Below are 115,343 nucleotides of genomic sequence, written 5' to 3'. Positions count from 1 at the left end.
GTCAATTAACAGAATTTAAAACAATAGAAAATAAAATGTTGTCAGATGTGAACTCAAAGAACTTCAGTTTAGCTAAAAAAGATGCTGACAGTTTGGAACACAATTGGGATACTTCAGAGGCTAAACTTAGAAAAATAGATAGTACTACATGGACTAAAATTGATGGTACGATTGACGTTGTATTAGCAGCAGCTCGTACATCAACTCCAGATGCGAATAAATGTACATCGGCAATTAACCAATCTCTTAAAGTAATAAACGCTGCAAATAAGTAAAATACGTTTAACATAAAGAAAAAGCATTTCTTTGTATGAGAAATGCTTTTTCTTTTTGTCAATAATGTAATAAAAAACAACATAATTTTATTGTAAAACGATAAATAATATGTTAAATTCATATTGTCATTAAATAAGTGAGGTACGTAATATGAATGTTAAAAGAGGTTCAACTACTTTCTTAAAGGCAATTATTTTTCTCGCTGGAATTGCAGTGCTTGCTTTATGTATATTTTTGGTACCAAATTTTGCGAATTTCTCTTCAAATTTGTATCCAAATATTGCCGCAATAAAATATCTTGTTTTCATCGTGATGTATGGAGCTACCGTGCCTTTTTATTTTGCTCTTTATCAGGCTTTCAATCTTTTAAGGTACATTGACGACAACACTGCATTCTCGGAATTATCTGTAAAGGCATTAAAGAAGATAAAGTACTGTGCGATTGCAATCAGTGGTATATATGTAATAGCTACGCCGCTCTTTCGTTTTATAGCGAAGAAAGTTGACCCTCCTATTGGATTTTTGGGACTGATCATTATATTTGCTTCGTTGGTTATCGCCGTTTTTGCAGCTATCCTCCAACAGCTTCTACAAGAAGCGATTAACATAAAATCAGAAAATGATTTAACGGTCTGAGGTGGATGGTATGGCAATAATTATTAATATTGATGTGATGTTAGCAAAACGAAAAATGAGCGTAACGGAGCTTTCAGAAAAAGTTGGAATTACGATGGCGAATCTTTCCATTCTGAAAAACGGTAAAGCAAAAGCGGTTCGTTTTTCAACATTAGAAGCGATCTGTAAGACATTGGATTGTCAGCCAGGTGATATTTTGGAGTACAAAATCGACGAAGACACTCAATAAAAACAGACAACATTTAGAATTTAAGAGATAGCTTAATTGCTATCCCTTCTTTACATTTATTGATGAAATTTACTTTGATATTAGTGACAAAAAAATTACTCTTTTGAATCCTTTGGAACATTCATAGCTACTTTATATCTAATACTACTGCCATTTCCTTACCAAATCGATCGCCATGATCAATAAATCCTAAACTTGAATATAAATTATGTTCTCCTAAGTTTTCAGGGTGATATCCTACAACAATTCTTTTGGCATTTGGTAGTTTAATCATTTCATCGATCATTAACTGAGTTGCAATTTTACCAAGTCCTTTTTATTGAAAATTCTTATCTACCATTATTCTATATATCCAATAGCCATCTAGCTCTTCTTCAGTAGTATTAAACATTAAAAAACCAACTGCTTTACCTTCAAAATGAATAGCATATGGCTTTAGTGAAGATTCAAATTTCGATTGAGCAATCGAGATTGCATTCGGTTCGATGTGACTCTTTTGATCTTCAGATACCTCTAATAGACAGCATTCATACCAATTTTCTGCATTTAGTTCCACAAGTTCTACGTTTCTGTTCTGCATAGTTTCCCCTTTGTTACAATTTTTTGAGCTGATTTGCCCTAATTATAATTTTAACAATTTTTCCCAATATTGAATTAGGATTTCTCCTAATTCAACTATTCTATTAGTACATAGTAGACTAAAAAGGATTCTTAAACAAAAAATAACCTCTCATCATTGAGTGGCTATTTCTTTAACGATTTCGATAAATTTTTTACTTATATTAGAAAGCTTTTTGTTTTTTGGATAGATTACCCATAAATCCTTCACAACGTATTCATTATTTTCTTTGTAGGGAATAGATCTTAAGTTTCCACTTAGAATGTACGGGTGAAATTTAGCGCCTGACTCATGAGAATAGACAAATACATTATGTTCTCTAACAGCCTCTGTAAGAATATTCATACTGTTTGTCGTTACTCTTATTTTATTTTTATTTTCTTTAATTAATTTAGAATAATAATAATCAGAATAGATTGAATAGCACGCTGTATCCATTTCTAATACATCAGCTTTTGTTACGTAGTCAAGATGATAGAGTGGGGAGTTCTTTCCTACAATAACGTGAACACGATCAGTTCGAATTAATTCATAGTTAATATTTTTTTCACTCTTTAGTAACTCTAAATCTTGAGGGAAAAAGCAAAAATCATATTCAGTATGTTTAATTGTTTCCATTATTAACGGTGGATCTTTTTCCTCGATATCAATCGTTACATTCGGATGTTCTTCTTTAATTCTGTTCATCGCTTGTAGAAGTACAGCTGCAAAAGTAGGTGCAGCTACTATTTTCAAATGTATCTTTTTATTATTTTTATAATCATACAGCTCTTCATTTAACTTACTGATAATTTCTAAGACTTCACTAGCTCTATTTATTAAAATCTTTCCTTCTTCTGTTGGAAACGTTCCTTTTCTTGAACGGTTAAAAATACTTATTCCCATTTCATGCTCTAATTGGGAGATCGATTGACTTAGTCCTGAACTTGTAATATGTAATTTTTCTGCAGCCTTAATGATCGATTTCTCGCTTGCAACTTTCACTATGTATTCCATTTGCTCGAAATTCATAAATTCTCCTCGAATAAGAGTATACACACTTATATTTTCTTTCAATTGAAGTTGTATACATTCTAGCATGAAAAAGTAGTACAATTCAAAAACGATACATTTGGCTGCGTCTAAAGTAGGGATAATTTAGACTACTAAAACGTGAAGTCCTTATTGAACAATCCTGTCATAAACTGAAACAGAGAATGATCGACTAATGATCATACTCTATTTGTTGTTAAACTATTGTATTTGTTAGTTTCATAAGAATATTACTATTCCAAGTCCATTATTAATTTTTTCTTTTTACGATACCATGAAAAGGCTGTAGCACGAAGAGCGTTATCTATTGCAATTGAAATTCACACAGCTGGAAGACCAAACCCAAGTTTCCAAGCAAAAATATAAACACCCAATTTTCTTACTCCCTATGCCAATCATGGTCAGAAACATAGGAAATTTACTGTTACCACCTGCTTGTACCACAGCAGTGTCAACAGTCACAGGAGCTAAAAATGGTTGGGATACTGTATCGATTAATAAAATAATTACTAATAAGTGAAGCACTGTTTGATTATGTGTAAATAATTTCCCAATCAAAGGGCTTGCAACTGCTAGAAAACAAATGTCATCGAAACAGCTGACTGAATACAACTCCATTTTCGATATTCCTGAACATCTGATTGATTTTTTTCTCCAATTGCACGAAAGAAAGCAGATTGTGCAGAAAATAAGGCGATGAACGACGTTAGTCCGAGAACAACTTTAAAATAAATCAATGCTGCCTCTTTCAAGTTCACGTTTGCACCTGCCTAGTTTAACAATGTGTTTGCAAAAGCAAAGGAGAAAACAGAAAAAAATAAACCAATCAGAACAGAAACAAAAAGCCCATGGCATTTTCAGGTTGAATCGCTAACTCAGGTAAATACTCACCAAATGAAGCATTATAACTATAAGAATATAACTCTGCCAGGTCGGTCAGTATCCGATCAGACGGGATAAATTGTTCAATCTCTTTTACAATCATTTCATCCAATTCGATTCTCCCTTTCTAAATCCCTAACAGCTTTTTAGGATTGTAATTTACCATCGTCAAGATTTCCTCTTCAGTGATTCCATGTCTCAACATATCTTCAATAAAATTACTTAATGCTTTAATTGGCGGATTATTATGTTGCTGTCCATAATCCGTTACCATTACACATGACTCTGCTCCTAATTGTTTAATACTCTCAGCCATTTCTTGCGTACTAATATCATTAAAATCTTCACTACTTGCTAAATAGCATTTTTCAAGAATACAACCTTTTTTAACCAGCTGTTTTTCGTATTCAAAAGGAACTCTCGCAATTCCTAAATCTGTATGTTGAATTAAAATTTTATCTACCTTTCTTTCCTTAGCTGCATCGACTAATGCAAGAACCTCTTCCACTTCCAAATGTCCCGTAGCTAAAATAACATTCGCTTCCGCTACTAACTCTAAAATCTCATAAACCTCTGGATAGATATTTCGATTCTCATCCCAAATCTCAATGCCAGCCGTTGGATGAGTCAACGCCCGTTTACTATTGAAGAAATTCGTTTTTTTCTTTCCAAAGAATCGTCGATGCTGCTCCGCTGAAAAAGTAGGCATCCAAATAACTTTAGCTCCTAAACGAACCGCCGCATCTACCGCTGTAGGAGACAAACCTCCAGTAAAATAGTTACACACTAAACCACCGTACACATGTAATCCAGGTTCCTTTTCACGAATTAGAGTTGCGCGATCTGCAGTTTGAACCTCATGAGCTTTTAAAACTACACCTGCCATTCCAGCTTTCAGCATATAAGTATCGGTTAAAGGAGATTGGATTGTTATCTTCACCTTCATATTCATCTGCAACAATGTATCTACCGATCTTTGAATCATAATCTCGCCAACCCATAAAATAAAGATTCGTATCGTTGTCATATTGAACACCAAATTTCCCAACATATCGATATGGATTTGCATTTGCAATTTCTAAACCGATTTCAGTAGGTGCATCAATTTTTTCAAGATTCCCCCACTCATCATAAGTATAGCGTACAATAACTTCTTGTAGCTCATCTGTAATGGCAACTATGTCTCCTCTTTGATTGTAAACATAGTCATATCTTTGTCCTTTGTATTCAAAGTTTAATAATTGACCAGATGCATCTCGATAGAAGTTTAACAAATTATCAATTGAAGAGGATTGTCCTATTTGTTCTGAGATACTTACTAAATCACCGTTTGAATCATAGTAATAATATTCAGTACGTTCACCATCAGAGTTAGTAACTTTTTTAGATGTTCTATTATCTTCACTATCATAAGTGAATTCCACTTTATCAACAACGGTTCCACCTTTTTTAGTAATAATACTTAATAGTAGATTAATAGAACCATAGTTATACTCTAGCGTGGATTTCTCAATTTGTAATTAAACGTTTCATCCGTTAGAAGCAACTTCAGTTTTAGTAAAAGAAACAGACTGCTCGAATAATAGAGTAGTCTGGTATTATGTAGTCAATTTTTGAGATCTGTATTACAAATATGATCCAGTTTAAAATACTAAAAAAGAAAACCTTTGTTAAACTTACTTCTAACTAAGGTTTTCTTTATTCTTAATACTTTTTTCATCTTTAAATTTCCAAACATAATAAATGACCCATGCAATAATAATGGGTAGATACAAGAAATACCTATATTGATTATCTAATATAAAAAACAACCAAACACAATTAAAAATGTCGGAAACATTACTATTACGTACTTTTTAATATCCATTAGATATCACTCCTCGTCAACTAAATGACAATTATCAATTTTTATTCAATCCCTCATAACCATTTCGAATTCGTACAAACATCTATCACCTGTATACTAACATGAGTTTAATAACTATTGCTTTTATAATTGTTACAATATTTATCACAAAAAAAAGATACCCAATATGGCATCTAAAATTAAAACCGAACAAGTATTCCAGTCTTATCATCAGAATGAATCTTACTTTTCAACTCTTCCCTTTCTAATCGCATTGAATATTCTCCCAATCCTATTTCTTTAATTACTTTAAAAGAATGGATCAAATCAAATTTCGGATGAAATAAACCATCACTGATTAGTAAAATTGACTTTAAATTTTTAGTAACAATAGATCCCAATTGAATGTAGTTTCCGACGACTTCGGTTCCATTTGCAACCGAATAACCATCGACTGTATTAGCCATGCTTCGATTATAAATAAGTTGATTTTTAATAGACTGGTAGTTTGATTCATCTGGTAACATCAGCCCTTGTTTCCGTTCCTTTTCTCGTCTCATTTTTGCCCTACTACTAATATCCTTTACTGTATCTTTAGTTAAGGTCTTTATTTGACCATTATGGTATTCTGCTAAAATCATACAATCCCCAAGTTGAGCAAATGATACCTTTTGCTTATCAATTTTTATAATGGCAACGCATGTTGACCATAGTTCCTCTGGGCGGTTTATGTCTATGTTATTTAACTTCATTTCATCCATTAGTCTTCTATTTGCTAGAATAATTCCTTCTGATAGAGACATTTCAGCTCTAAAATGATTTTTAAAATACTTTCTAAATAAATTTGAAGCAATATATGCACCATTCATGCCATCTGCATTCTTAAATGGCGTAATTGGTGTTGCTCCATCAAAGACCCCATATACATTTATTTCGTTGTTTACTACCATTGCATCCTCGGACACTTTTTTTGATAGAGATACTCTAGCACTAGTACTAATATCCATATTTTTTCACCCCCGAAAAGATTCACGAATGAATTTGCAGGTCTTTAAATTAATATGGAACACAAAAAGGATTATGTACTTTTTCTATTTTAATTCTTAAAAATTTGGCACTGTTAAAAAACTGTGTAGAAGTAAGTACTTCCATGATCGGTAAAAAGTTTCCAAAATTTAACAAATTTTCACACAACAGAAACATCTCGTTAACAAAAACTGATTATACTTAAACATTGTTGCTTATAAGACAACAAAATAAAAAAAAGAAGGTGTATCATGAAAAAACGTATTCAATCAAAAAAGCTATTAACATTAGTTGCTGGAAGTGCCCTTGCAATCACTTCATTATTTAGCAATGATCAGAAAGCATTCGCATGGTCTGACGAAGATGTTCACAATCAAGATCATAGTACGCATCATTTTATCGTAAATGGCAGTGTCAAACTTATAGCAGATAATACGAATCCTGCAATAAACAAGCCTACAACATTGCTTAATCAGTTTCGCGATCGTTGGGAACAGGGCTTATACGATGCAGATCATATTAACCCTTTTTATGATACGGGTACATTTATGTCTCACTTCTATGATCCAGACACACAAACCAATTATACGGGAGCTTCTTATCCAACAGCTCGTCAATCAGGAGCTAAGTATTTTAACCTAGCATCGGATTACTATAAAAAAGGCGATTTTTATAATGCATTCTACTACTTAGGAGTTTCTTTACACTATTTTACAGATGAAACACAGCCTCTACATGCTTCAAATATTTCCAATCTAGATCATAACGCACCAGGGTATCATTCGAAGTTTGAAACTTATGCCGAAAGTATTCAAAGTCAAATGATTTTGCCAGATTCAGGTTTATATAATTGGAACTCTTCGACTGATCCTGAAGCATGGATTCATCAAGCTGCGGTACAAGCAAAATCTGTTTTACCTAAAGTTTGGAATGATACGATCATTAATTATTTCTGGCAAGCAGCTTACAGTAATTATTATTCTGCCATGTGGAAGAACGAAGTAAAAAATCCGACTCTTGTTCAGTTAAATCAAGCAGAACGAGAGACTGCTGGATTCATAGATATGTTTTTTCGCGTAAACGGTGTAGAAATGCCTGTGACGGTATATAAGGAAAATGCTTTTGGCGGTGCATCAGAAATATTAGGATCTGGTAATTATGATTACGATCAGCTTGTAAAAGGCATTGGCAATGATACTATTTCTTCTATTCATATTGCACCGGGCTATCAAGTCACTTTATTTTCCGATGCAAATTATAAAGGAGCGTCGATTGTTCTTACAAATGATGTTAATGATTTAGGCAACTTTAATCATCAAGTATCAAGCTTAAAAATCGTGAAGATCTGAGTAATTTCTAAGTAATCGCAGATGCGGATTTTATAATGGAATAGGAAATATACATAAGTTTATATATAGGAAGATAAAAAATTATTTAAAAATAGTATAGTCCTATCGGATAAGTCGTCATATAATAGTAAAGGTATTATTTATACGAAAAAAGTGAGGTGGAACATTTTTATGGGTAGTCCCAGTATAGGTGAGTCGGATAATTTACCGACGACATCAGAGGAAGTCATACAATTGAATATCCGAGGAGGATTACATCATAAAAATGTAATCCAACTTTTATAAGCTTTTGAAGGCTTCCTCTAGAAAAGAGGAGGTTGGACACATGGTACACAACATTTGGAAGCAAATTTACGTTAAAAAACAAGTCGAGAAACCAAAAAAAATTCAAGGGTTTGATATTGATTTAAACCATGAAAACTTATCACGAATTGACCGATTAGTGGATCGTTATGAGTCAGAAATTCTGCAACATTTAAATAGTGATTACACCCAACGAACAAAATTGTCTGAAAGAATCGCTGATAAAATTGCGCAATTTGGTGGTAGTTGGAAATTTATTATTTGGTTTAGTTGTACACTTGCTATCTGGATGATTTGGAATAGCTTATCATTCACAAAAGCTTTTCATTTTGACTCTGCGCCTTTTATCTTGTTGAACTTATGTCTATCTTTTATTGCGGCATTTCAAGCACCGGTCATTATGATGAGTCAAAACCGTCAAGCAGCACGCGATAAACATGAATCTGTTATCGATTTCGCAATTAATTATAAAGCCGAACAAGAGATTGGTGACATGCAAAGTCGTCTAACCAATATAGAAAGTCAATTAGCAGAGATTAGAGATTTACTTAAGCAGAGAAATTAAAGATATAAATGAATATTGAATCCCTTTATAGGAGGCAGAAGAAATAATTGTCTCTTATAAGGGGATTTTTTAATGGGAAAATTGGTTCCAGTACAAACTCTATATAGCACAATCCGTACCTATATTCACATTTGATTATCAATTAAAGTTCTAAATTAGATGCTCGCCTATTCTTGCCTACCAATGAGTTGATTGATTTATCTATTTTTTTGTAAATTTTGTGTAATCTTGCTTCTTTCACAATGAAATTTGATTTATTTTTCCATATTAGTGATATACTTAAATTATTAAATCCCTATTATAGGAGGAATGAAAAATGAACGAACAAGATTTAAAAGCATATCGTGCAAATGTCATTTCATCACTAGAGGAAGAAATCGCTCACTACCAAAACTTAATCAAACTAACAAGACATAGCAGACTGAAAGAAAGCCATACATATAATCTTAAATTCATGCAAGAATTATTGGACGCTGAAAAAGCTGATCAAAATAGTTAATAATTAAGAGGTGCCTTCTAAGTGGAAGGTGCTTTTTTTTATCCATAGGGCACTAGTATTGGCACATTAAGAGGCACCTCCCAAAAGGAAGGTACCTTCTCAATCTTTATTTACTTCAATCCAAAAGCCTTAATAATGTCTTGATTAACACTATTTCCTGCATCATCCCACGCACTTGCTCTTAATGATACAGAAGTTGCTTTCTTACGGTTTTCAATTCTAGCTTTCCAGCCATCTTTTTCACGATTTAAATCGACTAGTTCCCAAGACTTGCCTTCATCATACGAAACTTCTAATGTTGCACCTTTCATTTTACCGTTTCCTGGTGCACCAGCTACTTGGATTGCTTTCATTTCTAAGTCGATCCAACGGCCTGATTTTGCATTACCATTCATGTCAGTTTCTACATTGTAATCAAGCGAGATTAATGGAAGTTCTGTTTTATATTCTTCTTGTTCCTTAGACCAGAATGTCCACTCTGTATGTGTTTTTACAGAGTTATCGAAGCGTTGTGGATCGCGCCATGCATCACTAACTACTTTATACTGCGTATTTGCAGTTGGGTATTCGTTAAATGAGTAGATTGCTTGTCCTTGTGCTTCTTTTACTAGTTTTGATTCTTGGTATAGTTTTAATGTTTGTGAACCTGGATAATTAGATTCTGAACCAGTGCTTCCTACTCCAGAATCAGCCCATGCAGGAATGTTAATGACTAAGTTATTTCCTGTACGATAAGGTTTCCAGAAGCCATCACCTAAACGAGGACGAGCAACTGGTGAGAACCACTCTTCATCTAATGTTTGTCCTGGTTTGTATGTTGCTTTTGGTTGTCGTACTTCCCAAGCAGCATCTAGCACACTAGCTTGATGATACCAAGAAGTACCTTTTTGAGCAGAAACCCATTCAGTTCGAACTGATGGTAGATTTAATTTAGTTAGGTAACCAACTCCATTTGGTCGGTATGACGGAATATCCCAACGGAACTCGCCACCTGCTGTACCTTGATCTGATTTGTATTCAGCATTAATTTTTACAAGGTCGCTCGCTTTAGGTGAATAAGTTACGTCATTTGGAATTGCATTGTCATGGTTGTCTACAAGATCATAAACGTATTTCGTATTAGGTGTACCCACTACGTCAAGTTTTGCTTTTTTTGCTTTAGCTTCGTCAATTAGTTTTTTACCATCTGTTTGACTGATTGCTACAACTGCGATTGGAGAATCTGAAAGTGACCAATCTTCATTTTCAACTCCTACATATTCACTAATTTCTTCTGGTCCATCATTTACAGTAATAACTAGTTTTGCACCTGCTGCATTTGCTGCTGCTGAGCGCTCCATACCAGTTACTTCATCACTTCGATCAACGATAACAGCCTTACCTTTAACATTTAATCCCTTATAATCGGTAGGTGCCCCTTTACCTACATAAACAGCGTCTAAGTTGTATTTTCCATCTAGTAATGTACTTCCGGCTTGTGGAATATCATCTAATTCATTGCCTTTGAAATTGATTGTCATGTATGGTTCAATCAATCTCCAGCGAGTGTTAAATGTAAATTTTCCATTTTTAACTTTCTTAGTTGGTTCAGCATACATTTTATCTACTGTAACCGGCATCACATAGATGTCACTAACATTGTTGCCATCAACTTCACGATAATATTCCATTTTCCTAAAGCTTGCTTCTGTTTTATTTGGTACGTTTGCTGTAATTTCATTCGCTTTACGTGCATCCAATGTAACAGTTTGAGGACCATCTAAATTAATTTCAGGATCCCCTACAAGTGCAACTCCAGCGTGGTCAGTGTCAGTATCAACATCCATCATTGACATTGCAGAATAAGTTCCTGGTTTTAAACGTAATTCTGTTGTACCGTTAACTGCAATAAAATCCGGAACACCATCTGGGCCAAGTAGATTAATATACGCCAAAGCTGGGTTACCGTCGCGTCCAATTGCATTTAACGTTAATGGATATCTTTCCTCTTCTTTAATCATAGCCAATGCAGTATGCACAACTGTTTTACCATCAACATTTGCTGAAATCTGACCTTGATAACGTTGTCCATTAGCACCTACGTTTGGATCAAGTGTAACAGTAACTTTTGCACTACCTTTTGCCGGTACAGTTACCGTGTTCGTTGAAAGTTTAAATAAACCAGCAGGTGCATCAGCATCGCTATTATCAGTAATTTTTGCTGATAGATCTAACGTCACAGCCTTCTCACTGTCGTTAGTGTACGTAATTGTTTTCTCTTTCAATCCATCATTTTCATGAGGCCAAGCATAGAAACCAAAATCAAGTGAACCTGTTGCACGCAAATCACCAAGAGTCGCTGCTGCAACATCAAGACGTCCTGTTCCACCTTCTAACGGCTTAATATCATCTAATTTTTTAGTTGTACTCATTAATGCATCTTTCAGCTGTGCGCCTGTCCAATCAGGATGGCGTTGGGAAAGAATCGCAGCTGCTCCTGCCACGTGTGGCGTAGCCATCGATGTACCACTCATCGAAAGATAAGATCCGCTTCCTTGAGTTGAATATTGGGATCGTGCAGCAGTAATATTTACACCTGGTGCTGTCAGATCAGGCTTTAATCCTTCACTACCAAATCGTGGACCTTTTGATGAGAAGTAAGCAAGATTATCTGATTTATCAACTGCACCAACTGTAAGTGCCGCATCTGCTGCTCCAGGAGAACCGATTCCTTCACGACCTGTATTACCAGCCGCAATAACGAACAGAGAGCCTGTCTCAGCACTTAAATTATTAACTGCTTGTGCCATCGGATCTGTGCCATCACTTGACTCATCGCTTCCTAAACTCATGCTTACAATTTTGGCATTATGTGCAGCCCACTCCATACCATCAATAATCCATGAATCAAGTCCAAAGCCTTCATTGCTTAACACTTTTCCTACAATTAGGCTTGCTCCTGGTGCTACACCTTTATATTTTCCACCTGATGCTGCCCCCGTTCCAAGTACAGTAGAGGCAACATGAGTACCATGTGCATGGAAATCACGTACATCTTGATCTGGAACAAAGCTTTTTGTTTCTTTTATTTGACCAGCTACATCTGGATGCTGTGCATCGATCCCTGTGTCAAGAACCGCTACTTTCACACCACTTCCGTTGTAACCAGCATTCCAAGCAGTAGGTGCCCCAATTTGTGGTACACTTTGCTCAAGCGTTGCTTTAACACGTCCATCTAACCAAATTTTATCAATCCCAGGTGTAACTAATGACTTTGTAGATTTGGTAGAATCCGCAGATTTTATATTTTTCTTAACATCTTGCCAAAACTCTTTCGAATCCTTCTTCTCTGCAGAAAGCGCAGCTCCATTAATACTTTCTAGTTCATGTGTTTTCGTTGAAGCTTTTAATGCCGGCTTCAAGCTTGAGCGAGTTTTTGACTCTGAATATTGTACGATAACAGGTAATGTCTTTTGAGACGCATCATCATATCCATCCGCTATTAGTGCAGTAATATTGAATAGATTTCGATCTAATGCACCAGAAGCTAAGTAAGGCATCGCTTGTTTCGGAATAACATATGTATCCTTATTAACCGTCATGATATGTGAACCACCATCAGCTTTATCCGCTGGTTCAACACTGATTACACTTTGTCCATCTGCAAACTCTGTTACAGTAACTACATCACCTGTAATAAGAGTAATCACATGCTTCCCTGTACTTGCTTTTGCGTTAATTCCTTGAAGATTCGTTTCTACAGCACTACTATTTGTTAAGTTTGAAACATTATTGCTTGTCCCAGCAGCTAACGCTTGAAAAGTTGGAACAGCAATAAGAGCTGTCGTCATCATCGCAGTAACATACTTATTTAACCTAGGCTTTCCTGTCATCTTACACTCCCCTATTCTGATAAAATAAAAAAAAGCGACTTCTCATATGAATCTATTAAAATCGATTTTAATCGTTCATATCCAAACCACTTCTTAAAAAGCACTCTACAATATCAAAATATAAATAATATTCAATTATTGGTCAATTGGGTTATTCAGCCCTTGGTTTATCAGCTTTTTCTTAAAATACACTAATTTTTCTAATCTTTTTCAAATGAAATTAACCCACTTATTTTCACAAAATAAATGACTAGTTATTTACTTTTCAAATTATTATCCAGTTAAATAAACCTATTAAAAATTTTTATAAAATATCAAAAGTAAGAATATATACCTATTACTTTTTTGCTAAAAAACAATGTTATTTGCTATATATAAAAGCACTTAACAATTTGTAATGTTAAGTGCCCTTCCTCTTTTTTTCTAAGCGTCTAACCTATTATGAGTATGTGAAAAACCCAGGTTATTCATAGAGTTTCTTACAGATTACTTGCTTTTAAAACTAAATCCTGTCGTAATCAAGCAAGAAAGAAATGCAACGATTGAAACCATTATCCCAAACATCAATCCTATTGAACGCATAAACAGATCTTCACCTGGATAAGAAGGTTCAAGATTTAATAACCAATATAGAAACAAAATTGATAAAATATAAAAACTACTTCCTAAAATACTCATTTTAATTCGGTTTGCGTTCGTACCTTGCCATGCCTTATTCACGATTATCCACAAAAAGAAACTTCCAAAGATGGCCAAAATCATTACCAACAAATGGAGAAATGGAATTAGTAGATACGTTAATAGATAAATTACCAGACAAGTAGTAAAAAACAACGTTGCATTCATAATAAAAGAAGAAAAATCCTGACATCAAATGATTTTGAAACCAACTAGTATTTTTCAATTTAAAAACAAGTTTATTATTTTCACTAAGCTTAGATGATACTGCTCCCCTCTTAAATAGAATGATGAAAACTAGAATAAAAACGCACAATAAAAATAAAGTCAATGACACTTTACCTCCACATTTAAGTCTTATTATTACTAATCATAAAATGAAATATATTCCAATAGAGTAACAAACTATGAAATTTATATGAAAAAAGCTATAAACAAGCGGTTAAGCAGTTGTTTATATTAATTTCAATTCGAACCAAATCAACCTGTAACAATAGTATTCTCTACTTTTGAAAAAGTAATTTCTATCCCCCTATTCTTTACTTTAAGATCATTTCCATTCGCTTTAATTGTTTCACTGTTGTCATACATATTCAGTTCAATTATTAAAAATCTTATTAAAAAGAAAAGCATCCTACTAGATATTTACTTATCCAGTTTCATTTCATCAATTATTCTATTACTTTTACCCAAATTAATAATTAATCCATTTTTAGATACAAATTATCGACTTTTTTTAATCCCTACTTTTCACTTGTGCCTTTTATGGGTGCAGTTACAATGCCTTATTAGAAAATTTGAAGTTTATAAAAAAGAAATAAAAATGTTCCACTTCCGTTTCTCATTTACTGAATCTTTTACAATTTGATAAGGAGAGATATTTATGAGGATGAAAATACTGGTTTTATTCGCTACAATACTTTTTATAGTTTCACTTTCTGCTTGTAATAATAAAAATAAGTTTGAGAACCAGGTAAATCAGGTAATAGAACTTGAAAAAGATTATATACAAAATAAAATGCAGGTAAAAAATAATGAAAAAATTAAACGCTCTAGTATTGTTATTGCAGTCTATAAAAATGGTGACTATATCAATCTATCTTATGATCTAAATAATTCTTCTAGAAAAATAGATTGCTTTTATTTAAAAACGAAAGATTCAAAATATATTCGATACTTGAATACAGATAAAGAAATTGAAAAAGTAGAGAAGTACTTAAGACATGCTGATTATATAGAAAATACTTATTACAAGTAATTTTAAATATTAAATAAAAAATGGAATGTAAGATAAACCGATACTCCCGGTTTTATCTTCATTCCTATAATTTCTTCATTTTATTCTATCCTCACTACCATTCACTCAATATTACTAACCTCCAAAACTATCTCAATCTTCCGCTTCTTTTTCTCAATCATTCTGGCAATAAATTCACTAAAATCATCTTTTTGGCTTTTTGGGTTTTTATTTGTATCACCACTAATTGCAGCTATACGATAAAGAATCTTTAATTGTTCCATATGCTCATTTAGACTCATATTAGATAAGTCCTCATATTGTTCAATGAGCCTTTTTCTAAATATAATTTCTAAGTCATCGTTTGTGGCGGTTTCGTTTGAAGTATTTTTCCGAATATAAATTTTATCTGTAAATAATTTATCGGAGCCTCTTTTAGCAATAAACGGGATAAATCGATTTTGCTCGGGGATATAAATGATGAAGAAGGTTTTACCACTAAAATATCCGTACATTTCATTCTCATCGTAATCAATTTGTTGAAGATGATAAATTAGCATAGAAGGTAAATAACCATTTAATTTTCTTTGAAAATCGGTTGGATCCTTTAGCTCTTCTTTAAGAATTCCGACTGGGTGATTATCATCATTTACGCCAAAAATTATTGATCCTCCACCAGAATTCGCCATTGCAATTACTAATTTTGCAATTTGATCCTCTCTTACGAATGTTTCCTTAAAATCCAATGCATTATTTTCTCCAAAAGATTGTTCAATCAGATTTTTCAGCGAAGCAATATCAAAATTTTTGTCTGCATAATTAAATGTATTTAGAAATTCCTGTTTATAAATCGGCCTTTTAACCATAATTCCACCTAGTTTCATATTTTTTAAAATCTAAACTAGATCTGTTATTACATTTAATGTTAGGAGAAAAGAAATGGCACCTAAATATCTTAGAATTTTTCTGGTAAAAAATTCAAAGAAAACTCGTCGATTGGCGAGCCTTTTGGCTGCACTTATACTTAATTCCTAAAATTGGCAACCACGTTGATTCTTCTTCCCCGCTGCCATTTTATACTTTCTTAATGTGCAAAAAAGCCAAAGCATATTGCCTTGGCCTCTAATAACAATTATCTAAAAATCGCTAGGAAATATTCTTCGTTTAAAGTGATATTCAACTGAGCGATTATTAAACAGATTACTATAATTTACTTTAATCTTTTTAACTTCTAATTGCTTAATTTTCTCTTCTAATGACTTCCTATCCTCATCAGTTAATTTTCCATCCTCTGACAAACTAGAAATTTCATCTAATAATTCCTGAATCTTTTCATCACGAAATTCTTTTTCTTCGTTTTGTTGATAAATAGTCATCTTAGTATGAAGGATTGAATTGACCAATTCATCTGCCCCACCCGAAAGCCTATTTAGGATTAAAAGCTGTTCATTTAATATCTCATTATCTAAATCATAGGGATACCTTAGTTGATGATCTATTTCGCTCCAGCCTTCTTCAAATATCGTTCTTACTTGAATTTCAGCTAAATAATTTACTTTTGTCATTTGTGACTTAATTACATAATGCCATGATCGATATCCGGCATCATGAACTAAAAACTGGAACTTTTCTTCTTCGATATGTTGTTCACTCGTCATATCACCTAAACGATGGTAAATAGTCGCTTTTTCGTGTAAATTCCAATTCTGTCTAATTGTTTTATCTATATCTGCAGCCTGGTATTTATATAAATGTAATGCTCTTATACCAATTAGATCTGTAATTTCTGTTTTATAATTCGAAACATTGATTTCATATCCTGAGTCTGATTTTTTACCTTTTATCGTCTTTCGAATAATCTTTTCAATTAAATGGTCAGGATATTTAATTCTTGATTTCACAGTATGAATTTCAGGATTTTTACGGAGTATCTCCGAAATAAAAGTAGCTACTGTTTCAAGATTCGGTATTTCTGATATGTATTCATTATAAATTTCAATATATTTTGACCAGTCTAAACAGTACTTTTCAAAATCCTGTTCATCGATTTTATATTTTTCAAAGAAATACTTTTGATTCTCTATTAGGCCCATACGTTTTCTCCTTCTAACAATTCCATAACCATATCCTACCATATTTGTGGAAGAAACATACTTTTTCAGTACATTTACTTTGTAAGGCTATATTTACTTCTCAGATGGTAGGAATATCTTTTTCTGTGATTTTGCGTAGAGCGATTTGATCTGATTTAAAGGAACAATAGGCTCATTTAAAGCTTTTCTACTACTCTCTTATTTTAGTTCTCGCTTATACCTACTTTACCAACTGGAATTTCTTTTGCAAAAGCACATGGAGTACTTACACCAGCCGGCAATTATAGTCCAGCAGTTAGCATTACGTTTCTTACGTTTCTTACGTTTCTTACCTTTTTCATAATCCATTCCCCATATGGTATAATATGGAAATTAGAACATCATAGTAATATCCTATGAAACCTTAGTCAAACCAATCAAAATATTAATAAAAGGAGTAACTTTATGAAAACATTCAACTATTTAAGTTTATTACTTCTTTATGTGTTAGGATTATTTTTATTGATGGACTTCATTTTTAAGTTTCAAAACGCAACCTTTGACAATACTTATTACAGTGTTTTATTCCCATTTTTAGGACTATTTCTGATTGGTATTTATGCATCATTACCAAAATTCGTAACCAAGATTACAAAGTCGAGTTCATCTTATATTTCTAATGAAAAATTGAAATGGTTTGTCTTACTAATTTCCCTGATTATTCTTTCGTTAATTATTTTAATAAAGTTTAACGTTTATCAAAATGTATTAGGCACTATCTTAACTATTATAGGTTATGTACTCTCATTAATTACAGGATATAAATTAGTAAGGTTCATAAATAAAAGTATAGAATAAAATAAGAAGAGGCCACTAGTGGGCCTCTTTAAATTGAATTGATAGTAAAGTTTACAGATAATTATAATACTGAATTTGTAAATCTAGAATCCTTTGTTTTCGCTAGTATGTAATAATTTATCTCATACATTACCTTCACTTTCTCCAAGCTCAATTCGTTTGGGAATCGCTTTCGCAACGATTTGGTCATTCGGATCTAAACTCTTATTCGTTCTTTTTGCATTATTTACACATATATTAAAGATTTTGAGCTGCTAAATCGCAGCTTTTTTTTTTGAAAATAAATCAATTTTTAAAACAGCCTATCCTGAAATATAATTAAGGGCCTCTTAATACGAACAGAAAACCTGATTATACGTTCGTAAAAAAATTATAAATTTTCTATAAAAACTACTTACATTAGAATAAGTGTTCGTGTATAATAAAAACATCCAAACAAAACAGAACATACAATCTTAAAATTAAAGACAATCAAAGCCTAAGAGAACTTAAAAGTAGAACAAAAAAAGGAGATGTGAAAAATGGAAATTATCATTCTATGTAGTGTCTTATTATCTTGGTGTATTTTAGAGGGTTTTAATAAATTTGTAGTAAATCGTTGAGAGCACTGAAATAGATACTTTATATTACTCTAGAAAGGATAAACTCTTATTCCTTAAAACTAAATTCAAACAAAAAAGTGCTCTTCTACTTTGAAAAGGTAAAAGAGCACTTTTAGGATTTTTTATTTAGCTATGTATTCCTGCAATTCCTTAATAAGAATTTCTGCGCCGTATTTACTTACTACAATCTTTCCACTATCAAACGAGAAATTATTTTCATCAATAACTCCTGTTACCATACAAGCATTACTCGAAACAAATTGTCTAAGGATAATCTTTTGTTCCTCAATAAATACTTCAAATGGTTCATATTTATTTAGATTTAACATTTTTCTTAGTTCCTTTGGTAAAACAATTCTTCCTAAGTCATCTAGCCTTCTGACAATTCCACTTAGACCGGAATTTTCATCATATTTTGTAAGAATAATCATACCTTCTTCAAAATGAATTTCAAATGGAGCATTGTTCTCTAAATTCATTGTATTTCTTAGTTCTTTCGGTAGAACAATTCTTCCAAGATCGTCTAGTTTTCTAATAATTCCAGTTGATTTCATACTTGCAACTCCCCATTTATTTCTATCTCTTTAAATACTCAATATAATTCTCTCTATTTGTTACATTGAGTTTAGTTTAATAATACCAAATTATTTTAATTTTCTCTCTACTTAAATCGACTCATTTTTACTAATATTAATACAAATTAAAATAATTTGCTTGATATTTTATAATTAACTACCTTTTATTTAATCTTTTGTTTTTTGTTTTGGTAAATTTATGTAAAGTTTCTTAAAAGATTCAAAAAGAGATGAGTTAATCATTCGGTAACGAATTACCTTTAATTAACTCATCTCTCATAATAAATCTTTTATCTTGAATAGCCACCGAGACTTTGTTCAGCCATTTGAACTAAACGTTTTGTAATCTCTCCACCTACAGAACCATTTGCACGAGACGTTGAATCTGGACCTAAATGTACTCCAAATTCTGTTGCAATTTCATACTTCATCTGATCGATTGCAGATTCAGCATTTGGTGAAACATATTGATTTGAAGATCTGTTTGCCATGATATGTAGCCCCTTTTAATAAAATTTTCTGATATAAACTATCAGATTGCTGTTAGTATTTCATATTGAATATAAAATATTCATCATATAAATATTTCTGCAACTTTTTATATGTTTCATCCGAAATTTTATTGCAAAGATTGTCAGATTATTTCCCAAAAAATATATTAATTGATAAATATGATTGAATCAGTAGTTAATCACACTTAAACAGAACTCCCATATATTATATTGATATAATTCCATTTTCTGAAAGGTAGGTGTAACAAAATGAAAGTAGATGGTATCTTTGAAGGAGGAGGAGTTCGAGGAATCGGGCATGTTGGTGCTATTTGTGCTTTAGAAGAAGAAGGTTATGAATGGGCACGTTTGGCAGGCACTTCTGCTGGTGCTATTGTTGCTACTCTTCTAGCATGTGGCTATACAGGGAAAGAATTAAAGGAAATTATGGATCATCTAGATTATAAGAAATTTATTACAAAAACATGGTTGCACTTTATTCCTTTAATCGGACTAGGTTTAAATATCTTATTTAAAAATGGGTTATATAAAAATGACTTTGAAGTAGAATGGTTAGAATCTTTATTATCCAAAAAAGGAATTCGCTATTTCGACGATTTAGAAGAAGGGAAATTAAAAATCATTATTTCAGATATTAGTAATGGTAAAATGGTCGTTTTACCTGATGATTTACCTGACTACGGCTTATCAGCAAAAGATATAACAATTTCTCAAGCAGTTAGAATGAGTGGTACAATCCCCTTTTTCTTTCAACCAATTAAACTAAAAACTCCTAATTATAAATATCCAATATTAATTGTTGATGGTGGAATTCTAAGTAATTTTCCAATTTGGATATTCGATGACCATCAAGAATGGCCGACTTTTGGTTTTCGCTTAATAGATGAAGAAATTATTGCGAAACCGCTGGATGGTCATAACCCAATCTCATTTTACAAATCAATATTTATTACGATGAGACAAGCACACGATATTCGACATCTAACAAAAGAAGTAAATGAACGAACAATAAAAATCCCAACTGGTGAAATATCAAGCACAGATTTCAATTTAACTAAAAAAGAAAAAGAAGCACTTTTCACAAATGGATACCAAGCCGCAAAAAAATTTCTTGGAACTTGGGATTTTGAAAAGTTTAAACACAACTATCCACCTGAACCATACTGTCAAAAGGTGAATAGTCTGTAGAACTTAAAAAACGCAATCTTTTCTTGATATTCATAGAAAAGATTACGTTTTTGTTTTTCCTATTTAGGTCTGTTAGGTTAATTCATTTAACCCTTACTTTTGCATCTCCTTCGATATACGAAGGAAAAGATACAAGATCAATTTTTATCGGATTCATATACTTTTGTCGAGATGAAATCTTAAAACCTATTATTTGCTTATTATTAACATTGCCTTCCATATAGGATTCATTCATTTCAATTTCTTTTCCGTTTGCATCAGTGATTGATCCAATCATGTCGTAATTAAATTCCTTTTTTGTATTCAAAGTAAAAAATATAGTATCTCCTTCTTTTTTTAGGTCAGATAAATAATTACCTCTTGGATGTTTCAGAATTTTTTGTTTCTCAGTATCAATTACAAGGTACTCATCTTCCTTATCAATTGCCTGAAGTTTATTTATGACAAAATATAATTCTTTTGGATCTTTAAAATAATTACTCTGTAAAAAGATAATTCTTTCATTATCGCTAATAATTTTTGCAGCAGTTCCATTAGTTATTTTTGACCATACCTCACCATTTTGATCAACAAGTATTATACCGGAGAAATCTAGTATTTTCTTTGAATTACTAGGATCCATTTCAACTTGTACTGCTACACGGAGCGGATAGATGGTAACTTTTTTAATTTTAATCTTTTGATTTTCAATCATTACCGTTTTATTAAGTTCATATATTTGATTCGTTTTTTCATGTTTTTTTATTGAAAGTGGAATCGAAAATTGTGCTGATTGCTTTACATTCTTAATTTTTAAAACTAAATTAAAATCTTGCTGTTCATATGGTTTATCAAAATCGTATTCTACTGTGCTTGTATATTGACCTCTAACTTTATCGACAGTACCTCCAAAAGATAAAGAGTGTTCGGGTAATTTTTCCCCATTACTCGGTTTAAGATATGCTTCATCGATTTCGAAATTTTTCTGTTTTGAGTTACTATCAATCGTATAAAATAAAACGATGTCTTGTTCATCAGCAATAACAGAATCGATTGTAACTTTAATACCATTCTTTTCTTGTGATGTACCAATCTTTTGGGCATATTTATTTTCTACCGCTGAAAGTAACCCCTTATCATGACGCACACGTACCATTTCAACAATTTTCTCCATCCCTGGTACTTTTGTTAAATAATCAGCAAAGGTTGGTGATACACGTATACTTGCTAGAATTCCAAAAAGAAAAACGGCAGCTGCAACTATTGACCAAATTCTAAATTTCCGTTTCGGTTTTCTGATCATCTTAACTTCTTTTGCATTTTGAAAACCAATTTGAATAGCCTCGTCAATATCATCAAGAGGTATATCGACGTTTTCGTATTTTTCTTTCAAATTTTTTAATTCTCTTTCTTCTTTTTCAAACATTGCCATTTTCTCCTTTCTCTTCAAGAATTCCTCTTAATGATCTCAATGCTTTATTCAACCAATTGATAGCCCTTTTCACTAGACTATGATCCTGCAATCTCAATCCCTCCATCTCGATGTTCTATACATTAGACTCCTGAGAGCTAAAAAAGTTTTAATAATTTTTAATTTTTTTGAATCGATTTCATAATGCATTTTTTATTAAGCTTCCATCTACAGAATTTGATTGCTAACTTTTAAAAAATCAAAAATAACATACAAATAATACTTTTGTAGATTTTTCATAAATTCCAAAAGGAGTAATGCGCTATTAAAAAATGTGAAAAAATAAACAATAATGACAATAAATATTGGTTAATTTTACCTTTATAAAGGTTAACATAATTTCGTAAACGCACATTAAAAAAATAGAGACAGTTTTGAAAAAGATTAATTCAATTTTAACTTAAATGGTATATTTTTTATCGGTGCAACAACCAATTGAAACAGGAGGTTATATTATGAAATTAGCAAGAAATATATTAATTATATTTTCCTACATAATGTTTACGGTATTGATTATAGTTGGACCGGAGTTTCGTAAGTATAATTTGTATGTTCTTTTTTACAGGTATTATTTTTTTGTACAGGTCCATTTTTATTAATGTTTATAGACTGGAAGAAAAAAAGAAATAAAGATAAGGCTGAAATCAGCGTTAGATCAGATTGAAATGGAATGGTGTTTTTTCCTTTACATAGATTTCAAGTAGTAGTCACTAAGTATCTCGTTAGCTACTAATGAACAATGTAAAGATTTTAATGTTAGGTTCATATCAAATTCCTAATTAAATTACAGTTAAATATTTTTGAGTACTATAGATAAAGTTGCATTGGAACAATAAAAGCCATATCAATGATATGACTTTTAAAGGATTCTTATCTAACTACTGCACTGCTTTAATTCAATAAGAAATGAAAACATGATTTATATTATCATGCGTAAGAGTATTAGTTCATATGAATACCTAATTATGAGTGTGGACTTTTTAACTTATAAAATAAAATAATTGATGCAAACACAAACGTTACTGAATTCGCTGAAATGACTGCAAAATCATGAATACATATTCCGTAAACTAACCAAAGAAAAACTCCTGCACTAAATAAAATGTACATTATTAGTGAAATGCCTGATGTGTCTTTTGTTTTTATTGTTTTGATTGCTTGTGGTAAAAAGGAAGCTGTCGTTAATATCGCAGCAATGAACCCGATGATTTTAATCATTAATAATTTCCTTCCTTTAAATTAGACTGTTTCTCCAAAAAAAGAGCCACTCTGTGAATTATGTTACTTCACACCCATGCGTATATTGTAATGCTCCGAATCTATGATGGATTTAAATTTAATGCTATTTAATATTCTCAACTTTTTATTAAATTCCTTTTTTACTAAACTGCTAAATAACATAATAAATAGGGCTGTTTATACAGCCCTTTGTGATCTTTTAATAAGAAATGCTATAGTTGTATAATTGAATTTATAAAAATCCTTATTTTACTTAGATCTTATTACATCCCTGTATCCCAGCACCCACAAAACGGGTCTACAGGGCTTTTTCCTTTAAATTCAGATTCTCCCATTAACTTCATGTAAAGGTAATCTACAACGTTTTCGTTTGCATGATAACAGTTAATCATGACAGGGACTCTCGGAATATCAAATAAATGATACGGATTAGCCAAAGAAATGAAAATAGTAGGAACTTCCTGAATGAACCAAGGTAAATCCCCCGAAAGCATTGGCGACCACTGTAGCCTCAAAGTCGGCTTTACGCTAACAGTAGGAAGGTTCGCTAAATAAATAACAAGGTCATATTGTTCTTTTATTGTGTAAGTAGGAGTCATAAATGATGCTCCAAAATTTTGATTTGGGTCAAATAGATCCACCTCAAACCCATTTTTACGTAGCTTATCTGCAAAGCTCTCATTGTAGGATTGTGAGTAGAAGCCCTCTGCTTTTAGCTGTGAATTTATGTTTTCTACAGGAATTAACAAAACTCTACGATATTGATCAGCGGATATAGGCAGTAATTGTTTTGTATCTTTTACCAGAGTAATAGATTCATCTGCTGCAATTGATGCCCACTCCTTATGTTCTTGACAACCTAGTACTTTGAGCTCCTCTTCTCTCGGAATTAACGTATCTACTTCTTTTTTATGGAGACCAAGAGATGCTTTTAAGGCCAACACTCTCGTGGCTGCTTCCTCTATTCTTTCCATCGTCAATATTCCGTTTTCAATACCATTCATCATGAATTCAAAGTCCTCTTGTATATTTCGGTTAAAGAGGAAAACATCACAGCCCGCTTCGATTGATAATGGAACTGCTTCTTCTCGATTTTTTGCCATTGCGAATCCAGCCATCATTGTAGAATCAGAGACAATAACTCCATTGAATTGCAGTTGTTCTCTTAGTAAATTTTGTAACAATTCTTTAGATAGTGTAGCTGGCATTATTTCTTCATCCTTAATATCAGGACGAAGTTTTCTAGAATAATGAGGGAGCATAATATGTCCAGGCATAATCGTTTTTGTACCTGCCTCAATTAATTCCTTAAAAATGATGCCATAAGTAAGATCCCACTCCTCTACGGAGAGAGAGTTAACAGAAGTTACTAGATGATGATCTCTTTCATCTACACCGTCTCCTGGAAAATGTTTGATGGATGCAGCTAGTCCGTTTTCCTGCAATGCTTGTACATATGCTTTGCTCATTTTTATAATTGTGGAAACATCTGATCCAAAGGTACGAATATTGGTAATAGGATTTCGAAAGTTTAAATCAATATCTACTACAGGTGCAAAAGACCAGTTACATCCGACAGCACTGCCCTCTTTAGCTGCAATCTCCCCTAACTTGTATGCTATTTCTGTGTTTCCTGTTGCTGCTGTCTGCATGGGATTGGCAACTGCTGTCCCATCCAATGCAATGCCATTTCCTCCAGCTTCAAGGTTTGCTGCAAGAAGTAGAGGAATTGCGGATTGCTCCTGTAAAAAACGATGTACCTCTTGAATTGCCTTTCCTTTGTCTGGTCTAAACATAAACCCACCAGGCTTAAATTTTTCTATTATTTCTTTCAATTTCTTTTCATCCTTATCCATACCGTGCAGGCAGAAAAGTTGCCCAACTTTTTCTTCAGTCGTCATAGAGGATAAGGTTTCGTTCACCCACTTAATATCTTCATCTGTTAGAAAGAAAGGATTTTCTCTTAAATTCATCATGTTTACTCCCCTTGATTTGTATGTTTTTTATACATGTCCGAATCATTAGCTCTTATTGCGCATTCTTAAATTCTGTTGTATTACTCTTTCGTCTAATTTTTATTTCAGATAGGATTTTTTCATAGAGTCCTTCTGATAACGGATATTTAATAAGCGGTATTGCAGAGATTATTAACAAGATTCCAGGAATAATCGTATAAAATGCCTGCATCCACACCATCGTTGAACCTGTTTGAGTTTGATTAGGGATATAACCAATACCAGTAAGCAGATATGCACCTAATCCTCCCCCAATCGCCCCCGCGAATTTAGAGCGGAAGGTGTTAGTTGCAAATACCGTTCCCTCTGCCCGTTTTCCAGTTTTCCATTCACCGTATTCCACACAATCGGCGATCATAGCACTCATCGTAATCGCCGCTATACCAAAAAATAAAGAACCTAGAATAGATAGAATAAAGAACGGAATCATACTTTTGCCTACAAAGAATAAAGCAAATCCCGACACACCGGAACCAACAAGTCCGATGATAGTCGTTTTCTTTTTCCCTAATCGCTTCGACATCATCGGTACAAACATAGCTCCTATTAATATTGGCACTATGCTGACCAAAGAAAATAGAGGAAAAAGATTTTCGGCATGTAAATAATATTTGAAATAGTAGATACCGAAAGCACCTTTGAATTTTGTAATGGTATCTTCTAATAACATTGTCAACAACAACATCAGAAGCGGTTGATTTAATTTGATTACTCGAAAAGCATCTTTGAATGTAAACTTTTCATTTCGTGTTACTGTTACTTGTTCTTTTACGTTAAAAAATGTAGTCCAGAAGAAGACGACACATAATACTGCAAAGATTAAGCTGACAAGGAACCAACTGTTAGACGCTTTAACAAGCGGTAAGGTACAGGCACTTACAACTACTCCACCGATAATTGCCATTACCCGGGGCACCATCACCACTTTTGTCCGTTCCTTTGGATCGTCTGTAATAGCAGCTGTCATGGACCAATACGGAACGTCTACAACAGAGTAGCTCATTCCCCACATGATATACGTTACATATGCGTACACAATCTTGGATACCGGACTGATATTAGGCTGTAAGAAGCAAAGAACCGTAAGACCGGCCATAATAACCGGGGCATACAGAAGATACGGTCTAAACTTTCCCCATCTGGAATTTGTATTATCTACAATGACACCCATAATAGGATCCATTAATGCATCCCAAATTCGCGCTACAAGAAATAATGTTCCTACAGCAGCTGCCGAAATCCCAAAATAATCGGTATAAAAAAGCATTAAATAGCCAAGCATTAACCCCCAAATCAAATTTGACCCAAGACTACCTAGTCCGTAAGAAAGAACTGTTTTTGTAGAAACTTTCATTTTTGCAACCCCACAATCGTATTTATATTGATCTTAGCTAAATCCACTTGGTCTACTGCTGTTTTTGATTATTATACTTTTTTGATACATTTCTTTGAGGCCAGGATTTCACACCTCTTCCAAGTAAAGTTGCTGTAAACGTGAACGTATGTCTGATGTAACACCAAGCCCTTCTTCTAGATAAGTTTCAATGGAACCATAGCTATTCTCGGCTTCGTCCAATGCTGCTTGTAAATAGGATGCTTTTACGGACATAGCATCATTGAGATAATCAAATTCATCTTTATTTGGAAACATCGTATACAGTATTTCTAGTATTTTTTTGTTCTCTTCGACTCGATTGTTATTACTTTGTAAATAATCCTCAAAAATTTGCTCCATTGGTACTCCGAGTATTATTAATAAGATAGCTGCAGCAAAGCCAGTTCGATCTTTACCCGCCGTACAATGCCACAAAATTGGGTTTCCATCAGCCTCAATTGCCAAATCTATAAATTGTCTAAAAGCCTTCTTAGAAGTAGTATCTCTTATAAAATTACGGTTGACGTTTTCTAAAAAACTTCCTGATTGACCAGATTCTAAAATTTTCTTAAGGGCAACCATCATTTCATCATGATTCATAGATCCCCCAATAGCTTCTATATTGACGTACCTAGTGTTTTTAATAATCGGGTTCGGTTTATCTTCTATTTCTTGTTTAGAACGAAAATCTATAATGTGACTTAACCCAATAGAATGGACAAAATGAAGATCCTCACTATTCAATTGAGCTAGTTCTCCTGAACGAAAAAGTCGGTTCTCAATTATTTTTCGTCCATCCTTTGTTCTATAACTCGCTATAGGTCTAAAATTAGTTCGGCTTTCTAACGTTTCCTTATTTTTAATATTCATCCCCAAGTTCCCTCCGTGCCTTGATTAGCCTTCTTAATACCGCCAGTTGAATAAATTCAGTTCAAGTTTCCTTTTTGGTTGATCGCCCTCCAAAAACAATTACATAGTGTAACTATGTGTTTACCAATAGTAAACACACTTTGAATTATAGTTTTCTTTTTTTAATTAAGTGTATTTATCTTGTTAATGAATTGTAAATCTTACAAAAAAAGGATGCCGTCTCTTTAAAGACAACATCCTTTTTTATTTATTTCATTGGTTTTATGTATGTTAAGATCATATTAACCATCTGTTCAAGTATCAAGTTGGGATCAATACCTTGATCGTATTTTAAAATTTTACCTCTTAAAGCCATACGTTGAATTGTCGCGCTCATTACATTGCTTATTGTAAATTGCAGAATCCTTATGTCAATATCATTTCGAATTGATCCATCCTGAATGCCTTCTAAGAGTATGTTTTTAAAGTGTGACCGACCTTTTTTTAATAAATCTAAAAATGCATTTTCCAATTCCGGAGTGGGATAATGGTCACGATAATGCATATCAAAGAGGCCTATGAAACTGATTGCAGCATTGTCAGTTTGCAAAGTTTCTTTTTGAATTCGGAGAACATACTCCATCTTTTCCCATCCATTTTTCCCTTTAGATTCCCAATTTTTATCTCGCTCTATAAACTTCTCTAGTAAGCTCATTTGAACCGCAAAAATGACTTCATCAATCGATTTATAATATTTATAAAATGTAACTTTGCTTATCCCACATTGCTTTACGATATCGTTTAACTTAACAACTCCTAATCCTCTTTCAAGAAATAAATGCTGAGCTGCAGTAAGGATTTCTTCTTTACGATTATTTCTGTACTTCTCTAACTGTTCTTTCCACTGCTGATTCATTTAACTACTGCCCCCTAACTCTAAACTCCTAGACATTTTATCATGTTTAAATTGTATTAACTAGTAGTTAACTATACTGAATCGATGTACTTGTTATTAAAAACATTGACAACCTAATAGCTGGCAAGAACGCAAAATACGTCACATTAGCAAAACTTCGGGTCTTGTTCAACTGAAGCATGCATTAGTTGAATAATGGTAATTATTTTTCATCGAAAGGCTCCAAGTTTTTATCTTTTTATATTTAGATGTTGGTTCACCTTCTGAATGATAATTTATTTTATCTGCTCTCCCAATTTATTTAAAATTAATATATTTAATAAATGCTACAAAATTTACCAAAAGAGCCAAATAAAAAGACATGAGCATCAACACTCATGTCCTTCCCTACTTCTATAAATCTATCTATTTCTGTTTTTTCGATTACGTAAGAAAGCTGGAATATATGAAGTTGAATCTTCCTTCTCATTATATCGGCCATATTCTTGTTGCTCATTATGGCGTCCGTAATCTTGTTGTTCTGTGTAACGATTATGATCTTGTCGTTCTGAGTAACGGTTATAATCTTGTTGTTCATTATAGCGGCCGTAATCTTGTTGTTCATTATATCGCCCATATTCCTGTTGCTCATTATAACGATTATGATCTTTTTGTTCATTGTAACGACCATAATTTTGCTGTTCTGTGTATCGACCAGAGTCTTGTTGATCATTATAGCGACTGTAATCTTGCTGTTGGTCTACTCGATATCTCTGATCTTGTTGGAATCGTTGTTCTCTATTGTATAAGCTAGGTGCTTCTTCTATTGGTCTAGAAGGAGTTCTTATCATTTTCTCTTCTTTATCTGCAAATCCTGTAGCAATTACCGTTACAATAATTTCATCTTTTAAGTTTTCGTCGATTACCGAACCGAAAATCATATTTAATTCTTCATGAGATGCAGAAGCAACGATATCAGCAGCTTCTTGTACTTCAAATAGACTTAAGTTACGTCCACCTGTAATATTCATAATTACACCATGAGCTCCATTAATAGAAGTTTCTAATAACGGAGAATTTAATGCCTTCTGAGCAGCGATTGTAGCGCGGTCTTTACCTTTTGCAATACCGATTCCCATTAGGGCTGTTCCTTTATGAGACATGACCGTTTTAACATCAGCAAAGTCAAGATTGATTAATCCTGGTACTGCGATTAAGTCGGAAATCCCTTGAACCCCTTGTCGTAGTACATTATCCGCTTCACGGAATGCTTCGAGCATCGGTGTTTTTTTGTCAACTAGCTCCAATAAGCGATCGTTTGGAATGATAATTAATGTATCAACCGCTTCTCTAAGTTCCTTAATTCCACCTTCAGCATTTGTTGCACGCTTTTTACCTTCAAATTTGAAGGGACGAGTTACTACTCCAATTGTTAAAGCACCAAGCTTTCGAGCAATTTTTGCAACTTCAGGTGCTGCCCCTGTACCTGTTCCGCCGCCCATTCCAGCTGTAACGAAAACCATGTCTGCACCTTTTAGTACTTCCTCAATTTGTGACTTACTTTCTTCAACAGCTCTTTTTCCAATTTCAGGATTTGCACCTGCGCCTAAACCTCGCGTCAACGTTGCACCGATTTGCATTGTAATTTCAGCTTTTGATTGTTTTAGTGCTTGCGCATCTGTATTAAAAGCAATGAACTCAACGCCCTCTACTCCATCTTCAATCATTCGGTTAACGGCGTTATTTCCTCCACCACCAACACCAATAACTTTTATTCTCGCAAACTGTTCTATATTTTCAAATTCAAACATGATCATTCCTCCTCGTCATACAGATTACATAATTTCACGTTCTTCAAAGAACCATTCATTTTCATTCTAAAATTTATCTTTTTATGTACGTTTTAGTAGATTAGAATTATCCAATTCATTTTAAGACATAGAATTGTCCTAATTCCCCTAACACTACTATACAAGAAAACTACCTATTATCTTTTTGATAATTTTTCCTTAATATACCTTTAACTAAAACATGTATTTTAACATCTTAATGTAATATCTCTATCAACTTCGTAACAAACTTTCATTAAAAAGTTTGTACAATTAATATAATTCTTTCCTTTTTGATTGAATCCTTTAAGAATCTTTATCAGATCCAAAGAAATCAAAACCCAAAATACGATAATTTGTGATATCGTTCACATTTTTTCCAATAAATTATAATCCTTACAAATTTCCTATTGGTAAAATAAAAAAGAACGACAAAACAAACATTTGTCGTTTCAATCTTTACTATTTTTTGATTATTTCTGTTTTATTATCTTCAACCCAATTTTGAACCCCGTCATCTTCGTCCAATTCAATAATTACGTCTGTTACACCTTTTTCTTTCATGATTTTTTCTTCTAATCGGTCTTTTATGTCATCAGCTTGAGCTATTGTTAAATTAGGATCTAGTTCAATTTCTAATTCAACATGTAAATCTTCTCCCTCTTTGACAACCGTAAGAGCTTGAATATCTTTGACATCTGGATCTTCCATTACGATTTCACCAATCTTGTCTTCCATTTCTTCATCAGATTCACCAATAACTCCTGCAGCATTATCAAGAAATACTTTTCCAACAACAAGGAACATCAAAATACCGATGATGACAGAAGCAATACCTTCCGCTTGATGGAATGGTGTATAGTAAGCAATGATTACAGCAATCATCGCTAATAATCCACCTAGAGTTGCTACTGTATCTTCTAAGAAAACTAATTTTGTAGCTGGTTTTGCTTTTCCTAAATTAGAAATTGCCTCGGTAACCACACCAAAACCACTTGTTGTTATTCCTAATTCATGGCCTATTTCTTTCATTGCTTTGTAAAGTACAAATGCTTCAAGCACCACTGAAGCAGCTAAAATAGTAAGGGTGATAGCAAGACCTGAAGAGTGGGTTGGATGTACGATATGCTGAATTCCTTCGACAATCGTTTCAAATGCCATAATTCCTACAATTAATACCGCTCCAAGTAAAACTAAATTAACAAGTCGGCCAAATCCATTTGGAAAACGATCTGTTGGTGCTTTTTTACTTAAAGCTGAACCGCTAAAAACAAAAAGTTGGTTTGCAGTATCGGCAGCACTATGCATCATCTCAGCAAAAAGCGCAACACTACCTGTCATACTAAACCCTATTCCTTTTATTATTGCTATTACAGCGTTAACAATTGCTGCTAATAACGCAGATTTATTACCCTTTTTTAAAAGCTGCATAAACTCTTTCATTCTATACTCCTCTACACTAGTATTTGTATATTATGTATTTTTATATTTTTTATTAGCTAACTCAGCGAAAGTTCATTAAATTCGAAGTACAACAGTTCATTTTTTACTTATTTGGAAAGATATGTAATTTATTTTACCATTGGTTCTGATTATTCTTTTATCTCTTCTACAAAAATATTTTTGATCAGTTAAACTATTTTGATGACTTAAATAGAAAACCTTTTTGCTTAATAAAACGTAGATTCCATTAAAGACGAAAAAATAAATAGAAATCTAATAGATAAATCGAAATAATCAACATGATTATTCCCATTAAGAAGTAAAATATCTTCTTTAAAAAAAGCTTATTTTTATTGAATATTGAGACCCATAAACAAAATAATGCTAATAATAAGATTGGTATTGGTACTGCTAGTAACACAATCAATATCTACTTTCACATCCTTTGAATGATATTCCGTTGTCATACCTAATTGTTTTTGAAGCAAAAAAAGCTATCTAAAAAGACAGCTTTAAATAATTTATATGCAGTTAATGAAATGTATTAGTTCAATTACATTTTTTAAAACCATATTTACTTCTTACTTTCCTTAAAAGTTAAATGCTCTAATCTCTTTCCCATCAGTTCAGCCATTTGTTTTGAATGTGGATCTTCTACTTTTTGTAAATTATCAATGATATTATTATAATCCTTTTCGCTTCGGTTCTGACTTAATTTATATGAAGCCTGAATTTCTTCCACCTTAATCTTAAATCCAACTATACCTTTTAGTTCACTTTCTAAAAGTTGTGGAGAAAGTTTATCCCACAGTACTGGGTTTTCACGCTTTTTTTCATATTTTTCTAGCATGATTGTTAATTCATTTATTAATTCATCTCTCTCTAAAATGCTTGGTTTTCCGTAAACATGCACGGCTTGATAATTCCAAGTTGGAACTTCCTCAACTTCATACCAAGAAGATGAAATATAAGCGTGAGGTCCTTGAAACATAACAAGCACTTCTTCACTATTCTCAAATGTTCTCCATTGAGGATTTCCATATGCAATATGCCCAGTAATATAATAATCTTCACCTTTTTTCGTTATACCTAAAGGTAAATGGGTAGCAATTGGTTTACCTTGTATTGTTGTGATAATCGTGCCAAAAGAGTTTTTTTGAACGAAATCCCAAATTTCTTCAGGATTTGTGACTTTATAATATTTTGGAATATACATAATTCGTAATACCTCCCTTTTTTCATTGCATTTACAATAAAAATACATACATTAAATCTAACTCAGTATTGTTGCATTTGCAATAAAATCTTCGATGGTATGTACGGAATCTTACTATTAACCCGTGGCATTGCTCTTAATAATAAAAAAGAGAAAAATCATTCAATCTGAAGATTTTTCTCTTTCCTAGTTCAAGCATAAATCAAAAAAGTATCCCAACAATTACTTAATCAATGCTTCATACACAGCAGTCGCCACGGCTTTATATTGACCCGTAGCAAAGTCATCCCCTGCAAATTTGTTAGGATTTATTAGTGGATCAATTACAGGTGAATGTTTTTTATTGGTCAATAAGACAATCCCTAAATTATTATCAGGATCTATAATGGTCAGCGTGCCTACCCAACCAGTATGTCCAATCGCATTTGGACTTGCATATAATCCAAAAGTTGACGACATACTCGGAGAGCCATTTCTTCTCCAACCTAAGCCATATGTTGGATTTAAATCGGAAGGTGCTGAAAACTGATCAATCGTTTTTTGATCAAATAGTTTTACTTTGCCATATCCACCTCCGTTTAACATTACTTGCAATAGAACTGCTAAATCCCTTGTCGTAGAGAAAAGCCCCGCATGACCAGATACGCCACCCATAGAGTAGTAAGCCTTCTCGTCGTGAACTTCTCCTTGAATTGTATATGTACGAATATTTGGGAAGGAGATGACACCGTCACGGGAATTCCCCATTAGCTCTGTTGCCGCGAAATCTTTCGGTTTGAATCCTTTTTGCATCGGATTGAACATTGTGTGTTTTAGACCTAACGGCTTATAAATCGTATTTTCTACATAGTCGTCTAGTCGTTGTCCAGTTACTTTCTCAATAATAAAACCAAGAATCATATAGTCTACATCACTATAAATGTTTTTCGTACCAGGTATGTATTCTAATGGTGTATCAGCGATTTTTTCAAATGTTTCATTACGGTCTTGTGTATACAAGGAACCTGCTACAGTAGGATTGTGGTATTGCGGATCAGCTGGAAAACCTGCAGTGTGGTGTAAAATATCGATTAGGCGTAGGGTATCCTTCCCTTTAATCATATCAGTTGATTTGTCTTTAAAATTTGGAAAGAATGATTGTACAGTTGAATTCAAGTCTATTATTCCTATACTAACAAGATGTTGCAAAGCGAAGTTAACTGCATACATTTTAGTATTTGATGCCAAATCAAACATTGTATTAGTCTTCATTTTCTGAGGATGTTTAAGTGGTGACAGCCCATCGTATTTTTTCGAGTACCCATAAGCAGTGTTTTTTACAATTTTCCTATCTTTGATAATCATTAAAACTGCACCCGGAAAACCATTGTTTACATCCTGCTGGATTAATTCATCTACTTGTTTTAATTTCTCAGATGAAAATCCAACCTCTTCAGGACGTTTTACTTTGCTCAACACGGGAAAATTATCACTGTGTTTGTTTTGTTTCATTCCATTCACCTCTGACTGGATTGAGGTTTTCTCTGCATTTGTTTGAGCGTAGCTGGCAGAACCTGTTGTAGTAACCAACGCAAGAGATAGTGTTGATGTTACAATACTTCGAGTAATTCGAGTCAATTTTGTCCCCTCCCATTATGATTCATTCAAGGAATGTCTAGTTGGAAAATCCTTTTTATAGTTGTAAATAAAATTCAAAATTCACTATTTTTATTTTGAAAGAAAATTTCAACTACTATTAGTATAAGTTTGAGGTTCGAAGTTTGTAAAGTCTGGCTATTCTAACAAATCCACTAAAGCATTCTAAAGTACTATATAACTACTAGCCTCTCCACATTTAAATTTGCTATTGAGGTACAGCAACTCTAAAATTCCAACACTATTGGCAATTACTCTACACGATCTCAATAATTATGAATCTGAAAAATCATTAAAATGTTCGAAAACATAAATCGCTAATTTTTTTCTATGTAATAGGTACTAAAGAATATTGATATTTCATATATCTACTTTCTTTTCTGAAGTTTCCTATGAATACCATCTTTGGCAAAATATTTTCTTTTCATAATTATTTACTAGGTCGCTAAAAGTAATGACTTTTTAATACGTATTGGAACATAAAAATTCCAGTTCTACAACAAAAAAAAGCAAGCCGCTTTCTCATAAACATTACGTTTAATTCTTTTTTTTACTAATATATCAATAAAAAAACAATATGAATCCAAAACTACCCTTATTATAGAACAAGAAATAATAGAGTCTTAAGCAGTCCAAATTGTTCAATTTTTGCATCCTTTAGTTAAAAAACAATTTTTGTATCAAATCTACCAAATACTTATAGGATATTTTATCGACATGTACCATTGGAAATTTCTCAGGTAAATCTGAACGTTTTATACTCGCAAATCCATTTTTTTCATAAAATCTATGAGCAGCTAAAAATTGTGGTATTGTCCCGAGATTGATTACTATGCTTAAATTTTTTCATTGTCAATTAGCAAGAAAATAGACTACCGAAGTAGCCTACTCGATCTTTAACTTATTCATGTATAAGAAAGGTCATTACATATTAGTCATATAAACTATGTAATGTCCTTTTATTTATCTATCATTTTTTAATTAATATCTTTTATTCTTGAATTCAAGTAGAATGCATCTAGCTAGCTCAACAATAAGGAGCATTCTATTATACCTAGAAAAATATAAAATAATATAGTAATAGTATCAATATATAATAAAAAATTTATTGCTATTAAATGTAACATGATGGAATTAAACATCGCATAAAATCATTTTCCCAATGTAAGAAATCAGAAATAGGAATCATCATGGACTTATTGTAGTCTTTGAAATAACCAATAAAATGCCACCGCAAAAATAAGGCAAGACGTTGAGACCATCATTTTACGATACCATGGGAAACGTTTCATCAATAGCAAGAAAGGAAGTAATAGGCATAGGATCATGAGTTGTCCTGCTTCCACACCTAAATTAAACATCAGGAGTGAGCCAAGTTGATTACTCTTTGGAAGTCCAGTTTCAGCCAAGGCCCCGGCAAAGCCCATGCCATGAATCAGACCAAATAAGGCCGTTAATAGCCACCGCCATTTCGCCTTTTTAACAAATATGTTTTCCACTGCTACATAACAGATTGTCAGGGCAATCAAGGATTCGACCCAGTACGGGATGACGTGAATGCGACCTGTCGCCACCAAGAACAGTGTAACGCTGTGGGCGATAGTAAAGGCAGTAACAATTTTCAACGCATCCTTGAATCTAGTTGCGATTATTACTAAGGATAACAAAAACAGTAAATGATCATAACCTGTCAAAATGTGTTCGATGCCAAGCTTAAAGTATTTCCACAAAACAGCACCAATCTTAGCCTTGGGAGGGGCCTTTGGAAGGTCCTTTGGAAGGTCCTTTGGAAGGTTGATCAGAATATCTTTATTAGTGCTATCAATCATATCCTGCTGAAAATAATCACCTGCATGGACCATGAGTACACTCGTATGAGTAGGCACATCGTCAAATACCAGATCGTAATGAAGATTAAATTGTTTGATTTCTTCATCGGCGTCAAATCTTAGTTGAAATTCCACACCTCTTACGACACCCTTTTGCGCCATGTTCATCGAAACCAATTCCAACTTTAAGGGCTGCTTCGAATCAGCATCTATGCGAAGATCTTTCTGTAAATAGGCTTCGATTTTTTGCGAGGCCAGTTCATCGTTCACCAGATTATCCAAGTCAGTACCGAAATTTGGAAACAAGTCTTTTTGTTCAATAAAAAGATCATAGAGAATCTCGTTTCCTTCAATGTTTAAATCCGAGTAACTCATATCTATGGAATGCGCAAGTGAAGTTGTGGTAGTCCCAAAAAATAATAAGAACATGATGATGAATATGGACAGTAATGAACGCATCTTCATAGAGGAACCTCTTTTCATGAAATGTTAGTATTACAATCTTCAATATAGTTTATCCTGTTACGAACGTTCATTCTGCAACACGAACATGTTGCTCGACTTATTTCAAGCTATCTAAGAGTGTCTTAACATTACATATGAAATATGAGCCGGTATCCCGTCCCGTTGCAGAACGAGGCAATGTAGCTTTAGTACACCTTTGGTACCATTAATCGTCCAAATCGATGAAGGGGAGAAAATTGTTCTCCCCCAGTTTCATTACCGACCCATTCTAAATTTCGTTAATGTGATGACACCTGCGTGTATACTTTTTCTTTGCTGTTCCGAATGGCCAATCCCTGTTTGGCTGCGGGCACTGTTATGCTATTTAACGTCACTGTTGAACGACTTGGAATGTCTTGCGTTCCACTACCGTATAACCGTCATTGAGCAAAAAGAGTACATCATAAGTGCCAGGGGCCAGTCCATTGTTTAAACTAACTCTTCCAGATCCAGACATTAAATAACTCCATCGCAAAGATGCACCCGCACCTGGAGGAACAGCTCCAGTTCTGTAGATGCCGACCCAATCTTTCCCGTTTAACGCTGCCCCAGTATAGGATAGGGTAATAGATTCCCCTTGGATGTACTGGGATTTATCTAGTGTTATTTGGCCTGTAGCTACTCCAACTGCTTGAACAGTTACGTTAATGCTTGTTGTCAATGGAACGCTGTTCGGGTTTTCAACTCCAGAAGGCAGAGTTACGGTCCCTGGCACCGAGAAGGTCTGCACCGTCTTGATAGCCGGATCGTAGCTAACGCCGCTTAAATTCCAAGTCACACTTGCGTCTACATTTCCTTTATCTGTTGCAAGAATTACTTCTGTGGGCAATCCAAGAGCTTCCGCTGTCTTGGCCGTTCCATTGTTCGCAGATACCGATGCAGGCGCAGTGATGCTGTTTAAATTAACTCTTTGAGCCTCAATTTCAATGTCTTGCGACGAACGATTATACATGGAATCGTCAGCGAATACCCTGAGTATATATGGAGTAGTCGGCGACAAATTTGTAAACTTATAATGCCTGTATTCATCGAACGGCTTGTCTAGTGGAAGCGAAAGGCTGTTAAACGATTTGTCCACTTTCCCCGTAAGCTTGTTGATAAGCTGAATATTATATTCCAAAACGCGCACATTGTCATTTGCTTGCTTTATTGTAAAAGCAAGTTCGTTGTTTTTGTAGGAATCGACCGTAATACCCTCTTCAAACTCCGGAGCTATGAGTTCTCTTATATCACTCCTGCTATAGGTAAAGGCCTCTTTACCTTCACCAACGATTTTTACTGAAGGTATGCCTACATATTCATCTGTACTTAAGTTATACTGTTTGATGATAATTTTTGAACCGTAAACCTCTAAGAAATTCACAATGCGAGGTGTGGTTTTATAGTTGATATACGAGCCTTCTAAATATCCACCGTAAGGTCCATCATCAATATAACTTGAATATGAACTCGCACCGCTGTCGAGAAACGTAGCCGAACCTTGATAGTGAGAACGTTCGTCGGTCGGGTCGTATTGCGTATGACCTGACATATATACCACCTGCGACAAGTCATTGTCGGCAATATATTTACCTACATTATTACTTGCTGCGCTGCTCCATCTCCCTGACCACACTGTTCCACTTATAGGGTAGTGAGAAGATACAAATATGGGTTTGGTTGGATCGTAATCCGCTTCTGTTTTAATTTGGTTGAGTAAATCTTTGGTTTTTCCCACTGTATTGTCGTTGTTATAATTTCCGTCAAAACCTACAATATTATATCCTTTTACCTTTACCCTATAAGCACTATTAAAGAAATTGTTATCGTATGAATTCGTTGTGGCGTTCCACGCGCCCGCCGAACCGACAGGTATAAATTTTTCGGCGCCGCCCATATCATGGTTGCCTCGTACCATATAAAGCTTCGTATTGTCAAACAGACCCTCACCTTTAAGTTTATTGTAAATGTCTGTCAGATTTTTCATCCACACATATTCATTGGCGTTGTTACCACCGGTAACGTCGCCAGGAATAAAGAGTACGTCGGCTTGTGGGAATAGTCTCAGTTCTGTTCTGTAATCTTTTTCAATGCGCGCGATTGTTGCGGGATTAGCACTTACTTCCGGATCGCTGTCCACAATCATATTTAAACCGGCGGGAGTTAATGTTTTATTGCTTTTTTGATAGATGAATATGGCGTTGTTTAGTTCACGTTCGTAATAATTGATGGTTTCCTGTGTATATAATTTTACTTTTTGAGTTGTTGCTACCTTAGTTGCCGTATTAAAAACCTTCTTCAAATAATCAAAATCGGTTTGGCTGAAGCCGTTACCGAGACCGTCTGCTATTATTGTATTTGCTTCTGATATTTTGTCGTTAAGTGCTTTTAAATCTACTTTATTTACAGCGTAACTATTAAAATTAGCTTGAACCATATCACTGCTAAATGCACCTTTCCAAACATTCAGATCAGCTATATCGAATGAATTACCTCCATTTTTGCCCAATCCGTCGCTACCTATATTTAATGCGTTCGATGTATCTAAAGTTCCGACCCCCAGCGATGTTTCAGTCATTTTGTAACCATCAATATACAACGACCCGAGCATTTTATCTCTGTCTACAACAAATGTCACGTAACGCCAATGGGAAGCATTAAACGTGTCACGCCCATATTTTACTGATGAGGTCGGGAATCCTAAATTCATATTGACCGAATTGGCTGATGTATAAATCGCCCAGCCTTCATTAGTGCTCTTAGTAAAATCCTTGTTTGATAATATTACCTGATTATTGTTAGTGTCACCCTTATACCAGAAGGATGTGGTAAAACTTTCATTACCAAAATTCAAGCTATGCGTCGTACCGACATAATTACCGTCTCCACTTTCTAAGTGCAGAGCTTTGGTCCCGGGTAATACACCATCTACATAACTATAATTTCCTTTCCCTTCCAATTTCTCTTGATTTGCATCGTCCGATAAATTATTGTCGAATTTCATTGATGCAATAAGGGGGTTGGCATTTAATACTGCATTTGTGGGCAATGAAGTTTTTCTGTCACCATTTGATGGTAAAGCAACAACAACGCGCAATTTTTTACCAATATCATTTAACGTTACGGTGTAGCTTTTGGATGTACCACCCGATTTTACATTAATATATTGATCGCTTATACGTGATTTCTGTACTTGCCATTGAAATGTTAGATTTTTGCCCATTGAACCATGACCCATGATTACATTGGCGGTGATCGTTTGACCGTAAACCGGCTGCATATTGTCGATTTTAACGAGTTTGGTACCCGATTCGTTTGCAAGTGCATCTTTGGTGGTTGATAACATAACGAATATCATCGTTAATACGAGAGAAATGGATAAAATTCTTTTCATTACAGAAAACCTCCAGGAATTCTAATTTTCTACGATTACTGCGAATTGTTCTAAAGTACAGACCAACTTTTCTAAGAAATTATTACTTTTAGCTTGAATATGAATATCACTTATAACAGGGAAAACTAAATCGTGTTTATTTCTATCCGAATGAATAGAGATCTATGGATACATATTAACGTTTGCCCGGTACATCGAATTTTGTTGTCCCTCCCTTGTTGGACAGTTTTTGAGATAAATTCACAAGCATTGATCTTTTACAACTCTTGCTACAAGGTTTCCACCCAATTTAACAAATCAACTCACTGAACATTTCCTGAATATTAAGTGAATTTATTATTGTAAAGCAGATTACAACAATTAATAAACTGTAAAAAATAGTTAAATATCAATAGAATATTGTTCCTCCTTTTCCTAAATGAACTTAACTTCCTTACGACTTCTTCTCCTAGTGAAGTCAGCCACGCTTTAGAATTTCAACTTATTTTTTCAGTGAGATGGTGAAAAATATCACATGGACAATTATATAAGCACTATGTAAATTGAACATTAATTCTAAATTATCAACTATTAATACAACCATTTGTGTTAAGTAATCCGTAATGATAAAAACTATTAACCTTAATTGCTTTCCTCAGGAAGTAAATCAAATAAGAAATACCAAAGTCCTCAAAACTATATACCTTCATTCTCCTAACCTTAAGCCAAAATTGATTTTCAACGTCTAAATAAATGCGAAAAAGTTCAAGAAAAACAACGTTCTTGAACTTAAGTAGATGAATTTGAACTCATGTCTGCTAGCTATATTTTCGGTGTCCTATCGATCATAGATCCTTCTAGATTAAAAAAATTGTTATATAATTAGTAAAAATTAGCCATTAATTATACAACTTAATTATTGACCTTATGTAAAGTAAACTTAATTTTTATGTCCACCAATAAACACTATTAAGAAATTCTTAATAGTGTATAATGTTTTTTTAATGTATACATCAAGTGAATACATTTTTATTGTCTACCAATTAATCGAATGATAATTCTATACAAAAAAGAGCCCCAAGTAAAAGCCATTTTCCTTGGGACTCTTTTTTTATTTAGTTTTTCATTTATGCTTCCACAACATCCGTTTGCTGATAGACTTCACTTTCGAATTCTCCTGTAGCCTTACTTGTTAGAATACCTGATGTCATTGCTCCACTAACGTTTAGAGCTGTACGGCCCATGTCAATTAGAGGTTCAACGGAGATTAGTAATCCAACGATTGCGATTGGAAGATTCATAACTGATAGTACGATAAGAGCTGCAAAAGTTGCTCCTCCACCGACACCAGCTACACCGAATGAACTGATTGCTACGATTAAAATTAGAGAGATAATAAACGATGCACTTGTTGGATCAACACCAGCTGATGGAGCTACCATTACAGCTAACATTGCTGGGTAGATACCAGCACATCCATTTTGACCGATTGAAAGTCCAAACGAACCAGCGAAGTTTGCAATTCCTTCTGAAACTCCAAAATCTTTTGTTTGTGTTTTGATTGTCATTGGTAATGTTCCAGCACTTGTACGTGATGTAAATGCAAATGATAAAGTTGGTAAGGCTTTTTTCACATATCTTACTGGGCTTAGTTTTGCGAATGATAATAATAATAAATGCACAATAAACATTAAGATTAAAGCCACGTAGGACGCTATTACAAACTTACCTAATTTTACGATTGCATCATAATCACTTGTTGCTGCTACTTTTGTAATGATTGCTAAGATTCCATAAGGTGTTAAACGAAGAATTAACGATACAACTCTCATGGTTACTGAATAAAGTGTATCAATTATTTTAGCAAAAAACTCTGCAGTTTCAGGCTCTTTACGTTTAACTCCTAAGTATGCAATTCCCACAATTGCTGCAAAAATTACAACTGCAATTGTAGATGTTGCACGTGCACCAGTTAAATCTAAAAATGGATTACTTGGAAATAATTCAAGGATTTGTTTAGGAATTGTCATCGCTTCTACAGTTGGCACACGGCCTTGTAATTCTGTAATTCTAGCAGTCTCTGCAGCACCTTCTGATATTTTGATTCCATCAAGTCCAAATCCTAAAGCAGATCCTATTCCAATAGCTGCTGAAATTGCTGTTGTACCAAGAAGAATCCCAATAACAAGGACACTAATTTTACCGATATTCTTAGTTAACTTTAATTTTGTAAACGCTCCAACAATCGAAACGAATACTAGAGGCATGACAATCATTTGTAATAGTTTTACATAACCGCTACCAACAATGCTAAACCAGTCGATTGTTCCGACTGTAACGTCATGTTCAGTTCCATAGATTAAATGAATAATATAACCAAAAATAAGACCTAAACCTAAACCAGTGAATACACGCTTCGAAAAAGATACATGCTTTTTTTGCATAAAATACAATCCATACATAAGTACTAATAAGATAACAACATTTACGCAGATAAGAAATGTATTCATCTTTCTCCCCCTTTTCTTTTAATAATTTAATTTACGAAAATATTAATACAAGTATTCCTATAAATCAAGTAGGATTTATTAATATTTTGTAAAATTCCTACTATTTAATCATTTAGACACAATTTAGCTAGAAATCTATTACTACTTAATTAAGAGCGTTTCACCATGTTCATCAAAGGCATGCTTAAAATCAAAAGCAGTAGGAGTTGGTCCATTTTGAATGTAGTAGTCATATCTTTTAAAGGCCACTTCCCACGATATATCGCTTTGTTTCTCGGTCCACCAAACAACATATGAAAGATGTTTCTCCTTATAAGATTCCATCCATTTACTTCGATCTTTAAACGCTTGTTTATGGTGTCCAGAGTACGTAAAGCGATATAAGGATTCTAAATTCTTCCATACCGTTAGTGTAAGGATAGGATAGCCGTCTCCCTTACTAGCTTCTTCAGGGAGAGCGATTCCATCAGATGAAAACGCATCAATCATGTGTCCTGATTTTGTAGCCTGACGAAAGACATCATTTCCTACAGAAAAAAATTGACGAGAGGCAGAGTGGTCATATGGGTGTTTTAGCCTACCAACTGTATAGATTGCAACAAAAGCCATAAATAGTCCTCCATAGACAGGTTTTATTAAATTTATATTCAAGTAAGCTTTTATTTCATAACTAATTCTTTTTTTCAATATTTTTATATTTTTGTAGAGAATTGGATTAACTCGCAAAAAAAGACAATCAACTAGGACTTCTCCCAATTGATTGTCTTTTAAAAATATGATTTTAGTTTATTCCTAATTGAGTTTTAACAAGATCAATTGTAATTCCTTGATACTTTTTAACTGGTTTTGGAGCATCTGTTACGGTTGGGTTTTTCATCAAATAGTTTTGCTCAATGAAGGCAAAATCTTTTTCATCCGTTTTACCATCGAAATTTAGATCAGTTGCTCGATTAGCTGTACCCCAATTTGATTTCATCGTAATTGCATCCTTAACATCAATCACATCATCATTATTGACGTCTCCAGCAATTAGACTAATACCACCAATTAATTTTGCTTCTCCTAGTACACCATTTTCAGTAGTCCTTCCAATTGTAAATATACCTTTTGTTGTGAAGTGTCCTGGTACAGCCATTTCAACTGTAAATGGTTTATCAGATAATGATAGATTGAATACTTCAAAAAACGCATCAGGATGAACTGTTACATTCGTATAAACATTATTTTGGTCATCTATTACTTTGATTTTAGCTCCAATTTTCGTGTAATCGTAAGGAGCAATTTGCATTCCTTGTGGCGAGAAGAAAGCTTCTGGAATTAATTTTGCAGCCATTTGAGAATACGTTGGCAATACTTTGAATGATTTCATAAATCCAGGCGCACTTTCTGTAGTACCAGATTTATTTGTAACACTTGCTTTTAAGTCTTGTAGTTCATACCAACCCTTGTTAAAGTTATCACTCTTAGCTCTTACTTGAATATCAAGAAGTGGTACTTCACCAGAAACTGGCTTTGTTAACTCTACTGTTACTTTCATATGTTTTCCACTTGTTGAATTTGATTCTTCAGTTGTTACTGAGCTAATTTGACTTTTGGTTTGCGAGTTTTTCAATACATCCACAATTTCAAAGTTGTATGGTGCATAGTCAAATTCAAATGATACTTTATTTGTTTTATTTAAGTTATGAGCAGATAGAGTAGCAGAAACTGTTTCTCCCATTTTAATGGTTTCTTTATTTAAGTCACCTGTCACATATGGGCTACCTTTTTTAACAAAAAGTGTTTCATTCATTCTACCAAAATCACCATTTGATGCAGAGTCCATCGCAAATGAGTAATATCTTGTAAAATTAGCGTTTGTATTTAATTTAACTTCACCCTTGTAGTTACCATTTTCGTCAACAGTTAACTCTTCTGAAGGTGATGCAACCCATCCATATGGACCCATGAATGTATCATAATATCCAACAACCGAGTTATATGACTGGTTGATATTAAATCCCATTGTTTTCATATCCTCAATATCTTTATCAAAGACTTTACCTGAAAACGGAATTGATTGTTGACCATCTTCGTACTCGTAAACTCCAAATGGTAAGCTATGTTGAACAGTAGGATTATTATCTTCAATATAAACTTTTGTTTCAGAAGTGAAGGATTTTCCTTGATCATTTCGTCCGATAAATTTAATTTTATATAACCCTGGTTTTGCTTGTACATACTTGTAAACTAGTGGACTATTTGGATCGGCAGAAAACGGGATATAGATTCCACCAAATCCATTTGCTACTCGATACAGAAGATTTTCGTCTGCTGCGATTCCATCCAATGTTCCAATAATCCCAAGGTCTTCATTCGTTTTTGCATCTGTCAATACTACGTCGATATAACGCATATGAGACTTCAATTGGAAGTATAGATCTGTACGCGGTCTCGTAAATGGATGATCATCATACGTATTACTCGTTAATGCATATGGAAATGCTCCAACTTCCTCAATACCTTCTTCTACAAAACGTGCTGCAAACGGAATTTGATATGTTTCCTCTGGATTTTGTTTATTCGTGTATACAATATATCCTTCATATGTTCCTTTTTCAGCATTTGCTGGAATACCAATAAATACTGCATGTTTCTTTTGTTGACCTGCTTTCACTTTAAGCTCTGAATCTACTGTTATTTTTACATTATTAGCAACAGCGTCTTTTGAAATTCTTGAAGATTGGTAAACTACTTTTACATCAAATGTTTTCGTTTCTTTACTATCGTTTCTTAAAACTACATTACGATGGTCTTCTCTATTTACGCCAGTTGATGTAAATGTACCAAAGCTAATAGCTCCTGTCGTTTCTTTAATCGTTTTCATTTTATTACCAATCATTGTGTCTGTAGTATCTAGCACCTCTAAATTTACGCCAGCATGTACTGCTTCATATGCATCTACACGCCCTGCACCAACTTCATAAACACTATATTTATCGTTTAGTGGATCTGCAGTATTCATTAAGTTTGCTTTTACATCTAAAGGTGTATAATCCGGATGTGCTTGTAATATCAATGCAGCAATACCAGCTACATGTGGACTTGCCATTGATGTTCCAGATAAGCGAGCATAAGCGTGCTTATAGTCACCAAGAGATGCACTACCCGCGAAATGTGTTGGCACAGTAGAAAGAATATCTACACCAGGTGCTGTCACTTCGGGTTTAATATCATAAGTTACGCGGGCAGGACCACGTGAACTGAATGGAGCAAGTTTGTCACCTTCTGTCTTCACTTGACCTAATTTTTCAAATGAATAGGTAGTATTGCCCGCATTTAATTTTTGTAATAAGTCTAGACCTTCTGCATTTGTTAATGAGAATGTAGGAATATTTGCAACACCTTCACCTAAATAGTTCGGAACATATCCTTCTTTCGGATCATTATTGTAGATAAATAGTGCCGCTGCTCCTTTTAGTTTTGCAAATTTAATTTTATCATTTAACGGAATGCTACCACGCTGAACTAAAGCAATTTTCCCTTTAACATCCTTACCATTATAATCAGCAAAAGCTCCATAACCTGCATCCACTACTTGTAAGTTTTGACCTATAAAGTTTTGTATTTGATCCGTGAAACTCTTTGCCATTAGGCGGATGTCAGTAGGAGTTTTTCCAGTACTCGTTTGAACTGAACCTTTAAGTTCTGCGATTGTAGTAGGTACACTGCTTGCCCCAACAGCTAATCCTAATGGTGCATTTCCTGGAGTTCCAACCGTATACATACCATTCCCAGCATTTCCGGCAGCCAACACAGCTGTAACCCCTGACAATACTGCGTTATTAATTGCAAAAGCAATTGGATTCATCGGGTCATTGTAATCAGATCCAAGTGATAGATTAATAACATCCATTCCATCACTTACAGCTCGATCGATTCCTGCGATGATTGCCTCAGAAGACCCTCTTCCGTATGGACCAAGTACGCGATACACATATAAATCAGCACCAGGAGCAATACCTGTAACTGAATATTCAGAGTCGGCAGTTCCTTGACCAACGATTGTTCCAGAAACGTGAGTTCCGTGTACCGTATAGTAAGTTGCTCCCGCACTCACTTCTAGCTGTTTTGATTTTTTCCAGTCGTCATAAGTTGCTTCCATTGGATCATTATCATTATCGACGAAATCATAACCACCTTTATAAGCAGCCTTTATGTCCGGGTGATTGTAGTCAACTCCCGTATCGATGACCCCTACTTTGATCCCTTTTCCTGTGTATCCTTCTTCATGAAGCTTGTCCACTCCTAAAAATGGATTCACGTCTCCTTCCGGAAAATCAGCAGCCGTCTCATTACTTTCTTGTTCAACCGGTGGATCAACTGTTATTTCTTTGCTTTCCCATACCGCTTTAACAGCTTTTGATTGCATTAATGCTTCAACTTTATTGGCAGGAATTTGCATCGATACACCATTAAATGCATGCTTATACTTTTGTTTAATCGTGTATGGCGTTTTGTTTTTATCATTTTTAAATATGGATGATAAATCCTTTTGAAAGTTTGCATGAGAATCTTCTACTTGTTGATTTGCCTGTGACGCGCTTAAAGATTTTCCTTCAGCCTTCGCAGACATGACCGCTGTTTTAGATGGTAATGTTTTAAACTGGACGATTACTGTGATTTTTTCATCACTTTTTAAATTGACGTCCGGACTAATTTGAAGACCAGATTGATCGCTCATTTTTAATTGTGTTAAAGCTTTTCTTTGTTCTGGTGTAAGCTTAGCTAATATCGATTCCGTATTCATGGCAGCCTGTACATTAACCGGTTTAATCCCCGATGAGGATACAAAGCTTCCAGCAATTAAACTAGTTCCTATAGCAAGTGCTGTAACTGATTTCGTAATGTTTTTTCTCATCTCTTTCTCTTCCCTTCAATTAGATACTCTTACGGATTTTATTATAAAAAGACTTTATGGAATTTTACTATTTCAAAAATTCTGTCAAATTTACAAAAAAAGTCTCCTTTTGAAGTTTAATGTCTGATATTACGCTGTAATTAAAGGGAATATTAAAGAATATTGTAATTAAATTGGAGAAGTGAGAAACTCCTAGTCGAAAAAATTGGGTGTTAAATGAACTTGTACGGAATACAATCCCATTCAAAAAAATTACACAAAAAACCACAAGGAATCATTACCTTGTGGATTTATCTACTCAGTATTTGTAAATATTTTTGTTCATGATCTGAATTAATAATATGTCTATAATTCCAGTACATCATTAGACACTTTCCATATCCTTTAGCCACCCCAAGTTCGATAGCAGTTATGGCAACGTCTAATATTTCATGTATTCCTTCAGTAATTTTATTTCTTGCACACTGATACAAAGCATGTGAGTAACGGAACTTTAAATGCATTTGCTGCTTAAATGGTTCTTTACTCTCAGCTATTTCTTCAAAAATATAAAAATATCGATTTAACAAATGCTCAACATCTTTAATCCGACCAAGCTTTACATATATTTCTAGAATTCTAGGTAAACCAACAAACAGATCTTCCCTACCTTCCAACCAGTCAAGATATGCATCAACATGTTCATATTGTTCGAATTCCAAGTAAGCAACAAATCTGTTTCCAACAGCTAAATCCTTGAAATATTCATTAACTTTTGAATAGCGATCGATAATAAATAAAACATCTTCCAAAGAACCACCTAGACGAAGCAATGCAAATCCTTGATAAAGAAGTGCTCTACCGTAGTGCTCTCCTTCTTTTGCGTATTTTTCCAATGTTTTTGCATAATACAATACTTTTTTCCAATTTTGGCGGATATAACATGTAGCCATTATCCATAAATAAGTTGATAATTGTAACTCATTAGTCAATTTCGTTAAATGCCTCAAAACATGTACTTCAGCCTCATGTCCCTGTTGTGTTGTCCTCACAATGCAATATTTCCTAAAATAACTTTTCGCTAATTGAATTGAATTATGATCAGGCATACTCTCAATAATGCACTCATATAGCGGTAATGCCTCCCACTCTTTATGCTCTTCGAAAAGCTTCTCGGCAACTAAAAAAATATAATTTAAATTCTTCTTAAGAATCGCTTTCTGACTTTCATCTAAAACTTTATTAAAAATAATTTTAAGCTGATCTTTATACCCTAGTAATGCACATTTGTATAAAAATTCCATGCTTCTTCGTTTATCTAATATCCCGTTTTCATTAAAACATTCTTCAACATAATCAGAATATAAACCATCTTCCTTAAGATTGAAGGTAGCAGTTATAGCATCTAAATTGCGTAAAGAAAGTGTTTGTTTATGATTTAAAATACGGCTAATTTCGGTCAAATGAATACTAGAGCTTCTCGCTAATTGAGTTAGATTCATGTTTCTTTCTTTCATGTGATCCATTATCTTGTGGAACAATTTAAGATTCAACTCCACTACCTTCTTTCTAGCATTAGTTTAAGATCTATTATGTACTTCAATAAAATTTAAAATTCTACTATATTAATTAGAAATCTCTAATGGATAACTGTCAAGGTGGCATAGGTACTAATCTAGCAATTGCATGTGACATTAATCATAGAAGTGCATATTCAATCAAACTTTTAAACATTGTTTATAAAATTAAAAACGACTACCCTTAAATTAGGACAGCCGTTTTTTTATTCAGTCTGAAAATATTAACTTATTAATTGATAAACTTTGAAAATTACCCACATAAAAATCACTAACCAAATCATCAAAATTAATGATCCAACAATCCAATTTTTAGGTTTACCTTGTTTCATCATTTCTTCTGCTTTCATTTCACAGTCAGCTATTACATTATCTGGTATTAGCTTTAAAGAGATATAAATACCTAAAGGAATGAGAATAACATCGTCTAAATAGCCTAAAATTGGAATGAAATCAGGGATTAAATCAATCGGACTAAAAGCATATGCTACTACACAAACTATGAATACTTTTGCATACAACGGAACACGTTCATCCTTACATGCAAAATAAAGTGTGAAGACTTGTCTCTTTAATTTCTTCGCCCATATTTTTAATTTTTTAAGCATTTTTTCTCCTATAATTGCGTTTTAACTCATTATATCAAAGCTTTTAATGAAAGAGTCGCGAAAATTTAAAACAAATGTTTTACCACTAAGTCTTGAGCAAAAATATAAACAAACCATCCGATCATGCCAAGTCCGATTGAAGCAACTAAATGCATTGAGTGTTGAAGCGCTACACCGATAATTAATAACATAACCACCGTACCCGGAATACCAAGTACAACTCCATATGCAAATTTACTTAATGTTTGTACTTGTTCGCCCTGAACATTTAGCCAAATTAGACTTAAAAGACTAACGATTGGCAATGCCGCAATCAATCCACCTTGTGTAGGGAATCGACGTGCTATTTCAGTTATAACTCCGATAATAATTGCGGAAGTAAATATTTTAATAATCGCGTACATTTTGGGACCTCTCTTTCATTAAATTAAAGGCCTTTAAAATCGTTTCTCTTTCTTGTTCTGTCATCTGTTCAAAAAGGAGCTGTTGAAGTTTTTCTTCATTTAAACTTGAATTTTGTAACAAAACTTCTCTCCCTAAATCAGTCAGCATTAGAATTACTTTTCGCTGATCAATCTCACCACGAGTTTTATAAACATATTCTTTTTCTAGTAAACGTTTAACATGCTCTGACGCTGTATTATGAGAGACTTTAATCCCTTCAGCAATATCCTTTATCCCAACTTCATCTTCTTTATCAATAATTTGTAAAATCCGAACGCTTTGGTGCGTAATATTTTCTTTATGTTTATATCGTAAAAGATAGTAAATATCAGTCCATAATTGATTCAATTGTTTTATTTCTTTATCCACGTTAATTCTCCTTATATCGTATAATACGATTAATTCTTATTGACAGATTATATCTTATAATACGATATATGTAAAATAAAGGATTAAGGAAATTCAGGGAAAATACAATTGACCGCAAATAAAATCTTAGAATCGCAATAAAAAATGGCAAAACTGCAATTAAATTTTGTGAATCGCAATTAAAATTAGCAAAACTACAATTAAATCCAAGAGAAACGCAATTAAATCAAAAGATTACCCATACCAGTTAAGGTATTATGACCAGAAAACTGGAAGATAGCAGTTACTTTCAAATAGAAAACTAGCAAACATGGTTCAATTCTTTTCATTTTAGAAAAAATTAGATAAAAACTCTCATAAAAAAAGCAATCAGATCAACTCACTGTTTTAGATACCCCCACTCCCCCAGTATTTTATACAACAAAAAAAGGGACGTCGTTATGGGACAGTCCCTTTCAATATACTATCTTTCTTAAATTGAAATAGGTGGCAATGTATTTCCTGTTTCAATCAAGCTTTTTAAGTTACTTAAAATTGCTGGCCAGCCATTGTTTAATCCTTCAAACGTGTCATCACGATCTACTAAATCAGTAGGTTCAAGATTTTCATGTTTCAGCGTTAATCTAACTGTTGACTCTAATTCTTTCAATACGAATGTGACGATTGATGGTTCTTTACGGTTCGTTGGATCATTTGTATGATTCCATGTGAATGAAAGTAAACGATATGGCTCACATTTTAGAATCGTTCCATAATCTGTAACTTCACCATTTCGTAAATAAGAAACCGTTGAGCCTACTTTCCAATCAGATTCAATTGCAGTTCCGAAAAAGTATTTTTCAGTAAATTGAGTGCCCGTTAAAGCTTCCCATAGTTTTTCAGGTGTAGTTGCGATGTATGTAACATAAACAAATTGTGGTTTATTCATTGTTATAATCCTCCTCAAGTTTTTTTAATTCACTTAATGCATCTAGGCGATTATGTTCATACTTGTTGATCCATCGCTTTGAAATTTCGCTAATCGGTACAGGATTAAGATAGTGAAGTTTATTTCGACCATGCCATTCTACAACAACTAGATTTGCTTCTTCTAATATCATTAGGTGTTTAGTTACTGCTTGTCTACTCATATCGAGATGTTGACATAATTCAGTTAATGATTGACCGTTATTCAAGAAGAGCTCATCAAGCAATTTTCGACGATTTGAATCAGCTAGTGCTTTAAAAACCTTTTCGATTTCTTTCCCCCTCCTTAATACTAATATAATAAGCAACTAAAAAGTTGCATGTCAAGTTCATTAATTCCTTTTTGAAGTTCGATTCTCTTTATTAAAAAAATTCTTTTCTAAACAAAAATAGCCGCTATAGCGACTGAATTAAAATCTATTAACTTTCTATTTTTTCATTTTTCCCCTTTTTAACTTCTTCAAATTGCTCGTCTTCCATATCTTCTTGGTTATCACGTGTAACTTTTGCAACCATAAATGACGATACAATAATTCCAATAGCCCCCATTAAATAATACCCTTTTACATACAATGGTTCTTCTAAATGATAAAGTCCGATAAAAGTTAAAACGCTAAAAATAGAGAAAGATGCCCAAGCTAAAAACGTAAAATATGGAGTATTACGCCTTCTGTTTTTCAACTATAATCACCCCTATTTTTATGGTATTACTATTTTAATAAGCTATAAAATTTGTTAGAACTTAAAGCGATTTATGTTTCATACCAATAATTGGAAGGAATATTTAAAGCAAAAAAAGAGAAATTGCCGAAACAATTTCTCTTTTTTCATTTTATTAACCCGCAAGATCATTCGAAGGTCGCGCAGTTTGTACTCGTTTCCCCGGTTTAACAAAGATCATGGCAACCATACCTAATGTTACTGCGATAGATGCTGCGATAAACATTGCACTATATCCATGTTTTGCTACTAGGCTACCTGTTAAGGTTGGTGCAATAATTGTAGCTAGGTTTGCGATGAAATGTGTTACGCCACCAAATGTTCCAGCTTTTTTAGGTTCTGTATCTAATACTACTGTCCAATAAATCGAGTTTGGTAAATAGTTAAAAGCATTACCAATACACATTAAGATTAAGACTGATGTAGCACTTTGAACTGTCGGAATTAGCATGAAACAAATTGCAGTAAAGAATAATGAAATGACTGTGAACCAAGATCTAGCAATTCGTAAATTCCCTGTTTTTCTAAGAAGTGAATCTGATATTTTTCCACCTAATAATCCTGTAAAAATAGCTCCAATCCATGGAATCATTCCAACTAATCCTAATGATGCTAAAGAGAAACCGAATTCATCTTGTAAATATTTTGGCGTCCAAGTAAGTAATAATATATTTACATATAAAAAGGCAAAATAACCAATTGCATTCATTACTAGAGTAGGATTTTTGAAAAAATAATACCACGGTGTAGATTCTTGTTCACTTTTTCCACTAACTGGATTATTCAAACGGATGATTTCAAGTTCTTGTTTTGTGACGTTTGGATTTTCTTCTGGTAAATTTGTAAATACTTTAGACCAAATAAATGCCCAAATTAAACCAACTACTCCAAGAATAATAAACGTCAATTTCCAATTTGCAACTGATAATAGAGCAACTACGATTGGTGCAGTAATCAGTGCTCCTACTGGTGTACCTACTAAACCAAGCGCAACTGCAAACCCTCTTTCTTTCGGAGAAACCCAGTTAGCCATTGTTTTATTCATTGTTGAGAGGGTAGGCCCTTCTGCAAGTCCAAATAATACTCGGAATACTGCAAATCCAGCTAAAGCTGATCCACCAAATAAAGTTGCACCTAAATGTCCAGCAAATACAGTGCCTATTTCAAAAATTGACCAGGTTGTTGCGGCAAGTAACCACATAAATTTAGGTCCTTTTTTGTCGGCGAAAGCTCCACCAAATAATGCCCCGAATATATAACCATATCCAAAATAACCTAGGATCTCACCCCAACTTATGGGACTTAGTCCAAATTCTTTAATGATCTCTGCCTGTGCATACGCAATTGCACCACGGTCAATATAATTAACAATCGTGATCATAATGATCATAAAAATGATAAAGAATCTATAATTATTTTTCATTAATGCTAGTTCCTCCTATTTAAATTTTTATCAGAAGGGACCCCCAAATATTTATCATTATCTGCTGCTAATTACACAATCTTAACGCCTTTTTTCCAAACTGATTTTACATGGTTTACACCAAATAAATATTGTAATTCTTGGTAGTTTTTAACATTCCATAATACAATGTCTGCTTGCTTTCCAACTTCAAGAGAACCAACTTTATCTTGGCGATTAATAGCACACGCAGCGTTGTATGTTGCTGCCGTTAAGCTTTCAGCTGGAGTAAGTCTCATCGAAATACAAGCTAAATTCATAACAAGCGGCATCGACGTTGTTGGTGAAGAACCTGGATTACAGTCAGTTGAAATGGCTACAGCTACCCCTTCATCAATCATTTTTCTACCTTTTGCAGCATCTTCACGTAAATAAAGTGCTGTTGCAGGTAAAAGACAAGCAATTGTACCTGATTTAGCCATTGCAGCAATGCCTTCATCAGAAGCTTTTAATAAATGCTCGGCTGAAATAGCACCAACTTTTGCTGCTAATTCCGCTCCGCCATACGGTTCAATTTCATCAGCATGAATTTTTGGAATTAGATCATATTTCTTACCTGCTTCTAAGATTCGCTCTGATTGTTCTGGCGTAAATACACCTTTTTCGCAGAATACATCATTAAAATCAGCTAGTTTTTCTTCTGCGATGATTGGTAGCATGTCGTTAATTAAGTGATCAACAAATTCGTCTTCTCGTCCTTTAAACTCTTTTGGCACTGCATGTGCACCCATAAAAGTAGGAACCAATTCAACTGCATGCATATATTTCAATTTTTTCATCACTCTTAACTGCTTTAACTCGGTTTCTAAATCCATACCATAACCGCTCTTACTTTCTACAGTTGTAACGCCATGTGCAATGAATGAATCTAGACGACGCATCGTTTGTGCCATCAATTCTTCTTCAGTCGCTTCACGAGTCATGCGGGCAGTCGCATGAATCCCGCCACCCGCATTCATAATATCCATATATGTTGCACCTTCAAGACGCATTTCAAATTCACGCTCACGGCTTCCACCATACACTACATGTGTATGGGGATCCACTAGACCAGGAGTAATAAGTTGATTTGATGCATCAACTAATTCTGCTTCATGAATTTTTTCTGCATAACGATCTTGAATTTCTTTTGTTGTACCAACAGCTTGGATTACTCCATCTTCAATCCATAAGCTACCGTCTTCAATTAAACCAAGCTCTGACATTGCTTCCTTTGAGCGAGGTCCTTTCACTTCAGAAGCAAGCGTTGCTAATTGAGCTGCATTTTTTATCCAAATTGGTTTTGTCATTACTTATCAGTCCCTTTATCAAGCATTGGAATATTTACTCCTCTTTCACGAGCAGTTTGTTTAGCTAGCTCATAACCCGCATCAGCGTGACGAACTACACCCATTCCAGGATCTGTTGTTAATACGCGTTCAATGCGTGCTTCTGCTTCTTTCGTACCATCTGCAACAATTACAACACCAGCGTGTAAAGAGTAACCCATTCCTACTCCACCACCATGGTGAACTGATACCCAAGTAGCTCCACCAACTGCATTAATCATTGCATTTAAGATTGGCCAGTCAGCTACTGCATCTGATCCATCCATCATGCTTTCAGTTTCACGATTTGGAGATGCTACAGAACCTGAATCTAAGTGATCACGTCCAATTACGATTGGAGCTTTTAATTCACCACTTGCAACCATGTCATTTAAGATTTTACCGAAACGAGCGCGCTCTCCATAACCTAACCAGCAAATACGAGAAGGTAAACCTTGGAATTGAACTTTCTCCTGAGCCATACGAATCCAATTACATAAATGCTCATTATCAGCAAATTCACGTAAAATAGCTTGGTCAGTTTTGTAAATATCTTCAGGATCACCTGATAATGCTACCCAACGGAAAGGTCCTTTACCTTCACAGAATTGTGGACGAATATAAGCCGGAACGAATCCTGGGAAATCAAATGCATTTTCTACTCCTTCATCCTTCGCAACTTGACGGATATTATTACCGTAATCAAATGTCACAGATCCTTTTTCCATCATTTCAAGCATTGCTTTTACATGAGTTGCCATTGAAGCTTTTGAACGAGAAACATAAAGTTCTGGATTTGAAGCTCTTAATTCTGCAGCTTCTTCTAATGACATTCCTGATGGTGTATAACCGTTTAATGGATCATGTGCTGAAGTTTGGTCAGTTAATACTTCTGGTATAAAGTTTCTAGCAATCATTTCTGGTAAAATATCAGCTGCATTTCCTACAAGACCGATTGATAATGCTTTTCCTTCTTTTTTCGCTTCTTCAGCTAGACGAATTGCCTCATCTAATGAATCTGTTTTTACATCTGTATATCTAGTTTCAATACGACGATCGATTCTAGTTTCATCTACATCGATTCCGATACAAACTCCGCCATTCATTGTAACAGCAAGTGGTTGAGCTCCACCCATTCCACCAAGACCAGCAGTAACAGTAATTGTACCTGCAAGTGTGCCATTGAAATGTTGTTTTGCTAATTCAGCAAATGTTTCATAAGTTCCTTGAACAATACCTTGAGAACCGATATAAATCCAGCTACCTGCTGTCATTTGACCGTACATCATTAAACCTTTTTTATCTAATTCGTGGAAAGTATCCCAATTAGCAAAAGCAGGTACTAGATTTGAGTTAGCAATTAAAACACGTGGCGCATCAGTATGAGATTTAAAAATCGCTACTGGTTTACCAGATTGAACTAATAATGTTTCATCATTTTCTAAATTCTTTAATGAATCAACAATCGCATCGAAGCACTCCCAATTACGAGCTGCTTTACCAATTCCACCATATACAACAAGATCCTCTGGACGCTCTGCTACATCTTGATCTAAATTATTCATTAACATACGAAGAACTGCTTCTTGTTGCCAACCTTTTGTATTTAATTCCGTACCTCTATATCTAACTACTTTATCGACTGTAACCGTATTCATAATTTAATACCCCCTTGATGTGATATTTTCAGTCTAACACGAATTTTCCGATATTTTATTATAAAATAATGATTATTTTATATTTCATTTCACATTCCTTAACTTTAATTTGTATTTTTATAAACTATCTCATTTTTTACTAATTAATTAGTCTATTTAAAATGAAAACTATGGAAAAGAAATTGAACATAATTGAGAATTAGCATATTCTAACTCTGACAATTGGATAGGAATGTATTAACGAACGATACTAGTTAATATGAAAGAAAAGACGGGGAAAATCTAAAATTTAAGCCTGTATCATCGATTAATAATTCGACGATACAGGCTATTTTTAAGCATTTTTAAATAATTTACGGATCATTCTGATTTGGCCACGGTGATTGATTTCGTCCTCAAATACATGAAACCATTTAAAATAATTTGTAGCTTTATCTCTTCCAAACTCTGTCTGCTCATATAACCACTCATCTGAAAGTGTATTAAATTTTGCATAAGTTTCTTCTCGAACCGAGTTTAAAAGATTAATATAATGGTCTGCATTATTACCTTTAATTGTCTCTCTAGCCTGATCATCTAAATCTAAACCAGGTAACCATTTCTCTTCTTCTTCCGAATTTAAATCTCGATTTTCAAATGTATTAAGCTGATACCAATACTCAACTCCTGCCATATGAGTTAATAACATCCCAATGGTATTACCTGTTGGGGTGTGCAAATAATCTAACTCCTCCACTGTAATATCTTTAATAGCTTCCAAAGTTGTATATCTTACATAATTCATCATAGAAGTTAATGTATTAAAATCTCCTTTAACCCCATCTTGTTCTCCAACTAAAAGTAATTTGTTCCATTCGTACATAGTTGCAACCCCTTTCATTTTTCTACACAAAATTTAATTTTATAATAAGTAATCAATAGAAAAAAGATAATTATGAAGATGTTTTTTAATTCCTCTAATAATTTAAAAAACGGATTTAAAAAAACAGCTCAGCATAAACTGAACTGTTTCTTTATATTTCTAAAAGAGAAATAGTTTAACTTTATATTTTCCATAAAGTCATTAAGCATTATTAACTTCCAAAGCAACCCTAATTCCAGATTCAATAGCACCTTCTATCCAACCAGGGATTGATGAAGTATGTTCCCCAGCAAAGTGTACTCTTCCTTCTGGTGTAGGAATATATGGTCCTAAATCAATTTCCTGTTCAGGCTTACCCATTGACAGAGCTCCCGCTGCAAAAGGATCTTGCGTCCAACTGTGCGAAGTACCTGTAATAAACTCTGTATATACTTGATTTCCATAAATTGTTGCCAAGTCTCTTAATGCATATCTTATCCGATCTTCTTCTGACAAACTATCCCAATATAAGGCAGCATCCTCCCATGTATAACTGGCCAGTAACACACCTGGACCTTCAGAACCTAACTGGTTACTTGGAAAATAAGAAAATCGGATTGGTAAATCTGTGGTTGTTTTACCGCCGAACTGACCATACTTTTCCCAAAATCTTGATTTAAATTGTAGACCTATTTTAGTGGATGCCAAGTAATGAAGCGTTCGTATCGCTTTCCACTTATTGTAGGAAAAAGTATTCGGTGGAACAACTTGAACAAAGTTTAAAACAGAAAATGGAATCGTAATGATTGCAAAATCACTGGATAGTTGAAACTTTTCAAAACTATTTACATTTTCTGTTTGTATTGTAACTTGATTACTTTCTTGTATAATTCCTATCAATCTCTGTCCAAAGAAAAGATTTTCCTTTAATTCAGGTAAGAAAGAATATGGTAATTGATCATTTCCACCAGTAATTTCGTAAAGCTTTATATCTTTAGAAAATAGGACTGTAAATTCTCTTAAAATTGAAGTAAAACCTAGCTCTGGAAATCCTCTCGAACCTTGGATAACTTTAATAAGCTCGATTGCATCTGGTGACAACGATTGTCCTACAGGATTATATCTTAAAAATGCATCCATTGAATACTTATCATAATATTTAACAACAGTTTCCCAATTTTTATCTGGATTTTGACTTATAAATTCTAATAAAGGTTTAATGGCTTTTTCTATTAATTGATCAGCATTTAATCCTTTTTCTGAGGGATTTACTGGAAAGCCCAATAAATCAGGATTCGTTTCATTTTCTTTTTGAGTTAATTTAATATCGTTTACGTAAATTAAATCATTCGGTGTAGTATTAATAAATTCATTTACAGGTAAATTAAATTTTTTAATATACTCAAAAACTAGCGAATGAGTCGATGGAATTCGCATAGCTCCCATTTCAAGATATTGGCCCGCAATAAACGGCTTTCTTTTTGTGTAAACCCTTCCTCCTAGTCGCCCTGTTGCTTCTAAAATTGTTACAATATGACCTACTTTTTTTAATAAGGATGCAGCAACTAATCCTGACATTCCTGCGCCAACGATCGTTATTCGCTTTTGACTATTTGTTTTTTCTAGTCCATTTCGAATAATCGATATCATTTGATTCGTTGGAAGTTTTATTCTTGAGTTCATAAAAATCAACTCTTTCTAAAGTTATCATTCTTAAAATTTATTCATAATATCTTTTATTTAGAATTATCCTTTTGTCACGTTACTTCTAGGCCATTTGTTTTATTTCTCTACTAATTCATCAATGATTCTTAGTTAAATAGATTCATAAAAAAAAACAGTTCAGCCTAAACTGAACCGTTTCTTTTATAATCCTGATCTATAAACTAAAGGAGTACACCCCTCAAGTTGTTTAAACTTTGCATTAAAATATGATTGGTGAGAATAGCCAATTAATCTTGAAATTTCATCTAGTGGTAAGTCCGTTTCATCTAATAATCGTTTTGCTTCTCTAATTCGCACTTCATGGAGCGTCTCTCTAAACGAATGATTTGATTCGGCCGCAAAGCGACGGCTAAGTGTGCTTTTATTAATCCGGAGTGCATCAGCGCAATCCGTTAAACTCCATCCGGCATCCCAATAATTCGATTCAATCAACTCCCTTGTTTTCTCAACTAATGTACGATGGCCTTCTTGGGAAGAATCATGCCCTTGAAGTAATAGACTTGTAGTAAAATCAAGCAATTCTTGAACAATTTGATAGATGATTGGTCCATGTACAATTTTTTGGAAAATGTCATAATAAGTACCTTCCCATGATGCATTTTGAAGATTATTTGATTTCATATATCTTCTTATTTGTGCAAGTACACTTGTTAATCGAATTCGAACAATTTCTGGATCTGGGTAAGGCTGCTGAAAGGTTAAAAATTCTCGTTCCATCCAGTTTCGAATTGCTTTTGCATCTCTTTTTTCTAGCATTTCAATCCAGTGACGTTGCTCTAGAGGTGTAAGAAATGGATCCTTCTCTTGAAATGGCATTGGTTCGTTTTCAGCCAAAATAATATCATAACCTTCAAAGAAGATTCTCCTTGTTAGCTGAAGTGTTTGCTCGAAAATATCTTTTAGTGTTTCCTCCTGAGATCCGATTTTCATTACGATTGCAAGAGGCTCATCCATCATTTCTTTCCAACGAGCAAGAAATGCATTATATTCGTCCTGCAATAACACTTCATCGACTTCATGTACGCATAAAATAAAGTCAGAACCTACAAATAAACGATTTTTCCCGGTAAAAGGATTTCGTTCTAATGCTTTATAGACAAGAGGAAGTGTCCCTGAATTTGGTGTCAAAAATGCAACCATCGTAATCGGACCATCATACATTCGTTCATTCAAAAAAAGGTCAGGATAATCTATATTAAATGGGTTTATTTCTTCATTAATGTTTCTAGTAAAGTATCTTTCTTTATTACGAATTTGATAGCGTAATTGTTGAATATGCTTAATTAAATCAGTAGGAGAAAACGGGCGAAACAATACATCCTCCGCTCGATATTGTAATGCAAGATAGGCAGTTTGAAAAATTCGCTCGGATGAAATACCTAACCAACGAATTGAAAATTTTTGGATTAAATCACCAAATCTTTCACTCTCATTTTTCCAATGATCCATATCAAATATGACAAGGTCAGGCTGCTGCTTTTGAATAGCCTTTTCAAAATCTCCCATCGTTTTCCAAGAAACAAGGTTAATACCAGTAAAGTGCGACTCCACGACCCACCGAATCCCTGAAGCTTCTAACTCATCTTTTGCAACTAAATGAATTTCCATCGTGTTGTTTCACCTTCACTTCTAGCTTTTTTATATCATAATAGCAAATTTATTTTGTTTTTGTAGATTAAAAAGGTTTAATTAATCGTTTTTAATGAAATAGTATTTGATGTAATTTATAATTTTCAAATTTTCATTTTTAAAAAGAGTGCCTCAAAAGGTGTAAACTTTTGAGGCACTCAATGAATTATTATTTCTGATTATACGGTGTAACAGGAGGCATAATATGAACCTTTTTATTTGGATAGATTCTTGCAATCACTGTTGATTGTGATAAACGTTTTATATCTTTGCCAGGTAGCTCCATTGATACACCATTCAGTGCAGTCTTATAAACATGCCTAATCGTATAAGGCACATTTTGGTCTTCTAGAAGAGTTTTTAATTCTTCTTGAAATTTTGCATGACTTTCTTCTACTTGCTTAGTTGCCTCTTCCAAAGTAAGTTGTTTTCCAGCTGCCTCTGCTTCCTTAACAGCTACCACAGCAGGCTTCGTTTTAAATTCAATAATAATAGAGGTCATTTGGTTAGTTGAAAAATCAATTGATGGATCTACAAAAAAAGAAGGGTTCATCGTAACATTCGCCACCTTTGTCTCATCTGAAATTTTAGTTGTATTAAGTGTATTTCCATTACATCCACTCGTTATAAAAAGCATTAAAATAAATAAAATACTTCCTCTATAAAAATTCTTCATATTTACTACATCCCCTTCAAAAACTCTTTAATAAAAAAAGACAATCTATCAGGATTTTATCCTTTAGAGTGCCCTTTCAAACATTATTTTGAGCAGAAAACTAAGTTTAGAATTAATAAACATTTGTTACATCCTATAGTTGTCATTCAAAAATTCAATATGATAATTAATCGTCCTTAAATATTGTTTGGTTGTATCTTTGGAAAGACTTTTAATCCTCTTTAACATATGAACACTTAATACTTTTTCATTGTTATAAATTCTATATTTTTTTAAAGTTGAAAGTCTATAATTATATTGACTCGCTTTTACTTCATTTAGTTTTTTTACATTTATTAGATAATCTGTAAAGTTCATATTGCCCCTCCTACTTGTATAGAACAACGATTTTTCGTAAAAAGAACTAGTCCTATTATTAAAACCTACTTAGGACTAGTTCTTTGTATCATTCTATTTAGCATATCTACTAATTATACCTCTAAAGTTTTATTTGTTTGATACTTCAAGATTCATTGGTACTATGAGAAAATATTAGGAAAAAGGAGAGCAAAATCCCCCCCCTATTTGTCATCACACTACCTACAATTCCCACCCAAGCAAACTACTATAGCCTCTAACTGAAGGGTTTTGCAAAATCGTTTGCATCAACGATATTATCAAAATTAATATCTGTGCTTCGTTTATTCGTACCCCAATAAGTTTGGATGAATAATTCATCCTTTATGTCAATTACATTGTCTTTATTTTACTTTTGATTTACTTCCATCAATTAAAACCTTATTTACTTCTACCTAGAAATCCTCATGATCTTGATCTACTAGCTTAGCGGGTTATTTTAATGTAGTAAAATCAACACTAAAAAAAGCTGACTATTTTCGATAGAAAAATGAGCAAGAATTTTTGTAAGTTGGGATATAAAGTCGTTGAAATAAAAAAATCCCAATGAAATTTAAATTTCATTAGGACTTTAATGAATAGCTAAATTTTCAAAAAACAAATTAGGTCTATTTATTATACTTTAATTTAATTGATTCATCGTCACTGAAAAGATATAGCTTTGATACTTATCGCAGCCCTCATAACTATATCTCTTTCCGTCTTTTTTAAATTCTCTACCATCTTCTTGAAAACCTAAATCGTGTAAAACGTCTTTAATTGAACCATTTTCGTAATCTTTTCCTACCTGGAATTCGATACTCAAATTAATCACCCTTTTACTAGCTTTTTTTAATTATTTTGGTAATTATAGGGTGAATTTATACTTGGCTGAGTATCATTCGTTAAAGCAAATAAACTTTATCAAACATATAGTTTTATTCTTTAATAAAAACGTATTTTAAATGTCTTCCATTAACGATATTGATTAAAATATCATCAATTTTTCTTAATTGTTTTGGTAGAGGAAGTCTTTTATATGCTACTAAATCCATTTTTATTCTTGTAAAAGAACAGACAGAACACGTTCCTAACAAGTAAAAAAGTGTAAAAAAGTTACTTTTAACTACAAATTAGAATAGTATTCACCTACAATGTGCAAATTAAGACTGGTAACATATGTAACTATGAATGAGGTGAGGTACATTGAAGGAATCTACAGAACGCCGCTCTAACTTTATTAGCCAAGAGGGTAATTTAATTTCAAATATTGAAATACTACAATCTTTGTTTCCTACCTCAGATTTAGAAATAAAAAATATCTTATTAAGGGAGAAAAAAGGTGTAATCATCTATTTTGATTGCTTAGTAAATAAAGAAAAAATAGAACAGTTTGCAACAAATATTCTTGAATATAAGGAAGACATATTTCAATTTTTTTATAGCCATACTACTGCTACAACAAAAATAGAAGACATTGAGCATTCATTACTTACAGGAAAAAGTGTCATTTTAATTGACGGAGAAGTAAAAGCATTTCTATATACTGTTGAGGATTTTCCTAAACGTCCCTTTTCTTTACCAAGTATCGATAATTCGATTAAAGGTTCAAAAATTTCATTTGTGGAGACTATTGAAACTAATTTGGGGTTGCTTCGCCGTTTAATTCAGAGTCGCGATTTATTATTCAAAGAAACGAAAATTGGTATAAAAAATAAAACTAGTGTTACACTCGCCTATTTAAATAATGTAGTTAAGCCAGAACTAGTTACTGAGATTGAATCAAAACTTTCTACAATTAAATTTGACTCGATTCTAAACGCAAGTCAATTGGCTCAAATGATGGAAAAGTATCCGTTTTCGTTTTTTCCACAGCTTGTCACGACAGAAAGACCTGATAATGCAGCAGAAGCGATCCAAAAAGGAAAAGTTGTGATCGTATTAGATCGATCATCTGAAGTCATTATTTTGCCTGGATCATTTATTTCATTTTTTAAAAGTATTGATGACTCATCAAATAGGCCAGTTATAACATTTTTTATTTTTTTATTACGAATAATCGCTCTTTTCATTACGCTTTATTTACCTGGAATCTATATTTCAATCGTGTCATTTAATTATGAAGTAGTTCCATTAAAATTAATTATATCGATTGGTGAATCGCGTGCTAATGTTCCCTTTGATCCGCTTGTAGAAGCAATCATTATGGAAATAACTCTTGAAATGTTAAGAGAAGCAGCTATTCGCCTTCCTACTCCAATTAGTACTACAGTAGGGGTTGTTGGAGGAATTGTTATTGGTCAAGCCGCCGTTCAAGCTGGGATAGTGAGTAATATTATGGTAATTGTCGTAGCATTAACTGCTATTTCATCTTTTATTATTCCTAATTACGACATGGCTTCAAGCTTACGCATTTTACGATTCCCTATTATGATTATGGCTTCATTATTTGGAATTATTGGAATCATTGCTAGTACAATGATCATTATCGCTCACGGATTGAAATTATCTAGCTATCATGAATCCTTTAGTCAGCCGTTTTCTCCTATGAACTTTAAACAGTTAAAGAAGAAATTTCAAAACAGTGCATTATCAATTCTTTTCAATCATCACATTACGAATCAAAAAAAGAGGAAATAACATGAGACAGATCGCACCTAGAATTACGTTTGTTCAATTTGTTTTATTAATATTTGGTGTACAAGTTGGAATTGGGGTGATTTCTTTACCCCGAGTATTAGCAGAAAAGGCTGGAACAAGCGGCTGGATTTCTTTGTTAATAGGAGGTTTACTCTCTTTAATCATTAGTATTGCGATTGTAAAACTACGTGAAAAAGACCCCAACTGCTCATTTAATACTTACTTTACTCATTGTTTTGGGAAAGTGATTGGTACGATATTTTCCATTTTCTTTACCCTTTTCTTTCTTGGAATGGGATTTGTCGTTTTTTTGAGATCTGTGCTGTTTATCCAATCATATATTTTGCAAGATTCTTCTTTATTTATTCTTTTAGTATTATTTTTAATTCCGACTTATCAATTCGTGACAGGTGGTATTCAAATTATTGGAAAATATGTTGAAATTATTTTTCCAATTGTTATCTTTTTTTTAATTATGCTACTTTTCACTTTAAAGCTAAGTAATATACATTTTATTTTGCCTGTAATTAAAGATGGATGGAGCCCTATTTTTAAAGCCGTCCCCACAACAGTTACAGCCTTTTTAGGAATAGAAATTATTTTCATTCTCTATCCTTATTTAGAAGAAAAAGAAAAAGCACTTAAAGCTGTTATGATTGCAAACGGTATGATTACCTTTCTCTATTTATACGTTACGATTATTTGCTTTGTCGTATATAGCCCTGATGAGATAAGGATGATTTTTGAACCAGTTTTAGATATTTTAAGTGTCATTGAATTTCAATACGTTGAACGATTAGACTTCATTCTTTTTTCACTTTTTCTAATGGTTATTTCTAAAACTTGGATTATGTATATTTGGATTGGTATTACGAATCTGGCGGAAATGTTACATCAAAAACGAATTGATTATTTATTCATCGGCCTGTCATGTGTTTTTTTATTTCTTACAAGTTTCTTTATCCCAACATTTAAACAAAATAATCTTTACATGCAGTTATTATCTACATATGGTTCGATAGGAATGTTCATTATTCTAGTTTTCATTTGGATTCGTTCATTAGGGAATAAGGTGATTGGATGAAAAATCTAAAAATCGCAACGATTAGCTTGTTAATTCTTGTGCTTTTAACAGGGTGCAAAAAAATAGTAAATATTGAAGATATTACAATGGGACTAATATTAGGAATCGACACTAATGAACAAAACAAACAACTAAAAATGTTTATGTCCAGCCCTGTTTTTAGTGAAGAAGCTGAAGAAAAAAATGAACAGATCGTGGTAGATGCTTCATCCGTACGGGAAGCTCGTAATTTATTTGATTCAAGGGTAACTGGTGTGTCTACAGCAGGTAAGCTACAAGCTTTTTTGGTCACCACTAGATTGATTGAAAACAAAACTTGGACATCTCTATTAGATTTATTCTATCGTGATCCAAAATTAAGACAAAATGCCGATCTTGTTTATTTTGATGGATCTATTTCGGAACTCGTTGATATAAAACAAAAAGATAAGCCGAGATTATCAATTTTTATCCCACAGTTAATCGAAACTGCTGATTATCGAAATATTACACTTCGAACATCGATTCGAATGTTTCATCTGATGAAGTTCGAAAAAGGAATAACACCCTATTTACCCAAAATGTCAATTAAAGACGGGGAAATTGAAGTTAGCGGTGTAGCACTGTTAGATCGAAATTTTTTAATAAAAAGAACTCTTTCCATACAAGAAACGCAGTTATTACGCATTCTTCAAGGAAAAAAAACTGGCCAGTTAGCCCCGATGTTTACTCTTGCTAGTGGTCAGAAAGAAAAGGAAAATAACCAGTTAATAAACTTAAGACAAACAAACTTTAATGTAAAGGATATTAAACGAAAAGTAGATTGCAAATTCGCTCACAACCATTTTGATTTTAAAATAGCATTAACAATCCCCATTATGATTACACAATCACCTTATCCGTTAAGTGACAAAATGGCTGATAAATTAAGTAAGGAAATTAGATCTTCAATTGAAAAGGATTTAAATAAATTTGTCAAAAATTTACAGGCTGATGAATTAGATCCAATCGGCTTAGGTATTTTTGCTAGCTCTTACGAATATAAACACTGGAAAAAAGTAAAATCAAAATGGCCAGAGGCTTTAAAAGACTCAAAGATACATGTAAATACAAAGATTATAATTGTTGATAAGGGAATAACGATGTAGAAGTGTGAAGCTAAATAATGAAGTCAAGGAATATTACAAGCAAGAAAGCAGGATTTCTCTACAATTTCTGCTTTTTTTGTATTTCCTCCTTTTCCTTCTAGCTAAAGCAGATTATAAATGATTTACTAAAATAATAAACCCACTACTTTTTCTCTCTTTAGACTCCGTTTTTTTGAGTTAATTTTAACCAAAATCATACATATTCTTAATAAAATTCGATTTTTTATTTACCATTTTTTAACTAAAATCAATACTTTTTAACTATTTTAAAGATTCAGAATTTAATTTTCGTCGATATTTCCGCTTATTTTTGCCTAACAAAACGCAAGAATTGACGATTTTTGTCGTTTGATAAACCAGTTTTTGAGATGATACGATGAATTCCTCAATACCACATTGTTAACCAAGGGGAGGAATTTTTAATGAACAAAAAAGTTTTAGCGGTTGGATTATCTGTAGGTTTGGCGGCAAGTAGTTTAGGAGTAACTAATACATATGCTGCACCAAAAAATGTATTATCTAAATACAAGTACAACAAATCAGTAGGATCTCCTGAATTCGTTTCTGGACAGCTGACAAAACCATCAGCTAAGAGTGCTGAAAGTGTTGTAAAAGGGTATGTAAATGCTAACAAAGATAAGTTCAAACTTGGTTCAAAATCTGCAGAAGAGTCGTTCATTGTTGAGTCTAGTAAAAAAGATACTTATGGTACCGCACTTCGATTACAACAAGTTTATAACGGTGTTCCTGTATGGGGATCTACTCAAACGGCTGTAGTTGGAGATAATGGTACTCTAAACGTTTTCTCTGGTACAGTTATTCCAAACTTAGATACTAAAAAAGGGTTAAAATCTACTAAAAAAGTTAACGCTAATAAATCTATCAAAATCGCAGAAGCAGACCTTGGATATACTCCTGTCTATGAAAAAGACCCTACAGCTCAACTAGTAGTTTATACAAATGGTGATAATGCTACGTATGCCTATGTAGTAAACTTAAACTTCCTTTCTCCTAAACCTGGAAACTTTAATTATTTCATTGAAGCTTCAACAGGAAAAATTTTAAATAAATATAATAGTATTGATACAATGGACAGCATCCATGCTGCTAGTAAATCAGCTGGAGCATCAGTTGCTAAACCAACAGTTTCTGGTACAAATGTAACTGCAACAGGAAAAGGTGTACTTGGTGATACAAAAACAATAAATATGACTTTATCTGGTTCAATTTATTATTTACAAGACAATACAAGAGGAAGCGGTATTTTTACATATAATGGATCTAATCGTACTACTCTTCCTGGTACTCTGTTGTCAAGCACTGACACACTACTAAATAGCACAAGTGAAGCTGCGGCAGTTGATGCACATTATTATGCTGGAAAAACATACGACTATTATAAAACTGTGTTTGGACGTAATTCATTTGATGGTAATGGTGCTGCTTTAAAATCAACTGTCCATTATAGCCGTAGTTATAACAATGCATTTTGGAACGGTTCTCAAATGGTTTATGGTGATGGTGATGGAACAACATTCACTTACTTATCAGGTGGACTTGACGTAGTGGGGCATGAGTTAACTCACGCTGTTACAGAAAGAAGTTCGAACTTAATCTATCAAAATGAATCTGGTGCATTAAACGAAGCTATTTCGGATATTTTTGGAACTGTTATTGAGTTCTATAATAATAACAATCCAGATTACGAGATTGGTGAGGATATCTACACACCAAGTATTGCTGGTGACTCACTTCGTTCAATGAGTGACCCAACTAAATACGGTGATCCAGATCACTACTCAAAACGTTACACTGGTACTTCTGATAATGGAGGCGTTCATACAAATAGTGGTATCATCAACAAAGCTGCTTACTTAATTGCAGTAGGTGGAACTCATTATGGTGTATCTGTAACAGGCATCGGTAATGATAAACTTGCAAAAATTTTCTATCGCGCAAATACAGTTTACTTAACTTCTTCAGCAACATTTAGTCAATCTCGTGCAGCACTTGTACAATCTGCGGCTGACTTATATGGTGCAGGCTCTGCTGAAGTAACAACTGTTAATAACGCATTTGATGCAGTTGGTGTAAAATAATTTTTAATTTATAAAGTAAAAGAAGTCTCATAAGTAAAAGTACTTATGAGACTCTTTTTTTATGAACGTAAGTAGCAAACGAATATATCCCATCACCTTTTTATTGAGAAACTTTCGTACCATTCAAGAAGTTGAGTAGTTCATTAAACGTATTTTGAGCAGCCTTCGTGTTCATTTGGAACTGGTATTCATGACCTAGTTTTCCATCTGATTTACTATAAAAGACTTGTTTAACACCTGTTCTTTTTTCTAGTAAAGTTGCAAATTTTTTACCTTGTGATTCAAAGGAACCTGTATTTCCGTCAGTTATAAATGTTGAAACAAATTTTTCTGGTACATTTCTTAAAAGAGATGTTTCCTTCGTCATCTTTTCATCTTCCCAATTGTATTTTCCAAAATAGGCCCATCCAACTCGCTTAAACATAAATTTAATCATTCTTGAAGAAGCGTTTGTCTGCACTTCTTTCAGATCATAAGGACCACAAAGAAGAATCGCACCACGAATTGTATTTGGATCAACGCTCTGACCTATTTTAGCTGTATCGGAATAGTGTTTATTCATTTGAATGCTAACAAATTGTGCTGTAAGCTGAGCTCCAGCTGAATCTCCAGCTATATAAATATTGTTTAAATCCAGTCCATATTTACCAGCATTTTTTTTAACAAACTTGTAAGCTTGATCGATTTGTTGTAGAGGTATTGGATAAGCAACACTCGGCGCCAAAGGATAATTTATATTCACTACATTATACCCATGACTCGCTATATATGTAGCATATTTTCGAACATCATTTTTATCTCCGGCTACAAAAGCACCACCATGAATCCAAAAAATGGTTGGAACGTATTTTTGGTTACCTTTATATTTAATCAAATCGAACGTACTGCTTTTATATTTTGATGAGTATTCTATATCAGTATCCATTGTAGTTTTTTGTTTTGCGATACTATAATCAGCTGCCTCTACTTCAATACCACCGGCAAAAGACTTCTTCAAAATCCATGTTACAGGCCTTGGGGATAAAAATATCGATCCAACACCAACTATGATTATTATAAGTAAACATATTCCAATTATTTTAAATGTGCGCTTCATATTTGTCCTCCAGATAAAGAGCTAACTGAAGCTTATTATTCGATTTTCCAAATAATATCATACATAAAGACAGAATTCGTTCACATATTAGATTAATAACATTTTCTTAAGAGCATTGTAAATTCCATGTTCATTGCAACTATCTGTGATTAAATTGGCTTTCTCTTTAACCGCAGTTTCAGCATTTCCCATTGCAACGCCAACTCCTGAATGTTCCATTAGTTCGATGTCGTTCATTCCGTCTCCGAAAAAGACGATATCTTCACGCTTAAATCCATTTTCTTTAGCGATTTTCAAAATTGTTTTTGCTTTCGAACCTTCTCTAGGGATGACATCTGAGCCAAATTGATGCCAACTCACATATCGGAATTCGTTGATATCATATTTGTGAAGATCTTCAGTCTTGCAAAACAGCATAGCTTGAATAATAGAATTTTCTTTCCAATACATCTCATCAAAGTCAGGTATAATCAATCCTAGACTTTCATAGGACTTAGTTAATGACTCTCCAGGTTCTTCAAAATGTCTTTTTACACCTTTTAATGTTTGGAACACAATCTGATCATTGTTTTCCATTGCAATTTCAATTAGTTTCATAATAGATTCTTTCGAAAATATTTCCTCATGAGCTTTTTCATGACGGACAAACCCTACTGACCCATTGCATAAAACATACGTATCAATTTCGAGTTCGTCGACGATGGATATTGCAGAAGTGTAGTCTCTTCCTGTCGCGATTACGATTTCATGTCCATTTTCTTTTAGAGAAACCAAAGCTTGTTTCGTACTGTCTAAAAACTTCATTTCAGTCGTTAGTAATGTTCCATCAATATCAAAAACAATAAATTTTTTACTCATTTTCTTTCCCCACATTTTTCTCTATTTTTTTATCTTTCATTATGCTTTAAATAGAATCTCTATCTATAATTCGATATGGTATTTTTACTTTTTCTCTAGATTTCGCTATTACAAGGCTACAAGCTTGTTCACCGATTTTTGTTAATTGATGATCCACTGTAGAAATTCCCATACCTATTCCAATTGGTTGATTTTCTTGGCCAATGATTGCTAAATCAGTAGGGATATTCAATTGTTGCGACTTTGCGTATAAATACATTCCACCAGCTACTTCATCCCCATTTGCATAGATAGCAGTCGGCTTTTTTTGTAATTGTAGAAATTTCTTTGCTGCTTCATATCCGTCTTCTAAGCAATGACAATCTGTGAGATGGTATTCAGGTTGTAGTTCACCAAATATTTCAATATAAGCAGCAATCATTTGCTTCGTGCTGTTGCTTTCTAGCCTAGCAGTTGTGAATGCTACCACATCATGCCCTTTGTTTTTTAATAATTGAAAAGCATCCAAATACGAAGAATAGCGGTCCATATAGGAACAGCCAATTTCCTCGTGTTGCGTATATTCACAAGCTACGATTGCACCAAATTGGCTAAACGGAATGATTGTTTCCCAATCATTTGCTCGTGAAGTGATAATGATGCCATCATACAGCTTGCTTTTTAATTTTTGCAAATACTCCATTTCTTTTTCTTTACGATAATTTGAAGGAAGCACCGTTATCAAAAAATCTTTCTCTAATGCCTTGTTCAGTATACCGTTTAATATTTGATCAAATGCTGGATTGTTGTTATATGGGAGAATAACCCCAATTGTCCGTGTTTCTCCTCGAATTAAATCAATTGCATTTTTATTTGGTGTATAGTTCATTTCTTCAATAACTTTCAGAACTGCCTCACGTTTATCACTAGCAACATACTTATAATTGTTTAGGACTCTAGAAACAGTAGAGACCGATACACCTGCTAATCTTGCAATATCGTTAATATTTGCCATCGCACACCTCCAACATATATGAATTATCAAGGATTTTTATGCATTACATTCAGTTTCGAAAAAAAAGCGTTTAGAAAGGAAAGGAGGTTTCCACTGTATGCCCATCTTACCGTAATCCTGTGTTCTCCTACAATGAGTGTAGAATGTTCAAACTCTTTCCTTTCTCCTTCAAACCAGAATGATTTTTCCATCTTTACTAGTTATTGCTTACAATATATAATCTTTTATTGGTTAAAAACAAATCTCCAAAGTAAATATTTAGTGTTCCATCAAAGATTTCCAATAAGCCTGTAACGTTAGACAATACATTTTCATCGTGTTGAAGGTTAACTTTTCTGTTCATTTTTTCTCCCTCCGTTGAAAATAAGCTTACTTTCAATCTAATTTATGAAATGGATTTCAAGTCAAGAGAAAAAATCAAACTAAATTTCAAGCCAGCTATAAGGAATTAGATCAAAGTTTTCATCACTCGGTTTATTGAACAAATTATAGAGCGATGAACATCAAAAAAAGTTGGGATCATTGATTCCAACTTTTTTTGTTTATACTGACTATTTTTGACTGCGTTGCATTGCCTGTTTCTCCAAATACTTGTACATCTTTTTCATATTTTCTGGTGCATCCAATGGGTCTTTTACAATCATTTCAATAATACAGAGTCTTTCGGAACATTCAATTTCAGCTTGGTTTATTGCCTGTTCAAGCTCTCCATTGGTACTGACAATAGCAGTAAACGCATTGCCTCCAAAAGCTTCAGCTAGCTTAGTGTAAGACCACCTAGGGATTTTGTTGTATGTTTGATTTTTGGTTTTGACATTTAAGTATTTTTCGATCGTATAACCGTCATTGTTTAAGATGAAAATTATCGGTTTACAGCCATAGTAGAGCATAGAGCTGATTTCTTGTACAGTTAGCTGCAGTGAGCCATCACCTGTAAACAGCAACACTCGACGTTCTGGGGCTGCAATACAGGCACCAAACGTCGAGGGGGTTGAATATCCGATGGAGCCCCAACCTCCTTGTCCAATATATGTAATATTACTAGGCAGTCTCACCTCCGCCATGCCATTGAAGAGTGTACCAATCTCAACAATCATAATGTCGTCCTGTTTCAGCATACGTTGAAAAAGTGGATAATAGCCAGCTGCCGTAAGTGGTTCATCGTTCTTTAAATTGTATTGATCGTATGGAAATGACACTTTCTTGAGCATTCCTTGACCCTTATAACCCACATTTTGTACTGCTTGAAGCATGTCATTAGCAAGAACGTTCGGATAGACCGCCTCAGCAATCTTCACTAGGTCCGATTGGATATTAATGGTCACCATTGAATTCAGTTTTGCGGTAAAATTCCCTGTGTTGGTGTCCGCGGGTACCAAGCCAATCGCAATGATACAGTCTGCATTTTCTACCGTACTTTGAACTTCAGAACATCCAAACGAGCCTAAGTACATCCCAATATAATTTGGATGGGTTTCATCAAATGCCCCTTTACAGAACATCATGGACGCAACAGGTATATTGATTGCGTCTGCTAGCTGCTGAACTACAGCCTGAAGGCCAAAACGTATGGATTTTACATCCACTAGGATTACTGGCCGCTTTGCGCTTTCTAGTAATTGACGGACATGATCTGCCGCAGCCTGAAGAGATTTTAAGTTTGACGTTTTTAGTGGTGGAGTTGGCTCTATCCGGTTCATAATCGGCTGTTCGACTAAATCATCCGCCACAACAAGGTAAACAGGCTGTTTCTTTTCTTTTGCAATACGAATAGCAGCAGGAATTTCAATCATGGCATTTTCAGGTGTGAGTACCGCACTATAAGCCGTTATCTGTTTATACATATTGTGAAATACATTAAAATTCCCATCCATTAGAGTGTGGTGCATCAGCTTGTGCTCTTTTTGATCTTTTTCTTTTGGCGAACCAACAATGTGGATTATCGGAACGTGTTCACTATAGGCTCCAGCTATCGGATTGCATGCATTCAACTCCCCAACACCAAACGTTGTAATAAGAGCAGAAATCCCTTTGATTCTTGCATAGCCATCTGAAGCGTAACCTGCGTTTAGTTCGTTTCGTCCTTCTCTAAACTGGATTCCGTTATATCGCTCCAACGTATCAAGTAGTGAAAAATTATAGTCTCCTGCGACGCCGAAAATTTCAGTAATCCCCTCTTGCTTCAAGCAATCAAACAAAAACTGCCCAACTGTTTTTTGTGCCATACCAGCATGTGTGTCGGGACTGCCTGTATTCTTCATTTTATCCATTACACACCCACTCCTTTTCCAATAACAATAGCTTGTTCAGTTTTTTAGTACCCTTTTTATTCGTACCCTATCATAGAACAGGCTATACAGTTGTTTGGAATTAGGAAATAATGTAAAACCAATACAAAGCAACAAATGGTTACTGAATTGTGTTTTTCAACATATTGTACATATTTGTAACATGTTCATCGACTTGATCTCGCGACATACGAAGTCGTTCAACTGAAGTTCCATATCCGATTTCTTGTTTCCCTTCTTTTAATCCCATGAAAATCCCATCTGCGAATTCATCTAAAGGTTCACCGTGAGTATGCAATCCTGCTCCACCTAAATCAGTATTAACTGCCGGAGGTGCAACTTCAATTACTTCCACAGTTGAATCGGAAAGTTGGTGACGTAAACTTATTGTAAAAGAATGAATTGCAGCTTTTGTTGCTGAATAGATTGGCGCAATGACCAACGGAGTAAAAGCTAATCCCGATGAAACATTAATAATTGTTGCGGCTTCTTTTGTAGCAAAATATGGAGCAAATAGCATAGACAAATGGATTGGTGCTTCAATATTAGTTATGATTTCATTATTAAAATATTTCCAATCGTTCTTGGCATCTGATTTTAAGATATTAAAACGTTGTTGAATCCCTGCATTGTTTACTAGTACATTCACTTCTGGATAGTTCTTCGTTATCCACTCAAACAATGATACACGTTCTGATTCAGAGCTCAAGTCACTCACATGTGTAATAAGATCTGGAAATTTTTCTTTAGCATTTTCAAGTACATTTTCACGTCGTCCAGTCACTATAACTTTATTTCCATATTTAATAAAGCGTTCTGCGAAAGCTAATCCGATCCCTGTACTTCCACCTGTAATAAGGATTGTATTTCCCGTAAGTTTCATTTTAATTCCTCATTTCTATTTATTTTTCATTTGATATATTAAACTTTTTAAAAATCCGATTGATTTGTATAACGATTAATTTTTAAATCAATCCCCTCTAACGAATTTGTCATTAACGAAATTTCTTTTAATACTGCCTGTTTATGATTCCTCATCATTTCAAATCGGAGTTCAACCGTTTTGTCTCCTTCTACGACCCAATCAATATATTGCTTAATACTCTAATTGAACAATATTTCATTGGAAGACCCCAAAAACATTTCTTTCATAGTCGACATGAATATCATACGACTTAAACTATGGTTTAAATCAACAAAAGAAAAAAATAAGATCGACTAGTTTGTCGATCAAACGCATGTGTTTGGTGAGTTCGATTTTATTCTAATTCTCTACTAATCGCTCTCCCTGCTTGTCTACCGGAAAATAAACAACCGCCTAAAAATGTTCCTTCCATCGCGCGATAACCGTGTACACCGCCGCCGCCGAATCCAGCAACTTCACCTGCTGCATATAGTCCTCGAATTGGATCGCCTAAAGAATTTAATACATTACCATCTAAATTTGTTTGAAGTCCACCAAGTGTTTTACGACTAACAATATTTAAACGAACAGCAATTAATGGACCGTTTTTTGGGTCTAAAATTTTATGAGGAGTTGCAACACGAATTAATTTATCACCAATATAATTTCGCGCTCCCCTTAAGGCAGTGATTTGTAAGTCTTTCGTAAATTTATTATCCATTTCACGATCACGTGCAATCAGTTGGCGTTCGATTTCATCATAGTTTAGTAAATTTTCCCCGGTTATCTCATTCATGCCTTCAACAAGCTCTTCTAACGTGTCTGCAACGACAAAGTCCTCTCCTTTTTCCATAAAAGCTTTTACAGGTGCTGGTATTCCTGAAGTTGCCCTTTTCATCACTTGTTTTATACTTTTTCCAGTTAAATCAGGATTTTGTTCCGAACCTGAAAGTGCAAACTCTTTTTGAATAATTTTTTTCGTTAAAATAAACCAGGAGTAATCATAACCAGTTTGTTGAATGGTTTGTAAAGTACCTAAAGTATCAAAACCAGGAAAATTTGGTGCCGGAAAGCGCTGTCCACGTGCATCTAGCCAAATTGATGATGGTCCAGGAAGAATACGGATTCCATGATTGCTCCATACCGGATTCCAATTTTTTATGCCTTCAGTATAGTGCCACATTCGATCACGATTAACAATTCGACCACCAGCATTTTCAGTAATGGCAAGCATTCGACCATCAACATGTGCTGGTACACCAGATATCATCCTTCTCGGCGGGGTACCTAATCGACTTGGCCAATTTTGGCGAATTAAATCAAAGTTCGCTCCAATACCGCCACTTGATACTAAAACGGCCTTTGCCCCATATTGAAAGTCACCAATTACTTCACGAGAGCTATCTTCTCCTCGCTCTGATTTACTTGGTTCTAATAAAGAACCACTAACTCCTACTACAGCTCCATCTTGTGTTAGTAGTTGATCTACACGATGTCGGGATCTGAATTCTACTAAACCTTTTTTCATATGCTCGCGAACTCTTCGTTCGAAAGGAGCAACAATTCCAGGACCTGTACCCCATACTACGTGAAATCGGGGCACTGAATTCCCATGTCCTTCTGCAAGATATCCCCCACGTTCAGCCCAACCGACGATTGGAAAAAATCTCACCCCCATGTCATAAAGCCATTGCCTCTTCTCACCTGATGCAAACTCAACATATGCCTCTGCCCATTTCTTTCCCCAATAGTCCTCATCATCTTCTCGATCAAATCCTGCTGTTCCAAGCCAATCCTGCCAAGCTAATTCTCTCGAATCCTTAATTCCTAACCTACGTTGCTCAGGAGAATCTACTAAAAATAACCCACCAAATGACCACCAAGCCTGACCACCTATTGATGCTTTCGGTTCCTGGTCTAATAACAATACACTTTTCCCAGCATCAGCCATCTCAGCAGTTGCAACTAATCCAGCCAATCCTGCTCCAACAACAATCACATCGAACTTCTCCATTCAACTTCTCCCTCCTTTAAGCCTTCTAATCTATCAAATTATAAATTTATCTATAAAAAGACAGTTTTCTAAATTTTCAGTTATCAATTAAATAATACAGCAAATAGCAAGAGAATAAAAGGAAAGAAGGTCCACCAATTCTGAACCTTCCTCCATATTTAAATGCTTTTGTTGACCAATCCTAATGTACATTTTTCTTTTTAAATCTTCCACCACGTACTTCTGCAATATCTGAAATTGCTAAAAAGGCAGTTGGGTCAATGTCATCGACAATTGTTTTTAATTCCGCTTCTTCTAATCGAGTGATAACACAATAGATAACCTTTGTAGTTTCACCTGAGTATGCTCCGGTTCCATTTATATATGTAACACCACGGCCCATTCTAAAAAGAATCGCTTCTCCAATATCATCACTTTTGTCACTAATGATCCATGCTGATTTTGATTGTTCTAATCCTTCAACTACGATATCAATTGTTTTAAATGCGACTAAATATGCAATAATTGAGTACATTGCTCGATCCCAAGAAAAGATGAATCCAGCAGCCCCCAAAATAAATAGGTTGAAAACCATAATGATTTCACCAACGGAAAAAGGAATCTTGCTATTAATAATGATCGCCAGAATCTCAATCCCGTCTAGTGCACCACCAAATCGAATGGCTAATCCTACTCCGACACCTACGACCATTCCTCCAAAAATTGTTGCAAGTAGAATATCTTCCGTAAAAGCAGAGATATGGTGAAACCTACTTGTTAAATAAGAAAGAACAGTGATACCAAGAATGGTGGAAATGGCAAATGTTTTCCCAATTTGTTTATACCCCAAATAAAAAAAAGGTAGGTTTAATACAAATAGAAATACCCCAAGTGGAAGTCCTGTAAGATGGGAAAACATAATTGAAATACCTGTTATTCCACCATCAATAACATCATTTGGAACTAAAAAAATTTCAAGACCAGTCGCTACAAGTAAAGCACCTACTAGCATTGCGATTGTTCTTTGCACAATCTTCATTTTGTGAGATTTACCGTTTGTTACATGTATTGCTCCTGCCATCTCGAATACCGTCCTAACTGTTTTGTAAAATTTTTCTACATTTAATATTTGCTCTTATGCTCAATTTATACTAAATAAGTTCATACACTGGACATTCACAATTTGTTCAAATATAATTAGCTAGACAACTATTTTAATTAGCTAGCTAACTAATTTACCAAGGAGACTTTTTTATGCGCAAAAAGCAGCCTTTCTTTTTTTTATTAAATCAAACTACACGTCAGTTTTCGAAATCATTTAATGAGCATCTCGTTCCTACTGGATTATATTTGGCACAATGGTCTGTTATTCACTATATCCATTTACATGGACCATGTACTCAACGAACAATTTGTTCGAATTTGAACATTGAGCCACCTACACTGACACGTACACTACGTAGAATGGAAACTTTAGATTTAATTGTTCGCAAAGAAGGAACGGATAAAAGAGAAAAAATGATTCATCTAACTGATAAAGCTGTAAATCAATTTGATAGTTGGAAAGAACAAATCATCTCATTTGAGAATGATGTTATTAAAGATATACCCGATGAAGAGCTTGATATTGCACTTCAAGTTTTTCAAAAAATGATGAACAATATGAAAGCGTCGGAGGTTACTAAACAGGGGGAATAAGTTTGAAAAACGAGCGTTTATGGACAAAGGATTTTCTAAGTGTTAGCTTAAGTGGATTTTTTGTGTTTTTAGTATTTTATACGTTGATGGCGACATTGCCGATTTTTGTGATTGATAATTTAGGTCAAGAAGATAGTAAAGTTGGCCTAGTAGTAACATCGTTTTTAATCGCCTCAGTTGCAATTCGTCCTTTTGCAGGCATCTGGCTTGATACAATTGGTCGCAGAAAAATACTAATCATTTCATTAGTTTTCTTTACATTGACAACATTTTTTTATCCTTTTATAAATAATTTTGCATTATTACTATTATTGCGTTTTGCACAAGGGATTGCTTTTGGTCTAGGAACAACCGCAACTGGTACGATTGTTGCTGAAATAGTTCCCGTAACACGTAGGGGCGAAGGGATGAGTTATTATAGTTCATCCATGATCCTTGCAATGGTTTTTGGTCCTTATCTTGGTATTAATTTAATGAGTCATTTCACCTTCCATATTTTGTTTTTTGTTTGTGGCTTCTTCGCAATTCTATCACTTATTTTCGGTCTATTCATTGCGATTCCTAAACAAACATTAAAAGCAAAAACTCGAATTAAACCATCACAATTAATTGAGCGTTCAGCATTACCAATCTCAATTACTTCAGCAGTTATCTCTTTTGGTTACAGTGGTATCATTTCATTTATCACATTATACGCAAAGAATTTAGGTTTTGTAGATGTTGCTAGTTTCTTTTTTATCGTTTATGCAGTTTTCATTTTAGGTTCAAGACCTTTCACTGGTAAACTATTTGATCGTAAAGGAGCAAACATAATTGTTTATCCTGGGATCATCTTATTTACGATTGGCCTAGTTGTCTTGAGTTTTTCAACTGTACCAACAATCTTTTTATTTTCTGCTGCATTAATCGGTCTAGGCTATGGTTCAATCTTACCTAGTTTCCAAACATTAGCGATTAACACTGCTGCCCCTGCTAAAAAGGGAATGGCAACAGCGACATTTTTTATGTTTTTTGACACCGGTATGGGGATTGGCTCTTACGTTCTTGGAATTATATCTGCGAAAACATCTTTCCATATTATGTACGTAATAACGGCAATTGCTGTATTATCAACGACTGTCATTTACTATTTATTACATGATCGTAAACAAAGAAAAGCTTTAGATCTCGAAAAAGCAGCCGCATAAACTTAAAACCCACCAATATTTTTGGTGGGTTTTCTAAGTTTACATCGTTATTCCTTTATCTATAACAATAATTTTAACTTTTACTTTTATATTCGATTTCTGGTATGTCTCAAGCCAATGATTCTCATTTTTTTCCCAATCAGAATATTGAAATGAATGAGCAAGAATGCCAAATCCGACTGGATCAACTTTATTTTTTTGAAATGATTGGACTAAATCATTTAATTGTTTTTCTAATTTTTTTTGTATTGCATTTTTTAAAACTTTTTCTGTTGCGTTCGTCAATCCTATTGGGGATTCTGTAATCATAATCGGCATTGTCAAATTTACATTAAAACTATATCGTCCATTTGAATATTTTTTATCTATTTTCCTCTTTACATCTTTAATATAAAAACTAGTTTCTTCTTCAGTAAAAACATCATCTTGATCTCTTTTATATTTTTTAAGATCCAATGCAATAACTAATTGCCCTTCTAAATGATCTTTTAAAATTTTTAGCATTTGTGTTTCATTCATTGATAAGGTTCGATTATACATATTATTATTTGTTAATAATGTCGTTCCATTGACTACTAAATGATCACCTTGTACTGTTAGTTCAGGTGCAAAAGGTGTTATTCCCTTCTCATAATACATTTGATGAAACATTCGTATAGACGTTCTGAAAGCAACATTTCGAAAATCAGCAGTTTGTAATAATTGAGGAATATAGATTGGCAACTCTGGTTTATCCTTTGGTTTTAAATTGAAAACATCGGAAAGTGAACCATCTACAAAAATAAGATCGGCATTTAATCGAAACTTTGGATCTCGATAAAACATATCCATTATTGAAAACCAATTTTTATGTTCAAGAACCTTTGATCCTATTAAGATTGCTTGAATTTTACCACCACCAGTAACACCATTAGCTCGAGTATCAAAATAATTTCTTGATTCCTTAATAGAAAGGGTTTGTACACTAAAATGTTCAGTTTTCTCTTTTGTTTCTTCACTAAAGACCGGGCTTGCCATATATACTTCTACTTTATTTTCATCGTTTACATCGATTCCTAAAATCATCGATAATGTGACGTCTTCTATATTAATTTTCCCTCTGCAACCTGAAACGCCGATTACTAAAAAAATACTAAGCAAACATACTTGAAAATATTTCAATTGATTTTCACCTTACTTAACCTATTTTTTATTAAACCGCCGACCAATAAGAGGATTGGAATACCGATTATAATGAATGATCCAAAAATCATTATATAATGTAAATGAATAGACGTATTTGTAAACGTCGGTACTTGAATAAACGTAAGTATGAGAATTACGATAAAAAGAATTATAATGATAAATGGTTTTAGTTTAAATTTAAATACCTCTGATAATCCATTCATGCCGGCCCAAATATACGTAACCCATGTTTTCGATATAATCATTAAAAATAATGAGAATAAAATGAAATCTAATCTCTCAACATATTGGAATTCCATTATACTTAAAATATCGATTACAGGCTCAAACGTCATTTTAATTTCATAAGGACTATAAATAACAAAACAAATGATTGTTACAAAAATATATGTAAAAGTTGTTAATGCATTTCCAATAATAACGCCTTTTATTGCCTTTTCCTTCGACTTTAAATAAGGATAAAAAACTAGAATTAACTCAATGCCTAGAAATGAAGTTGTCGTTAATGGAATTGTCTTAAAAATCGGCATCCAGCCATTCTTTATAATTGGTAAAATAAAATTTAGATCGGCATCTTTAAGCGTGAAAAGTAGCATGAATAAAGTAAAAAAAGCAATTGGAAAAATTGCTTCTATATATTTCGCAATTAAATGAATTCCACCTCTTAAAAGCTGGTAAGTTGGAAAAAGAAATAACACCAATAAAACATACACTTTTGTTTCTTGAAGAATGTAGGATTGAATATATAAGATGGCTCTACATAATACAAGATACCCAGCATAAAGGAAATAGATAGCTTGTAAAAAGACTACAATTGGTCCTATTATTTTTCCTAGATAAAAAGTAAAAAAACTTACGTAATTTAAATTAGGAGCCTTATCTCTTAATTTCAAAAATAAAATGCTAATAGCAGTTGAAATCATCCCTCCAAAAAGTATTGCAATCCAACTACTTGTACCTGCTTTTTGAGCCAGTTCTCTTGGAAGTGACAACATTCCAATCCCTACTTGAATACCAAAAATCATTAAAATAAATTGAAATTGTGTAATTTTTGACTTCGTAATAACCATGAAAGAATCCCTTCTAACATTCATTCTTCATTACGTTTATTTTGTTTTTTCCAAAGATAGTTTAAAGGTACTCTTATGAATGTATCTTTAAATGCATCACGATTGATTGGGGAAAATGGTAATGTATAAGGTTTGTTATAGCTAGATAAGCTCAATCCATGGATCATGAGAACCATAGTACTAACAATCAAACCGATTAAACCAAATAATGAAGCCATAATCATAACTGGAAATCGAATGACTCGTAAACTAGATGCCATTTCATAGTTTGGAATAATAAATGATGAAATAGCAGTTAAAGCTACAACGATTACCATAATATTACTAACGATACCTGCTTGTACAGCTGCTTGACCGATTACAATCCCACCTACAATGCCAACTGTTGTACTAATAGGAGCTGGAAGTCTAATAGCTGCTTCTCTTAACATTTCTAAAGTTATCTCCATAACAATGGCTTCAAATAAAGGATCAAATGGAACCTTTGCCCTAGATTCCCCGATGGATAGAAGTAATTTTAAAGGAACGATCTCATAATTAAATGAAATAATTGCAATATAGATTCCTGGTAAAAAGATTGTTAAAAAAAATGCAACTATTCTAAGTATACGATTAAATGACGCCACCATCGATCTTGCTGCATAATCATCAATCGTTTTAAAAAATATTGCAAAATTAATCGGTAAAATAATAACTTCAGAGGATCGGTCTACGATTAAAACTACTTTTCCTTCAAGTAATGTCGTAGCCGCAACATCCGGTCTTTCAGTTGTAAAATATTGAGGAAAAGGCGAAAATGGGTTCTTTTCCATTAATTGCCCTAAATGGTTTGCATTTAAAACAGAATCAAGTTTTATCTTTGAAATATTTTGTTCTACACCAGATAGTAAATCTTCATCTACTAATCCATCGATATACGCAATTGATACTATACTTTTATTCTCATTCCCGATTTCAACTTGCTTAATTTGAAAATCTCGACTTTTAATAAATCTACGAAGTAAAGCAATATTAGCTTGATCAGTTTCAACAAAGGATATTTTTGAACCTCTTAAAGAATTATCAATACTTGGAGGCGTATACGCTCTTTGTGGTAATTTTCCAGTCGAATAAACAAATGCGACTGGATCGCTTTCTACTAGTAGAATACTTTTACCATCCAATATTGCTGTTTCAATTTCTAAGATTTGATTAGTACGAACTGTATTATTCGTTATGAATAATTCTATTTCTTCTGTATTCGAACTTATTGTATTAATAAATTGAGATATTTTTTGTTCATCGACTATACTAGACAAATAGCAAAGCACAGTCTGCTTATCTCGAATTATCAAGTCTTTTGTTACTAAATCAGAGGTAGGAAAGATTCTCTGAATAATGTTAAGGTTTTCTATTAAATTCCCTTCAGTATGAAGAACGGAAGAACGTAAATTAAATTTACTTAAACGCTTCTTTTGTTCATTAGAATAATCCACTTAATCTTCCAGCCTTTCATAAATTTCCACTTTACTATCAGCTAATTAGTTTTATCAAAAATGTCCAACTTTATACTTGAAAGGTTAATCCTAAATGGTTGGATTTAATGGATGACTTTCGTTAAAATAAACAAAAAATAGTTTTGATGGAGGAAAAATATGGCAATCTTAGCGAATGCAAAATTTACCAAATATAAAAAGTTAATAACTTCTTTATCTCCTTTACTTGAAACTAGTACATTACAAAGTGAAAAATTTCTAATAGATAAAGATGAAAAGAAAAATTTAGAAATTTATTATGCTCCTTTTGAGTACATTAATGAGCGAGCTAAAGTCATCATAGTTGGGATTACACCAGGCTTACATCAAATGAAACAATCTTATTCTACTGTGATCAGACTTAAGGATAAGGAGATGGATGACGAAGAAATTTTACATGAAGTTAAAAAGAATTCTAGCTTTGAAGGACCGATGCGAAAAAATTTAATTGCTATGTTAGATGAATTGGAATTACATCATTATCTTGGATTAAATTCAACTAGCGAACTTTTTAGTACAGCAAGTCATTTAGTACAAACGACTTCTGTCATTAAATACCCAGTTTTTTATAAAGGGAAAAACTATAATGGTTCAACCCCGAATATTTTAAGAACTGATCTACTTAAAAAGTATATTGTTAATACCTTTGCGGCGGAAATCATAAGACTAGAACACCCTCTAATTATCCCATTAGGAGTTAATGTTTCAAAAGTATTAACCTATCTAACTACAAATGATTATTTAAACTCGGATTCAATTTTATACGGATTTCCCCATACATCTGGCGGGAATGGACATCGACATAAACAATTTGCGGAAAATAAAGAAGAGATGAAAAGAAAAATTAAATTATACTTTGAGTAATGATTAAAGGAGAACCAAAATGATTTTACATATTATTGGAAACAAAGACTGGCAAAATACAAATAATTTATGTGAATATTCACCTGATAGTTTAAACAACGAGGGGTTTATCCATTGTTCTACCCTCAAGCAAACTGTTGAAATCGCCAACTTATTCTTTAAAGGTGCAACGGATTTAAAAATACTTTGTATTAATGAAGAAAAAACAAAATCAAAAATCGTCTATGAAGATACTGAAAACTTCGGGCAATTATTTCCTCATATTTATGGACCATTAAATTTAGATGCTGTTTTTAAAGTTGTTGATCTTAATTCTGACAAGAATGGGCAATTTAGATTACCTGATGAATTAGTAGGGCAAGAATAACAAAAAACTCAGTTTCACATAGGTGAACTGAGTTTTTTAATCTTCACTCATCATCACGTAACAAATCACTTAAAAACTTTTCTCTGTTTTGTAAAAAGTATTTAGTAATTTGATAATGATCCGTATTTTCATAATCAATTCTAGTAATTTCTCCATGATCAAAGCTTAGAATATCTGCATTTGGATAACCAAGAAGAATTGGAGAATGCGTAGCAATAATGAACTGTGAATTTTCATTTTCGACTAAATCATGAATTATTTTTAAAAATGATAATTGCCTAGCTGGGGACAATGCTACTTCAGGCTCATCTAACAAATAGATTGCCGTTTCATTAAATCGATTTAAAAACAGGGACAAAAACGATTCCCCATGTGATTGATTATGGAGAGACTGTCCGCCATAGCTGTCATATTTTTCATTTTCTGGATCCTCTAATTCATCTAAGTAAGTAGCAAAATAATAAAATGATTCCGCTCGTAAGAAAAATCCATTCGAAATTTTCGGCAACCAAGAAAGTCTTATGTAATTTCCAAGCTGTGACTCTGATGCAAAAACTTCATAATTATTATTACGTCCCCCACCCGCCGTATTAAAATCACATTTATCAGCAATTGCTTCCAATAATGTAGACTTTCCGGAACCATTTTCACCTACAAAAAAGGTTACATTACTTCTTAGGTTCAATTCATCAAAAGATTTAATGGAAGGAATTGAAAACGGATATTGGCTAAAGGAATTAATATCATCACGCAAAAGTGTAATTTTTTTTAAAAACATTTTCATCACCTATTAAGATTATATAGTAATTATGATCCTTATTTAAAAATTTATTAGAAAGTAGTGCAGCATATTATTTACATGATTGATTTAATCTTTAGTAGTTGGGGTATCTCAACTGTATTTTTTTATTCGAAGTTAATATGGTCAACTTTTTAATATATAATAAGCAGATTTTCTCAATTTTTTAGTTGATTCAATAAGAATAAGAATATATTTACAATTTTACCTCTAGAAAATATCTACTATCTACAATACCCAAGTCATAATACCCCAACTGGTATGGGTAATTATTAAGTTAATTTGCGATTCTTTGAAATTTAATTGCAGTTTTACTATTTTTAATTGCGATTCTCTGAATTTAATTGCACTTATGCCAATTTTAATTGCGATTCCTTGATTTTATTTGCAGTTCTCCGTTTATTTGCAGTATTTCATCTTTTATTTGCACAGAGTGGCTTTTTATTTGCGATACTCCAAGACTTATTTGCAGCTCTGACTTTATTTTTCACTGCTCATTATTTATTGCTTTTCAAATCTTTCTTGCCAGTAAAATAAAAAAGAGGGTTCTCCTAAAGACTGTTAGGATTCCCTCATTTTTTAATGAAGTTCAATGAGATTGAATCAAAATACGGCACTAAGAGCATCCTTATAAATCACAATCGCTCTTAATACGTGAAAAATAGCTACTAGAATAATAGTTACTTCATAAGCAGATACTCTCACTAAATCAAATTTTTTGCGGAGTACAAATTTCCGAAAAAGCGCTGGGAATCCTTCATTTAGTTTTAAACAAATAATATAGAATACTAGAATGACAAAGTATAGAAAGAATCCCATGTCAGCATACTTCCAGTTGACTAAATGAGCAAATAAACTGCATAACCAAATGATTAATACATTAACAATACAAGCTAGAATCCAATTGGAGAAAGAGGATGTCGTATAGATTGTTTTCATCAAGATCACTACTCCTTTAAATCATCTGTAGTCAATTTTTACGCTTGTAGTCGTTCTTTTATGCGTGTATTAAAGACTTTAAATTATGTTTTTTATATAAAGTTTTGTTGAAGTTATTCCACATAATTGTTCTGACTTTTAATTCATTTCTCATGTTAAAATGAGATTATACTTACAAGAAAAGGGATGAACTACTATAAATCTACAAGAAAAAGTAAAAAATCTGCCTTTATCCCCTGGCGTTTATTTAATGAAAGATTCAAAAGGTCAAATCCTTTATGTCGGAAAGGCAAAAAGCTTAAAAAAACGAGTTCAATCTTATTTTCAAAATTCAAAGGGACATTCACCAAAAGTGAAAAAACTGGTAACCCATTTAAAGGATTTTGACTATTTATTGACTGATACTGAATTCGATGCTTTAATGCTTGAGTGTCATTTAATTAAAGAAATTAAACCAATGTATAATCGTATGATGAAAAGTCCGCAATCTTTTATTTACTTAGTCATCAACTTAAATAAAAAAGTTCCTTCATTTGAAATTAGCTACGAGCCTATTGAAAGTGAAAATATATTAATATTTGGTCCTTTTACAAGTAGAAGTACTGTTGAAAGAGCAGTTACCGGCATCAAGGAATGCTTTAAAATTAATTGTGGCCATCTGGCAGTAAAGAATAGCGCATGTTTAAATTATTCATTAGGGACATGTAATGGAATTTGTCTAGGTGGATCAGCGCTTGAAGAGTACAATATGATCATTGATAAAGTTATTCGATTTCTTAATCGTACTGACTTGAGTCTGCTTGAGGAAATGGAAAGACTTATGTTATCAGCATCTGAACAATTTGATTTTGAGGCTGCGGCAAAATACAGGGATTGGATTGAAACGGTTAAGTCTTTAACTAATAAAGAAAAACTAATCGAATTTACTGAACAAAATCATAATATTGTTACAATTGAACAATTAGAAAACAACAAATTTAAGTATTTTCTGATTTGTCGAACACAAATATTGCATTGTGAATTGGTAGAAATTGAAGACGATTCATTAGATCGGTTGATTGAACAAATATATTCAAATTCACTTGATTACTTCAAACATAATAATAATCAATCTACTAAAGATGTAAGCCGCGATGAAATCGACGAAGCTCAAATTATTTACAGCTATTTAAATAGTAAGAATTGCAAGCATCTAATTGTTCCAAAAAGATGGCTTAGTCCTACTAGTACTAAATTAACAAAAGAACTTCGAAAAATAGTTAATTTCTTTGTATAAAAGCTCTATTAAAATAAAATGTTAATATTTTGTATGTAAAAAATGGCTGTCAATATTGACAGCCATTTTACGTTCTTATTAAACTAGCACATGCATTAATTATTTATAATCAATTCTTCATGTTTTGATTCAACTTTCTCTTTCTTTCCAACTTTAAAAATGAAGAATGAAGAAATTACTAAAACTGTAATTAAAGATGTTAAATAGAATTGTGAGCGAAGACCACTCATAAAGAACATCGAGAAATAAATTACGACCATTGCGATGATGGAAATGTAAGTTATATATGGGAAACCCCACATTTTTAATCGTAATACTTTACCTTTTTTCTCAGCTTCTCTTCTCTTTATTAAATGCGAGACTGCAATAACAATATACACTAGAAGAGCAATTGAACCTGATGCATTCAGTAGAAATGAAAAAAGTTTATCTGGTGAAATAAAGTTAAAAATTGCAGCTAGAAAGGCGAAAGCTGAACTTGCCCAGACCGCCAAATATGGTGATCCACCTTTGTTTACTTTTGTAAAAATTCTCGGAGCATTTCCTTGCTTTGCTAACGAATATAGCATGCGAGAATTCGTGTAAAGTGCTGAATTCAAACAAGAAAGTACTGAAAAAAGTACAACAATCTTCATGATTGTTGCAGCCCCAGGAATCCCTAAATTTGTAAGCAACGTTACATATGGGCTACTTAACGATTTCGCGTCATTCCAAGGCATTAATAAAACTAAAATAGTAACTGATCCAATGTAGAACAATGCTACACGCCAAACAACAGAATTAATAGCAGTAACAACAGACTTTTGAGGATCTTTTGTTTCACCAGCAGCAATCGCAGCAATTTCAGATCCAAAAAATGCAAACATAACCGTCATAAACCCACCTAATATTGCACTCACACCTTTAGGGAAAAATCCGCCATGCTGTGTCAAATTTGATAATCCCGGAGATTGAATTGTGGGAATAAATTTAAATAAAATCGCTAGACCTAATAACATAAATGCTGAAATCGCCACTACCTTTGTAATGGCAAACCAATATTCAAACTCTCCAAATGTTTTCACTGATAAAATATTGGTGAGTGTAAGAGCAAATGTAAGAATTAAAGCCCAGCCCCATAATGGAATACTTGGGAACCATGAATTCATAATATTTGCACCTGCAATCGCCTCGATTGCGATTGTAATCAACCAAAAAAACCAATACAACCATCCAATCGTGTAACCTGCCCAAGGGCCAATCGACTCTTTTGCATACGTTGAAAACGATCCACTATCTGGGTTCTCTGCAGCCATTTCTCCTAACATTCTCATAAGAAGTGCAACTAATACTCCCGCTATTACATAAGCAACAATTGCTGATGGACCTGCACTATGAATAACATTCCCGCTACCTACGAATAAACCAGCCCCAATGATTCCCCCAATTGAAATCATCTGAATATGGCGGTTCTTTAAATTTTGTTGTAAACCTTTGTTTTGATTCTCCATATTCACCCTATCCTTTTTTTGTTAATATAAAACTATTTATAAAAACCTTTTTTTAAAAGACTCGAGCATGTCCTATTAAACTCCACATTCGGAAGTTACTCTTAAAAAGTTTGAACATATGAAAACAATTGAACGTTCAGTTTCAACAAAATTTTAACAATAAACTAATACGTTTTCTAAAACGTTTTCTAAAATGGCAAGACCTTCGCTAAGCTCCTCTTCTGTTATCACTAATGGGCTTAAAAAACGAATGATATTTCCATCTAGACCTGCAGTAAGTAATAGAAGCCCAGCTTCGTTTGCTGCTTTTGCAATTTTTGTAGTAAGTTCTTTATTCGGTGTTTTTGATTTTTGATCTGTTACAATCTCTACTGCACACATTGCTCCAAGACCGCGGAATTCTCCAATGAAGTTGTACTTTTCTTGCCATTTTCTCACTTGGCTCTCAAGCACTTCTCCAATCCATTTTGCTTTTTCACATAATTGTTCTTCTTCAATAACTTCTAATACTGCTAATGCTGCTTCACAAGCAAGTGGATTTCCACAGTATGTTCCACCTAATTCACCAGGATCTGCCATATCCATTATTTCTGCCTTACCGATAACAGCACTTAGTGGCATACCACCTGCGATAGATTTAGAAGCAGTCATAAGATCAGCTGCAATATCAAAATGCTCCATCGCAAACAATTTTCCTGTTCTTGCGAAACCTGTTTGAATTTCATCAGCAACCATCAAAATACCATGTTTTGAACAAAATTCACGCACATGTTTTACAAATGATTTTGGTGGTATAACAAATCCACCTTCTCCTTGAATCGGCTCCATAACAATACACGCCACAGTCTCTGGTGCAACTGTTGCCACAAAAAATTGATCAAACTGTGCAATCACATCTGCTTCGTATTGTTCATCAGTCATGCCATCTGGCTTACGATACATATATGGATATGGTGCTTGATATACTTCTGGTGCAAATGGACCAAAACCAAGTTTATATGGTTTTACTTTACTCGTCATTGTCATCGTCATTAATGTACGGCCGTGGAATCCGCGAGTAAATGTGACAACTGCTTGGCGTTTTGTATATTTTCTTGCGATTTTCACAGCATTCTCAACTGCTTCAGCACCACTGTTTAGTAAAATTGCTTTTTTCGCAAAATTTCCTGGTGATACTTCACACAATTTTTCACAAATTTCTATGTATGACGGGTACATAATGACGTTGAAACCAGGATGAATGACCTTTTCTGCTTGTTCTTGTATAGCTGCTACTACTTTTGGATGTGAATGCCCCACGTTAATTGTTCCGATCGCCGCACCGAAGTCAATAAACTTCTTTCCTTCCAAATCGTATAGTGTCGCTCCTTTGCCTTTTACAGCGATTGCTCGATTTCCATTACTAACTCCTTTTACTACATATTTATCGCGTTTTTCTTGCCATTCTTTTGAGGTTAGTTGCTTACCCATCTTTTGATTCCTCCATTTTTATAATAATTTCTCTTTGATAGTTGCTTTTTCAAATACTGTATCTTTTTTAAATAGGGGTTAAGCATGACATTATTTATAATTACCTATACCCTCATTTCAAACTTTAGTATGAGAACCGATAAATAAGCCCAAAAACGTATACCGTCTAAAAAAACAATAAAGCTAAGCGATATACTAAAAAAATTAATATCATTTTAGTCGTTGCATGTGATTTATCCTTTATGCCATATAACCAGTTTCATTTCAGTCATCTCTTCAATTGCATATTTCAATCCTTCACGTCCTGTTCCACTTTCTTTTACGCCGCCATATGGCATTTGATCAACACGGAATGTTGGCACATCATTAATAACCACTCCACCAACATGCAATTCGTCCGCTGCTTTCAGTGCATTGGAAACATTATTTGTGTATATTCCAGCTTGCAGCCCATATCGGGAATCATTCACAGCATCGATTGCTTCGTTTACTGATGATACTTTACAAATTGAAACAATTGGAGCAAAAACTTCATTACACGATACTTTCATGTTACTCGTTACATCTAAAATAACTGTCGGTTCGAGGATATTACCTTGTGCTTTGCCACCAGATGCAATAGTCGCACCCTGTGCTTTTGCTTCTTCAATCCAGCTTAAAGCACGATCTAGATCATTCGGTGAAATAAGAGATGAAACATATGTTTCAGGATTTAGAGGGTCACCTAGTTTAAGTTTGCTAGCCGCTTCTGCAAACTGCGAAACAAACTCATCATAGATTTTTTCGTGTACATATATACGCTGTAAAGAGATGCATATTTGTCCTTGGTTAGAAAATGCACCCATTAAGCAACGATCAATAGTCTTCTTTACATCAATGCCCTCATCAATGATTAATGCCGCATTTGAACCTAGTTCAAGAGTTGTTTTCTTAAGCCCCGCCTTCGCCCGAAGTGCAATTCCAACTGAAGAGCTTCCTGTAAAAGTCACCATACTAACTTGATCACTTTCTACAATAGCATCACCTACCACTCCACCTGGTCCCGTGACAATATTTAACGCACCGTCAGGGAGACCTGCCTTTTTGAATAAGTCAGCTACATAAAATGCAGAAAGTGGCGTTTGTGAAGCTGGCTTTAATACTACGGTATTCCCTGAAGCTATAGCAGGTCCCACTTTATGTGCAACTAAATTCATGGGAAAATTAAATGGAGTAATAGCCCCAATAACACCAATTGGATTTCGGACGGTGTAGCCTATTTTTCCCACACCACTAACTGCCGCATCAAAGGGGATTGTTTCTCCATGAATTCGTTTAGCTTCTTCTGATGCAAATTTATAAGTTTCAATCGTTCTTATTACTTCTGCTTTAGCGAAGATAAGCGGTTTAGCCGATTCAAGAGCAATTACTTTCGCCGCTTCTTCTAAATTTTCTTCAAGAAGTTGCGAAACTTTCTCTAAAATGGCTGCTCGTTGATGAGCAGCCATTTTAGCCATTACTTCTTTAGCATCATAAGCTGCTTGTATTGCTTTTTGAGTTTGCTCTTTATTCGCTATTGAAATGTCTGCAATCTTTTCACTTGAATAGGGAGAAAGTAATTCTGAATAATGTTCTGTTTCCATATGTAGTCCGTTAACCCAAAGATTCTGTTTCATGTTTCCCTCCTAATTTATGAATACGTATTAATAATAAACTTCCAAATAAATAAGTGTCAAACAATTTTTACTATTTAGTATTTTGTAAATTTTACCTTCCGACTAAAAAACCTAAAAAATTTCCTAATTATCAAAGTATCATTGCAAATTATGGTGATTTCTGTAAGAATACATCCGATTGAATCCTTTTTCATCAATATATTTGGCGATTTAATCTAAATGATAATTCTGTATTCATTCTCTTTCTATGAATACGTAGTCAAAAATACACGTTAATTCTCATAAAAATCCTAATCAAATTCTTTTTTATTTGCTATAATGAGGAAAAGTCTCTTAAATCTTCCACAGTTTATTTTGTTTTTGGGAGTAAGAGGAATTCGTACATCAGCCGTATTCATTGCTTTTTTAAAATTAATTGACTATTATTTCAATTTTATATTCTATGAGCTTGGAGTGATTTATTTGGTTTCATCCCACGATGTTGCGAGGTTAGCTGGAGTCTCTCAATCTACTGTTTCTCGCGTATTAAATGGTTCTAAAAATATCAAACAATCTACAGTAGCGAAAGTAGAGAGAGCAATTAAAGAATTAAATTACCATCCTAATATGATTGCTAGAAATCTCGTGAAAAAAAAAACCAACATGATTGCGTTAATCACAGGACATAGTCACGATCCATTTTATGAAGAATCTACTCGCGGAATTGTAACTATTGCAGCAAGAAACGGATATAACGTGCTCGTTTATTTCCATAAAATAGATAACGATAAAATGCTTTACAACCAAGTTTTAAGTGCCCCAGTTGATGGAATCATAATGTCCTCTATTTTATTGAATGATTCTATTTTTCCCATCTTAGAAAGTTTGGAAGGCAAACCGTATGTGACGTTCAATCGAAAGCATTCGTGTGGAACAAACTATTTTGAGATTGATAACATAAAAGCCGGTGAACTAATTACAGATCATATGATAGAAATAGGGCATAAGAATATAGCCTATATAGGTGGATCGCTACAAGCCTCTACTTTTTATGGTCGCTTAGAAGGATTTAAAATGGAGACTAGTAGACATAAAATAGCGGTTCGCGAAGAGTGGATAAAAACAACCGATACAAGTGTAGAATCCATCGTACAAGCCTGTAAAGAGTTATTTTCAGGTATAGAATATCCAACAGCCATTGTCGCTGCCACAGATGCAATCGCTTTAACATGTATGGATTTCCTACTTAGTAAAGGATTTAAAATACCGGAAGATATCAGCATTGGTGCAATTGACAATATCGAGTTTTCTGCCCATGCATCTATTCAATTAACAACAGTGGGAACTCATTTAAGTCAATCTCTAGGAAATCTCGCTATGGAACATCTAATTAATTTAATTGAAAATAAAGAAAAACAAATTAATCCTGTATCTACTACAATTAAACCTCATTTAATTGTTAGACGTTCAACTGGAAAACCTAGAATAAAATAGATTTTAGAAGTGAAACTATTTTAACAAAAAATAGAGACGTGAATAACTCACGTCTCCAATTTTCCATCCAATTAAAGACAGTCTATCATTTGTTCAATTATCAAATGCGTTAGTTGCAATAGGGTGTTTAATCTAATTGGAACGAGCGATTAGAAGTAATACCGCACTTAAATAGGCTCGGGCATATTTTCCCCGAGCCGTTTTTTATCCTTTTACCTTCTCAAACTGATTCCAGTTAATTGATTTCTCTAATATTATTGAAAGAATTACACCCATAATCAGTCCATTTGTTAAAAATGGTTGAACAATCATTGGTAGATTTCCAAATGTTCCAGGAGCAATATTCATCAGGCTTACTCCTACTAAAACTGGGGCTGCCAGTCTAAAAATTGTATCTGATGTAAATACTTTTCCATTTGTACTACTAAATGCTGTTCCAAACAATTGAAGATATGCGACAAATAGTACTGCATTTCCAACTGTTACAGGCATAGTTGCTAAAAATGAAATTAATGGTGGAAGTACGCCAATTATTGCTAGCAGTGCTCCCCCATAGATAAATGGTTTTCTTTCATATATTTGTGTACTTTGCAAAAATCCAAGTGATGATGTAAATGGAGTGTATGGTACAATTCCAAATAATGCAGCAATAATTGTGAAGCTGCCTGTGAAAAATAGTGAAAAACGATATTGTTTTGTACTTGCTTCTTCTTTTAATAAATCAGACGCAGCTTTAATTGATGCAAATGTATTACTTAAATTCATAATTCCTGCAAAAAATGAAATCGCAATTATACCTATTTCTAAATTAGGTGCTCCTAAAGGGAATAATGAAAAATGAGCACTTGCTGCCCCTACTTCTTTTGCATCTGATCCAAATAAAATCGAGTAGAATAACCACCCTACGATAATGCCAATTAATATTGAAAAATTGCTGATAATACGAGAACCTTTTAATTTTAAAATACTTACAAATAATACGATGCATACAGAAAGTATACTGATCGATATACTGATTTCACCTTTACTCGTAATTCCAAGCATTCCTTTAAAGAATACAAATATGAGCTGAAATGAAAGTAAGAATAAATAAACTGTCATAACCATTGGGGTAAATATTTTTTGAAGAAAGGAAATCAAATTGAATGCAGATAAAAGTAATGTAACAATACCTGCTGCAATAAATCCTGTTGCCATTCCTCCTCCAATTTCTGTATAACTTAACCCAAAAGCAGAGGCTGATAATCCTAAATTCAGCATAACTCCCCATAATAAACCAGAATGCCCCTCCATGACCGGATATTTATGACCAATCCATCCTTGTAAAACAGATGCAATACCAGTAAAGATTAGTGAACTTCTAATCGTACTTTCGATAACATCTGAAGGCAAATGAATTGCAGCTCCTATTGAAATGGGGACTACAATCGTATTCGCAAAAATAAAAAATAGCCATTGAACCGATGAAAAAAGAGTAGTAGAAACCCTCGCGTTTTTCATAGTTTCCTCCTCCTCTTGCTTAAAAATTCTTTGTGTCTTTTATATAGACTGGGTCTTTAATCGCCTTTCTCCATTTTAATGAAGTTGAAAGAAAAACACCAATAATAATGAGTACTCCACCAAAAAGTTGAGATGAAGTAATATTATTTTTTAAAACAATCAAGCCAACTAGCATTGCAACAAAAGGTTCTAAGTTAAGAAACATAGCCGCTTTTGATGCTCCAACAATTTGAATTTGATGATTCCAAATTAAAGTACAAATCCCATGCATAACAATTGCTGTTACAATTAATAGGATCCAAGGCATCGCTTCCTTACTCAACTCGCCAGTTGTTTCTGATAAAAGCGCAATTGGTAATAAACCTCCAAAACCAATAAAATTCGAGTAAAGCGTAATCGTCGTGGATTCATAGTTTACCGTTAGCTTTTTAATCATAATAATTGAAATTGAAAACGTGAGCATAGTTAGAAAAATCCAAATCAAGCCAATCGTAATTTGAAGCTTTTGTCCGTTAGTAATTACAAAAAAGACACCTATAAAAGCTATAATTGAACCTAATACAAAACCTTTTGTTAGTCTTTCCTTTAAAAATATTGAAGCTAAAAAAGATGTAGTAAGAGGAGCAAGCGCAAGTATTAATGCAGAAGTTGTTGGATGGGTTGTTTCTAAAGCGGAATAAAATGACCATTGATTAATACAAGTACCAATTAACCCTAGTAAAACAATCATAAACCAATCTTTTGTCTTAATCTTTTTCCACTTTTTCTTCATTAATGCATAGAAAGCCATAAATAGTAAGATAAAGCACAATCTTAACGCTGACAATAATATTGGTGAAAACTCTTTTACTAGTATTGAACCAAAAATAAAATTACTTCCCCAACAGATTACACAAAATAGTAATAATAGGTAAGAACGAACCATTTTACAGCCTGCTTTCTCGAATTATTTTAAAGAAAACTCGTCGAATAATCTTCCTAGTTCCCAATTTATCCTTTCTTAATGTGAAAAAATGAAAAAGGAAATCTAGAAAATTCTAGAGATCCTTTATCTTCTAATATTTAGGCTTTTTCTAAGCTATGTTCCTATTTTTTTCGGACAGGATAAGGTAGTTTATAGTCAATTGTTTGGATGTTTATTTTCCTTGGGGAGGCTTTTTGGCATCCTTTTTTAACATTAGCTAAGTGGGATTAGCTAAAAACCCACTTAGCTTTTTCCTATCCGATTCTAATTGTTCTATTTATTTACGAATCAATCTTTCTTCACTTAATGAACCACTAACAATTTTCCCATTATATATAACTGCTTTACGATTTGCGCGTCTTGCAACAGCCTCGGCTGAACAGCTTGCCTCTACTAATACTAGATTTGCAGAATCTCCTATTTTGGGCCATACTTGGTTCCCATCAGTATCTAATGGAGTTTTTCCACCTGTAATATATTTTAATGTTTGTGCTAATGATACTTCATCAATCCATCTAAAGCGTTCAGCTAGTCTTCCCGCTCTTTCAAGAATATCGCCTGTTCCGAGTGGCGACCAAACATCAAAAATATTATCATTACCCACAGCTACTTCAACACCTCGTTCATTCAGTAAATCAACTGGAGGCATTTGTCTATTAATAGGTACACTTGTAACAATCGAAATTCCAGCGTCTCTAAAGCTGTTTGCCAGCTCAAACGCTTCTTCCCTTGGGATATCGCCTATCCCAAATGCATGACTGATTGCTACTCTACCTTCCCAGCCTGCTTGTTTAGTAAATTCTACTATGCGCTTCATCGTAAATGAGCCTAGATGACCTGGATCGTGTAAATGTATATCAATATCTGCATCAGCTTCAACTGCTAAATTATATAGTTGGTATAATGACTCTTCAATATTTTGGTCTACAATAGCAGGGTCAACTGAGCCAACAATTCCTGCTCCATTTCTTAAAGCTTCTCTGACATAATTGAAAGCATTTGACCTCAATAATCCATGCTGAGCAAATGCAACAACTTCGGAGCTAAGTCGATTTGAATAATTATCTAATGCTTGTTCGACTTGCTCTAAATTTCTTATTCCAACCTCTGGGTAGATATCAACATGCGTTCTCACATGTGTAGATCCTGAAGCTAAAAGGATTTCAAGTAAAGCTTCTGCCCGCTCCTTCGTACTTGATGCAATCGTCGGTAAGGCCATTTTTTCATATTCAAATCGTTCAATCACACTAGAAGTTGGAGTACAAGCTCTCCATACATCACCCATCAACGTTTTATCAAGATGTACATGCTTTTCAATAAATGAAGGTAAAACTAGTAAACCGTCTGCATCTTGAACAGCAAATTCACTAGTAATATCCGTTTCTTCTTTTGTTATTCGAGTGATCTTTCCATTTTCAATAAAAAGATGAAATAATTCAGTAGCAGTACCGACCAATTTGCCGTCTTCTTTTTCAAACCCAATTTCTAATCGAGCATTTTTTAACCAATAGCTAGATTTCATGAATTTCACCCCTTCTTTTATTCAATTGTTACTTTATTTCAAAACTGATTCGTAATTCAGTCCACCATAAACAATATTTCCATTAGCAATTACAGCAGCACGTTTTGCACGTCTTGCTACAGCCTCTGCAGAACATGATGCATCTACTAAAACCATGCTTGCTTCATCTCCTACATTTGGCCATAACTGGTTACCCTTTTCATCAAGAGTCCTTAACCCACCCGTGATAAATTGCAATGTTTGAGAAAGTCCGTATTCATCTTTCCAATTATATCTCTCAGCTAATCTGCCTGCTTTTTCTAACATATCTCCTGTTCCATGTGGAGACCAAGAATCATAGAAACCATCACAACCTAAAGCAACTTGTACTCCTTTTGAATGTAGTAAATCAACAGGAGGCATTACTCTGTTAATCGGAACAGTCGACATAATTGATACGCCTAAGCTTGCTAGTTTGCTAGCCATTTCAACTGATTCATTTTTCGGTACGTCACCTAGCGCAAATGCATGACTTACTGCTACGCGATTATACCAACCAGCTTGTTCAATAAATGAAACTAGTTTTTGTATAGTATAAAAACCAAGATGGCCTGGGTCATGAATATGAATATCTATATCAGCATCAAACTGTACTGCTAGATCAACCATTTCAAATAATGAAAGTTCAATATTTTGATCAATACCACCAGGATCTAATCCACCGACAATCGTTGCTCCCTCTCTCATCGCTGTTTTCATAAATGATTTGCTATTTGTGCGAAGTAATCCATGCTGAGGAAACGCAACAATTTCATGGGTCATTTTATCTTTATAAGTGTAAAGTGCTTTTTGAATTTCTTCTAAATTTTTCAAACCAATAAACGGATCAATATTAACATGTGTTCGAACATGGGTTGCCCCACCTTTTAATAATAGATGAAGCATTTGTTCAGCACGATGTTGACCTGTTTCTGCTAATTCAACAAGTTCGGCTGCTTCTAAATTTAATCTCTCTACTAAATTTGCAGCAGGAATACAAGCCTTCCATGGAATTCCAAGATAAGTCTTATCTAAATGATTATGCATTTCTTTAAAAGCAGGTAAAGCCAGTAAATTTTTTGCGTCCTGAACTGGTAGATCTGTTTGTAATGGAACATTAGCCAATTGTAATTGTTCAATTTTCCCATCATTAATTAGTAAATTGTAAAGAGTAGTCTCAGTACTATCAATTTTTCCATCTTCCAATACAAACCCGCTATCAAGTTTTACATTCTTAAGCCAATATGATTGATTCATCTCATCACTCTCTTTAATAAAACTTAAACTGTTGTTGATTCAAGATTTGAAATTGAACCACTTACAACATTACCTTTAAAAATAACTGCAGCTCGTTTTGCTCGTCTCGCAACTGCTTCAGCTGAGCAAGTAGCTTCTACAAGTACGATGTTTGCTTCATCTCCTACATTTGGCCATGCTTTTTCACCTTCATTATTTAAAGGAGTTACTCCGCCTGTAATAAATCCAAGACTATTAGCAAGTGTTTTTTCTTCAATGTATCTAAATCTTTCAGCAAGTCGTCCAACTTTTTCAAGATTATCTCCGATTCCAAATGGCGTCCAATGGTCAGTAATGCTGTCATTACCTAGTTCAACTTTTACACCTTTTTCACTTAGTAAAGGAATTGGAATTGTTCTAAAAATTGGAACCGTAGAAGTAATTGAAATTCCTAAATCAGCAAATCTCTCAGCAATCGCAGTAGCATCTGGAACAGAAAGATCAGCTAATCCACTTGCATGACTTACTGTAACTCTTCCTTGCCATCCAGCTTTTTCAGTTAATGTTGCTAATCTTTGCATTGTAAATAATCCAAGATGATCTGGATCATGTAAGTGAACATCGATATCAGAATTTGATTCAACTGCTATTTCCATAATCGTCTCAAGAGAACGTTCGATGTTTTCATCGATTGAAGCTGGATCAACACCACCTACTAGATTTGCTCCATATTTCATCGCTTCTCTTACTAGTTCGACAGAGTGACTTCTTAAAAGTCCGTGTTGTGGAAATGCAACAATTTCATGTGTTAATTTATCTTTATATCCTTCTAAAGCTTGCAGCGTTGCTTCTAAGTTTTTTAATCCGATAACTGGATCAATATTACAATGTGTACGAATGTGAGTCGTACCGTAACTTAATAATAGATCTAGCATCTTTTCTGCTCTTTCTTTAGCAGTTGGTAATAATTTTGGCAACAAAATTTGCTCTTCTTCAATACGTGTTTTTACACCATTTGTTGCTGGCATACACGCTTTCCATGGTCCACCATAATAAGTTTTATCAATATGAATGTGCATTTCTTTAAATGAAGGAACCATTAGAAGGCCTTGCACATCATATTGAGGCAATTGATCTGTAATTAAATCACTAACTACTTGAATAGAAGCAATTTTTCCATTTTCAATTTTAACATTGTACTTTCCAGTTGCAGTTCCGTTGATAACTTCATTGTCATTATAAGTAAAACCATTTTCCAGACTCACATTTGTTAACCAATACGATTTTGACAATATCCTCACCCTTCCATCCCACATTAAATTTTGATTCTATTTTAATTATAAGTGTGTTTGAAATATTTTGATTTTAGTATATTTACATATTTTTAAGGTATTTTTACTAATTGCCTAAGTCAATCAATGTAAAGTAAATCTTTTGAGTGTTGTTGTTAAATAAGTGTGCGTTGGTTGTTTTCCACTATAGGATGCTCGCTTTCCATGGGAGGTGAGCTCGGGCTACTCGTTCCTGCGAAATCTAAGCCTTCCTTCATGCATATCCCCTAGGAGTCGAGTAACATCCGCTCCAATCAACTTATTCATCACCGAAAAGTTTATCTTTAAGGCACTGTTATACTTACACATGAACCCTTTATGAGGATTTTATTTTCTTCTTTTTGTTGTTTTACTTACTCATGAACACCTTATGAGGAAGTTAGTTCCTTCTTTTTGCTGTTTTACTTACTCATGAAGCCTTTATGAGGAAGTTATTTTCTTCTTTTTGCTGTTTTACTTACTCATGAACCCTTTATGAGGAAGTTATTTTCATTTTTTTGTTGTTTTACTTACTCATGAACACCTTATGAGTAAGTTAGTTCCTTCTTTTTGCTGTTTTACTTCCTCATGAACTCGTTACCCTAGTACCTGTTCTAAGTAAGTTATCGTTTTACTTCTACAAGAAAGAAAGTTCACCCCTAAATCAGGATGAACCTCCACTTGCAGAAAAATCAGATTATTTAATTGTTACATCGTTAATCTCTAAATAACCTGAAGGGCTGATTGAGAAGCCTTTTACATTTTTCGAGATTGCAGCGACATTTTCTATTACTCTTACAGGAATATAAGGTGAATCATCCATTTCAATTTCTTGTGCTTTAGCGTAGATTTCTTTACGTTTTGCTTCGTCTTTTTCTTTTCTTCCAGCATTAATTAAGTCATCAACTTTTGGATTGCTATAGAAGAATGTGTTTCCGGCAGGTCCGCGCGAGTCTGAGTGGAATAGGTTGTACTGATTGTAATCAGCATCTCCTGTTGCGTTTCTCCAGCTTATAATAAACATTTCTGATTGGCCTTTATTTACTTTTTCAACAAACGAACCGTATTCCATTACTTGTACTTTTAAATTAATGCCAATTCCTTTTAATTGCGATTGAATAACTTCTGCTAAATTAACTCGTTCTTTACTATCCATCGTTAGGATCGTTGCATCAAATCCATTTGGATATCCAGCTTCTGTTAATAGTTTTTTTGCTTCTTTTAAATTGTAATTGTATGCTTTTAATTGATCATCGTATCCGAATACTTTTGAGCCCATTGCTGAATTCGCTTTTTTACCAACATTGTTAAATACACCTTTAATAATCGAATCCATTTCAACTGCATGAGCGATTGCTTTACGTACACGTACGTCATTAAACGGTTTTTTTGTTACATTAAATCCGATATATTCAGTTCCGTAACCTTCACTTCGGTATACTTCCATAGCAGAGGATGATTCAACTTGATTCATAACTGCTATTGGGAGTGGTTCTGCAATTTGGGCTTCTCCTGTTTCAATCATTGAAATTCTTGTTGAGTCTTCTGGAACAACCTTGAAATCAACCTTGTCAATCTTTGGTTTTTTCCCCCAGTAATCTTCATTTTTAACTAGTATAATATCCTGTCCTGGGGACCATGATTTAAATTTAAATGGACCTGTTCCGTTTGGTTCTTGAATAATGTTCTTACCATATTTATCAATTGTTTTAGGACTTATAATTCCACCTTCATGATTTGCTAAAATTGAAAGAAGTGGTGAGAATGGCTCGCTTAAAATAAATTGAACTGTATATTCGTCGACTACTTTAACTTCTTTTACCATTTTGAATACAACAGCTCTTGGTGAAGCAACTTTAGGATCTAATAAACGATCAAATGTTTTCTTTACAGCCTCTGCGTTAAATGGTGTACCATCGTGAAACTTTACATCATGTCGTAGTTTAAATTCCCAAGTTTTATCATTGATTTGATTCCATGACTCTGCTAGCATTGGTTGAATTTCGTTATTACTATCCCGCTGAACTAAACCTTCATAAATTTTATGATGGGTAACGCTTGCTGCATTTATTGTAGACATAAATTGCTGATCTAAATTTTCGGCATCTGATAACCGAGCAATTACTAGCGTGCTTCCTCCTTTTGAATCATTTGCTTGTCCATTTGTTTTCGTACCTGTGTCTTGATTAGATGAACATCCTGTAATTGTGACAGCAGAAAATAATACTAGAAAAAATTTACCTATTCCCGATTTTAGTTTCAATGGCACTGCCTCCCTGTTTAAAGTTTGTCTTTCAAATATTTATCTAATTATATAAAATATTCTGATAATTATTTTTGAATATCTTTACCTGTTTTTTCAGTTTCTTTACTTATTTTTTAATTATTTAACTTTGCTTCTAGTTCTTTAATTGATTCAAGTCTTTTAAAAGTTGGTGGAAATAGATCATTTTCAGGAAGTTGTTCGTAATCTCTTTCCATATATCCTCTTCTCATCTTATTAAAATACACTTGGCCTTTTTGTTTTAATACCTCTACATCAAGATTAGGAATTACTTGATCTTGCATCACAATTCTTCCATTTATAATTGATAGTTTTACATCTCTACCTGAACCACTTACAAACATTGTTCGAATTGGATCATCAATAACGCCCATATGGAATCCATCTAAATCAATTGCAATGATATCCGCTTTTGCTCCGACTGCTATTTTTCCTATATCTTCGCGATTAAGAAATGCTGCTGCTCCTAGAGTGATCGAATTGAAGAAATCAGCGTATGTAGATCCTTCAACTTCTTTTTCTACAAATCTTGAAAGCATGCTACCAGTACGTACATTTTGAAAAATATCTGGAGGGAACGTATCAGTACCTAACGCAATATTGATTCCCTCCTTCCTATATTTTGCATACGATTCAAGTCCTTCACCGTGTCTTCCTATAATAAGTGGACAATGGATAACAGTAGTATTTGTTTCTTTCAGAAGTGAAATGTCATTATCAATATTGTAATTCGCTCCACTATAGCCCGATACAAAGTGCGCGTGTGGTATTCCAGTATTTGGACCTAAGAATCCAAGATTATATAAATATTTAATTGGTGTAACTCCGTGTTCTTTTAAAATTGTTTTAAATTCAAAACTTCCTTGTGCAGCATGTAGCTTGATTGGAACGTTTAATTTGTCACTATAATATTTTGTTTTTATCAAAATTTCTTCAGTCTGTGATTCGATTCTTTCTGGAGCTAACATCCCTCTGACCAATCCATCAAATGCACCATCAAAGGTTTCAACAAACTTTACTGCTCTTTCTAATCCTTCCTCGCCCGCTTTTTCATCCCAATGAATTTTGACGTTTCCATCTGGTTCGACTACTCTAATTCCAGCTTGATAGCTTGGTCCAAGGTAAATTCTCAATCCTAGTTTTCCTGCATGATTCGCGGCAGCTTCTAACTCTTCAAAAGTTTCAGCCCAATTTTTGTAAAAAACGGATGTAATCGGCATAGCAGTAGTAATTCCATTTAAAATAAGCTGCGAATATGCATATAAAGATTTAAATGCTTCTTCCTCCTCACTCATTAGCTCATGATGCCCATTTTTTACAAACTCCTCAGACCAAAGGAGATTTTTTTGTCTATTCGATTTCGCTTCTAAATGCAAAATATCATGGTCAATGTCACCTAACGCATTTAAATCAATAAAACCAGGACTAAGGATCGCATTTCCAACGTCAATTACTTGATTTACTTCTTCCGTATAGTTTTTTCCAACAAACAAAATTGTATCTTTTTCATATACAATCTCTGCATTTTCCAATATGACATGTTCACTTCCGTCAAAACCAATTACATATCTTCCCTTTAGTTTCGTTTTCATTTTTTCTCCCTTCGAATTTGAAATTTTTTTTACTTTTCAACATATCTCATCTCGTCAACATAGGCACGAGCATGTCCCCAGAAATATTTTGTAGGCAGCATATATTTTTCTAATCCAGCGCGTTTTATCGTAGCAAAAGCTTCTTCATTTGCTTCATTTAAAACTGTGCTTTCATGTACTGTATGTACTTTTCTGCCTTCCATAATTAGTTTTCCATCAACAATCACGTGGTCTACATCATTTGCCACAGCTTGAAATACTAACCGATGAACATGCATATACTCAGGAGTTAAATGAGGTTGATGGAGATTAACTGTGATGACATCTGCTTTTTTCCCGATTTCAAGTGACCCTATTTCATCATCCCAACCTATACATTTTGCTGCATCAATTGTTACCATTTCTAAAAGTTTACCTGGTGGTAAATAGTAATAGTCTCTAAGAGCTGCTTGATGTACAAACTGTGTCTTCCTCATTGCTTGGAATAAATCAAAGCTCGTAGAAGGTGAGGTACCATCTGTAGAAATCGCAACAGTTGCTCCCATTTCAATTAATTCTGTGATCGGTGTACGTGCATTAACTTGTCCAAAACCAGGAGAAGCACTAATGTTTGTACCAGTTTCAGCTAATATTTTGGCTTCATCGAACGAAATTCCTCGACAATGCTGAAGATGAACATCCGGACCTAATAGGGCATTTTCTTTATCTTTAATTGCTAAATGAATCATTCCACCAAATGCATCTGAATGAATTCTTGTATTATATTTCCTAGCAATCTCTCTTATTTTTTTAGCTTGATAAAGATCATGTTTTGTTAACCCATATAGTCGATCTGGAGAAGTCGGGTATGAAGGATCAACAGACGTTACAATAACAAATGGTGTAATAAAAGCTCTTGTACGATCATCATTTGCATGATTCAATGCCTCAATAACTGCTTCTGCCCCTTTTAGTACCTCTTCATAAGTAACTTCTTTCTCAATTCTTTTCCCTTCAATCCATCTACTAAATGAATGTGGCCATGGTGGGTTACACGGACCTGTACAAACTACTTCACGAACTCCTACTTGGTTGTAAGCTTTTGCATGGTTTATCGCAAATATTGGATCATCAGATCTCGGCACTGATCCTAACACACTAACGCCTGTCGTAATACCCGCTTTTAATCTTTCAAGTGCCGATAGTTTTCCTTCGTAATACCAAAAATCATCCGTCACATAATGCTTATATGTATTCGTCATAATCGGCATCCAAAAATCGATATTCTCCATCGCAATTGTTTTAAACATTGAATGACCACCGTGACCATGAACATCTATTAATCCAGGTAAAATACATTGATGACTACAATCAATTACTTTTTTCGCCTCATACTTAGTTTTCAAGTTTTCGGTCAGATTAATGTCTACTATTCTCCCATTGTGTATAGCAACGGAGCCATTTTCAATAATTCTTCTTTCCGTGTCCATTGTGATAACAGTTCCATTTACTAATAACAAATCAATCATTTTTTTCCTCCTAATCTTTAGTCCGATTTTCATCAATTTGTGATATTCTCAAAAAAACAGCATAATACGATTATGCTGTCAGTTTGTAGACAAAGTTCTAAAATTTTGATATTCAGACTGATTGAAAACGCTTGTCTTTCGAGGCGCGAAGTCTGGTGAGGAGCGGAGTTACCTTAGACGGTAATGAGCACCGCAGACAGACGAAGCAACGAAGAAAGCGAGCGTTTGTCAACAGTCTGAATTACTTATTTCACTGTTACATCATCAAGCATTAAATAACTTGCTGGGTTTAACCAAAGCCCTTTAACTGATGAGCCAGTAACTGCTAAATGCTCATAGTTACGAATAGGTACATATGGTACATCTTTGTTTTCAATTTCCTGTGCTTGAGCATAAAGTTCTTTACGTTTTTCGCTATCTGCTTCTTGACGAGCTGATTCAATTAATTTATCAACTTCTGGGTTACTATAGAATGAACTATTTCCTGCTGCGCCTTGGGATTTACTATCAAATAAGTTAAATTGGTTATAGTCGCCATCACCAGTAGCATTTCCCCATCCACCAATTGCAACTTGATGTTGACCTTTTGCAATTGCATCAATATAAGCTCCGTATTCAAGTACTTGAATTTTTACATTAATACCAATACCTTTTAATTGAGATTGAATAACTTCAGCCATATTTATTCTTTCTTTACGGTCACTAGTTGTAAGTGTAAATGATAGGCCGTCTTTAATTCCTGCTTCTTTTAATAACTTTTTAGATTCATTAATATCGTAATTATAGCCTTTAATATTCGAATCATATCCAAAAACTTTTGGACTCATTGTTGAATTTGCTTTTGTTCCAACATCGTTATATACACCTTTAATAATTGAATCTACCTCAATTGCATGTGCAATCGCTTTACGGACACGAACATCATTAAATGGTTTTTTCTTTGTATTGAAGCTTAAATATTCTACAGCTAGTCCATCAGTACGGTATAAATCCATTGTGTCAGAAGCTTCAATTCGATCGATTTCTGTTACAGGCACTTGATCAGTTACATGCGCTTCACCAGTTTCAATCATTGCTAGTCTTGTCGCATCTTCAGGAACTACTTTAAAGACTACACCATCAATTTTAGGCTTATTACCCCAGTAATCTTTATTTTTTTCAATTTTAATTTCTTCCCCTGATTTCCAAGATTTAAATACATAAGGACCAGTTCCAACTGGATTTCGTCCAATTTTATCACTGTTTTCTTTAATCGATTTTGGACTAATAATATCTCCTTCATTACTCATTAAAATTGATAAAAGTGGAGCATATGGGTATTTCAAAATAAATTGAACAGTTGAATCGTCTACCACTTTAACTTCTTTTATCATTTCAAATTTACCAGCTTGTGGTGATGCAGTTTTTGGGTCAAGAACACGATCAAAATTTGTTTTAACTGCATCTGCATTAAATGGTGATCCATCCTGGAACTTAACGCCTTTGCGTAATTTGAACTCCCAAGTCACGTTATCTACTTGCTTCCATTCTGTTGCTAAAAGAGGTTTTGGCTCCATATTTTTATCTGGTTCAACTAATGTTTCATATACCTTTTCATAAACAACGTTTGCTGATGGTATATCAGTAATAAAATGTGGATCTAATGTAGTTGCATCAGATAGTCTAGCTACAACTAATGTTCCCCCTGCTTTTGCCTTTGTTCCTGTTGCACTACTGCTTGTTTGGTCTGATGTACAACCTGCAAGCGCAGTAGAAACTGTTAATAATGATGCAAATAATACTCCAGCTGTCTTTTTCTTCATTTTTTTCTTCCTCCTCTTATACTTGCCCCCATGATTCTCTTGTTCACCATTTTTCTTGAGTACGTAGGCTTATTCAAATTATAAAAAAAAATAAAATTTTATATTTTCAGAATCTTTACTCATTTTTTAATTATCTTTACTGCTTTTCCGCATTATATTTACTTCAATTCCAATTTTGAATAAATTTAAACAAAGAAAAGGGGGAAAAAAACAATGAAAACAGAGATTGTATTGAATAACAATGAAATCAAATTAGAAAAAAAAGAATCTCAAAAACTAAAAAGATGGAAAGTATTTTATAAGAAGTTTAAAAAAAATAAATTGGCACTAGTTGGCGGATATATCGTACTTTTTTATATTTTAGTAGCTTTTTTGGCACCACTCATTTCACCGAAGGATCCTTTTGCGATTGATTTAATGCACAAACTGCAAACTCCATCGCTAGAACATTGGATGGGAACAGATGATAAAGGAAGAGATATTTTAAGTAGAATCATTTATGGAAGTCGTCTTTCAATTTCTGTTGGTTTCGTATCTGTCTTATTTGGAGCAATTTTCGGAATCACTCTCGGGTTAATAGCAGGTTATTACGGAAAATGGGTAGACACGATCATTATGAGGGTTGTTGATGTTTTACTAGCATTTCCAGGTATTTTACTAGCACTTGCGATTATTAGTGCACTAGGTCCTAGTCTAATTAATGTTATGGTTGCTGTAGGTATCTTTTCAATCCCAACGTTTGCACGAATCGTTAGAGGATCTACGTTATCTGTCAGAAAACTTGAGTATATAGATGCAATTCGTGCATTAGGTGCAACTGATTCTACAATTATTTTCAAACATATTTTCCCGAATATTCTTTCACCAATAATTGTCCAAGCTACGTTAAAACTTGCTACAGCTATTCTTTCAGCTGCAGGTTTATCATATCTAGGATTAGGTGCTCAGCCTCCATCACCAGAATGGGGAGCGATGTTAAGCAGTGGTCGTGATTACTTATTTACAGCACCCCACATTGCCCTATTTCCGGGTATTGCGATTTCAACACTTGTATTAGGATTTAATATTTTCGGAGATGGACTAAGAGATGCTCTTGATCCAAGAATGAAAAAATAAGGAGGAAAGTAAATGTTTCTATTTATTGTCAGAAGAATTATACAAACTATTCCGGTTTTACTTGGTGTAAGTTTAGTCGTTTTTTTAATCATGCAGATGGTTCCTGGTGATCCAGCAACACTACTTGCTGGTGAAGGTGCTACGAAACAAACAATCGAAATGATTCGTCATCAACTTGGACTTGATCGCCCTGTCGTTATTCAGTATTTAGATTATGTATACCATGTACTACAAGGTGATTTTGGTGAATCGCTACGAAATAATCGTCCAGTATTAGATGAGATTATGATTCGATTGCCAATTACAATTGAACTTGCACTAGCTAGTATTTTCATTACAGTCGTACTTGGTATGCTAGCAGGAATTATATCAGCAACTAAACAGTACTCAGCAGCTGATATTACAATTATGATTGTCGCTTTACTAGGAATCTCTTTACCAAGTTTCTGGTTTGGTTTAATGTTGATCTACTTCTTTTCAGTTAATCTTCATATATTCCCAGTTGCTGGTTGGGGAACGTTTAAACATATGGTACTACCAGCATTAACATTAGGTGCAGGTGGTGCTGCAATCGTAGCTAGAATGACTAGGTCAAGTATGCTTGAGGTTGTTCGTCAAGACTATATGCGTACAGCAAGAGCAAAAGGATTAAAAGAGCATGTCATTATTTATAAACATGGTTTAAAGAATGCCCTTATTCCTGTTATCACTGTTGTTGGACTACAGTTTGGTGCATTACTTGGTGGTACCGTTTTAACAGAGTCAGTTTTTGCAATTAATGGACTTGGTAGATTAATTGTTGATGCAATTAGAACAAGAGATTTACCTATGGTTCAAGGTGGCGTATTAATCGCTTCGGTTATCTTTGTATTTATGAATCTAGCTGTTGATATTCTCTACCGTTACTTTAATAAACGAGTTGACTTGAATTAAGGAGGTACTACTATGAAAAAACAATTTGATGAAACAATTCTTGAGGTTAAAAATCTACAAACCTACTTTTATACAGATGAAGGAACAAGTAAAGCAGTTAATGGAATTAGCTTTACACTAAAAAAAGGTGAAACACTTGGAATAGTAGGAGAATCTGGAAGTGGTAAAAGTATTACATCATTATCCCTTTTACGATTAATCCCCTCACCTCCAGGAAAAATAGCTGGTGGAAGTATTCTTTTTAAAGGTGAAGACTTACTAGCAAAAACTGAAAAGCAAATGCGTTCCATTCGAGGTAATGAAATTTCAATGATCTTTCAAGAGCCAATGACATCTTTAAACCCAGTTTATTCAGCTGGCGAACAAATTGCAGAAGCGATTCGTCTTCACCAAAAATTAAGCAAAAAGGAAGCTTGGGATAAAGCAGTTGAAATGCTGCGACTTGTAGGAATCCCTTCTCCTGAAAAACGTGCAAAGCAAGAACCACATGAGCTTAGTGGTGGAATGAGACAAAGGGTTATGATCGCAATGGCACTTGCTTGTCATCCAGAAGTACTAATCGCAGATGAACCGACTACCGCTCTTGATGTGACAATTCAAGCTCAAATTCTGGAATTAATTAAATCACTCCAAAAAGATTTAGGTACAGCTGTCATATTAATCACGCATGATTTAGGCGTCGTTTATGAGACCTGCGATCGAGTGGCTGTCATGTACGCTGGAAGAATTGTTGAATATACATCAGCAAAAGAACTTTTTAATAGCCCTAAACACCCATACACAATCGGGTTATTAAACTCTCTTCCACGTCTTGATATGGATCAAGATGAATTAACAACAATACCTGGTACTGTACCTAGTCCATTCAATATGCCTAAAGGCTGTAGTTTTGCGCCACGCTGCGCACATGCAAAGGAAATGTGCCATCAGTCAGTGCCAGATTTACTAACTATCGACAAAAATACTGAAGTCAGCTGTTGGATGTACACATCACAATGGGAAACAGACTATACCATCAAAGAGAAAGTTGGGATTGAATAATGGCATTACAACTAGTGGATAAAAAAATACTACTTAATGTAGATCATTTAAAACAATACTTTCCAATTAAAGGTGGCATTTTAGGAAGAACGGTTAATCATGTAAAAGCTGTAGACGATATTAGCTTCAATATTTATGAGGGAGAAACTTTAAGCATAGTTGGAGAATCCGGTTGTGGTAAGTCTACTACTGGTAGAGCCATTCTAAGATTGGACGAGCCTACAAGTGGAAGCATTCATTTTAAGGAAAAAGATTTATTAAGCTTAGGAAAAAAAGAAATGCGTAAAATAAGAAAGGATCTACAAGTAATCTTCCAGGATCCGTTTGCATCACTAAACCCAAGACAAACAATTGGACAAATTTTAAGTGAAGCATTAGCCATTCAAAATGTCGTTCCAAAAGAAGAACGTAAAGCTAGAATTGAGGAATTATTAGGACATGTTGGGTTAAGACCAGAAGCAATGGAGCGATATCCTCATGAATTTAGTGGTGGTCAACGTCAGCGTGTCGGAATTGCACGGGCACTTGCAGTTGATCCAAAACTAATCATTTGTGATGAAGCAGTTTCTGCTCTAGATGTATCAATCCAAGCTCAAGTATTAAACTTATTAAAATCGTTACAGAAAAAATTCTCACTTACCTTTCTTTTTATCTCACATGATTTAGGTGTAGTAAGACATATTTCTGACCGAGTAATGGTAATGTATTTAGGAAAAATTGTTGAGATTGCCGATAAAAAATCTATATTCGAAAATCCGCAGCATCCTTATACACGTGCCCTATTATCTGCTATTCCAGTACCAAACCCGGTACATCAAAGAGAACGAATTATCTTAACAGGAGATGTACCTTCTCCAATCAATCCTCCAAGCGGCTGTCGTTTTCACACTAGATGCCCTTTCGCGATTGATATTTGTAAAACACAAGCACCTGAATTAAAAATATCTGAGCAAAATCATCAAGTTGCTTGTCACATAATTAATTAAATAGTATTCTTATAGGCATGAAGTGAAGTAAAAGAAGAGAATTGATCCTGCCATGTAGAAATCCACCTTCTTCTACTTCTATTAAATATAGTAAATGCTTATAAAATTGGATTATAAATCGAATGTTGATTATCAAGATGTTCTAAGGCTCCTATGGAAAATGCGCGAAGGCTAGAGACTCCTCTAAGTTGCTCCAATGGGATACTCAGCTTTCGTTCCATTCCATTGGAGCAACTTTAGTTGAAATCAACCATTTATAAATAAAGTTTTCAAAAAAATTAAAAATATTATTAAAAAAACTATTTGAGGTTCTTCATGCTTAGTTACGAGGGATTTACTTTACTAATTATGCTATTTATTTTAGCTCCTATTATGGGAGCTATTGCTTTATTATTTTTGTTTATCTTTGAAAAAAGAATTGACTTACTTGAAAATAAAAATAGAGAAATTCGGTTAGAACATGCATTACAAGAAGCACAATACAATAAATTAAATCAGCAAATTCAACCGCACTTTTTATTTAATACACTTAATGTCATATTAAGCTTAGCGCGTTTAAATCGAACTTCGGAATTAATCCGAGCCCTAGAAACGTTCTCTCAATTTTTAAAATTTAAATATAAATCATCAGAGCCCTTAATTCCGTTAAATCAAGAAATACAATATACTCAATATTATTTAGACATTCAAAATTTGCGATTTGGAGATCGTCTTAAAACACAGTTAGATTGTCCAAAAGATTTATATAATGCGCTAGTTCCCCCTTTTATTTTGCAAACCTTAGTAGAAAATTCATTTAAACACGGTTTAGAAAAAAAGGTTGGAGAGGCTTTACTGCATATTCGATTTTATCAAGATTCCGAGCTAGTCTGCTTAGAAGTAATTGATAATGGTTTAATGGGAATGACTAATTCTTTTTCTAATCAAGAAGGCCATGGATTAGATAATATAAAAAAGAGATTACAACTATATTTTGGTAATAGTGGACATGTACTGATTACTTCAAATGAATCAGGAACAAATGTTAAGGTTGTTTGGCCACTTATATATGAGGGTAAAAAAGGAGGGAAAATAAATTGAATGTATTATTAGTAGATGATGAACCATTAGAGCTTGAACAGATGGAATATTTGATAAAAAATAAGTTTCCATTATGGAAGTTTTTTAAAGCTGCTGATGCATGCCAAGCAATCACAATTAATCAAAATCATAAAATTAATATCGCGTTTCTAGATATCAATCTACCCGGACGTTCAGGACTAGAGTTTGGTGAAGAGCTTAGAGCACTAAATAAAGACGTAGATATTATTATGGTTACAGCATATCAAAGTTTTGATTATGCTCAACAGTCAATCCGAATCGGCGTTCTAGATTATTTAACAAAACCAATTATAGAAAGTGAATTATATAAAGTTTTATCTAAATATAGTAACGCCTACACATCAAACCAATATTCAAGTTTAATCCATCAAACTCTTTTATATATTCATGATCATTTCGCTGAAAAGCTTTCACTTTCTGACGTTGCTCGAGAAGTTCATACGAATCATACTTATTTAAGTAGAAAATTTCACGAAGAAGTCGGCGTATCGTTTTCAGAATATTTAATAGACTATAGAATACAAGCAGCCAAGCGATATTTAACAAATAATCCAAATTGGAATATATCCGATGTAGCAGAAAACTCAGGCTTTAATAGCCAGCATTACTTTAGTACTTTGTTCCGCAAAATTGAGGGCATTACTCCAAAAGAGTATCGTGAGAAAGGAAAATAAGCAGTGAATTCACGTTCATTTAGAGAATACGTACAAGGTCCTATTCAAATTGGAATGGGAATGGGAATTATTTCTCTCTTGGCACGTTGGGTAACAGGAACTACGATATTATCTTCGCCAGAATCAATGATTAAATATGGCGTATTTGGTGGAATCGGATATGCATTTTTAGGTGCGATTGCTTTATTTGTATTTAGTTGTATAGCGAAAAAGGTTCGACAAGAGTACCCAGATAGTTTAACAATTGGAGATTATTTGAAGAACAAACTACATCCGCTTGGTTATTGGATTATGATTTGTATTTTAATATTAACTAGTTTACACATATTATATATTCAGTCGATGACTGCATCTACGTTATTTCATTTTCTTTTTAATTTACCTTTGTACATAGAAATAATCATTTTTATAAGCTTTTGTGTACTTTTTGCAGGTTTTGGTGGATTAAAGATGATTCATGGATTAGCTGGATTCCAAGTCATTACAATGTTTGCAGCGGCAATTTTAATTCCGTTGTATTTTTTCGTAAAAGAGGGCGTTCAACCAGTATATGATGGGATTAAATTATACCATCCATACATGCTAGTCATTGATCATTACGATTTATGGGGTTTTTTATTTTCAGGCTTATTAGTTGGATTTGGTCAGTTTTTCTTTGACATTACATCATGGCACCGATTATTTATGATTGAATCGAAAAAACTTCCCTTAACATTCTCTATTTCCGGGTTAATTTGGTGTATTTTCCCACTTTCATTTTCATGCCTTTTTATAATTGTTATATTTACAGGTGGCTTTACAGATATTCAATCAATTTTAGTTGGTTTAGCAAATAAAATTACAACACCATTCTTTTTCATACTTTTTGTTTTATGTGCATTTAATGCGATTACTTCAACATTTGGTGCGGTTTTACATTCGCTTGCTAGTTTAATCATTATCAATATAATCGAGCCATTTCACACGATAAAAAATGATCAAAAAAAAATAAAACTTGCATATCTTCTATCCGTGGTCATTGGAGCGATCATCTTTTTCGCGACAATTATTCAATCAAAGAAAATTATTGAACTATTATTTTACTCAGGATATGTCTATTCTGCATTGTTATTTCCAATTTTAGTTATTGTCTTTAGTAAGGGTAAAGTCGGTAATTACATTCCAATTAGTATTGTAATCAGTATCATACTTTCTTATATTGTTCAGCCTAATGTTGGTGAATTTCAAAGCATTTGGTTGAGTTTATTATTTTCTATTGTGATTATTATTTTGGGTTTTACAATCCAATTTTTTAGTAAAAAAGAGTCTGTAAATATGTCATAAAGAAGAGCTAATCACTTGACTTGATTAGCTCTTTACGCTGTTGAAAAACAATCTTGTCAATTAAATTACCAAATTTTCGTAAAAGGAGTAGAGTGATGTTGATTTCCATTACAGGATGCTCGCTTTCCAT

93 protein-coding genes and 2 pseudogenes (1 of these 95 running past the window's edge) are annotated in these 115,343 nt (G+C 33.8%); 26 read left to right on the top strand and 69 right to left on the bottom strand.

Going from position 1 to position 115,343, the window contains the following annotated elements; all coding sequences use genetic code 11:
- The 3 genes from COI44_RS03570 to COI44_RS03560 all read left to right on the top strand — a co-directional run.
- Positions 1-275 carry the 3' portion of a COG4705 family protein gene (locus COI44_RS03570; protein ID WP_286163738.1) on the top strand. 910 nt of this gene lie to the left of the window's left edge, so 275 of the gene's 1,185 nt are visible here — the last part of the coding sequence; the start codon falls outside the window, past its left edge; its stop codon occupies positions 273-275.
- Between the two features lie 151 nt (positions 276-426).
- Positions 427-912, top strand: a complete 486-nt coding sequence (locus COI44_RS03565; RefSeq protein WP_098426689.1) for a DUF2975 domain-containing protein — start codon at positions 427-429, stop codon at positions 910-912.
- 10 nt (positions 913-922) lie between these two features.
- A complete protein-coding gene (locus COI44_RS03560; RefSeq protein WP_025568714.1) occupies positions 923-1,141 on the top strand; it encodes a helix-turn-helix domain-containing protein in 219 nt (72 codons plus the stop codon).
- A 127-nt stretch (positions 1,142-1,268) separates the two neighbouring features.
- On the opposite strand, the pseudogene COI44_RS03555 reads toward COI44_RS03560, so the two are convergent.
- The 7 genes and pseudogenes from COI44_RS03555 to COI44_RS03525 form a co-directional block, all read right to left on the bottom strand.
- A pseudogene (locus tag COI44_RS03555) lies at positions 1,269-1,721 on the bottom strand (GNAT family N-acetyltransferase).
- Between the two features lie 153 nt (positions 1,722-1,874).
- Complete coding sequence (locus COI44_RS03550) at positions 1,875-2,771, bottom strand: LysR family transcriptional regulator (RefSeq protein WP_179887002.1); 897 nt, start codon at positions 2,769-2,771, stop codon at positions 1,875-1,877.
- Positions 2,772-3,364: 593 nt separating this feature from the next.
- Complete coding sequence (locus COI44_RS03540; protein WP_142329217.1) at positions 3,365-3,550, bottom strand: hypothetical protein; 186 nt, start codon at positions 3,548-3,550, stop codon at positions 3,365-3,367.
- Between the two features lie 68 nt (positions 3,551-3,618).
- Positions 3,619-3,786 carry an FAD-binding oxidoreductase gene (locus COI44_RS23850; RefSeq protein ID WP_179887000.1) on the bottom strand — a complete coding sequence of 56 codons (168 nt, stop codon included), beginning with the start codon at positions 3,784-3,786 and terminating at the stop codon, positions 3,619-3,621.
- A 15-nt stretch (positions 3,787-3,801) separates the two neighbouring features.
- Positions 3,802-4,614: a DUF6282 family protein gene (locus tag COI44_RS03535; RefSeq protein WP_179886999.1), complete on the bottom strand. Its 813-nt coding sequence runs from the start codon at positions 4,612-4,614 to the stop codon at positions 3,802-3,804.
- The gene (locus COI44_RS03530; RefSeq protein WP_179886998.1) at positions 4,532-5,098 is read right to left on the bottom strand and encodes an RHS repeat domain-containing protein; all 567 of its coding nucleotides are present in this window, start codon (positions 5,096-5,098) and stop codon (positions 4,532-4,534) included. The genes COI44_RS03535 and COI44_RS03530 overlap by 83 nt, the downstream gene beginning before the upstream one ends.
- A 622-nt stretch (positions 5,099-5,720) precedes the next feature.
- Positions 5,721-6,527 carry a protein phosphatase 2C domain-containing protein gene (locus COI44_RS03525; RefSeq protein ID WP_098426684.1) on the bottom strand — a complete coding sequence of 269 codons (807 nt, stop codon included), beginning with the start codon at positions 6,525-6,527 and terminating at the stop codon, positions 5,721-5,723.
- Between the two features lie 270 nt (positions 6,528-6,797).
- Between COI44_RS03525 and COI44_RS03520 the strand changes: the two genes are divergently transcribed.
- The 3 genes from COI44_RS03520 to COI44_RS03510 all read left to right on the top strand — a co-directional run bounded on the left by COI44_RS03520 (position 6,798) and on the right by COI44_RS03510 (position 9,262).
- On the top strand, positions 6,798-7,895 hold the full coding sequence (locus COI44_RS03520) for a zinc dependent phospholipase C family protein (RefSeq protein ID WP_098426683.1): 1,098 nt from the start codon (positions 6,798-6,800) through the stop codon (positions 7,893-7,895).
- A 325-nt stretch (positions 7,896-8,220) separates the two neighbouring features.
- The gene (locus COI44_RS03515; protein ID WP_098426682.1) at positions 8,221-8,763 is read left to right on the top strand and encodes a DUF1003 domain-containing protein; all 543 of its coding nucleotides are present in this window, start codon (positions 8,221-8,223) and stop codon (positions 8,761-8,763) included.
- A gap of 316 nt (positions 8,764-9,079) precedes the next feature.
- Positions 9,080-9,262, top strand: a complete 183-nt coding sequence (locus COI44_RS03510) for a hypothetical protein (protein WP_097978078.1) — start codon at positions 9,080-9,082, stop codon at positions 9,260-9,262.
- Positions 9,263-9,372: 110 nt separating this feature from the next.
- Here COI44_RS03510 and COI44_RS03505 read toward each other — a convergent pair whose 3' ends face one another.
- Both COI44_RS03505 and COI44_RS24450 read right to left on the bottom strand, forming a co-directional pair.
- Complete coding sequence (locus COI44_RS03505) at positions 9,373-13,134, bottom strand: S8 family serine peptidase (protein ID WP_098426681.1); 3,762 nt, start codon at positions 13,132-13,134, stop codon at positions 9,373-9,375.
- A gap of 486 nt (positions 13,135-13,620) precedes the next feature.
- Entirely contained in the window at positions 13,621-13,854 is a 234-nt protein-coding gene (locus tag COI44_RS24450; protein WP_286163737.1) for a hypothetical protein, read from the bottom strand.
- An 841-nt stretch (positions 13,855-14,695) separates the two neighbouring features.
- Here COI44_RS24450 and COI44_RS03495 point away from each other — a divergent pair.
- A complete protein-coding gene (locus tag COI44_RS03495) occupies positions 14,696-15,070 on the top strand; it encodes a hypothetical protein (protein WP_098426680.1) in 375 nt (124 codons plus the stop codon).
- Positions 15,071-15,171: 101 nt separating this feature from the next.
- On the opposite strand, the gene COI44_RS03490 is transcribed toward COI44_RS03495, so the two are convergent.
- Together COI44_RS03490 and COI44_RS03485 are read right to left on the bottom strand one after the other, a co-directional pair.
- Positions 15,172-15,915 (bottom strand): AlbA family DNA-binding domain-containing protein, encoded by a 744-nt coding sequence (locus tag COI44_RS03490; RefSeq protein WP_179886997.1) that lies wholly within the window; start codon positions 15,913-15,915, stop codon positions 15,172-15,174.
- Positions 15,916-16,185: 270 nt separating this feature from the next.
- Entirely contained in the window at positions 16,186-17,142 is a 957-nt protein-coding gene (locus COI44_RS03485) for a hypothetical protein (protein ID WP_179886996.1), read from the bottom strand.
- 444 nt (positions 17,143-17,586) lie between these two features.
- Here COI44_RS03485 and COI44_RS03480 point away from each other — a divergent pair, with 444 nt between their 5' ends.
- A complete protein-coding gene (locus COI44_RS03480; protein WP_098426677.1) occupies positions 17,587-17,979 on the top strand; it encodes a hypothetical protein in 393 nt (130 codons plus the stop codon).
- Positions 17,980-18,703: 724 nt separating this feature from the next.
- Here COI44_RS03480 and COI44_RS03475 read toward each other — a convergent pair.
- Together COI44_RS03475 and COI44_RS03470 are read right to left on the bottom strand one after the other, a co-directional pair.
- Positions 18,704-19,135, bottom strand: a complete 432-nt coding sequence (locus tag COI44_RS03475) for an AbrB/MazE/SpoVT family DNA-binding domain-containing protein (RefSeq protein WP_286141811.1) — start codon at positions 19,133-19,135, stop codon at positions 18,704-18,706.
- Positions 19,136-19,446: 311 nt separating this feature from the next.
- On the bottom strand, positions 19,447-19,647 hold the full coding sequence (locus COI44_RS03470; protein WP_056474362.1) for an alpha/beta-type small acid-soluble spore protein: 201 nt from the start codon (positions 19,645-19,647) through the stop codon (positions 19,447-19,449).
- A 270-nt stretch (positions 19,648-19,917) separates the two neighbouring features.
- Here COI44_RS03470 and COI44_RS03465 point away from each other — a divergent pair, with 270 nt between their 5' ends.
- Positions 19,918-20,856: a patatin-like phospholipase family protein gene (locus COI44_RS03465; protein WP_098426676.1), complete on the top strand. Its 939-nt coding sequence runs from the start codon at positions 19,918-19,920 to the stop codon at positions 20,854-20,856.
- A gap of 82 nt (positions 20,857-20,938) precedes the next feature.
- On the opposite strand, the gene COI44_RS03460 is transcribed toward COI44_RS03465, so the two are convergent.
- The 31 genes and pseudogenes from COI44_RS03460 to COI44_RS03310 form a co-directional block, all read right to left on the bottom strand.
- Entirely contained in the window at positions 20,939-22,261 is a 1,323-nt protein-coding gene (locus COI44_RS03460) for a DUF4179 domain-containing protein (protein WP_179886994.1), read from the bottom strand.
- A 1,008-nt stretch (positions 22,262-23,269) separates the two neighbouring features.
- The gene (locus tag COI44_RS03455) at positions 23,270-23,524 is read right to left on the bottom strand and encodes a SemiSWEET transporter (RefSeq protein ID WP_176527933.1); all 255 of its coding nucleotides are present in this window, start codon (positions 23,522-23,524) and stop codon (positions 23,270-23,272) included.
- Between the two features lie 284 nt (positions 23,525-23,808).
- The gene (locus COI44_RS03450) at positions 23,809-25,521 is read right to left on the bottom strand and encodes a glycoside hydrolase family 3 protein (protein WP_098426674.1); all 1,713 of its coding nucleotides are present in this window, start codon (positions 25,519-25,521) and stop codon (positions 23,809-23,811) included.
- Between the two features lie 52 nt (positions 25,522-25,573).
- On the bottom strand, positions 25,574-26,914 hold the full coding sequence (locus tag COI44_RS03445) for a glycoside-pentoside-hexuronide (GPH):cation symporter (RefSeq protein WP_098426673.1): 1,341 nt from the start codon (positions 26,912-26,914) through the stop codon (positions 25,574-25,576).
- A gap of 108 nt (positions 26,915-27,022) precedes the next feature.
- Positions 27,023-27,805: a tyrosine-protein phosphatase gene (locus COI44_RS03440; RefSeq protein WP_098426672.1), complete on the bottom strand. Its 783-nt coding sequence runs from the start codon at positions 27,803-27,805 to the stop codon at positions 27,023-27,025.
- A gap of 247 nt (positions 27,806-28,052) precedes the next feature.
- A complete protein-coding gene (locus COI44_RS03435) occupies positions 28,053-28,700 on the bottom strand; it encodes a TetR/AcrR family transcriptional regulator (protein ID WP_098426671.1) in 648 nt (215 codons plus the stop codon).
- A gap of 838 nt (positions 28,701-29,538) precedes the next feature.
- A pseudogene (gene ftsZ, locus COI44_RS03430) lies at positions 29,539-30,490 on the bottom strand (cell division protein FtsZ); the annotation flags it as partial.
- A gap of 480 nt (positions 30,491-30,970) precedes the next feature.
- On the bottom strand, positions 30,971-31,951 hold the full coding sequence (locus COI44_RS03425) for a cation diffusion facilitator family transporter (RefSeq protein ID WP_098426670.1): 981 nt from the start codon (positions 31,949-31,951) through the stop codon (positions 30,971-30,973).
- A 574-nt stretch (positions 31,952-32,525) separates the two neighbouring features.
- Positions 32,526-33,167: an FMN-binding negative transcriptional regulator gene (locus COI44_RS03420; RefSeq protein ID WP_098426669.1), complete on the bottom strand. Its 642-nt coding sequence runs from the start codon at positions 33,165-33,167 to the stop codon at positions 32,526-32,528.
- Between the two features lie 222 nt (positions 33,168-33,389).
- A complete protein-coding gene (gene pbp4b / locus COI44_RS03415) occupies positions 33,390-34,658 on the bottom strand; it encodes a penicillin binding protein PBP4B (RefSeq protein ID WP_098426851.1) in 1,269 nt (422 codons plus the stop codon).
- Between the two features lie 1,340 nt (positions 34,659-35,998).
- Positions 35,999-37,096, bottom strand: coding sequence for a HupE/UreJ family protein (locus COI44_RS03410; RefSeq protein ID WP_098426668.1), 1,098 nt, complete (start codon positions 37,094-37,096; stop codon positions 35,999-36,001).
- A 370-nt stretch (positions 37,097-37,466) separates the two neighbouring features.
- On the bottom strand, positions 37,467-40,508 hold the full coding sequence (locus tag COI44_RS03405; protein ID WP_286163735.1) for a LamG-like jellyroll fold domain-containing protein: 3,042 nt from the start codon (positions 40,506-40,508) through the stop codon (positions 37,467-37,469).
- 1,106 nt (positions 40,509-41,614) lie between these two features.
- Positions 41,615-42,997 (bottom strand): L-cystine transporter, encoded by a 1,383-nt coding sequence (locus tag COI44_RS03400; RefSeq protein ID WP_098426667.1) that lies wholly within the window; start codon positions 42,995-42,997, stop codon positions 41,615-41,617.
- A 141-nt stretch (positions 42,998-43,138) separates the two neighbouring features.
- Positions 43,139-43,606 (bottom strand): DUF3291 domain-containing protein, encoded by a 468-nt coding sequence (locus COI44_RS03395; RefSeq protein ID WP_098426666.1) that lies wholly within the window; start codon positions 43,604-43,606, stop codon positions 43,139-43,141.
- A 172-nt stretch (positions 43,607-43,778) separates the two neighbouring features.
- Positions 43,779-47,897 (bottom strand): S8 family serine peptidase, encoded by a 4,119-nt coding sequence (locus COI44_RS03390; protein ID WP_098426665.1) that lies wholly within the window; start codon positions 47,895-47,897, stop codon positions 43,779-43,781.
- Between the two features lie 290 nt (positions 47,898-48,187).
- A complete protein-coding gene (locus COI44_RS03385) occupies positions 48,188-49,417 on the bottom strand; it encodes a helix-turn-helix domain-containing protein (protein ID WP_142329215.1) in 1,230 nt (409 codons plus the stop codon).
- Between the two features lie 260 nt (positions 49,418-49,677).
- Positions 49,678-50,061 (bottom strand): YkvA family protein, encoded by a 384-nt coding sequence (locus tag COI44_RS03380; protein ID WP_098426663.1) that lies wholly within the window; start codon positions 50,059-50,061, stop codon positions 49,678-49,680.
- Positions 50,062-50,126: 65 nt separating this feature from the next.
- Entirely contained in the window at positions 50,127-50,465 is a 339-nt protein-coding gene (locus tag COI44_RS03375) for a DUF3147 family protein (RefSeq protein ID WP_098426662.1), read from the bottom strand.
- On the bottom strand, positions 50,449-50,874 hold the full coding sequence (locus COI44_RS03370; RefSeq protein WP_098426661.1) for a MarR family winged helix-turn-helix transcriptional regulator: 426 nt from the start codon (positions 50,872-50,874) through the stop codon (positions 50,449-50,451). Before COI44_RS03370 ends, COI44_RS03375 begins: the two co-directional genes overlap by 17 nt.
- Before the next feature lie 472 nt (positions 50,875-51,346).
- Positions 51,347-51,802: an SRPBCC family protein gene (locus COI44_RS03365; protein WP_098426660.1), complete on the bottom strand. Its 456-nt coding sequence runs from the start codon at positions 51,800-51,802 to the stop codon at positions 51,347-51,349.
- The gene (locus tag COI44_RS03360) at positions 51,795-52,148 is read right to left on the bottom strand and encodes an ArsR/SmtB family transcription factor (protein WP_218926908.1); all 354 of its coding nucleotides are present in this window, start codon (positions 52,146-52,148) and stop codon (positions 51,795-51,797) included. The genes COI44_RS03365 and COI44_RS03360 overlap by 8 nt, the downstream gene beginning before the upstream one ends.
- Before the next feature lie 112 nt (positions 52,149-52,260).
- The gene (locus COI44_RS03355; RefSeq protein ID WP_098426659.1) at positions 52,261-52,521 is read right to left on the bottom strand and encodes a YiaA/YiaB family inner membrane protein; all 261 of its coding nucleotides are present in this window, start codon (positions 52,519-52,521) and stop codon (positions 52,261-52,263) included.
- A gap of 154 nt (positions 52,522-52,675) precedes the next feature.
- Positions 52,676-53,983, bottom strand: a complete 1,308-nt coding sequence (locus tag COI44_RS03350; RefSeq protein ID WP_098426658.1) for an MFS transporter — start codon at positions 53,981-53,983, stop codon at positions 52,676-52,678.
- Between the two features lie 71 nt (positions 53,984-54,054).
- Positions 54,055-55,311, bottom strand: coding sequence for an imidazolonepropionase (gene hutI, locus COI44_RS03345; RefSeq protein ID WP_098426657.1), 1,257 nt, complete (start codon positions 55,309-55,311; stop codon positions 54,055-54,057).
- Positions 55,311-56,987, bottom strand: coding sequence for a urocanate hydratase (gene hutU, locus COI44_RS03340; RefSeq protein ID WP_098426656.1), 1,677 nt, complete (start codon positions 56,985-56,987; stop codon positions 55,311-55,313). Before hutU ends, hutI begins: the two co-directional genes overlap by 1 nt.
- A gap of 334 nt (positions 56,988-57,321) precedes the next feature.
- Complete coding sequence (locus COI44_RS03335; RefSeq protein ID WP_098426655.1) at positions 57,322-57,849, bottom strand: DinB family protein; 528 nt, start codon at positions 57,847-57,849, stop codon at positions 57,322-57,324.
- Positions 57,850-58,050: 201 nt separating this feature from the next.
- Positions 58,051-59,511 carry a flavin monoamine oxidase family protein gene (locus COI44_RS03330; RefSeq protein WP_098426654.1) on the bottom strand — a complete coding sequence of 487 codons (1,461 nt, stop codon included), beginning with the start codon at positions 59,509-59,511 and terminating at the stop codon, positions 58,051-58,053.
- Between the two features lie 183 nt (positions 59,512-59,694).
- Positions 59,695-61,161 carry a response regulator transcription factor gene (locus tag COI44_RS03325; RefSeq protein WP_098426653.1) on the bottom strand — a complete coding sequence of 489 codons (1,467 nt, stop codon included), beginning with the start codon at positions 61,159-61,161 and terminating at the stop codon, positions 59,695-59,697.
- 190 nt (positions 61,162-61,351) lie between these two features.
- Complete coding sequence (locus COI44_RS03320; RefSeq protein WP_286163730.1) at positions 61,352-61,858, bottom strand: protease inhibitor I9 family protein; 507 nt, start codon at positions 61,856-61,858, stop codon at positions 61,352-61,354.
- Positions 61,859-61,984: 126 nt separating this feature from the next.
- Positions 61,985-62,215, bottom strand: a complete 231-nt coding sequence (locus COI44_RS03315) for a hypothetical protein (protein WP_056472965.1) — start codon at positions 62,213-62,215, stop codon at positions 61,985-61,987.
- Positions 62,216-62,876: 661 nt separating this feature from the next.
- Entirely contained in the window at positions 62,877-63,059 is a 183-nt protein-coding gene (locus tag COI44_RS03310) for a hypothetical protein (protein WP_098426652.1), read from the bottom strand.
- A 380-nt stretch (positions 63,060-63,439) separates the two neighbouring features.
- Between COI44_RS03310 and COI44_RS03305 the strand changes: the two genes are divergently transcribed.
- The 4 genes from COI44_RS03305 to COI44_RS03290 all read left to right on the top strand — a co-directional run bounded on the left by COI44_RS03305 (position 63,440) and on the right by COI44_RS03290 (position 69,183).
- A complete protein-coding gene (locus COI44_RS03305) occupies positions 63,440-64,873 on the top strand; it encodes a spore germination protein (RefSeq protein WP_098426651.1) in 1,434 nt (477 codons plus the stop codon).
- A 1-nt stretch (position 64,874) separates the two neighbouring features.
- A complete protein-coding gene (locus COI44_RS03300) occupies positions 64,875-65,957 on the top strand; it encodes a GerAB/ArcD/ProY family transporter (RefSeq protein WP_098426650.1) in 1,083 nt (360 codons plus the stop codon).
- Entirely contained in the window at positions 65,954-67,084 is a 1,131-nt protein-coding gene (locus COI44_RS03295; RefSeq protein WP_098426649.1) for a Ger(x)C family spore germination protein, read from the top strand. The genes COI44_RS03300 and COI44_RS03295 overlap by 4 nt, the downstream gene beginning before the upstream one ends.
- Before the next feature lie 422 nt (positions 67,085-67,506).
- Positions 67,507-69,183 carry a M4 family metallopeptidase gene (locus COI44_RS03290; RefSeq protein ID WP_098426648.1) on the top strand — a complete coding sequence of 559 codons (1,677 nt, stop codon included), beginning with the start codon at positions 67,507-67,509 and terminating at the stop codon, positions 69,181-69,183.
- A 100-nt stretch (positions 69,184-69,283) separates the two neighbouring features.
- On the opposite strand, the gene COI44_RS03285 is transcribed toward COI44_RS03290, so the two are convergent.
- From COI44_RS03285 to COI44_RS03250, 8 genes are all read right to left on the bottom strand, one after another.
- Complete coding sequence (locus COI44_RS03285; protein WP_098426647.1) at positions 69,284-70,279, bottom strand: alpha/beta hydrolase; 996 nt, start codon at positions 70,277-70,279, stop codon at positions 69,284-69,286.
- Between the two features lie 87 nt (positions 70,280-70,366).
- Entirely contained in the window at positions 70,367-71,137 is a 771-nt protein-coding gene (locus COI44_RS03280) for a Cof-type HAD-IIB family hydrolase (RefSeq protein ID WP_098426646.1), read from the bottom strand.
- Positions 71,138-71,183: 46 nt separating this feature from the next.
- Positions 71,184-72,131 (bottom strand): LacI family DNA-binding transcriptional regulator, encoded by a 948-nt coding sequence (locus COI44_RS03275; RefSeq protein ID WP_098426645.1) that lies wholly within the window; start codon positions 72,129-72,131, stop codon positions 71,184-71,186.
- Positions 72,132-72,327: 196 nt separating this feature from the next.
- Positions 72,328-72,474, bottom strand: a complete 147-nt coding sequence (locus COI44_RS24445) for a hypothetical protein (RefSeq protein ID WP_286163729.1) — start codon at positions 72,472-72,474, stop codon at positions 72,328-72,330.
- Between the two features lie 208 nt (positions 72,475-72,682).
- Positions 72,683-74,401: an alpha-keto acid decarboxylase family protein gene (locus tag COI44_RS03265; protein ID WP_098426644.1), complete on the bottom strand. Its 1,719-nt coding sequence runs from the start codon at positions 74,399-74,401 to the stop codon at positions 72,683-72,685.
- 139 nt (positions 74,402-74,540) lie between these two features.
- Positions 74,541-75,302 (bottom strand): SDR family oxidoreductase, encoded by a 762-nt coding sequence (locus COI44_RS03260; RefSeq protein ID WP_098426643.1) that lies wholly within the window; start codon positions 75,300-75,302, stop codon positions 74,541-74,543.
- 376 nt (positions 75,303-75,678) lie between these two features.
- A complete protein-coding gene (locus COI44_RS03255) occupies positions 75,679-77,337 on the bottom strand; it encodes an FAD-binding dehydrogenase (protein WP_098426642.1) in 1,659 nt (552 codons plus the stop codon).
- Positions 77,338-77,518: 181 nt separating this feature from the next.
- Positions 77,519-78,397: a YitT family protein gene (locus COI44_RS03250; RefSeq protein ID WP_098426641.1), complete on the bottom strand. Its 879-nt coding sequence runs from the start codon at positions 78,395-78,397 to the stop codon at positions 77,519-77,521.
- Between the two features lie 173 nt (positions 78,398-78,570).
- Between COI44_RS03250 and COI44_RS03245 the strand changes: the two genes are divergently transcribed.
- The gene (locus COI44_RS03245) at positions 78,571-79,014 is read left to right on the top strand and encodes a MarR family winged helix-turn-helix transcriptional regulator (protein ID WP_097978114.1); all 444 of its coding nucleotides are present in this window, start codon (positions 78,571-78,573) and stop codon (positions 79,012-79,014) included.
- Between the two features lie 2 nt (positions 79,015-79,016).
- Entirely contained in the window at positions 79,017-80,201 is a 1,185-nt protein-coding gene (locus COI44_RS03240) for an MFS transporter (RefSeq protein WP_098426640.1), read from the top strand.
- A 39-nt stretch (positions 80,202-80,240) separates the two neighbouring features.
- On the opposite strand, the gene COI44_RS03235 is transcribed toward COI44_RS03240, so the two are convergent.
- Genes COI44_RS03235 through COI44_RS03225 form a run of 3 tightly spaced genes read right to left on the bottom strand, consistent with a single transcriptional unit; the run spans position 80,241 to position 83,931 of the window.
- A complete protein-coding gene (locus COI44_RS03235) occupies positions 80,241-81,362 on the bottom strand; it encodes a Ger(x)C family spore germination protein (protein WP_098426639.1) in 1,122 nt (373 codons plus the stop codon).
- Positions 81,359-82,456, bottom strand: a complete 1,098-nt coding sequence (locus COI44_RS03230; RefSeq protein WP_179886993.1) for a GerAB/ArcD/ProY family transporter — start codon at positions 82,454-82,456, stop codon at positions 81,359-81,361. The genes COI44_RS03235 and COI44_RS03230 overlap by 4 nt, the downstream gene beginning before the upstream one ends.
- Before the next feature lie 20 nt (positions 82,457-82,476).
- Entirely contained in the window at positions 82,477-83,931 is a 1,455-nt protein-coding gene (locus COI44_RS03225) for a spore germination protein (RefSeq protein WP_098426637.1), read from the bottom strand.
- Between the two features lie 159 nt (positions 83,932-84,090).
- On the opposite strand from COI44_RS03225, the gene COI44_RS03220 reads away from it, so the two are divergent.
- Positions 84,091-84,834, top strand: a complete 744-nt coding sequence (locus COI44_RS03220; protein ID WP_098426636.1) for a hypothetical protein — start codon at positions 84,091-84,093, stop codon at positions 84,832-84,834.
- A 19-nt stretch (positions 84,835-84,853) separates the two neighbouring features.
- A complete protein-coding gene (locus COI44_RS03215; RefSeq protein ID WP_098426635.1) occupies positions 84,854-85,201 on the top strand; it encodes a DUF952 domain-containing protein in 348 nt (115 codons plus the stop codon).
- Between the two features lie 43 nt (positions 85,202-85,244).
- Here COI44_RS03215 and COI44_RS03210 read toward each other — a convergent pair whose 3' ends face one another.
- Entirely contained in the window at positions 85,245-85,979 is a 735-nt protein-coding gene (locus COI44_RS03210; RefSeq protein ID WP_098426634.1) for an AAA family ATPase, read from the bottom strand.
- A 624-nt stretch (positions 85,980-86,603) separates the two neighbouring features.
- Entirely contained in the window at positions 86,604-86,942 is a 339-nt protein-coding gene (locus COI44_RS03205; RefSeq protein ID WP_142329214.1) for a hypothetical protein, read from the bottom strand.
- 193 nt (positions 86,943-87,135) lie between these two features.
- Here COI44_RS03205 and COI44_RS03200 point away from each other — a divergent pair, with 193 nt between their 5' ends.
- On the top strand, positions 87,136-88,215 hold the full coding sequence (locus tag COI44_RS03200; protein ID WP_179887007.1) for a GIY-YIG nuclease family protein: 1,080 nt from the start codon (positions 87,136-87,138) through the stop codon (positions 88,213-88,215).
- Between the two features lie 95 nt (positions 88,216-88,310).
- Here COI44_RS03200 and COI44_RS03195 read toward each other — a convergent pair whose 3' ends face one another.
- The 3 genes from COI44_RS03195 to COI44_RS03185 form a co-directional block, all read right to left on the bottom strand.
- On the bottom strand, positions 88,311-89,705 hold the full coding sequence (locus tag COI44_RS03195; protein ID WP_098426631.1) for an amino acid permease: 1,395 nt from the start codon (positions 89,703-89,705) through the stop codon (positions 88,311-88,313).
- A gap of 153 nt (positions 89,706-89,858) precedes the next feature.
- On the bottom strand, positions 89,859-91,175 hold the full coding sequence (gene gabT / locus COI44_RS03190; RefSeq protein ID WP_098426630.1) for a 4-aminobutyrate--2-oxoglutarate transaminase: 1,317 nt from the start codon (positions 91,173-91,175) through the stop codon (positions 89,859-89,861).
- A gap of 233 nt (positions 91,176-91,408) precedes the next feature.
- A complete protein-coding gene (locus COI44_RS03185) occupies positions 91,409-92,830 on the bottom strand; it encodes an aldehyde dehydrogenase family protein (protein ID WP_098426629.1) in 1,422 nt (473 codons plus the stop codon).
- 462 nt (positions 92,831-93,292) lie between these two features.
- Between COI44_RS03185 and COI44_RS03180 the strand changes: the two genes are divergently transcribed.
- Positions 93,293-94,303 carry a LacI family DNA-binding transcriptional regulator gene (locus COI44_RS03180; RefSeq protein WP_179886992.1) on the top strand — a complete coding sequence of 337 codons (1,011 nt, stop codon included), beginning with the start codon at positions 93,293-93,295 and terminating at the stop codon, positions 94,301-94,303.
- 204 nt (positions 94,304-94,507) lie between these two features.
- On the opposite strand, the gene COI44_RS03175 is transcribed toward COI44_RS03180, so the two are convergent.
- The 9 genes from COI44_RS03175 to COI44_RS03135 all read right to left on the bottom strand — a co-directional run bounded on the left by COI44_RS03175 (position 94,508) and on the right by COI44_RS03135 (position 108,039).
- A complete protein-coding gene (locus COI44_RS03175; RefSeq protein WP_098426627.1) occupies positions 94,508-95,803 on the bottom strand; it encodes a uracil/xanthine transporter in 1,296 nt (431 codons plus the stop codon).
- A 19-nt stretch (positions 95,804-95,822) separates the two neighbouring features.
- A complete protein-coding gene (locus COI44_RS03170; RefSeq protein WP_098426626.1) occupies positions 95,823-96,728 on the bottom strand; it encodes a DMT family transporter in 906 nt (301 codons plus the stop codon).
- Between the two features lie 316 nt (positions 96,729-97,044).
- A complete protein-coding gene (locus tag COI44_RS03165; RefSeq protein ID WP_098426625.1) occupies positions 97,045-98,289 on the bottom strand; it encodes an amidohydrolase in 1,245 nt (414 codons plus the stop codon).
- 33 nt (positions 98,290-98,322) lie between these two features.
- Positions 98,323-99,564: an amidohydrolase gene (locus tag COI44_RS03160; RefSeq protein WP_098426624.1), complete on the bottom strand. Its 1,242-nt coding sequence runs from the start codon at positions 99,562-99,564 to the stop codon at positions 98,323-98,325.
- 23 nt (positions 99,565-99,587) lie between these two features.
- A complete protein-coding gene (locus COI44_RS03155) occupies positions 99,588-100,859 on the bottom strand; it encodes an amidohydrolase family protein (RefSeq protein WP_142329213.1) in 1,272 nt (423 codons plus the stop codon).
- Between the two features lie 691 nt (positions 100,860-101,550).
- A complete protein-coding gene (locus COI44_RS03150; protein ID WP_098426622.1) occupies positions 101,551-103,116 on the bottom strand; it encodes a glutathione ABC transporter substrate-binding protein in 1,566 nt (521 codons plus the stop codon).
- Positions 103,117-103,232: 116 nt separating this feature from the next.
- Complete coding sequence (locus COI44_RS03145; RefSeq protein WP_098426621.1) at positions 103,233-104,729, bottom strand: chlorohydrolase family protein; 1,497 nt, start codon at positions 104,727-104,729, stop codon at positions 103,233-103,235.
- 29 nt (positions 104,730-104,758) lie between these two features.
- On the bottom strand, positions 104,759-106,237 hold the full coding sequence (locus COI44_RS03140) for an amidohydrolase family protein (protein ID WP_098426620.1): 1,479 nt from the start codon (positions 106,235-106,237) through the stop codon (positions 104,759-104,761).
- A gap of 245 nt (positions 106,238-106,482) precedes the next feature.
- Positions 106,483-108,039 (bottom strand): glutathione ABC transporter substrate-binding protein, encoded by a 1,557-nt coding sequence (locus COI44_RS03135; protein WP_098426619.1) that lies wholly within the window; start codon positions 108,037-108,039, stop codon positions 106,483-106,485.
- Positions 108,040-108,252: 213 nt separating this feature from the next.
- On the opposite strand from COI44_RS03135, the gene nikC reads away from it, so the two are divergent.
- The 7 genes from nikC (at position 108,253) to COI44_RS03100 (ending at position 115,213) form a co-directional block, all read left to right on the top strand.
- On the top strand, positions 108,253-109,155 hold the full coding sequence (nikC, locus tag COI44_RS03130) for a nickel transporter permease (protein ID WP_098426618.1): 903 nt from the start codon (positions 108,253-108,255) through the stop codon (positions 109,153-109,155).
- A gap of 12 nt (positions 109,156-109,167) precedes the next feature.
- Positions 109,168-110,088, top strand: coding sequence for an ABC transporter permease (locus tag COI44_RS03125; protein ID WP_098426617.1), 921 nt, complete (start codon positions 109,168-109,170; stop codon positions 110,086-110,088).
- 12 nt (positions 110,089-110,100) lie between these two features.
- Positions 110,101-111,129 (top strand): ABC transporter ATP-binding protein, encoded by a 1,029-nt coding sequence (locus COI44_RS03120; protein WP_098426616.1) that lies wholly within the window; start codon positions 110,101-110,103, stop codon positions 111,127-111,129.
- Positions 111,129-112,115, top strand: coding sequence for an ABC transporter ATP-binding protein (locus COI44_RS03115; protein ID WP_098426615.1), 987 nt, complete (start codon positions 111,129-111,131; stop codon positions 112,113-112,115). The genes COI44_RS03120 and COI44_RS03115 overlap by 1 nt, the downstream gene beginning before the upstream one ends.
- Positions 112,116-112,463: 348 nt before the next feature.
- Positions 112,464-113,195 carry a sensor histidine kinase gene (locus COI44_RS03110; RefSeq protein ID WP_286163727.1) on the top strand — a complete coding sequence of 244 codons (732 nt, stop codon included), beginning with the start codon at positions 112,464-112,466 and terminating at the stop codon, positions 113,193-113,195.
- The gene (locus COI44_RS03105; protein ID WP_098426613.1) at positions 113,192-113,890 is read left to right on the top strand and encodes a response regulator transcription factor; all 699 of its coding nucleotides are present in this window, start codon (positions 113,192-113,194) and stop codon (positions 113,888-113,890) included. The genes COI44_RS03110 and COI44_RS03105 overlap by 4 nt, the downstream gene beginning before the upstream one ends.
- A 3-nt stretch (positions 113,891-113,893) precedes the next feature.
- Entirely contained in the window at positions 113,894-115,213 is a 1,320-nt protein-coding gene (locus COI44_RS03100; protein WP_098426612.1) for an SLC5/6 family protein, read from the top strand.
- Positions 115,214-115,343 lie beyond the last annotated feature (130 nt).

Origin of the sequence: Bacillus sp. AFS088145 (genome assembly GCF_002564465.1) — a bacterium.
Taxonomy (GTDB): Bacteria; Bacillota; Bacilli; order Bacillales; family Bacillaceae_G; genus Gottfriedia.
Note: the sequence above shows the minus strand (reverse complement) of the source record. Positions and strands in the feature narration are given on the sequence as shown.

Bases quoted from the DNA above. Each gene is read 5' to 3' on its own strand.
- COI44_RS03565 (WP_098426689.1), top strand. From the start codon at position 427: ATGAATGTTAAAAGAGGTTCAACTACTTTCTTAAAGGCAATTATTTTT.
- COI44_RS03560 (WP_025568714.1), top strand. From the start codon at position 923: ATGGCAATAATTATTAATATTGATGTGATGTTAGCAAAACGAAAAATG.
- COI44_RS03550 (WP_179887002.1), bottom strand. From the start codon at position 2,771: ATGAATTTCGAGCAAATGGAATACATAGTGAAAGTTGCAAGCGAGAAA.
- COI44_RS03525 (WP_098426684.1), bottom strand. From the start codon at position 6,527: ATGGATATTAGTACTAGTGCTAGAGTATCTCTATCAAAAAAAGTGTCC.
- COI44_RS03520 (WP_098426683.1), top strand. From the start codon at position 6,798: ATGAAAAAACGTATTCAATCAAAAAAGCTATTAACATTAGTTGCTGGA.
- COI44_RS03515 (WP_098426682.1), top strand. From the start codon at position 8,221: ATGGTACACAACATTTGGAAGCAAATTTACGTTAAAAAACAAGTCGAG.
- COI44_RS03510 (WP_097978078.1), top strand. From the start codon at position 9,080: ATGAACGAACAAGATTTAAAAGCATATCGTGCAAATGTCATTTCATCA.
- COI44_RS03505 (WP_098426681.1), bottom strand. From the start codon at position 13,134: ATGACAGGAAAGCCTAGGTTAAATAAGTATGTTACTGCGATGATGACG.
- COI44_RS03495 (WP_098426680.1), top strand. From the start codon at position 14,696: ATGAGGATGAAAATACTGGTTTTATTCGCTACAATACTTTTTATAGTT.
- COI44_RS03490 (WP_179886997.1), bottom strand. From the start codon at position 15,915: ATGGTTAAAAGGCCGATTTATAAACAGGAATTTCTAAATACATTTAAT.
- COI44_RS03485 (WP_179886996.1), bottom strand. From the start codon at position 17,142: ATGGGCCTAATAGAGAATCAAAAGTATTTCTTTGAAAAATATAAAATC.
- COI44_RS03480 (WP_098426677.1), top strand. From the start codon at position 17,587: ATGAAAACATTCAACTATTTAAGTTTATTACTTCTTTATGTGTTAGGA.
- COI44_RS03475 (WP_286141811.1), bottom strand. From the start codon at position 19,135: ATGAAATCAACTGGAATTATTAGAAAACTAGACGATCTTGGAAGAATT.
- COI44_RS03470 (WP_056474362.1), bottom strand. From the start codon at position 19,647: ATGGCAAACAGATCTTCAAATCAATATGTTTCACCAAATGCTGAATCT.
- COI44_RS03465 (WP_098426676.1), top strand. From the start codon at position 19,918: ATGAAAGTAGATGGTATCTTTGAAGGAGGAGGAGTTCGAGGAATCGGG.
- COI44_RS03460 (WP_179886994.1), bottom strand. From the start codon at position 22,261: ATGTTTGAAAAAGAAGAAAGAGAATTAAAAAATTTGAAAGAAAAATAC.
- COI44_RS03455 (WP_176527933.1), bottom strand. From the start codon at position 23,524: ATGATTAAAATCATCGGGTTCATTGCTGCGATATTAACGACAGCTTCC.
- COI44_RS03450 (WP_098426674.1), bottom strand. From the start codon at position 25,521: ATGATGAATTTAAGAGAAAATCCTTTCTTTCTAACAGATGAAGATATT.
- COI44_RS03445 (WP_098426673.1), bottom strand. From the start codon at position 26,914: ATGAAAGTTTCTACAAAAACAGTTCTTTCTTACGGACTAGGTAGTCTT.
- COI44_RS03440 (WP_098426672.1), bottom strand. From the start codon at position 27,805: ATGAATATTAAAAATAAGGAAACGTTAGAAAGCCGAACTAATTTTAGA.
- COI44_RS03435 (WP_098426671.1), bottom strand. From the start codon at position 28,700: ATGAATCAGCAGTGGAAAGAACAGTTAGAGAAGTACAGAAATAATCGT.
- COI44_RS03425 (WP_098426670.1), bottom strand. From the start codon at position 31,951: ATGAAAGAGTTTATGCAGCTTTTAAAAAAGGGTAATAAATCTGCGTTA.
- COI44_RS03420 (WP_098426669.1), bottom strand. From the start codon at position 33,167: ATGTATATTCCAAAATATTATAAAGTCACAAATCCTGAAGAAATTTGG.
- pbp4b (WP_098426851.1), bottom strand. From the start codon at position 34,658: ATGAAACAAAACAAACACAGTGATAATTTTCCCGTGTTGAGCAAAGTA.
- COI44_RS03410 (WP_098426668.1), bottom strand. From the start codon at position 37,096: ATGAAGATGCGTTCATTACTGTCCATATTCATCATCATGTTCTTATTA.
- COI44_RS03405 (WP_286163735.1), bottom strand. From the start codon at position 40,508: ATGAAAAGAATTTTATCCATTTCTCTCGTATTAACGATGATATTCGTT.
- COI44_RS03400 (WP_098426667.1), bottom strand. From the start codon at position 42,997: ATGAATACATTTCTTATCTGCGTAAATGTTGTTATCTTATTAGTACTT.
- COI44_RS03395 (WP_098426666.1), bottom strand. From the start codon at position 43,606: ATGGCTTTTGTTGCAATCTATACAGTTGGTAGGCTAAAACACCCATAT.
- COI44_RS03390 (WP_098426665.1), bottom strand. From the start codon at position 47,897: ATGAGAAAAAACATTACGAAATCAGTTACAGCACTTGCTATAGGAACT.
- COI44_RS03380 (WP_098426663.1), bottom strand. From the start codon at position 50,061: ATGCTTAAAAAATTAAAAATATGGGCGAAGAAATTAAAGAGACAAGTC.
- COI44_RS03375 (WP_098426662.1), bottom strand. From the start codon at position 50,465: ATGTACGCGATTATTAAAATATTTACTTCCGCAATTATTATCGGAGTT.
- COI44_RS03365 (WP_098426660.1), bottom strand. From the start codon at position 51,802: ATGAATAAACCACAATTTGTTTATGTTACATACATCGCAACTACACCT.
- COI44_RS03350 (WP_098426658.1), bottom strand. From the start codon at position 53,983: ATGAAAAATAATTATAGATTCTTTATCATTTTTATGATCATTATGATC.
- hutI (WP_098426657.1), bottom strand. From the start codon at position 55,311: ATGACAAAACCAATTTGGATAAAAAATGCAGCTCAATTAGCAACGCTT.
- hutU (WP_098426656.1), bottom strand. From the start codon at position 56,987: ATGAATACGGTTACAGTCGATAAAGTAGTTAGATATAGAGGTACGGAA.
- COI44_RS03335 (WP_098426655.1), bottom strand. From the start codon at position 57,849: ATGTACGAATGGAACAAATTACTTTTAGTTGGAGAACAAGATGGGGTT.
- COI44_RS03330 (WP_098426654.1), bottom strand. From the start codon at position 59,511: ATGAACTCAAGAATAAAACTTCCAACGAATCAAATGATATCGATTATT.
- COI44_RS03325 (WP_098426653.1), bottom strand. From the start codon at position 61,161: ATGGAAATTCATTTAGTTGCAAAAGATGAGTTAGAAGCTTCAGGGATT.
- COI44_RS03320 (WP_286163730.1), bottom strand. From the start codon at position 61,858: ATGAAGAATTTTTATAGAGGAAGTATTTTATTTATTTTAATGCTTTTT.
- COI44_RS03315 (WP_056472965.1), bottom strand. From the start codon at position 62,215: ATGAACTTTACAGATTATCTAATAAATGTAAAAAAACTAAATGAAGTA.
- COI44_RS03300 (WP_098426650.1), top strand. From the start codon at position 64,875: ATGAGACAGATCGCACCTAGAATTACGTTTGTTCAATTTGTTTTATTA.
- COI44_RS03295 (WP_098426649.1), top strand. From the start codon at position 65,954: ATGAAAAATCTAAAAATCGCAACGATTAGCTTGTTAATTCTTGTGCTT.
- COI44_RS03290 (WP_098426648.1), top strand. From the start codon at position 67,507: ATGAACAAAAAAGTTTTAGCGGTTGGATTATCTGTAGGTTTGGCGGCA.
- COI44_RS03285 (WP_098426647.1), bottom strand. From the start codon at position 70,279: ATGAAGCGCACATTTAAAATAATTGGAATATGTTTACTTATAATAATC.
- COI44_RS03280 (WP_098426646.1), bottom strand. From the start codon at position 71,137: ATGAGTAAAAAATTTATTGTTTTTGATATTGATGGAACATTACTAACG.
- COI44_RS03275 (WP_098426645.1), bottom strand. From the start codon at position 72,131: ATGGCAAATATTAACGATATTGCAAGATTAGCAGGTGTATCGGTCTCT.
- COI44_RS24445 (WP_286163729.1), bottom strand. From the start codon at position 72,474: ATGAACAGAAAAGTTAACCTTCAACACGATGAAAATGTATTGTCTAAC.
- COI44_RS03265 (WP_098426644.1), bottom strand. From the start codon at position 74,401: ATGGATAAAATGAAGAATACAGGCAGTCCCGACACACATGCTGGTATG.
- COI44_RS03260 (WP_098426643.1), bottom strand. From the start codon at position 75,302: ATGAAACTTACGGGAAATACAATCCTTATTACAGGTGGAAGTACAGGG.
- COI44_RS03255 (WP_098426642.1), bottom strand. From the start codon at position 77,337: ATGGAGAAGTTCGATGTGATTGTTGTTGGAGCAGGATTGGCTGGATTA.
- COI44_RS03250 (WP_098426641.1), bottom strand. From the start codon at position 78,397: ATGGCAGGAGCAATACATGTAACAAACGGTAAATCTCACAAAATGAAG.
- COI44_RS03245 (WP_097978114.1), top strand. From the start codon at position 78,571: ATGCGCAAAAAGCAGCCTTTCTTTTTTTTATTAAATCAAACTACACGT.
- COI44_RS03230 (WP_179886993.1), bottom strand. From the start codon at position 82,456: ATGGTTATTACGAAGTCAAAAATTACACAATTTCAATTTATTTTAATG.
- COI44_RS03220 (WP_098426636.1), top strand. From the start codon at position 84,091: ATGGCAATCTTAGCGAATGCAAAATTTACCAAATATAAAAAGTTAATA.
- COI44_RS03215 (WP_098426635.1), top strand. From the start codon at position 84,854: ATGATTTTACATATTATTGGAAACAAAGACTGGCAAAATACAAATAAT.
- COI44_RS03210 (WP_098426634.1), bottom strand. From the start codon at position 85,979: ATGTTTTTAAAAAAAATTACACTTTTGCGTGATGATATTAATTCCTTT.
- COI44_RS03195 (WP_098426631.1), bottom strand. From the start codon at position 89,705: ATGGAGAATCAAAACAAAGGTTTACAACAAAATTTAAAGAACCGCCAT.
- gabT (WP_098426630.1), bottom strand. From the start codon at position 91,175: ATGGGTAAGCAACTAACCTCAAAAGAATGGCAAGAAAAACGCGATAAA.
- COI44_RS03185 (WP_098426629.1), bottom strand. From the start codon at position 92,830: ATGAAACAGAATCTTTGGGTTAACGGACTACATATGGAAACAGAACAT.
- COI44_RS03175 (WP_098426627.1), bottom strand. From the start codon at position 95,803: ATGAAAAACGCGAGGGTTTCTACTACTCTTTTTTCATCGGTTCAATGG.
- COI44_RS03170 (WP_098426626.1), bottom strand. From the start codon at position 96,728: ATGGTTCGTTCTTACCTATTATTACTATTTTGTGTAATCTGTTGGGGA.
- COI44_RS03165 (WP_098426625.1), bottom strand. From the start codon at position 98,289: ATGAAATCTAGCTATTGGTTAAAAAATGCTCGATTAGAAATTGGGTTT.
- COI44_RS03160 (WP_098426624.1), bottom strand. From the start codon at position 99,564: ATGAATCAATCATATTGGCTTAAGAATGTAAAACTTGATAGCGGGTTT.
- COI44_RS03155 (WP_142329213.1), bottom strand. From the start codon at position 100,859: ATGTGGGATGGAAGGGTGAGGATATTGTCAAAATCGTATTGGTTAACA.
- COI44_RS03145 (WP_098426621.1), bottom strand. From the start codon at position 104,729: ATGAAAACGAAACTAAAGGGAAGATATGTAATTGGTTTTGACGGAAGT.
- COI44_RS03140 (WP_098426620.1), bottom strand. From the start codon at position 106,237: ATGATTGATTTGTTATTAGTAAATGGAACTGTTATCACAATGGACACG.
- COI44_RS03135 (WP_098426619.1), bottom strand. From the start codon at position 108,039: ATGAAGAAAAAGACAGCTGGAGTATTATTTGCATCATTATTAACAGTT.
- nikC (WP_098426618.1), top strand. From the start codon at position 108,253: ATGAAAACAGAGATTGTATTGAATAACAATGAAATCAAATTAGAAAAA.
- COI44_RS03125 (WP_098426617.1), top strand. From the start codon at position 109,168: ATGTTTCTATTTATTGTCAGAAGAATTATACAAACTATTCCGGTTTTA.
- COI44_RS03120 (WP_098426616.1), top strand. From the start codon at position 110,101: ATGAAAAAACAATTTGATGAAACAATTCTTGAGGTTAAAAATCTACAA.
- COI44_RS03115 (WP_098426615.1), top strand. From the start codon at position 111,129: ATGGCATTACAACTAGTGGATAAAAAAATACTACTTAATGTAGATCAT.
- COI44_RS03110 (WP_286163727.1), top strand. From the start codon at position 112,464: ATGCTATTTATTTTAGCTCCTATTATGGGAGCTATTGCTTTATTATTT.